Source organism: Snodgrassella sp. W8158 (assembly GCF_016100435.1).
Lineage (GTDB): Bacteria > Pseudomonadota > Gammaproteobacteria > Burkholderiales > Neisseriaceae > Snodgrassella > Snodgrassella alvi.
In genome coordinates this window covers 1-112,796 of sequence record NZ_JACFSM010000002.1, presented here as the reverse complement: position 1 = coordinate 112,796, position 112,796 = coordinate 1, and the positions used below count along the sequence as shown (strand labels likewise).

The following is a 112,796-nucleotide window of genomic DNA, read 5'->3' as shown; positions in this document are numbered from 1 at the left end:
ACGGACATCTGATTCCGTCTACCGCAATCGGTAACAATCAGACATGGCTGGATATGGCTGACAAGGTTATTCTGGAAATCAATACCGGTTTGCCGATACAAATGGAAGGCATGCATGATATTCCTATGGATAATGCTATTCCGCCCCACCGTAAACCAATTAACATGACCCGCGCTGATGATCGCATCGGTGAAAAATACCTGAAAGTTGATTTAAACAAAATAGTCGCTATTGTTGAATCCAATGCTCCGGATCGCGACAATGTTTTCAGCGAACCTGATGACAAATCCAAACAGATTGCCGCTTATATTGTTGATTTCCTGTCTCACGAAATCAAAATGGGGCGTCTGCCTAAAGAAATGCTGCCAATTCAGTCTGGCGTAGGCAACGTGGCGAATGCCGTACTGGCAGGTCTGTTAACCGGTCCGTTTGAAAATCTGTATGGCTATACCGAAGTATTGCAGGACGGTATGCTGGATCTGATACGTGCCGGAAAAATGGCTACTGCATCTGCTACCGCTATTTCCCTGTCTGCTAAGGCATTCCAGGATTTTGCAGACAATATTGATTTTTACCGTGAACGTATTATTCTGCGCCCGCAGGAAATCTCCAATCACCCGGAACTGGTGCGCCGTCTGGGTATCATTGGAATGAATTCAATGATTGAAGCCGATATTTACGGCAACATCAATTCTACTCATGTAATGGGTACCAGTATGATGAATGGTATCGGCGGTTCAGGTGACTTTGCACGCAACAGTTTCCTGAATTTCTTTGTTACCCCGTCTACTGCTAAAGATGACAAGATTTCCTGCATCGTGCCGATGGTTTCACATGTTGACCATACCGAACACGATACACAGATTATTGTTACTGAGCAGGGTCTGGCTGATTTGCGCGGTCTGGCTCCGCGGCAGAGAGCAAAAGTGATGATTGAAAAATGTGCTCATCCGGATTATCGCGATCAGTTGCAGGATTACTACGACCGTGCTTTGCAAACGGCAAAAGGTATTCATACACCTCATATTCTCACTGAAGCTTTAAGCTGGCATGAACAATTCCTGAAAACCGGTTCTATGAAAATGTAATTGATTCCGGATAATGTCAAACAGCCCTGTTTTCAACAGGGCTGTTTTTTATCAGACTGCATCACTTCTCGACCAGATAATTTATTTTCGGTTCAGCATCCGCAATTGATTTACTGAATCCTATAAACAGGTTATTACCCTTACCAGACTGAAATCTAGTGCTACATCGTCTGAATGTGTATTTATGAATATACTTCATCATCACACATTATCAAATTCAGCCACATACACATTACTATCAGTTAAAATAGCCACCACTCAGTCTCTGCTGCATTCAGCAAATTCTTTATTTCTTCATCCTTAAAAGGAACAACCACCATGTTTTCCAAAGCGTTAACCATCGAAAAATTTGATCCGGAACTGGCCGGTGCCATTGCCCGTGAAGATCAGCGCCAGCAAGATCACGTAGAACTAATTGCATCTGAAAACTACGTAAGCTGCGCCGTAATGGAGGCTCAGGGCAGCCAGCTAACCAATAAATATGCCGAAGGCTATCCGGGTAAACGTTATTATGGTGGCTGCGAATATGTCGATGAAGTAGAACAGCTGGCTATCGACCGCCTGAAAGAATTATTTGGCGCCAGTTATGTTAATGTACAGCCTCATTCCGGCTCTCAGGCCAATCAGGCTGTTTACGCCAGCGTATTACAACCGGGCGACACTATTCTGGGTATGTCACTGGCTCATGGGGGGCATCTGACTCATGGAGCCAGTGTCAACATTTCTGGTCGCCTGTATAACGCCATTACCTATGGTTTGGATGAAAATGAAATCCTCGACTACAAACAGGTGGAACAACTGGCACTGGAGCATAAGCCGAAAATGATTGTGGCAGGTGCTTCTGCTTATGCTCTGGAAATAGACTGGGCACGTTTCCGTGAGATTGCAGATAAAGTAGGTGCTTATCTGTTTGTAGACATGGCGCATTACGCCGGTCTGGTCGCTGGCGGAGAGTATCCGAATCCAGTGCCTTTTGCTGATTTTGTGACCACTACTACCCATAAAACTCTGCGCGGACCGCGCGGCGGTGTAATTATGTGCCGCAGCGATGAACATGCAAAAGCACTGAATTCAGCTATTTTCCCCTGCCTGCAAGGTGGTCCGTTAATGCATGTGATTGCAGCCAAAGCAGTAGCCTTCAAAGAAGCCTTACAGCCGGAATTCAAACAATATGCCCGTCAGATTAAAGCCAATGCCAAAATACTGGCAGAAACCTTGATTGAACGTGGCTTGCGTATTGTTTCAGGCCGTACTGAAAGCCATGTATTTCTGGTAGACCTGCAACCAAAAAAACTTACCGGTAAAACGGCAGAAGCGGTGCTGGGCAAAGCACATATTACCGTTAATAAAAATGCCATCCCTAATGATCCGGAAAAACCATTTGTCACTTCCGGTATCCGTTTAGGCACGGCAGCCATTACTACTCGCGGCTTTACTGAAACAGATACGCGTGAACTTGGTCATCTGATTGCTGATGTTCTGGATAATGCAGACAATGAAAAAGTTATTTCAGAAGTCTCAGAAAAAATACAGAAAATTTGCAATCGTTTACCTGTATATGGTAAATAAACCACAATATTATAGTATTAATATAATTTCCAATCATTCCTGTTGATTGACTATAAAATAGTACTTATACTCAAAGCAGACTTTTTCATCATTGAATCAATGATGTTTTAGTCTGTTTTTTATTGACATTAAACATCGCCATTGAGTTTCTCAATAAGAAATTCATCTTTAACTAATCAGGTATTATCAAAATACTAATAAAGTATTAATATAACCATATTGCAAAAGCAAAAATAACAATTTGGCGTTTAAATTTAAAATATTTTGATAATTCATTTTGAAAGGAAACAAAAATGAAAAAATTAGTTTCTTCCGCTTTACTGGCTGCTTCTTTGGCTATGACTGCAGGTTTCGCTATGGCTAATAGTAACAACGATGATACTGATGTTCGTCATTTCAGCGAATCTACTGCTCAAAATGGTCAAAACACTCATGTTTCTGACTCTACACCAGAAAATACTCCTTTCCGTACTGTTAATACTTACGCTGGTAATCACTAACAGTCTGGTAATAAAAAAAAGCATAACTTATTGTTATGCTTTTTTTTACTTATCTATTTTCATGCAAAATATTATTTTCTTAGAGATTAAACTAAGAATTATCTTACACTTTCTCTTTCACGCTGCTTAAATCTTCTGTCAGCTATTCTTGTGTTTATCTTTAAAATATAACTTACTGATTACATATATTTATTTAAAAAATCATAATTAATATTGATTTTACTTAATAACTCAACTTTTATTATAGCCACAGGATTAAGATAAAGCTTCCTTATTCTCAGGAGTACAACATCATGGGGTTACTCTGGACAATTATAGTTGGCTTTATCATTGGTTTAATTGCCAAACTAATCTATCCGGGCAAACAGCAACTTGGCATAGTGATCACCACTTTACTCGGTATCGGCGGCTCATTACTGGCCGGATATGTTGGTCAGGCATTTGGCTGGTACCATGCAGGTGAAAAAGCCGGTTTAATAGCTTCGATTATTTTTGCCTGCATTATTCTGTTTATTTACGGCAAAATTAAAAACAGACAGATATAACGAAACGGTGATGGATATTCAATCCATCACCGTTTTTTTGCTCAAATAAATGTATTATTTATTGATTTGCACTTTACCCAAACCTTTATCACGTAACTGAGCAATAGTTGCATCAATACCCTGTTTCTGAATCAATTGATCAAACTGACTGCGGTATACCGTTACCAGACTGGTACCGTTAACCCGGAAATTATAAATTTTAAAGACACCATTAGCATAATACATCTGATAACCCACGGTGTAGTGCTTATTACCGGCACTAACAATTTCGGTAAATGTTTCCAGCCGGTTATTACCCTGATTCACTACCTTAGGTATAACCTTCACAGATGCATTACTGGCACCCATTAATGCTGAATGTGCATAAATGCGCACAATCATATTTTTAAAGGCCGCACTGAAATCCTGTCTTTGCTGTGCAGTAAACTGTCGCCATTGCATACCTACGGCCAAAGCTGAAATACGCTCATAATCCAGATACTGATCTGCATAACGTTCTATCTGACTAATACGCTGTTGTTCATTCAGGCTTTTGTCACGAGCCACTGATAACACCATATCCACATTTTGCTGTAACTGTTGTTGCGCTAGCTGTTCCTGCGTTGCAGCGAACGAACATACTGCAACCATCAGCATCCAGCCTGCCAAACAAGCTTTTACATACCTCTGCATTGTATTCTCCTATGAATAAGCAAAAAAAACGGCTTATGTTTGTTATCATCCATAAACCGCTTGCTGTTTTTCATTTACTAAAGTCTTATCCTAATTTGGAAGCTAACCAGTCAGTTACACTGGCGAGCGCCGGTTCTAATGCAGCTATATCCTGCCCGCCGGCTTGTGCCAGTTCGGGACGACCGCCACCCTTACCACCAACCTGACCGGCAACATAATTAACCAGCTCACCAGCCTTGATTGTTTTAGTTAATGCTTTTGATACTCCTGCTATGATGGCAATTTTACCATCATTTACTGCTGCCAGCAGAACGATAATATTATCACCCTGTGCAATTAAATCAGCAGCAATATCTCTCAGAGCACTGCTTTCTGCCTCAATTTGTCCCAGCACCAGACGAGCTGTACCAATAGTTCTGGCCTGAGCCAGCAAAGCGGTACCTGCCTGTCTGGCCAGTTCACTTCTGGCTTCAGTTAATGCCTTTTCCAACTGTTTGGTCTGAGTATGTATTGCCTGAAGTTTAGGCAGCAAATCTTCAGCAGTCTGTGCTTTTACTTCGGCAACCGCCGCCTTAAGCAACTCTTCCTGCTGCTGAACAAATTGTAAAGCATTCAATCCGGTCACAGCTTCAATACGCCGTACTCCGGCAGCAATACCACTTTCAGAAATAATTTTGAAAAGACCAATATCTCCAGTCCGTGCAACATGGGTTCCACCGCATAATTCAGTAGAAAATTCGCCCATGCTCAGTACACGTACCTCGTCACCGTATTTTTCTCCGAACAGCGCCATCGCACCGGCAGCAATGGCTTCATCAAAGCTCATATTCTGCGCACATACAGGAACATTGGCCACAATTGCCTGATTTACCCGACGTTCAACTTCGGCCAGTTGTGCAGCAGTAACCGGCTGTGGATGTGAAAAGTCAAAGCGGGTGCGCTCAGCATTAACCAGAGAACCTTTCTGCTCAACGTGTGTACCCAATACTTCACGCAAGGCGCGATGCATCAGGTGAGTGGCACTGTGATTACGCATACTGGCTTCGCGCAGTACACTATCTACCTGAGCGGTAACAGCATCACCCACTTTCAGACTGCCGGACAGCATTTCGCCAAACTGACCAAATACTTTAGCTTTGATTTTTTGCGTATCTTCCACCTGAAAGCGATTTTCACCGGCAAAAATATAACCAGTATCACCAGTCTGACCGCCAGACTCTGCATAAAACGGTGTGAAGTCAATCACGACCACACCTGATTCACCGGCATTTAACTGCTCAACAGCTTCACCATCCTGATACAAAGCCAGAACTTTGCTTTCATTCTGGCGTTGCTGATAGCCGGTAAATTCTGTGTCAGCACCTTCATAGGTAAGCTGAGTATTGGCTTTAAAATTCTGCGCTGCACGGGCACGGGCACGCTGAGCAGCCATTTCACGCTCAAACCCTTCTTCATCCAGACTGATATTACGCTCACGCGCAATATCAGCGGTTAAATCATATGGAAAGCCATAAGTATCATACAGTTTGAAAATTACCTCACCAGCCAGTGTCTGTCCGCCATCCTGCAAGGCACTTTCCAGCAGAGTCATTCCGGTTTCCAGTGTTTGTGCAAAACGGCTTTCTTCCTGTTTCAGTACATCACTGATTTGTGTCTGTTTTTCAACCAGCTCAGGATAGGCAGAGCCCATTTCCTGCACCAGATCCGTTACCAGCAAATGGAAAAATGCCTGTTTACAACCCAGTTTATAACCATGGCGTACAGCCCGGCGGATAATACGCCGCAATACATAGCCACGCCCCTCATTGCTGGGTAATACACCATCAGCAATTAAAAACGCACAAGAGCGGATATGGTCGGCAATGACTTTCAGACTCGGTACATCCTGACTATACGGAATGCCTACAACACGTGCTACAGCATGCAGCAAATTGACAAACAGATCGATTTCATAATTACTGTGTACATGCTGCAATACTGCCGACACCCGCTCCAGTCCCATCCCTGTATCAACTGACGGCTTAGGAAGCGGATTCATGTTACCGTTTTCATCCCGGTTATACTGCATGAATACACAGTTCCAGATTTCTATAAAACGGTCACCATCTTCTTCGGCGCTGCCCGGAGGCCCGCCCCAGATATGTTCGCCATGATCATAAAAAATTTCCGAACAAGGACCGCACGGACCAGTATCGCCCATTTGCCAGAAATTATCAGAAGCATAACGTGCGCCTTTATTGTCACCTATACGGATAATTTTTTCCGGTGGCAGACCAATCTCATTTAACCAGATATCATAAGCTTCATCATCATCTGCATATACAGTTGCCAGCAGTTTTTCCGGTGGCAGGTTCAGCCAGTCCTTACTGGTGAGAAATTCCCAGGCAAAATGCAGGGCATCACGCTTAAAATAATCGCCAAAGCTGAAATTGCCCAGCATTTCGAAAAATGTATGATGGCGCGCGGTATAACCAACGTTTTCCAGATCATTGTGTTTACCACCGGCACGCACACATTTTTGTGCAGTTGTCGCACGGCTGTACGGGCGCTTGTCAAAACCCAGAAACACATCTTTAAACTGATTCATACCCGCATTGGTAAACAACAGGGTTTTATCATCCTGCGGAGGTACAAGTGAAGATGAAGGTACAACCTGATGACCCTTACTTGCAAAAAATTGAAGAAATTTAGAACGTAATTCTGCTGTTTTCATGGTAGTTTCAATAAGACGGGTGATTAATCGTATTCAGGCAGTCTGTATAAAACACAGACTGCCTGAACATAGATATAAAAACAGGACACTGGTTAGTCCACCTCAACCATCACCCTTGTTAAAATCATCCGCTTATCTTACCGCAGTTTTACGCATAAGCCTACCTGAACAGACGAAAATCCATGCCAAAATGACAATTCCGACAACACTAATGCCTTATGCGGTATAGTTACCCCCATACGAACAGATTGAAGTTACAAAGGTGGTTAACACATAACCATGCCAGCCAGCCTTGGCACATCTTTGAAAAGGACGGACATGAAAAACACAGCCTGTCTGGGTTTATCCGGTTTGATTTTATGTATTCTGACTGCATGCAGCGGTTCACACGACAATGCCGGTCCTCAACCGGCTTCTGCTGTAGCGGCCAGCAAACCTGGTAGTTTGAGCGACACCAAGACACTTAAAATATTTAACTGGTCAGACTATGTTGACCCGAAAACCATTGGTGAATTTGAAAAAAAATATGGCATTAAAGTCACTTACAATTTTTATGACAGTGACGAAACACTAGAAAGCAAAATTCTGACCGGACAGTCCGGCTATGATATTGTCGGGCCGTCCAACTCATTTGTCGGACGCCAGATTAAAGCCGGAGCATACCAGCCACTAGACAAAAATCAGTTGCCTAACTGGAAATACATTAACCCGAAATTACTGGACTTATTAAAAGACGTAGATCCGGATAATCAGTATGCGGTACCCAACTACTGGGGTATGAATACCATTGCAATCAATATTGAAAAAGTGAATGCGGCACTCGGTACTACACCAATGCCGGAAAATAGCTGGGATTTGGTTTTTAATCCTGAGTATACCGACAAACTAAAAAACTGTGGCATCAGTTACATGGATAGTCCGGTAGAGATGATTCCGCTAGCGTTGCATTATGCCGGCAAAGATCCGAACAGCCAAAGCAAAGATGATATAGATATTGCAGCTAATATTATCAAAGCGAACCGAAGCAATGTATTGCGTTATTCGTCTTCTGGTTATATCGACGATCTGGCACGCGGCGATGTTTGTGTAGCCATTGGTTTTGGCGGTGATTTAAACATTGCCAAACGACGCCGGCTGGATGCAACCGGTAAAAAAGATATCGTGGTACTGGTTCCGACTCAGGGAGTTTCTCTCTGGATAGATACATTAACTATCCCGAAAGATGCAACCAACCTCAAAAATGCCTATCGCTACCTGAACTGGATACTGGAACCGCAAATAGCGGCCAGAAACGCCAATTATGTTAGTTACGCGCCTTCAAGCATGCCGGCAAAAGAACTGATAAAAAAAGAATATCGCGAAGATAACAGTATTTTTCCGTCAGATGAAGTTCTGGCTAACAGTTATCTGGTATTACCGGCAAAATCGGATACTCTGAAATACGAATTGCGATTATGGCAAAATCTTAAAGCAGGAAAATAAATTTCCGACTAAATCCCATGTTTGCAAAAGCCCCTCCTTTGAGAGGGGCTTGATACATTCTACTTTATGCAAATCAAAACTGATGCCATTTAGCGGCACAGCTCAGGAAATTTTTTCCACGCTTGCGACAAAGTCATACCATTAGAATATAGATTCACTATACTTTGTGACATACCTGCTTTAACTACGTCTATCTGTAAACCTTCTGTCTGTGTGAAAGGATTGACCAGTGCCAGTGTCTGAGTGCCATTAGGATAGGAGCTGATTTTGTAAAATTCCTGCGGCAGTTTAAACCGTGACTGAAATTTTTCATGCAGACACTTACTCACTTCTGTCACCGGCCGTTCAATACGCAGGCTGACTTCAGGTGGTGCGGAACGTTCAGGTTTCATTACAGGTAAGTTTTTTGACGATACCGCACAGCGAACATTATTGGTACCATAAGGCTGATTAGATTGCAATAAAGCCATTGCCATCGCTCTCGAATCACATTCACGCTCTTCAGCAACAGGAGGAGGAACCTGAGCACAGCCGGCCAGAATACTGACACAAAAACAGGGCCACCATAATATTTTTTTCCACAACATGCTTATCATTCCATGATCAGTATTAATATTTGTATTTAGTTATTCAGAAATTTAAGTTTTTTGCCAGCCTGCCATTTTCCGCAGAGCTTGATTAATTAATCACAATTACAGAAAATAAAACTTCAACTGGCTAATAATGGTTTTCATCTGAATATAGCTGTCATATGCCAAATGTTATATTGAAAACAAAATAGCTATAATAACAGGCATATTTGAATATACACTAGTTTTATTATGATTTTTCCCTCTGCTCATTCTGTCAAAACCGTTACACTGGCTCTTACCGGAGCATCGGGTATGCCTTATGCCAAACGTCTGCTGGGCTGCCTGTTACAGGCTGATATAAGGGTCTGGTTACTGTATTCACAGGCTGCCCAGATAGTCGCACAACAGGAAATCAACTGGCATTTACCTGCAAATGCTAAACAGTGTAATGCCGCATTGTGTGCAGAATACGGCGTAGACTCATCCATGCTTACTGTATTTGGCCGCGATGAATGGTTTGCACCTCCGGCCTCCGGTTCCAATCCCGCTGATGCAATGATTATCTGTCCGGCCAGCATGGGTTGTGTTGCTGCCATTGCAGCCGGCACTTCCGACCATTTACTTGAACGGGCAGCTGATGTATCGATTAAAGAAAATCGTCCGCTAATCATCGTACCGCGGGAAACGCCTTTATCAGCCATTCATTTGGAAAATCTGCTTAAACTGTCGCGTTTGGGTGTATGCATTCTACCCCCGGTATCCGGTTTTTATCAGCACCCGCATACTATTCAGGATATGGTGGATTTTGTAGTAGGACGTATTTTGGATCAGCTGCATATACCTCATCAGTTGATTACACGCTGGGGTGAAGAAAATAATTCTTGACACATGTTTCAATAAGGTTTAAGGTTTAGTAATGAAAAACGCAACCACTTTCTCTTTTGCTTATTATTGGTACCACACCTCGGTGCGGTGCTTTTTTGCGTTTATATAATATCTAATAAGCAAAATAAAAAAGTGAACCGCCCGGCCAAACCGAGGCGGTTTTTTGTTGCTACAAACGCCTCATACAGAAAGGCATTACAAATGAATCGACAACTACTGGAGAATAAAATGTCCGCATTACCGCTAAATCAGTTACAGCAATCAGAATCACCTGTGGCTCAGCTTCAACGCTGGTACATGATTGTTGACGGCAATCAGCACCGCTCTGACCTATGCCAGCTACAGCCACAATTCCAGACTGCATTTATGCTTAGTGAAGCTCTGATTCCTCAGCTGCGCCTGATAGCAATGTTAATTGCTGCACAGCGTCTGGGCTTTGAACAACCTACTCCTGATATTATCAGTGATGAGGCAGACTGGTTTGCCGCACGTATTCTGGTAATGGGTGTAAGAATTTTTCATCTGGATATTACCCTGATACCCATGCTGAAAACAGCAAACAGCCGTGCACGCAGCTTCGCCCAAAAGCATAATTTGCCGTTTACTCCCGCACAAATGCGCATGAGCCTGCATGCCGGACGGCCGGAACAAATGCTGATTATTGAAACTGAAACTCAGTGCGAAGAAGATCTGGGGCTGGTAGAAAATAGTTTATATTTTGCTCACAATCTGTGTCTGAAAGAACATACTATTATGACCGCATGTCTTACTCAATAAGTTTACGCAGATATCAGATTAAATCAGTCTGCGTAATTTATGGCTTACTTTATAACGTGCGTAAACTGTTATCTGCTGTAAAAACGGTTCCAGCTGCTCAGCAGTAAAATTTGCATGAATATAATAGCAACCATCACCCGTAATTTTATACAGAGCCTTTACCTCAGCAAAGGTACTTACCAAATGCTCGAATTCAGCAAACCGGCTGTTATTCATATAAATAAAAATAAATTGTTCCGATATCAAGTGTTCAGTCAGTGTAAAACGTTCTATCACGCCGGTCTCAAGCAGGTTCTGTACCCTTAGCCCCACTGCCTGTCCGCTAAGAAATACTTTCTCACCAATCTCTTTCCACGACAACGACTATTATTTTTTAATAAATCCAGAATTGCTCTGTCTTTTTTATCCATAGTTTCATCCTGAAAATAAATCGTGTATATCTTTTTCATCAGCCTATTCTGTCGAAAACAGATAAGGCGCATAATTAAATTATTAAAACCAACAGGATATAACTAATGAAACAAGCACTCATTATAATTGATGTACAAAATGATTATTTTTCATCAGGTAAAATGGAACTGTACCAGCCACAACTGGCATTGGAAAAAATATTGAAGGTTCGTGAGTATTTCCGCAATCAGCAGCTGCCCGTGTATTACATCCAGCATATTAATAGTAACCCAGGAGCTACTTTTTTTCAGCCTGACAGCCATGGTGTAAAATTACATCATCAATTACTGCCGATTGCAGACACGAATGAATTTTTAATTCATAAAAGCTATCCCAATAGCTTCTTACAAACAACCCTGCATGGACACCTTCAACAACAGAATATAGAGCAGTTGGTTATCTGCGGCATGATGACACACATGTGTGTCGACTCTACCACTCGTCAGGCAGTTGAATTCGGTTATCAGCCAATTGTTATTGCAGATGCATGCGCAACACTGAATCTGGAGTTCAATAGCAACATCATTAGTGCAACAAATGTGCAAAACAGTTTTTTAGCCGCATTGAATTATCTTGCTACTGTACAATCTGCTGAACAGTTCCTCAGTTAATACTTTTAATAGTATAAATTTTACTTGAATCGCAATTCAGTCAGCAGTTTACATAAATTTTTAGAAATACGCCTGTAAACCTTATTAGCAAAAAGAATAAACAGGTGTATTTATTTGTATTATTGACTCAAAGATGATAAATATTTCTAAATTATCTCTAAATTAGAGTTATATAAATTATTTGAAAAAGAAAAATTATGCCCAAAAAAATAATTAAATATAAGAAAAATATAGATTATCAATAATTTATTTGTTCAAATTTCACTAAAATTCACAAAGATTCTCTGGCTTGCTAAAATATAAATGATAAGTTTCATAAGAACCTCCGGTCCCGCCATCTTGTTCATATAATAAATATATTGTTCTTAAACCTTTAGAAGTTAGTTCATACCCTACAGTCTCAAATCCGTTTCCTCTTTCAATTTTGCATATCTTTTTATAATTTATATTCACTCTTTTTAACGACTTAAATGGCGGAAGTATACAATTTTTTGTAGTGTAATAACCAAAGCATTCATTATCAATCCTTACCACTTCAGCACCAAAATTTGGATTAGAAGTTGTTGAATACCCTACCGTCCAAGGCATTTCTGTCCAATTTTGCTTTAATCTCATAGGAGCAAGACCATTAACATTAATTCGTACCATTGCATTTCGATAATAGGAAACTAAACCATCATCTGATTCAGAACTATCAACCCCATCAGTTTCCCAAATAAAATTTTCATTATTAACAAATGTATCCCATGCAATAAAATCTTTGCTTTCTTTTGTAGGGATTTGCATAAATAATTTTATAAAGTCTCCTATTTCAAAGGATTGCAATGATTCTGCTTTTTGGGGGTAAACAGGATAAGCACAACATATCAAAGGCAGCATTAAAAACAAAAAGATAATCTGTTTTTTCATAATTCACCCCTTACTAATTATTAAATTGAATTCATTTTAATTATGTAAATTAATATTATTTAAAACAGTATTAAAATATATAAATAGCACTTGTTTTCGGAATTTATTTATCCTAATAATAAGTGCTATTATTAATAACCAAAACAATCAGTTAGCCGACTGATACTCACATTGGCAGAAAACGGCTGGGATCCTGTGGCTGGCCATTTTCACGCAATTCAAAATGCAGCTGAGTGCGTTTAGCATCAGTATTACCCATAGTAGCAATCTGCTGGCCACGTTTGACCTGCTGACCTTCTTTTACCAGAATATTCTGGTTGTTACCATAGGCAGTCAGATATGTCTGATTATGCTGTACGATAATCAGATTACCATAGCCACGCAAACCATTACCGGCATACACTACTTTACCAGAAGCAGCTGCCAGAATAGGCTGCCCGGCATTACCACCATAATCAATACCTTTACTGCTGCCGCCATAACTCTGCAGAATATTACCGGCGGTCGGACGCTGCCATTCAATTCCGCTTACATTGCGGACGCCTCCAACACTCACTGTTTTACTGGTTGATACAGTACTTGTACTGGTTGGTGTAGTTGTTGTGGTAGTACTGGTAGTAGTAGTGACATTTGCTGTTTGTACAGGAGCAGTCACAGTAGTAGTTGTGTTTGTGCTACCAGCCGGCGCCACATAGCCGGCTGGCTTCACGCGCAGAACCTGCCCCACCTTAATTTCATTCTCTATTATATTATTCCATGAACGCAGATTATCCTGAGTAATCTGATAACGTTTGGAAATGTTATATACCGTATCTCCGCGCTGTACCGTATGCGTTGCTGCATTAATATCAACCGGAGAGTAATTGCCCACATAACCAGTAGAAGTACCTGCAGCGGCAGGTGTATAAGCCGGAGCTGTATTTGCCGGTGGCGTATAAGGAGCAGCACCATATGGATTGTCGGCAGTGGTAGCAGCAGTACCTGTAGTGGCATCACTGCTGCCCGTTTCTGTCGGCGCTGCCGGCTGTTTGAAAAGAGTACAGGCACTTAATGCCAGTACCAGCAAGCACCAGCCGGAACGATTCACACTTTTTTTCAACATAACGGTTTACCTTAAATCATTGCAATATTCAGGGGGTGCCAGCGCAACAGCGGCGGCAATAGCCAATTCAGACAGTATCATAAACAATGACCAGCATTGTGTAAAATAGCATCGGGCATAAATTATTTTAACATGTCCTAATGATTGTGTTTATTCTGATAACTTTTTATCATTAATTGCCCAATCATATAAGGCTTTTCGGTTTTCACCACTAATCTGCGCAGCCAGTACAGCGGCCTGCTTGGTTGGCAGTTCCTGCACTAAAATCTGCATAATATTAATAGCTTCATCAGACAGCTCGGTATTTTTTTCCACTGGTGCCGGATGAAGTATCAGTACCATCTCACCACGTTTCTGATTAGCATCTGCCTGTACAATCGACTGAATTTCAGAAACTGTGCCGCATAGATAGGTTTCATGAGTTTTACTGATTTCACGTGCCAGCATCAGAGTACGTTGCGGATAAAGTAAAACCATTTGTGCCAGTGTATCTGCAATTCTGTGGGGCGTTTCAAACATAATTACCGGATAAGATACTTCTTTCCATAACTGTAGCTTTTGATGACGTTCACCACTTTTTGCCGGTAAAAATCCCGCAAAATAAAAATCTGACTGAGTAACTCCCGCAACACTCAAAGCTGTCATTACTGCACTCGGGCCTGCTACCGGTAATACCTGATAACCGGCCGCACGTACCCGTGTTACCAGCCGTGCACCAGGATCACACACTGCCGGCGTACCGGCATCAGAAACCTGCGCCACTACCTGACCGGCAGCCAGAGCAGCAATAACGCGCTCTGCCATACTTTGTTCGTTCTGTTCACGCACACTGATCAATCGTGCAGAAACACCGTATGCACGCAGTAATTGCTGTGTTACGCGTGTATCTTCTGCACAAATTAAATCTGCCCGGGATAATACTGCCAATGCATGAAAACTCAGATCTGCCAGATTACCAATCGGAGTAGCCACTACATAAAGGGTTTGCGGTACAATGCTGGCAACAGCTTTCTGGTAATGGGCTTGCATTTATAAATCCGTAATCTGATTAAACTTTAGCATCAGGCATTAAACTGAAAACTCCGTACATAAGCCTGAAACTGTTACTATACCACGTAGTGATAATGTTTCAGAGTTTACGGTTAACAATTGCACGGGTTATAAACCGTATAATAGCGCCGTTTCAGAAGTCACGCAGCCTGAAACCTGCACAGGGGTATTTACGCGTAACATATTGTAAATACCAAGCATATTGCCTGCTCCCGCCTTAATTAACAAATTAATTTATATGACAGAATCCATCTCCGTCCATCAACATTTTGCCGATAGTGCCCAGCTTCTGAACGAGTGTGCAGACTTACTGGCTGAACCAATTGCCGAAGTTGCTCAGGGAATACTGATGGCCTTGATGAGTGATGGCAAACTGCTTATTGCCGGTAATGGTGCATATGCATCACTGGCAAACACGCTCGCCGCCTATATGGTGACCCGATTACAACAGGAACGCATGGCACTGGCCGCCTTATCACTGTGCAATAATCCTTCTGTACTCAGTATATTAACCGACAGCGGTCCTAACGATATGTTTGCCAAGCAAATTCACGCACTTGGCAAACAGCATGATATGCTCTGTGTACTATCGGCAGATGGTCAGAATATCAATCTGGTTAGTGCGATTAAAACCGCGCATGAACGTGATATGCGAGTGCTGGCGATTACCGGCGGAAGCGGTGGTGAAGTTGCCGGATTATTGCGCGATGACGATCTCTGGCTTAATGTACCCGGCGACCATCCGTTACGTGTACTTGAGGCACATCAGGTAACTATTCATGCTTTGTGCGCACAGATTGACCAATTATTGCTAGGTGGTATATAACCTGCAACAACCAATTTACAGGTGTATTTCATGAAAAAATATCTTTCTGCTCTGGCATTGGGACTTTGCCTGACCACTACCCTGACCGGCTGTCCGGCTGTTCTGGTCGGTGGTGCCACTGTTGGTACGCTTTCAGTTATCGACCGGCGTACTACTGGCGCACAGGCAGATGACAAAATAATGGAAGTTCGGATTCATGATGGTGCTATCTCATACCTGAATAGTCAGGCACAGGAAAGTAAATTCCAGCCTACACTGTCCGTTATCAGCTACAACCGGCAGATATTACTGCTTGGCTTAGTAGCCAGTGAAAATGATAAAAATCTGGTAGAGCGCGTTGCCCGTGCCCAGCCTGCGGCACAAAAAATCTATAACTACATTGATATCGCCACTCAGAATCGTAAATTAAGTCATGTTACAGATGATACCTGGGTTACCTCAAAAATACGTTCCAATCTGCTAAATACCAAAGGCGTATCGGCAAATCACGTCAAAGTAGTTACTTATAATGGCGTCACTTATGTAATGGGTATTCTGACACCAGATGAACAACAGGCCGCTACAACGGCCATCAGTACAACGTCTGGTGTTCAGAAAGTTATTACTTTGTATCAAACCTTTGAAAATACTCCGAAGAGTACACCGGTCAATCCCTGATAACCGACATTCTGCTGCGATACAACCATATAGACCAAGCTTATCGAAGCAGTAAATTGCCAGTATCTGATTAGAGTAAACAAAATTTTGCGTATAATAACGATATTATACGCAACGATATCCCTGAAGGATTACCTGTCATGAGCACTAAACCCACCGCACCGGAAACAAAAAACAAAAAAAAAGCGGTTAAAACTGGTCTGAGTACATTCACCAAAATTCTACTGACTTTATTTCTGATTCTGGCCATATTTGTTGTCTGGTTCGTTTTTCACGCATGGCAAGTTCTGAATTCCACCTCTGAAACCACAGAATTCGCCTCGCAGGCAAGCTTTGAAGTACTGACCCCGACCGGTGCACCGGTAACAGGCAGTAATGTTCCAACACCAGTATTTTCACCCAATCCTGCTATAGCTGCTTCGGAGAGTACAGAACCTGATACTGCTTCCGAACCTGCTCTACCTGCTACTACCGGCAGAGCTAATACCAGAGACAGAGCCAATCCGGAAAATACACAAGAAATTCGGCCTATTACGCCCATAAACGTACCCGCTGCCACTAATAGAGAAAATAACTCTGACACTCCTGTTAATACAGCTCCGACAACAAAACCAAAACCCGCAGCAAACGGAAATAACGGCAAACCGCTGGATAATCTGTTTTAAACCAATATTCACAGCAATAATAACGCCCATCCTGCTGATGGGCTTTATTTATGGCCAACTGTCAACCCTGACAAAATTTCATAGTTGTATTTAATCATTTTAAAGGCAGCAGAAAACCATAGCTATGTACACAATAAATTAGCATACATAACCAAATATTCAGAACTCCGGCAGATAAAGTTCGATGAGTGCTTAAGCAGTACACACTATCAATGCATTATTGATAGGGGTTCTCCACTGCGTTCATCAGTTCGCTCAGATAAGCGCGTAACTGCTTTTCCTGACATCCCATCAGTAGTCCGTCTTCAAAAGCTTCCTGTGCCAGCTCATAGATCTCCTGCATATTTTGCTGCATCACCTTAATTTTTTCAGTACAAGAGACCACATTGCCCTCATCATCTACCCACTTCGGCATCGGTGGTAAAGGTTTCATCAGTGTTTCACCCTGCGCGCAGTCACAAAAGCACGAGACCAGTAGCCCTGTTCAATACTGGTAATTTCAATATTCTTACCCGTACGCGGCGCATGGATCATCCGGCCATTACCGATATACATACCCACATGGGAAATTCCACCACCACCCGGACTAAAAAATACCAGATCCCCCGGCTGCAAACTGGTTCGGCTGACTGCTTCACCTACCGTAGCCATCTGCCGTGAACTGCGCGGCAAAGTAACACCCATACTGCGCCGAAAGATATATTGCATAAAACCACTGCAATCCAGTCCGCTTGTGGGTGAATTTCCGCCAAAATGATAGGCAACACCAAGCAGTCCCATTGCGTTCATAATCAGGTCACTGGCGTCATCACCTGTACGCACAGCCGGTGTAGCAGTCCTGTCACGAATCAAACGCTCCAGCGCTGCATTATCCAGACCTTCATCCGGTGCCGCCATTACCGGCGAAATCAGAATGAAATTGGCACACAAGCATACCGTTGCCGTCTTCATTAATGTTTTTATCCACTTCATGCCAACATTATTCCATCAGTTCATCAAACAATTCTGCTATCCTGTAAATAGCAATTGTTCGGGACATCATCATATGTATTCACCCAGCTCATCCCATATCAGCGATTGGGCGCGTATGCGCGAAATTATCACCATTCTGGCCAAACACGGTCTGGGTGAGTTTCTTGTACGTATCAAATTACCAAAACGCTGGTACAAACACTCCGACCCATCAGGCCAGAATCACCAGCTCTACCTGAGCACACCAAAACGAGTGCGGCTCGCCTTTGAAGAGCTCGGACCAACATTCATCAAACTCGGACAAATATTAGCTACCCGTACCGATGTCTTCGGAGAAGAGTGGACAGAGGAATTTGCCCATCTGCAAAACAACACACATCCTCTTCCGATTCCAGACATCAGAAATATTATTCAGGCCCAGCTTAACCAGCCACTGGAAAGCATTTTCAGTAATATAGAAGCTCTGCCTGTCGGCAGCGCATCCATAGCACAGGTTCATCGCGCCACACTTATCAGCGGAGAACAGGTCGCCATTAAAGTTAAACGCCCGGGCATTGAGTCAACCGTAGCAGCTGATCTGCGTATTCTTAACCATATAGCACAACTGCTTGAATCGGAAATACCCGAGTCCAGACGTTACTATCCGGTACAAATGGTGCAATATTTTGCCCGTTCACTCGAAAAAGAAACAGATTTGTCTGCCGAACGTCGCAATATGCAACATTTTTCCCGTCTTTACAACCATCAGCAGCAAATCCATATACCACAAACTTATGCGGCATATTCTAACCGGCAAATATTAGTACAAGAATATATTGACGATACTTTACTTAAAAATCTTGATTTCACCGGCTGGGACAAGCAGCAGCGAAAAAATCTTGCAGCCACACTGGTCGATACCATTCTTGATATGATATTACAGCATGGTTTATTTCACGCAGACCCGCATCCGGGTAATATTTTAGTACGAAATGATGGACGAATCACCTTAATTGATTTCGGGCTTGTCGGCCGGTTAAGCCAGCAGCGCCATCAGGAAATCATCACTCTGATTCATGCTCTGCTGGAACACGACCAGTTTGCACTGCAATATGTTCTGTCCAACTGGGCGCAGGGAGAAATTATTAACGAAGACCAGCTCGGAACAGATGTATTGGAAATGCTGAATAATTATGAGCAGCTCAATAGTAAAGAACTGCGTATCAGTCAGATAATTAACGATATTACCCATATTATTCGTGAACATGGTCTCACCCTGCCTGCGGATCTGATTATCCTGTTCAAATGCCTGATTACCCTTGATGGCGTTATAAAAAAAATAGACGGTGACTTTGAACTGTTAAATCATGCACGAAACACCATCAAAAACGTACTGCGTAATCGCTTTAACATCCAGTCAATCTGGCGCCACAATAAAATACAGTTACATCTTTTAGCTCAGTTAATAGATACACTACCCCAAAATCTATTGCGTCTAAGTAAACGGATCCGGCATGGACAGCTCCCTGTTAACCTGAACATTCAGCACATCGATAAATTTAATAACCAGCTGGATAAAGTTGTTAATCGCCTGACAATGGGAATTGTTACAGCGGCACTTATCATTGGCTCATCTATTGTTATGAGTATTAACTCCGGCCCGAAAATATTCGGTCTGTCGTTTTTCGGATTGATTGGCTATTTACTGGCATTCAGCAACAGCCTCTGGGTAATCTGGTCAATCTGGCGCTCAGGACGACACTGAATCAATCCCGCAGTTACTCAGTTACCCTTGTAAGAAAACAGCTGATTCCATTAAAATATATACTTGAAGTAATAGAAATCCCTTCACACAGCAAATGTGTTATTGAAAACTGAATAACCACGTGGTTCGCAATCCATCCCACGAAAAAAAACTAGGAGCCCTGCTACACATGTATCAACTGTATTCTGCAATATCATCTTCTCTTAATGACAAATCTTTCTTCTTTGGCTTTTAGACAGAAAATATGTTTAAAATCGCCAAAGAATTCCAGTTTGATGCCTGCCATATGCTGGACGGGCATCAGGGCAAATGTCATAACCTGCACGGACACACCTATCGCCTGATTGTCGAAGTAAGCGACCAGCTACATCAGCAAGGATCCAGCAAAGAAATGGTTATGGACTTTTCCGACATCAAAAAAATCATTAACCAGCATATTATCAGCCAGCTGGATCATGCCTATCTGTATGATGAAACGAATAGCAACGAATGTAAAATCGCAGCCCTCCTTCGCCAAATGGAGCGAAAAGTATTTGCCTTTCCCTGTCGCACTACTGCTGAAAGCATGAGCCAGTTTATCTTCAACAAGCTTACGGCTCATCTGCCAGTATCCAAAATTACCCTATGGGAAACCCCTACTTCCTATTGCGAATATCAGAATACCAGCTCATGATCCAGTTTAATATTGTCGAAATCTTCGAATCCCTGCAGGGCGAAGGCTACAATACCGGTATGCCTGCTATTTTCATCCGTCTGGCAGCCTGTAACCTCAAATGTCCCTGGTGCGATACTGACTTCATGAGTTACCAAAGTATGAGTCTGGAGCACATCCTCAATACCGTCAGTCAGTTTCAGAGTAAAAACATTATCATTACCGGCGGCGAACCTACTATCAACAAAAAACTGCCCTTACTTTTACGCGCACTTAAACAGGAAAATTATTATCTTGCCATCGAAAGCAATGGTTTGGGCACAGTAGACCCGCTTATCGACTATATAGCCCTGAGCCCGAAATTTTATTATCGTCACCAATATCCGTTTCCACTACAGCGTCAGGCTGACGAAGTACGCATCGTAGTTGAAAACCATCCGGATTTTCTTACCTTCTGCCAGAATATAGAACAACATATTCAGGCCAGACACTATTTTCTTTCGCCCTGCGAACAAAACAACCAGTTCAATATGCTTACTACATTACAATATCTCGGCAGACTGAATCAAAACCGCCATAATAATAAATGGTTGCTAAGCATTCAGACACACAAACTGGCCAATATAGAATAATATCTCTGCTCATCTATGTATTCTGCCGGCGATTCAAAATCCTTGAAAAAATCCAAATCAGCCTAATATTATTAGAAATATATTTAAAAATAAAAATCAACATTTTTATTGTAACAATTCATCATTATTGTGCATATTTTGCCAACAATTGTTACAATATAATCAACCAGAGAAATTATTTACTGACAAAATCACGGAGAATATTATTCATGAAATCTCGTAACACTTACGATTTTACCCAGCTGGGTCAGGCAGAAGACAACCAGCAAACCGTTGTTCTGCGCAAAGCCTACAGCCTGCTCGGACTTTCTTTCCTGCCCTGTGCCGCAGGTGCTTACGCAGGTAATTATATAAATTTCTATGCTCTGTTTAGCAATTCATGGCTATCAGTTGTAGCGTTTTTTATTCTCGCTTACGGGCTGATGTTTGCAATTGAAAAAAACCGTTATAACAATCTGGGTATAGCCTTGTTAATGGTTTTTACTTTTGTTATCGGATTTTTCATCTCTCCGCTTTTACAACTGGCTGTGGCTTCTGCTGTCGGATCACAAATTGTAGGTATGGCAGCATTAATGACAGCGGCCGTATTTTTTACCATGGCAACAATTGCTCATCGTTCCAAATCTGAAATGAAAGGTATTGGTCAGTTTCTGGTCGTTGGAGCAGTTGTTTTAATTATCGGTATGATTCTGAATATGTTTATGCATTTACCGGCTTTGTCACTCACTATCGCAGCCGGTTTTGTCATTTTCAGTTCACTGATGATTATGTGGCAAATCCGTACAGTTATTGCCGGTGGTGAAGACAGTGCAACCAGCGCAGCACTCACTCTGTTCGTCTCTTTGTATAATATCTTTACCAGTCTGATACAAATTCTGCTGGCGATAATGGATAACCGCTAAAATACATACCAACTACAAAACTGCCTGAACATCTGTTAAGTTCAGGCAGTTTTTATTTCTGCAAAATCATATATACCCAATCCACAGCCATATTATTTACCTGCAACCCCGTTTAACATATTATTCTCTTATATAATGCCTTTTATATAACAAACCAACATGAACGAAACCATTCACTGGACAGAAAACGCACAAAACATGCAGGCAGACTGGGGAGGCGACAGCCGCCAACCCGCTCCGAAACACATTCAGGCTATCACTCAGATCAGCGCTGAACAGGCGATTCAACTAATGCGTCAGCATACTGCATTGCTCTGGCGCGGTGATTATCATCAGGGTAAACAACTACTGGCTGCGATTAAAAAACGTGTTCGCAGTAAAGCCCGTATTCATACTGATTTTCATAAACATCGTTTGCAACAGGCTCAGCACAGCCGCCTGTTTCAGCTTCTATTAGTAGAGATTCAACCTCAGGGCATACTTAACAATAGTCGCGCACCAGACATTGCAGCTGCTCTGAACGACGTATTCGGCAAACCCAATCAGAACACCCTACTTCTGCCATTACATCTGTTATTAGGCTATATTGGCGCTTACGAGTGGCATAAAACCGGTGTTTCCATTCCTGCATTGCTAGGACAAAAAATCCATGTTCCTTACGGTGTATTTTCGCCCGTACGCGGTGAATATCTTGAACTAGTTGCCGAGGCAACACTTCCCTCTGCCTGTCAGACAGCATGGGACATAGGAACCGGCAGTGGCGTACTGGCTGCTATACTCGCACAGCGTGGAATACCTGAAATCATTGCAACAGATAATAACCCGCGCGCCATTGCATGCGCACAAGCAAATATAGAGCGTCTGGGTTTAAATAAACAAATTCATATTCAGCATACCAGCCTGTTTCCTGAGGGTAAGGCCGATCTCATTGTCTGCAATCCTCCATGGTTACCTGCTAAGCCAAGCAGCGATATAGAAACCGCACTCTATGACCCCAACCATCAAATGTTGAAAACATTTCTGGAAAATATCAGAAACCACCTCTCAGCAAACGGGCAGGTATGGCTGATTATGTCCAATATAGCTGAACATTTGGGCTTACGCACCTCAGAAGCCTTACATCAATGGATAGAAGCAGCAGGGTTAAAAATTATTCAGAAAATCGATACCCAACCTACACATCAAAAAGCCCGGGAACAACATCATCCACTTTCCTATGCCCGTAATCGTGAAATCACTTCTTTGTGGCAATTGGGCATTCAATAAAACAGGTGTTTGCATAGTAATGCAAACACCTGTTTTATTCTTCATCGTACATACAGACAAAAAATCTATTCACAGACATAAACTATAATTTAGTAAACTTAATATCACTGGAAACCACTTCCATCATCCAGCTCGCCCTTAACATACAAATTATTGATTTATTTATAATTACAAGTCATAAATATCTTTTTCAGACATATTACCATTGCCTGGCGCCAAATTGAAATTAATTTCAGTTTGTAAGAAATTCAGTTGAAAAGCATATATTTTAATTACTAATCCAAACACATATTGCAAAAACCTTCTGCTTTAATCAATATCTGCTTCATCATTTTTATTACTCTAAACACCATCTGTACTCTTTACCCGCAGATACAGTAAACCTTTTACTTAAACTATCTCAATACAATTCTAAATAATTACAGATATACTTAATATTGAGTATAAATATACAACTGAATTCAAAGCTGAAATATATATCAATAAAACATCTAAAATTTTGTATTAACTACTTATTACATTTCTATTATTTCCTGCTATTTATCTTTGAATAAAACATTGATTGCAGTAAGATATATTTTTCATTCCGAGTATACGAACAAAACCATTTCTTCATTGTATGATTTATCTTATTAAGAGATCATCAATTTAAATACACCACATCATTACATCATTATGCATTACTTAATTGTTATTTGTTTGCTCACAGCATCCAATCTGGTCATGACTACTGCATGGTATTGGCATATTAAACCCAATAATTACCAATTTCCGCTCTGGCAGATTATTTTGATTAGTTGGGGAATTGCTCTATTTGAATATTGTCTTGCAGTGCCGGCCAATCATCTGGGAGCACATTGGGGGATTAAACCATTCCAACTGAAGATTATTCAGGAAGTAGTGACACTGGTCGTATTTACCCTGTTTGCGATTCTTTATTTAAAGGATGAGTTCAGACTTAACTATTTAATCAGCTTCGGCTTTATTCTTGGTGCAGTGTATTTTGCTTTTAAACGCTAATCTGTAAAACTGCCACCGGAACATCCAAATTTTTAAGGACGCAATCGCGTCCTTTTTCAAACACAGACTTATATCAAGCTTTAGGTAGAGTTACGCCCGTCTGCCCCATATATTTACCGGCACGATCCTTATAAGAAGTAGCGCATTCTTCATCACTTTCAAAAAACAATACCTGTGCCACCCCTTCATTAGCATAAATCTTTGCCGGTAATGGCGTGGTATTGGAAAATTCCAGAGTTACATAGCCTTCCCATTCAGGTTCAAATGGCGTGACATTAACGATAATACCGCAACGTGCATAAGTGGATTTACCCAGACAAACAGTCAGAACATTGCGCGGGATACGGAAATATTCCACAGTACGTGCCAAAGCAAACGAGTTAGGCGGAATGATGCAAAAGTCGTCTTCAACAGTTACAAAATTACGCGTATCAAAATTTTTCGGGTCTACAATAGTACTGTTGATATTAGTAAAAATCTTGAATTCGCGTGCACAGCGAATATCGTAACCATAGCTGGAAGTACCATAGGAAATGATTTTTTCACCATTTAACTGTTTAATCTGATTAGGTTCAAACGGTTCAATCATGCCGTGCTCTTCACTCATACGGCGTATCCATTTGTCTGACTTAATACTCATGACAGTATCCTTAATAAATTTAGCGCATTATACCGAAGCCAATGCCATAGTTGCAGGCAAATTGCGACTATTTACGCCGTTTTAAGCCATTATTCCGGTAACCAGCCACCCAAATGATGCACCAGCTCAGCAAGCAAATCGCCTAAGGCTTCTGCCATCAGTATTTGTGATGCAAAGGTTATACTTTGCATATCGTCTCCCTGCCCTGCAGCTTCCTCCTGAATCACATCCAGAAACTGAATACGTTTAAGAGTAAAATCCTGCGTCAGCACAAAACGTACTCTGTCCTGCCAGCATAACCCCAGTTGAGTAACAACCTTACCATTTTTGACCAGATTAACCACTTCCTCTGCGGTTAAATCCTGATGGCTGATACGAACTACTGGCGCAGCATCACCCAGTCCTTTGAGTTCACAATCACAGTCCAGCTCAAAATGACCGGCTGCATCTCCTCTTAACAGCCATTCCGTCATCAGACTGCCAGGAGACTGCTGAGTGCGTGGCAGCTTCGCTTCCAGTCCGCCCAGTGCCTCACGTAATTTCGTAAGCAACATTTCAGCACGATTGGCATTGGCCTGATTAATCATCAATAAGCCGCGCTGAGTATCAATAATGGCTTCTGTTTTACCACTTTTAGTAAAAGCACGCGGTAACAAATCATCGGTGATGGTTTCTTTCAGCTCCATCTTCTCCTTACGCCCGACATTCCGCCCCTCAGCTTCACGAATCTCATTAATTTTTTCGTCAAGAATATCGCGCACCACGGCTGCCGGTAATACTTTTTCTTCTTTTTTGAGCGCAATGCGCCATGTATTGTGTGCCGGAAATACCATCTCAGGGCTAAACGATACAGGACTGGCAAAACCAATACTGTCCCAATCCAATCCCATACACGGCTTAAACTGAGCTTCGGTCAGCTTATCAACCAAAGTTTCTAAATTCGGCAGATTATCTTTATTGAGCGGATAAATACTTAATTGCTTAAACCACATGCGTAATTTCTTTCACAGCCAACTAGGAAATGAGTGATTATACGGCAGCCGGCACACAATATGGAAAACAATAAACCGGCTGTTAAACAGCTTTCTATTTAATTATTCATTCAGATTTATAATCAATAATCCTATCTGCAATACTTATATTGATAAATATAAATATTTAATATAAATCTCAATCAAAAAATTTATTTTGTCATATATAATCAAAGATATGAATCAGTAATGAATATAATCTTAGGTATTTTCCAATACTGACTGAATTTACGTCATATAATAACTATATTCTGAACATTTCTTAAATTCACTGCTGATTATCAGCATTCATATATGCCGGCAAGATGCGAATAAATCCAACTGAGTTTGGTATTCACTGGTTTTCACATCCATTAGTCCTAATACTGAATGAAAAATATTATCATGTGAAAATTCTTGCTGATGCGCATGCCGGCGTAAGCAGTTCATATCCAGATTACTGATACTGGCAAAATCATGGTTTGCCCAGAATAGCATAGGTACATGGGTTTGCTCTTCTGGTGCAATGGCATAGGGTGTTGCATGCAGATATATACCGTTTTCACCCAAAGATTCTCCATGATCAGAAAAATACCACATCGCACTGGCCAGACCGGATTCATTTTGTAATAACTTAATTATTTCTGCCAGTATATGGTCTGTATACAGCACCGTATTATCATATGTATTACGCAATTGCTCCCTGGTACACTGCTGAATCTGATTCGTATCACACGTCGGTGTAAAGCGCCGGAATGCCTCAGGATAACGCTGATAATAAGCGGGACCGTGACTACCCATTGTATGCAATACCAGTACAGCATCATCAGGCATATTAGTAATCATATCGTGTAAATTAATTAACAGGCTTTCATCCAGACAACCATCACTATTACATTTCAAATTCGGCGCCCAGTCCCGCACATCCAGATGACGGATACGGTCACATACACCTTTACACCCGCCATCATTATCACGCCAGCTTACTGCAACTCCTGAACGTTGTAAAACATCCAGCAGCCCTTCCTGATGTTTTGCCAGATTAGCCTGATAATGCTGGCGTGGCATATTCGAGAAAAGGCAGGGTAAAGACACAGCAGTTGCTGTACCACACGAACTAACCTGAGGGAAATTGACAACCTGATTACCCATAGCAGCAAGCTCAGGCGTAGTCTGACGCGGATAACCATTTAATCCCCAATTCTGAGCGCGCGCGGTTTCACCCATCACCAGTATCAATAACCGTTTACTCCCATGACGCTGATGACTGGCATCCAGTCCTATGCGTTGCAAAGGCTGATGAGCATCATATGTGTTATAAGCTGTTTTTACTGCTGCTCCGACAAAATTAGTGGGCACTATTAAATGATTCACAGTTTTATTATTTCGGAAAAAAGAAATATAACTGCCATACGCAAGCAGAATAACTGTAAAAACCGTAATCAAAGAAGCTATTATGACCACAATTCGTTTGCCGAATTCACGATACCATGGTTTTGTATAGTGAATATTAACACCCCAGCAATACCACTGCGCCGGCAATAAGCCGGTAATGCCCAGCCACATCCAGAATTGAGGTGTCAGCCAGGCACCGGCTTCACCTATATTAGTTTGCATAATGTTTTGCAGCATATTGGCATCAAAATAAATATGCTGCATCATCACTGCATAGCTTACAGCTGAACCCAGCAACAGAAGCAATGGCACCATCAACCGGTGTAAATATGGCCAGAATAACAACTGCATACAAAAATTCATTGCTGCCAGCAGCATAACAGGTACGGTAAACCAGAAAATAACATTATTTTTCAGGGTTACATGCTGAAACAGATAGCTCCAGAAACCTACATTAAATATCAATAAGATATAAATACTGAGCAATAATATGGCCCGATTGCTGCTTAATACCCATTTCGACTGCATCATCAGCCCCTGTTAACTAAACAGCGGCAAGTGTAAAAAAACAGCCTTAAGTGAAGCTTAAGGTAAACCATGCCAATAAGCGGCGTCATTGTGGTACGGTAATTAATATGTCTGCAAAGTACTAATTTGTACTTATCAGGAGTCCGAAATGAGCCAGTCATGGCATGATGAACAACATTTTTCCAATCGTAACAATTGGTTACGCGCAAGCGTTCTTGGCGCTAACGATGGACTGATTTCCACTGCCAGCCTGCTAATGGGGCTGGCAGCAGCGGATCCGGATCAGCATACCTTGCTTATATCCGGTATTGCAGCACTTGTTTCAGGTGCTGCCTCTATGGCTGCGGGAGAATATGTTTCCGTTTCCAGCCAGCGCGATACAGAAGCAGCTGATTTACGCAAAGAATTAGACTCACTTATCCGATATCCGGAAATAGAACTGGAAGAACTGGCTAATATTTATCGTCAGCGTGGTTTAAACAAAACACTTGCACAACAGGTTGCCGAAGCTCTAACCAAACATAATGCCCTTGAAGCCCACGCCCGTGAGGAAATCGGTATCACCGAAGTCAGTAAAGCCAATCCGCTTCAGGCAGCTTTGGCTTCCGCACTGTCTTTTGCTTGCGGTGCTTTGTTACCAGTATTACTATCTCTGTTAAGCTCTACCGTATGGCTGATGAGCATACTGTCTGTTACCACCATAGCCGGTCTTGGTATTCTGGGCTGCATATCAGCACATCTGGGCGGAGCTCCCAAACGTCCGGCTGTAATCCGAATCGTCATATTAGGTGCACTTGCACTGGCCTTTACCAGCATGATAGGTCGGATTATTGGTATCACTATATAAAAAAATATGCGTATACTGATTCTTGAAGATGACAGAGACATTGCTGACGGCCTCACTGCCGGTCTGAGCCAGCAAGGTATGGCATGCGATATTTTTGCATCCGGCCGCCTTGGAGAACAGGCATTAAGTGTAGCACCATACGATGCTGTAATACTTGATTTAAGTCTGGCGGAAAGAGATGGTATGGACGTTTTAAGCCATTGGCGCAGCAGGAATCTCAGCACACCGGTTTTGATTCTCACCGCCCGCGATGCCCTGCCCGACAGACTTGCCGGTCTGAATGCCGGTGCTGATGATTATTTATGTAAACCTTTTGCGCTTGATGAAGTGATTGCACGTTTGCATGCGCTTATTCGTCGCAGTCAGGGCATCAGTCAGACCGAAATTAACTTCGGGCAGCTGAGTCTGAAACTTAACTCCTGTCATGCCTGCCTGTATGGCAAACCACTTAATCTTACCCAGCGTGAATGGCTGTTATTACAGCTACTCGTCACTCATCCGCAACATGTTTTCAGCCGCGCTCAAATCGAAGATAAACTGTATAACTGGGAACAGGAAGTCGAGAGCAATGCCATAGAAGTACACGTGCATCATTTACGTAAAAAAATCAGTACAACCATTATTCGTACCCGGCGCGGATTGGGCTATCAGCTCGGAGAGGCACCTTGAAGCCAACCACTGCTATTAGTCGGCGCTTAATTATCTATCTTGGCATCACGCTGCCACTTCTGTGGATTCTGACAGCCATCATTAGCGCAGTGGCGGTAATGCATGAAATTAATGAAGCCGGTGATACCCAGATGAGTCAGCTGGCTCAGCGATTATTACATACACCGATCAACCTCAATTCCAGCCAATATCCCGCTTTACCATCTATTCCAAAACCACAGCGCGGACTTATTGATGCCAAAGAATCCGGATACGCCATCTGGTATAAAGGTAAACTGATTAATGCCGATGAAACTGGTCAGTCTATTCCCTATCAACCAAATTATCAGGGATTTATCAATCAGGGATACTGGTGGCAAAGCCATGCATGGCGTATTTTTTATCTGAACAGTCCTCAGCAGCAACTCAAAGTAGCCGTATCATTCAGTATGCACGAACGTTTGCAAACTGTATTGCGTGCAGCATGGTCTCAACTGGCAGTATCTATACTTGCTCTGCCGCTTTTACTATGGCTGATTGCATGGAGTGTACGCCGTGGTACACAGCCACTTCAGACACTGGCACAAACTCTGTACCATAGAGAACCGCACAGTATTACACCTCTTTCTAATATTGCACCTACCGAAATTCTGCCTATTATCAATGCATTAAATGATTTATTTCAGCGTATAGAACAATCTCGCGCACGTGAACTGCGCTTCACAGCAGATGCAGCACATGAACTGCGCAGCCCGTTAGCCGCACTTAAAGTACAAACAGAAGTGCTGGCACTTACCAGCCTGAACGATGCTCAGCAACAGCGTGTACGCAGCATTGAACACAGCATCGACCGCACTACCCGCTTAGTCGATCAGCTTCTTACTCTTTCCCGCCTTGATCCACTTACCGAGTTACCCCATACCGAAGCAGTTAAATGGACAGATATTACCAACGACGCTATAGAGAGTGTCAGCTTACTGGCACGTGAACACCAATGTCGTATCCTGCGGCAATTTAATACTGATGCGGCGGCAGTATTACCTATTTGCGGTGACTATACCCTGCTGACTATTCTTATCCGTAATCTGCTTGATAATGCCATTCGCTATAGTCCTGAACACAGTATTATTAATTTAACCCTGGACACAAACTCTATCAGCATTACTAATCCCTGTAATGATATTGCCTCGGAAAACCTGAAACGTCTGCGTGAACGCTTTTTCCGGCCGGCAGGGCAAGAAAGCAGTGGCAGTGGCTTGGGGCTGTCCATTGTTGATAATATTGCCCAGCTGCACTGGCTGCAAATGGAATTAGATATAGTAAAGATTAGAAAGTATAAAAATGAAACTATTAATTTCCAGGTTAAACTGCAACAAAAAGCATCATAATACAATAATAATATTAACTGAGGATTTGTTTGTAAAGTGGTGAGACTTTTAGCTAATGTTCGCACTATTCGCACAGCAACAGGCTTGTTAATCGGCGCCCAAAATTTATATAAACGAACCAAATCTTATATTAGGTGATTTTATTCACTCGACCAAAGAAAATATAGGCAATAACAGCAATAACACCAAATACAAGAGATACAAAAAACATTACATGGTAAGCATTGTTTACTGAAATTAATTGAGCTTGCGTCAGGTAGATAAGTATTCCTGATAATACTCCCCCAAATGCGCCGCCAATCTGCTGTACAACACGCGTGACAGCACTCGTGTCCTTAATTTGATTTTTATTACAAAACTCGAATGGAGAAGAGAGAACAGCAATCGTGGCGATGCCTAATCCGGAGCCTCGGACAGTAAAACCGATGATTTCAGAGGCGTTCCCACCAACTTGAATAATTAATATACTGATTGCTGAAATTATTAATCCTACACCAATAATTAGAAATGAATTTATCTCACTTAGAGATTTATAAATAAATTTTCTAGCCAACCAGGCACCTACACCTTGCAGGGCAAGCAGCATACCAATATATGTAATAGATACATTATCCTTTATTGCTTGTATTAAAGGAAAAAAAATCATAAAACCAAAAAAGATAAGCGACGTCAGAAACCCCATCATTATTGACATTGAGTATTTAGAGCTATTAAATGCACTTAAATCGATCAGTTTACTGTCTGACTTGTTATTAATAATAAGCGAAACCATCATCAAACCAATACCTAAAACCAGCATAATAATATTAGAAATATCAAAAAAATGCCCAGATGCGATATTTTTAATAGAAATAAAAAATAGAATTAAAGCAATTAAAAATGTCAAAAATACATAAATATTCATATTGTATTTAGACGTTTTAATATCAGGTATTTTCGTCCAGCCAAAGAAAAAAGCCACAAGTACTAAAGGTATGTTGATAAAAAAAGCTATTCTCCAATTTAACTGTTCTGATATGATTGCTCCAAAAACTGGTCCTAGTGCAGGGGCAAAGACTGACGGAATAGCAATCAATGCCATAACCGGCTTTAGTCTTTCCTTACCAAAATATGTCGCTATTGTGGATTGAGTAATAGGAATTAATATTCCTGCACCAAAACCTTGTAGACATCTAAACAGGATTAAAGACATCAGATTATATGAAAATCCAACCAATATAGAACCAACAAGAAAAACAAAAATTGAGTATATCCATGCTTTCTTGAGTCCTAAATTTTCATGTATATAAGGAGATAGTAATATACCTGCAGCGCAGGCCAGCATATATACAGTAACAGCCCATTGTATATAAGCATAAGAAGCATTAATGTCATTCGAAATTGAGGATAAAATAACATTAACAATGCTGCTATCCAGTAATGGCAATATACTAGATAGCGTCATAGCAAACACTAACTTTCTTTCTTCTGCCGTCAGCTCAACTGATTGTGCCATGTCAAACTCTCTCTAGATGATTAATAAATTTGAAAATAACCAATCAATTTGTATAAAAGACTATTATTTTGCTCATCTACAACTTATCTCTTTCTTGCTAACTTGTTATCTTCAATACAATTATTAGGACTTCAGAATAGCCAGTAGAATAAAGTTTTACTAACCAATTTAAGCCACAAAATATCCCATTGGGGCCATATAAATGAATACTCCACTCATTTCTCCACAGATCGCTTCTTCTGATAGCGAACCGATGATCATATCGACAGTCAGCCACTCTTCCCAGAGAGTGACACAACGTCATGGTCATTCAAGAGGACAACTACTCGGAACATTACAGGGTTTAATTTCAATTGAAGCAGAAAATTGTCAATGGGTAGTGCCCGCAACTCATGGTGTCTGGATACCTCCGAATGTACAGCATAGTCTTCTTGGATCACATGGACCATTCGAAGGATGGAGCATCTATATACAAAAAAACGCATGTACTAAACTACCTGTCAAACCATGCGTTTTAGAATTATCTGACTTACTGCGTGAAGCAATTACACGAACCATGTCATGGCATAATTCAGAACTGGAACCGGAACAGAAGCGATTAATTGCTGTAATCCTTGACGAGATTAGAACAATGCCTCAAGTTGAGCTAGCACTTCCAATGCCAAAAGATATGCGTCTGTTAAAAATCGCTTTAGCTTTGTGTGATAATCCTAGTGATGACAGAAAAATTAACGACTGGGGCATTTGGGCTGGCATTTCCCGACGCTCATTAACACGTCGGTTTACAAATGAAACCGGATTTAATTTCACAGAATGGCGTCAGAAACTGCGCATGTTAAAAGCATTAGAATTGCTTGCGACCGGAAAACCAGTCACAGAAATATCTTTATATTTAGGTTATGACAATATTAGCGGGTTTATTTCTATTTTCCGACGAAATTTCGGAGTAACGCCGGGAAACTACCAAAAAGCCATGAGAAACCGTCTTTCATATCGAGACTTCACTCACACTACATTGCCTGGTTAAATACAACACAACATAAACCTTATTTTTAACCATGTAGCGAGTTTTTCGCTAATATACTCGGGCTTATTATCACAGCGTAACAATTTAAATTGCCCTCTCCATTCAACGACCTGATTTATCGATTATATGACCTGCTCTGTGGGCAAAGATAAGTTCGCTTCTATAGTTAAACCTTCTGGATTAAAATCATCAATCACATTAAATAATCAACAAAACCGGCCATCAGCTAACTCTTCTTGCATAAAATTCATCAACAAGATTCATAATGTTTTGGAGAACAGCCAGTAAATCAGGTATCACTCGTTTAAGGCGTTTTTTGGGGCTTTATTCGTAAATTCAAAGTGTAAACTTGCTGGTACGTGAACGCCAGTGTCGTATCCCGCACCAATTTAATTCTGATGAGGCGGCAGTATTACCTATTTGCGGTGACCATACCCTGCTGACTATACTTATCCGCAATCTGCTTGATAATGCCATTCGCTATAGTCCTGAACACAGTATTATTGATTTAACCTTAGACACAAACTCTATCAGTATTACTAATCCCTGTAATAATATTGTTTTAGAAAACCTGAAACATCTGCGTGAACACTTTTCCGGCCAGCAGAACAAGAAAGCAGTGGTAGCTAATTAGGACTGTTTATTATTGATGGTATCACTTGTGTTAGATAATTTACAATTAGAAATTAAAAATTTGAAAAATAAACAAAATACATTTTCTATATTTTAAATTAAATTGAAATATAAACTTTTATAAAATTAAAAATGTTTTATTGTTTAAATCCTTAAAGTAAATTAGTAGGTAATAATTGATAAGATTATTTTTAATAATTAATAAGTTGAACTTATTATATAAATATTATTATTGAATACTAAACAAATAGCTACTTAATAAGATATTTAATACTTATCTTCAGTATAAAGGTATATAAATACAATAATAAATAAACAATTATTATTTATTATGCCTATAAAAACTACCATATAGGCATAACTAAACTTTATATAATATTAATATTAGTTTATTCTCAGCCCAAAATTTTATTAATTATTTTTTTAATATAACATTTACACATATATAAATATTTAATGATTTCAACTGCTAGCCTTTTCCCACAAATCATCAATATCTAGTCTACTAATTATATCTGAAATGGCTCTCGGATTACTCATTAATGTTGGGTTTAAACGTATAACCCAATCAAGTTCTTGAGTTCTTTCTGATTGAGCACCAATATCAAAAATAATAGTTGGTATTTTTAAAGCTAAAGCTATAGACAAGGTATAACAAAAAGTTTCTTCCCAAATACTTGGTAGTATAACAATATCTGGAGAAATTGCCCTCAGTTTATTAATGCATTCATTTTCATTTTGATATTTTCCAGAAATACTAATACCATGTTTCTTCATATCATGTTTAACTTCTGCATTTACATATCCAACAACAAAGTAAGTTAAATTTAAATCTCTAGTTTGTGAATCAAGAGCCAACGCTGATAGTAATTGCGACCCTTTTTCTATACTGATGGCTCCAATTGTTGCAATTTTTATTTTACCATTCTCTTTTCTTCTCTTAAGAGGCAATGTATTTTTAACTAAATTATCATGAGGAATAACATTTATATTTAAATTAGGAAAATCACTTAATATAATATCTCTAGCGCGTTTAGAAGGAGCTTCAATTATTGAACAATTATGAAAAAAATTGGTATAAGCTTCTTGCCTTTCAAATACATTTGTCATATTTAAGCTTGGTGTTGATGTTTTAAAACTATTCCAAATATTTCTTTTTTCTAAAGAAGGCTCTTTCTCATAGTTATATTCAGGACTTAGAAGTTTATAATCATTAGACATGCAAGCATAGTCATGAATAACAAATTTATACTTTAAATTAGATGATGAAAAATATGCTAATAATTTTTGATGGTAATACCAATCAAGACCGGCAAAGCTATTAATATGTACCAAATCTGGATTTATAGTTTTAAAAAAAAGATTTAGAAAGTCTAAATTTCCTCTTAAAGAAAGATTTTTTAAATTATTAAAATCTAATTGTTCAAATTTTTTCAAGCTAATAGAATATAACTCTCTATCATGAACAGTTATAACAATACAAAAAATAGATTCGTTAGTATATTTATTGATTATCTGTTCAAGATATGTATCGATACCTCCTCCCCAAGCATGTGATATAAATACGATACATTTTTGATTTTTAATTATAAATTTTAATCTTGCCAAATCTAAATTAGTTCTTAATATAGAAGTAGGATCAGCTTTAATAAAATTGTGAACTAAATAATTGTAATTCGGATGTTTTAATTTTAACGCATTTGCTCCACGCTTCATATTTTCTGATTTAGTCGCAGAAAAAGAAACAGATCCAACATGAAAAACAAAGACATCACCAATAATAATATTCTTAAAACCGGCATGTAGTGCCCTCATACAAAAATCATTTTCTTCTCCATATCCAACTTTAAAATGTACATCATCTAAAAGTCCTATCTTGTCTATAACAGTTCTTCTCATATAAAAACAAAAACCAATACCTGTTGGCGTTTCTACATATAAATTTTTATTTATTTCAGAAGCAAGATTATTAAGTTGAGCAGGTGTTATTTCCAAATCTTTATTATTATCATAATTAGTAAATGGATAACTGCAAATTGTAGCATTGTTTGACATTGGTGTGATTGTAGCAATAGATTCATCCTGATCAGCATAACGAATCATTTTCTCAAACCATCCAGGAAAAACAAAAGCGTCTGAGTTCAGTAAAATTACATCAAGATTATGTGATAAATTTGTAATTGCATAATTAACTGTTTTAACAAAACCCAAATTTGTTTTATTACAATAATAATCAAAAAGACCTTTCTCAGAGAGTTGCTGTAACTTATTATTAAGCTCTTCATCAGGTCCACAATCATTTATAACTAAAAGACTATATGAATCAGAAATTCGACTTCTTAACGCATGAAAAACTGAACATAAAGTTTCATCTAATCCTTTATATACAGGTAAAACCACTACACAACGAGTTGAATGTGTATATTTGCAAGGTGACAATCTATTCCAATCATCATCTGATGGGATTGTAGGAACAAACCACAAACTATCGGTTTGATTTAAATTATTAGACTTTTTTTTATCTGTAATTATTTTTTTAGAGTAAATTTTTATTCCCAATAATCGAATAGTTTTATATGTTTGATTTTTCTTGATGGTTAACAAATTTTTCAAAATATATTGTCTTTCGGAATCAGTATCTCTTTTATAAATAGTTAATCCCAACAATTTAATTTTTACAAACTTAGATGATTGTATTCTCTTTAGCATGTTTATACACCAGCTATATTGCTAATTATATTCAATAAACTTAAGATAGTATCTTATTATCTTAAGTTTGTAAATATTTTAATATAAAAAATACTTCATATAAAATTTACATATATAAATCATAAGATATGTAATTACCAAGCTTATAAATAATTGTACAATTAAATAAGAGTTTTAAAATTTAAAATACTTAAATTTTACAATTAAGTGTCTATTAACAAATTGAACATAAAATTATTAATAAAAATATATTTTATTTAATGGGAACGATAATTCAAAATGCTAAAATTTTATTCTATATGCTATATCTTCTATCTCTAATTATTATTAATTTTCACTATTTAGTTGTATAGTTCTTAATCTAGATAAATTATATTAGTTTATAAATGGATACTAATAACATTGTAAGTGCTAATAAAAATATAATTTGGATTTTTTTTAATTTTCTTTTTAATTTTTGTTTTTCTTTCTGTAATTTTATTATTTTACTTTCTTTATAGTTGATTTTTTCATTAGCTAAATATAATTCTTTAGAAAAATTGATTAGTTTTTCCTTAGTAAAATATAATTCTTTAGAAAATTTGGTTAGTTTTTCTTCTTTACCATGAAGCTCAGTTTTTAATTTAACCATTTCTAACAAAAGATGACTAGTATAATGCTGTTCTTTTTTCATTAAAGAATATAATTCAGCGATTTTTTTTTCAAAAGGCACAAAAGGAAGTAATAATTGCTGTTTTTTCTTTGTAAGAATACATTTTTTATTTTGTAGAAAGAGATTGTCCATAAAGTATTCTAGTATAAAGTCACTTTTTTTGGAAAATTTATTAAAGAAGTCAACAGAGAATTGAAAATTCTCTCTGATTTCTAAAACAATTTCTTCTGCAGTTTTTTTCTCAAAACCTCTTCCTGAAAAATTATAATATTTTGCTACTTCATAATTTTCAAAATTTAAAAAACCTGGTCCGCCAAAATGGTCATAACAATATACAGGGATATTAGATAATAATCCATATTGTACTGTTTTACCAATGGTTATTATCATATCATATTGTTTTATTAGCTCAGGGGTGACTAATACAGCTTTTTTTCCACCTATAATATTAACATTAAAATCTTTAGATAATATATTTGTAGCTTCAATCATTTCTTGTGGTAAATGATTAGATACTACCAAAATATTGTTCAATTTAGTTTCTTTAATCGAATTATCCAAATATTTACTCGGGGCACAATTATTGCTAATAAAAATATTATTGGATTCTATACCCAACGAAACTAATCTATCTTTTGTTTCTTTACTATTTGCTACATATATACAATCTAGTAATTTCATATATGGTAACGAGCATAACTCCATCATTTCATATGGAGATAAATGCACTGAAATTAATTTAAGATCGACATTTTTATGAATATGATTTTGAAATAGTCTAGCAATCATACAATGTTGAGACCAAATAAAATTAATATTTTCTAAATTTATTTGTTCTAAATTTGTTATTAAATCATTCTTATCAAAATATTCAATAATAGGTTCTCCCAAAATATTTGCATATACCAAAATATTATGATCTCTTTCTTTGAAATACTTATATATCTCCAAAACTTGAATTTCTGAACCGCAAAGCTCAACCAAATGATTTGTTAATATTAATACATTCATAATTTGTATTTATTAAAAGTTTAAAATTTAGTATACCTAAATTAAAATAATTTCTATATATATATTATATAACATTAATATTAAATTTAATTGAAATTTCAAATTAAACAATAAAAAATAAGCATATAACTAAATAATAGATTGCAATAAAATTAAAATTGTACATTTAAGATATGTACTATTCATTTATTTAGTTACTCACCTTTCAATCTTATAAAAAATACTATTATTAATAAAAATTAAGCTGTATCAGAACCATTATTCTGATACAGCTTGTAGAGTCTGCTGTATATTAAAATCTATCAACTTTGTAGCCTGATTGGCCTAATCAGGCTACGTTTATACTTACCTTTTCAGATAAAATTCATTTATTGTTCACGAATTACCCGGTAAGTTGGCTGATTTTCATCGATTTCGATTTTTTTCAGCTTGTCACAACTAGGCGTACCAGCGAAGTCTTTGAATGGCGACTCCTGCTCATTTTTACAATTTTGTTTCAGGCGAATTTTATCAAATTGAGAAGGTTTATATGCAAAAGCATTGCTAAATGAAAAAGATAACAGTAATGTTAAAAGAATACATGTTAAATCAGTTTTCATTTTATGAATTCCTTCTCAAAGAGAATAAAATTTAACCTATACAACTTTTATTTACTATTTAAATAGTCCCAAATATAAGACAAACTTTCTCTGACTTGAAAGTTATTAGTATCACTTCCTTGATAAATGGCACGATAATTACCATAATCAATTACTTTATTAACCATATTTCTGTTAATAAGTGCTTTACACCCATTAGCTGCAGTAACAGTAAAATAAACCATATTTTCACCTTTGTAAATAAATATATAATATTATTGATTTGTTGTTTAAACAACAAATGTATTATAGCATAAAATATTTATCTATGTATTAATTTAACTAAATTTAACCTTTAATTAATTTATTATGGATATATCATTAATATATTTTAATTTTTATTAAATTTATTCAAATAAATTTTATAATTTAATTTTGCTTTTTAAAAACAAAGCAAAGTAAGATCGAAGTTGACAATATAATAATTCTGATAAAGAGATATTTCTTGTAATAATTAAAACTGTTAGAATTGCTTTCCAGAATTGTGAAAATGATATATATTTATACAAATTATAGTATCATATACATACTAGCACATATTCATGCGCCTATCGTCTAGAGGCCGAGGACACTACCCTTTCACGGTAGCAACCGGGGTTCGAATCCCTGTAGGCGTGCCATTCGTTCTTACTATGAACCGCTTTAGTATTCACAATCCGTTTGGGTTAATAGTTTATAACTTTTCATCGTCAAATACTTCAATACTTTTTATAAATGATTATAATAAACTATTTTTTCTAAAATTCTTTATATTTGTTATAAAATTCCGCAGAGCTTTTATAGCTGAACTAATTTCAATACCAGATGGCTCCACAAAGACAGGCTCAGCAGATATTTTTCCTGTTCAATTAATAGAGCTCTTTCTGTTTCATCTTAATTTGATATTTGTTTCATAATTGAACTTACTTCATCTAAGCCGTTTTCAATTGCATTTATTAACGCATCACACTTACTCTTAACTTCGTCCAGCTCATTCTTAACTAATTTAACTCGCTCTTTTTGTTCAAAATTTTTTTAAACATAAATGTTGAACATCTCCATTTAACTATATTTAATATAAAAAATTTACTAAAACAAATTAAATTTATAATATACTTAAATAAACTACAGTTATTTAATACTTTGATTTATTTTTAGCTGTATAACCTCTATTTTGGTTCGCAAAATATTAAGGTTTTAGTTGATTAGAAATATATTGGTTTTCATTATTAACGCAATTCAATTAGACCAAACATGGATTTATAAGGTGTCAATTATGAATGAACAAACATCAGAGTATAAACCAATAGGTATTTGTCCGTGTTGTAAACATGAAGTCAGGGCAAAAATTTCAGTTAAAAATAATTTAAGAAGAGATAAGTGTGAATGTCCAAATTGTGAAGCAACCATTTATGTTTGCCGAAACTATGGATGTAGAAATTATGCAGTTGGAGGAGACAATTATGATGATGAGCTTTGTCCTACTTGTGCAAAAGAATTGATGGAATTGGTAGGAAAACTTGCAGGAAAATTCTCAGAGATTTTACTCACTACATTAACAGCAGCATTTGCTTCATTTATTGTTAATAAAATGAAAGAATAGATACAGCTAGATAAAGACAAAAAAATCTTATTATACTTATATAAAGAAGAAGGCGGAAGAGATTAAGTAGTATATAAAAACTCAAACATGAGATTACGTTAACACAACTCGGCTGACATATTGCTCATTTTAATATTCATTGAGTTTTTGACAACTCGACTTGATAATTTGTGCCGGCAATTACAATCAGATAACGCAGACAAGAATCAGTCTCAAAGATCAGCGTCTAGTAACACAAACGCTGCAATGTGTTACATCCAGATTACCTTGTATAAATCAGTTTAATCTTCACAATACCTAGCTGATTTTTTCTTTAGTATATAAAACCTACTAACTCACGGTACTTGTAGCTTCTTTGCTCACCTGCTCGCCCCCTGTCAACGTGGCACCAGGTGCGGAATGCATCCGCTGTGCATTAACAATAGAAAATAAAAACTTCCCAGTTTCCGGACTGATAATGTGAATATCAAAATTTACTATAATAAAAGAGATATTCTTACAACAAATATAATGATTTTAGAAATCAGAGTTAGTTGAAATATTAATTTGCAATAACAGTTTATTTGACAATGTGTTTCAATTATTACTGTATTCATTTTTATAATAATATTCGTTACATGAAAAATTATTCTCTATGAGGATATATAAAAAAATACTAATAAAATATTTATACAATAATAACTTATATGTTTTCTATTAACATTAGATATTTTCGAGACAGCTAGTATTGAAGCTATTTTTTTTATTTTTCTTAAGTATAATGGCATATAAATATACTGTAGAATTATTTCATTTAAGTCTGTATAACTCAGAAGATATACAAAAAAACAGCGCTTTTTATGCGCTGTTTTAATTAATTAACTGTTATTTTTTTATTATTTGCCGTACCAGAATTGCCATAAATGAGATAAAGAGAAGTAAACCTAATAGTTCTCCAATTTTATCCCAGCCCTGCAAATTCAAAGCCAGCGGAGATTCGCCGCCGCCCAGAGCTATAGACCCAACAATTACCATAGCCATTACTACACCTACGATACTTTCACCGACTATTAATCCAGCAGCCAGTAATGTACCACGACGATCTGTGGCTTTAACCTCTTTCTCCTGAATAGCTGGATCAGTATGGCGCTTTTTGATATAACGCAAACATAAATAGGATAATACTGTTCCGATAAAGATTGGCATATTGACGGAAGCCGGCAGATAAATACCCATACCCACTGCCAGCGGAGGTACACTCCAACCCGGACGAAGATATTTAACCACCACATCAAGCACAATCAGGAATACACCCAAAAATACGCCTGCTCTGATATATGCCCATTCCAGATTGTGAGAAAAAATCCCTTTGGCAATAGTGGTCATCAGAGTTGCCTGCGGTGCTGACAGTGCCTGAGCAGCATCCATTCCGGCACGTGGTAAGGCTCCGGTAAAACCATAAGCGTTATACAACAGTTCAAGTACTGGTGAGATTACTATCGCACCAACAATGCTGCCAATAATTAGTGCTACTTGCTGGCGCCACGGTGTAGCCTGAACCAGATGGCCGGTTTTTAAATCCTGCAGATTATCATTAGAAATAGTAGAAATGGCCATAACCACAGAAGCAGTAAATAATGCTAAAGCTGTCATAAACTGATTACCACCAGCTTGTGCGAAAATACCGCTAGACTGACCAATCACCATGAATACCAGCGATATAATGATGATTGAAACAATACCGATACTGGATATCGGGCTGGAAGAAGAACCAATCAGACCAGCCATATAGCCACTGGCTGCAGCCACAAGAAAACCTATAATGAAGGCCATGATGGTGGCACACGCAACCAAAGCACAGGCCAGTCCGAAAGATATCGGCGCAGTGGCAATAAAGCTGTAGAAGGTAGCAACCAGAATGATCAGAGTAGCCACTACAATCAGCATCATGGTTTTAGGCGATAAATCCTGATTTACCCGCTCCTGTGTCTTGCTGGTTTGTGAATCCGATCCAAAGGCCTGAAAAGAAAGTTTCATGCCTTCAAGCATAGGTTTGAAAAGGGTAATTAATGTCCAGATTGCAGCAACAGCGATGGCTCCGGCGCCAATATAGCGGACTTTGGTTACCCAAAGTTTAATTGCAAAATCCATCATTGAAACATTTTCAGGCATTGCAGTGGTGCTGGTGAAATACGGTACGGCTATTCCCCATGAAAAAAACATGCCTAGCAGTACAGCAATACCACCGGTAATACCTACCAGCCAACCGGCACCCAGCAAAGCCAGTGAAAAGCCCATGGGCACCTGAAATACGGCTCCGCCTACTTTAAACCAGTAACTGGCACTTTCACTGATTACGCGTAAGCCGCCGGCCAGAAAGCTGAAAATACCGGATAAAATACCACCGGTAACAATCTGCTTAACTCCGCTTTGCGGTGAATCTTCATCATTTTCCTGTGGTTGATTGTGGTCACCAGCCTTGAGTATTTCAGCGGCGGCTAAACCTTCCGGATAAGGTAAATCACTATTAACAACCAGTACATGGCGTAAAGGAATAGTGAAAATAACACCAAGAATACCGCCGGCAACGCATATCAAGGTTGTCTGCCAGAATGGAAAACCCTGCCAGTAACCAATCATTAACAAACCGGGCAGAACAAAGATAATTGAAGACAAGGTACCGGCCGCCGATGCCTGCGTTTGTACCATATTGTTTTCAAGAATATTTGAACCATGAAAGCATTTGAGTACAGCCATAGAGATTACGGCAGCGGGTATGGATGAAGCGAATGTCAGGCCAACTTTCAGCCCCAGATATACATTAGATGCAGTAAATATTACTGTAATTAATGCACCTAAGATCATACCGCGAACAGTAAGTTCGCGATACTGATCGACCGCCGATGAGGTGGTTGAGGGGTGTTGCATGTAATAACTCCATAAAAATGCGACTTGGAATAATAGCAATAATACTAAAATTTCTGGATATTTATTTATCCTTTCACAACCGCAATTTTGGACAAAAAGTTGCATTGTACAAACTCATTTGTAATTTTTCTTTATGTTTAAAGAATTTAATGTAAATTAAGTTTTTTATTTTTATTTTTAGTTTAAATAAGATTAATTTTACTCAATTTCCGGATTCTGATTTCAGCACTTATTTTCTTTTTAACTGTTGGTTGTCAAGCCTATTATGGATGTCTATACTGAATTTTTTTTCTGGCTGTATATTTGTTATGCTTCCTGTTCTGGTTTTACAACATACGGATTTACGTCTGTGCGATTTATCCCATTTAAACGCAATTATGCCGTCAAATCCGGAATATACATTTGATAATTCTGTGCTGAGGCTGCCGATTAGTGTTGATTTCGAATTATCTGAATCAGCACAGACTCAGCTGATTGAGCAAAAAATTGATTTTGCTATTTTGCCAGATCAGAATTTTGCAGACTTAGGATTAATTGTTAGTGATATGGATTCCACTTTGATTACCATAGAATGTGTGGATGAAATTGCTGCCGGAATGGGATTACAGGCAGAGGTTGCGGCCATCACCGAACGCTCAATGCGCGGTGAAATTGATTTTGAGCAATCGTTACGGGCGCGTGTAGCTTTATTAAAGGGTTTACCGGTTGAAGAATTAAAACAGGTTTATGAACATGTACTGAAACTTTCTCCGGGTGCAGAATGGCTGTTGCAGCAGTGTCAGAAATATGCAGTTAAATTCATGCTGATTTCCGGTGGATTTACTTATTTTACTCAACGGCTGCAGCAACAATACGGACTTGATTATACTTTTGCTAATCAGCTGGTGATACAAGATAATGTTCTGAACGGAGAGCTGGCAGGCAGAATTATTGATGCTCTGGCTAAAGCTGATTTACTGGTTCAATTCAGAGAAGAACTTGGACTAAACCCAATGCAGGTACTGGCAATCGGTGACGGTGCTAATGATATTCCGATGCTACAGGCTGCCGGTTTTGGAGTTGCCTACCACGCCAAACCAAAAACACAGGCTGCAACGTCTATTAATGTACGCTTTGGCGGTCTGGATGCCGTGCGTAAGTGGTTTCGCTGATTGATAACCCCAGACAACCGGCAGAACAGTGATAAAACCAGATACAAATTGAATTATAATTTAATAATAATCATTTAGTTAGTTTGCAGTTGCTTTCGGGAACACATTTATGTATCCAATAACTGAACCATATCAGTCTGGATTATTGCAGGTTTCTGCAATTCATCAGATTTACTGGGAAGAAAGCGGCAATCCGGCCGGTAAACCAGTTATTTTTTTACATGGCGGGCCGGGAGCTGGTGCCTCGCCTGCATGCCGCGGTTTCTTCAATCCGGAAAAATATCGCATTATTATTATTGACCAGCGTGGATGCGGTCGTTCCCTGCCCTATGCCTGTATTGACGACAATACTACATGGGATCTGGTTGAAGATTTAGAAAAAGTTCGCAGGATGCTGCACATTGAATGCTGGCAGGTATTTGGTGGTTCATGGGGTAGCTCACTGGCACTTGCTTATGCTAAAACTTATCCGCAAAGAGTCACTGAGCTGATACTGCGTGGTATTTTTCTGTGCCGGCCACATGAAATCACATGGGTTTATCAGCAAGGCGCAAATCATATTTTTCCGGAAGCATGGGAGAATTATCTCGCACCGATTGCTGAAGATAAACGGCATAATTTAGTAGATGCCTATCATGAGTTGTTATGCCATCCTTATACGGATGAAACAACTCAGCTCAATGCAGCTAAAGCATGGGCCCAATGGGAAAGTAGTATTGTACATTTAGAGCATAATCAGGCTGGTATAGACGAATATAATGATCCGCAGCGTGCCTTGGCAATTGCAAGGATTGAAAATCATTATTTTGTCCATCGCTGCTGGCTGGCAAGCGAATTTGCCTTACTGGAAAATATTCAGATACTGGCTGATACTCCGATTGTCATTGTTCAGGGGCGCTATGATATGTGCACACCGATTGAAAGCGCATGGGAATTGCAGCAGGCTTTACCGCATGCCAGACTGGTAGTCACTATGGCTGGTCATTCTGGCTTTGAACCGGCAAATCAGGCTGCTCTGGTGGCTGCTACCGATGCTTTTGCCAGTTTATAACATTTACTCCGGACATTTCTTGCAGGTCTGAATATATTCAGACCTGTTTTATTATCAGAAATATTATTTTTTAATCAGCATAAATATTTCGAATATTAATTTCTTCCCATACAAAGTATCAATATCTTTTGAAGTTAAGCTATTAGCTCAGCTTTATTAACAACTTCAGTATTTTTACGGCTTGCATTATTTTTTCATTTTCCTATCCGTGAGCTTGATTCTGGCCTGTTCTCAGAAAAACCGATAATTCCGAATTTCTTAATTATTCTGTGCTTATCGTATACAAACGCTCTGATTTGATGAATGTTATTAATAATCAGGAAATATCATGCGCAAAAATTAAAACAATTTACCCGGTTCCGCTGCCAGACAGCTGGAAACATTCTGTATTTCCAGGGTTTTAACCAGTATTAATTTTAGAATTTTATGTATTTGTGATGGAATTAATTCTGACATAATTACTTGATTTATCCATGAATAAAGTTGACTAAAATTGTCGGGTATTAGATAATTCATACATTGTCAATCTGTTTCGGGTTTTGTCATGCGTTTAACCACCAAAGGGCGTTTTGCCGTCATTGCCATGCTGGATTTAGCTATGCATGCGCAATCTGGTGCAGTAAACCTGACTGCAATAAGTGAACGCCAGCGCATTTCCCTGTCTTATCTTGAGCAGCTGTTCGGAAAATTACGCCGTGCCGGGCTGGTAGAAAGTATTCGCGGGCCGGGAGGTGGCTATGTACTGAGTCATGATGCTGCTCAGATTAATATTGCAGATATTATCTCTGCAGCGGAAGACACTCTGGATGCTACCGTTTGCGGCGGTCATGCTGATTGTCAGGACGGTTCACCCTGTCTGACTCATGACTTATGGGCAAATCTGAATAAAACCATAGACAGCTATCTGCGCGGCATTACTTTGCAATGCATTCTGAATCAGCGAACTTACCATAACAACAGTAATGAAAAAAAAAGCAACCCGGAGCAGCCTGTTACCTTAATTAATCTGCATTAATACTCCGGCGCAGCCATAGATATTTAAAGAGAACACGACAATGACCGTAAAACTTCCTATCTACCTTGATTATTCAGCTACAACACCGGTTGATCCGCGTGTGGCTGAAAAAATGATTCCTTACTTGACGGAATTTTTTGGTAATCCGGCATCCAATAGCCATAGCTTTGGCTGGCAGGCAGAAGAAGCCGTAGAAAATGCACGCAATGAAATTGCTGCTTTGATTGGTGCGGATTCTAAAGAAATTATCTTCACTTCAGGAGCCACTGAATCTGACAATCTGGCATTGAAAGGTGCGGCACAGTTTTATGCCAGTAAAGGTAAGCATCTGATTACGGTCAAAACTGAACATAAAGCTATTCTGGATACCATGCGAGAGCTGGAAAGAGAAGGCTTTGAAGTTACCTATCTGGGTGTACAGGAAAATGGTTTGATTGATATGGCTGAGCTGGAAGCTGCTATCCGTCCTGATACAACCCTAGTCAGTGTGATGTGGGTAAATAATGAAATCGGCGTGATTCAGGATATTGCAGCTATTGGTGCACTTTGTGCTGAAAAAGGAGTCATTTTTCACGTCGATGCTGCTCAGGCTACCGGTAAAGTTCATATTGATGTAAAAGCCAATCAGATTGGTTTGCTGAGTATGTCTGCACACAAAACCTACGGTCCTAAAGGAATTGGTGCTTTGTATGTACGCCGCAAACCCCGTGTCCGCCTGAATGCACAGATGCATGGCGGCGGGCATGAGCGTGGTTTCCGTTCCGGCACACTGGCTACTCATCAAATTGTCGGCATGGGTGAGGCATTCCGTCTGGCTCGTCTGGAAATGGATAAAGACAATGCTCATGCTAAAGCACTACGTGACCGTTTTCTCAATGCAATTAAAGGTGTTGAAGAAGTATATATCAATGGTGATTTACAACATCGCGTTTATCAGAATCTGAATATCAGCTTTAATTTTGTTGAGGGTGAAAGTCTGATTATGGCAGTTAAAGATATCGCTGTTTCCAGCGGATCTGCCTGCACTTCCGCCAGTCTGGAGCCAAGCTATGTACTGCGCGCACTGGGTCGCAATGATGAGCTGGCACACAGCTCTCTGCGTATTACATTCGGACGTTTTACTACCGAAGCCGAGATTGATTATGCTGCTGAACTGATTAAATCCAAAATCGGTAAATTACGCGAATTGTCTCCATTATGGGAAATGCATCAGGAAGGCATTGATTTGAGTAGTGTCGAATGGGCAGCACATTAATCAGCTCAGACTGAAACGATATATTCTGCCCTGCTATATCGCAGGGCTGCACACTAAAAACAGGTTATTTGCTGCGAATATAAAAGCAATTGTAGTTATTCTGGCATCAGAAGAATTGTAAAAGGAACTTATTATGGCCTACAGTGACAAAGTCATTGATCATTATGAAAATCCGCGCAATGTCGGCTCTTTTGAAAAGGGTGACCAGAGCGTGGGTACCGGTATGGTAGGCGCACCAGCCTGCGGCGATGTAATGAAATTACAAATCAAAGTAAGTGATAACGGTATTATTGAAGATGCCAAATTCAAAACTTATGGCTGCGGTTCTGCTATTGCTTCTTCAAGTCTGATTACAGAATGGGTTAAAGGTAAGAGTCTGGATGAGGCTTTGGCTATTAAAAACAGTGCCATTGCTGAAGAACTAGCATTACCACCAGTAAAAATACATTGTTCTATTCTGGCAGAAGATGCTATTAAGGCTGCTGTAGCTGATTATCGAAAAAAACATAACGAGTAATATGATGATTTTTGGCAGTACCGCAAATAACAACGAACCCACTACTGAAAATAATGACAATCAATCGGTTAATGCAGTACGCCTAAACGATATCAGAATGTGTACCAGTCAATTTTGCCTGGAATGCGGTGAATCAATATCATCTGAACATCAGCTTGAGTTTCCTGGTACACGTTTTTGTATTAACTGTGAAGAAAATATTGCCATTAAGCGCTCATTTCTTTCATCTTACAAACGTCGTTTTAATCATAATTGTAAAAACCCTGAAGGTACTGCATAGTAAATTCAGGACAAATTTCCAACAGGTGAGAATATGATTTCTCTGACTGAAAAAGCCGCTAAGCATATTAGCAATTATCTGACCAAACGTGGTAAAGGCGAAGGTATTCGTCTCGGGGTTAAAAACAGTGGCTGTTCGGGTATGGCGTATACTCTTGAATTTGTTGATAACATCCAGCCGGAAGATCTATTGTTTGAACAACATGGTGTCAAAGTATTTGTTGATCCTAAAAGCCATGTTTATCTGGATGGTACTGAACTGGATTTTGTTAAAGAGGGATTACAAGAAGGTTTTAAATTTGCCAATCCCAATGCCAAAGATGAATGCGGTTGTGGTGAAAGCTTTCATGTTTAAATAAATAACCCTGTTGCCGGAATGTCGCAATTCTGCCGGCTGATAAGCAAAATACAGCATTACACCAAATTTTGCGAAAAGCCTGTTTTTCATGTCCGGTATCTTTAGCTTTGACCCAATTTTCACCATAAAGGTGAGCCACATGAACCAATACTTTGCTCTTTTTCAATTACCCGAACAGTTCAATATTGATGATAAGCAACTGGAGCAGAATTATCGCCTGCTGGCAGCACAGTGCCATCCGGATAAATTTGCTGCCAGAAGTGCTTTTGAACAAAAGCAGGCCATGATGATGGCTGCTACCGTTAACGAAGCTTATCGTATTCTGAGCAATCCGCTTGACCGGGCTGCATATTTATTGAAACAACAGGGAATAGATGCGGATGCACCTGAGCATACGCACTTTCCGGCTGAGTTTTTAATGCAGCAGATGCAATGGCGTGAAACACTCGAAGACGCCCGTACAGAAGCTGACTGGACAACACTGAAAGAACTTGCAGCAACTATTGAGCTCGAACAAACCGGCTTATACCAGCAACTGGATGCGACCTTTATTCAGAATCAGCCGGAAAAAGCAGCAGAATTGGTACGCCAGGGGCGTTTTTTACACAAATTACAAAGTGAAATTCAAGCTGCACTTCCCTGACATCATCAGAATCAATGTATCAGAGATATGCTTTGATAAAAAAATCGAAGTATTAAGTAATATTTAAGAAATCAGGACTAAATTCAGATTATGGCTTTATTGCAAATTGCCGAACCCGGCCTTTCCGCTGTACCACATGAACATCGTCGTGCTGTAGGTATTGATTTAGGCACAACTAATAGCTTAGTTGCAACCGTACGCAGTGGTTATGCCGAATGTCTCGCAGACGAACAGGGAAGGATTACCCTGCCCTCTGTTGTCCGCTACCAGCAGGATAGCGTACCGGAAGTAGGCACAGATGCATTAAAAGCACAGCGTATCGATCCGGCCAACACCATCAGTTCAGCTAAACGTCTGATTGGCCGTACTCTTGAAGATATCAATAATCAGTCTGAAACCCGTTATCTGCCCTATCATTTTACTAATGATGAACGCATTATCAGCATTCACACTCGTGCAGGAAATAAAACCCCGATAGATGTCTCTGCAGATATTCTCCGTGTTTTGAAAACCCGTGCAGAAAACACACTCGGTGGTGAACTTGCCGGCGCAGTGATTACCGTACCGGCCTATTTTGACGATGCACAGCGCCAGGCAACCAAAGATGCCGCCCGTCTGACCGGTCTGCATGTTTTACGCTTACTGAATGAACCCACCGCGGCTGCAATTGCTTATGGTCTGGACAATGCCGCTGAAGGAACATTTATCGTTTATGATCTTGGCGGAGGAACATTTGATGTTTCAGTTCTAACCTTAAGCCGCGGTCTGTTTGAAGTAAAAGCAACAAACGGTAACAGTGCTCTGGGTGGTGACGATTTCGACCAGCGTTTGTTTTGCTGGTTGCTGGAACAGAATAAATTATCACAGTTAAATGCTCAGGATAGCGCATTATTACAATCACTTTCACGTGCAGCCAAAGAAGCTCTGACAAGTGAAACATCAACCACCATTGCCGCCACTCTTTCTAACGGACAAAAAATTCTCACTGATATCAGCCGTGACACTTTTCATCAGCTAACTCAGCCTCTGGTAGCCAAAACACTGGAGCCGGTTAAACAGGCAATGCGCGATGCCGGCATCAGTAAAAGTGAGATAAAAGGGGTAATTATGGTAGGCGGAGCTACACGCATGTTGCATGTACAGCAGGCTGTAGCCACTTTCTTTGGTCAGACTCCGCTGAATAATCTTAATCCGGATGAAGTCGTAGCATTGGGAGCTGCAATGCAGGCCAATGTACTGGCAGGCAATAAAAATGATGATGAATGGCTGTTACTGGATGTAACCCCGTTATCACTCGGGCTGGAAACTTATGGCGGACTGGTTGAAAAGGTTATCCCGCGCAACAGTACCTTACCTACAGCACGCGCTCAGGATTTTACAACCTTTAAAGACGGGCAAACAGCCATGATGATCCATGTTGTACAGGGTGAGCGTGAATTAGTCGCAGACTGCCGCAGTCTGGCACAATTCACACTCCGCGGTATCCCGCCGATGGCCGCCGGAGCAGCACGCATACGGGTAACATTTCAGGTTGATGCTGATGGTCTGCTTTCTGTTTCTGCTCGCGAACAAACTACAGGAGTACAGGCTCATATTGAAGTAAAACCTTCGTACGGACTTGATGATACCGTTATTACCCAAATGCTGAAAGACAGTTTTACTCATGCACAAACCGATGCCAGACAACGTGCCCGTACAGAAGCCACAGTAGAAGCAGAAAGCATTATTGTAGCGGTCACCAATGCACTGTCTATGGACGCAGACTTACTTAGCAATGATGAACAACAGGCTATTCAAACTGCATTGGAACACACCCGACAACAAATCCGGCAAGGAGATGCTCAGGATATTCGTGATGCCATTCATGCATTGAATCACGCAACTGATGAATTTGCTGCCAAACGCATGAACCGCAATATCCAACGTGCTTTACAAGGTAAAAACGTCAGAGAAATCTGATATTTCAAATGCAGACAAATTGAACTGTCTGCCGATACAATGGAGATAACATCATGTTAAAGCTATATTACATACCAAATACCTGTGCATTTATACCGCATGTGGCACTAGAATGGAGCGGACTTGAATATACCGCTGAAGAGGTAGGCCGCGACACAATCAAATCGCCGGAATATCTGGCACTGAACCCTCAGGGGCAAGTACCATTACTGACTGACGGCAACTGGGCACTGCGTCAGAATGTGGCAATCATTGATTACATCAATGATCTTGCACCGGATAAAGGTATTTATGGTGTTACAGCACAACACGATCCCAAAGCACGCGCCCTTGCCCGTCAATGGCTGGCCTTTGCCAATTCTGATTTACACATGAGCTTTAAACCTTATTTCTATGCAGCACGCATGGTAGATGATGAAAAAGCACAGGAGAATCTGAAGGCCTATGCTAGTGCTACTCTGAAAAATTTATTTTCCTTCGTTGATAATATTCTTGCTCAGCAGGATTACCTGACTGGCGATAATATCACTATTGCAGATGTTTACATTTTTATAGAAGCACATTGGACAAAAAGATGTAACATTGATCTGAGCGCATATCATAATCTGAGTAAATTCTATCAGCGCGTAAGTGCTGATGCCGGTGTATCCACCGTGCTAAAAGTACAAGGTATAATTTAATAACATTTTCGGCGTGAATGGTTTTATTTTAAAACCGGACACGCCTGCTTTATTTAGAAACACGGAATTACCATGCCCAAAATTACTGTACTGCCCCATCCTCAACTCTGTCCTGAAGGTAAAGTTTTAAGTGACATTCCCACAGGAACCAGTATTTGTGATGCATTACTTGAGCATGATATTGAAATTGAACACGCCTGCGAAAAATCCTGCGCCTGTACAACCTGTCACGTTCTTATCCGCAAAGGATATGATAGCCTGCCTGAACCGACTGAACAGGAAGAAGATTTACTTGATCAGGCATGGGGGCTGGAAGCCGATTCACGCCTGAGCTGTCAGGCACGTCTGGCTGATAGTGATGTTACCATCGAAATTCCCAGATATACCATCAATCATGCACGAGAAGAGCATTAATCATATTTGATGACAATACTCTCCAAACCGATTGAATTAATAATATTTTTTAATTATCTAATTAAGTGCAGGCTTAAACCATGAAATGGACTGATATACACCGAATCGCCGAAGAACTGGCCGACCGCTACGAAGACATCAACCCTACCAGTATCCGCTTTACCCAACTGCGTGATCTGATACTGGCTTTACCAGAATTTGATGACAATCCGGAGCACTGCGGCGAGCGCATACTCGAAGCGGTTCAGCAGGCATGGATTGATGAAATTGCCTGAATTTAGTCATCTAAACTTATCAGAATATCCGTACAAATAATGATGTTACAGATGATGTCCGGCTTATAACTGAAACAAACCGGTTGCCAACTTCTATAGGCAACCGGTTTGTTTAATATATAAATTAAATCACTAAATCTTATCAGCTTTTCTGCGTCTCAAACGCCAGCTGCAAAATTGCCAGCAACGATTAAATACATGCCGGTAAACAAAAACCGCACATAATAAGCAACCACCGGCAGAACCGGCACAAATCAGAAACATAGTAAATAGCTGAAACCTGATTGCCTGATCAGGAGATGCACCGGCCAGAATCTGCCCGGTAATCATACCCGGCAAGCTTACCAACCCCACTACACTCAATTGATTAATTGTTGGTAACATCCCTGCTACTACCGCTGCACGCGCAGTATCCCGATAAGCCTCCCAGCCTGTAGCGCCCATAGACAGCATTACTTCTACACGAGCCTGTTGCTGACGTAAATCCTGTGTTAAACGGTCCAGACACAATGCTACAGCTGTCAGACAATTACCCAATACCATCCCCAGAAGGGGAATCACATACTGCGGTGAATACCATGGGCGGATATGCAGTACCGCATATAATCCCACAGCAGCACTTAACCACGAAGCCAGCCATACAGATGATAAAGCATCACGGGTCAAGCCCCGATATACATAACTGCCCCGCGAACGCGCAGAAAAGCCGGCAATCACAGTCATAACAACAATAATCAGCAGTACCCAGTACCATTGATTAGAGGCAAATATCCATTTTAATAACAAACCTACAATGGACAGCTGCACAATAGCCCGAACTGCTGAAATCAGAATACGTTTTGTCAATCCAAGCTTCAGCCATAATGAAACACCGGCACTCACCAGAATCAGCAATGAAGCCAGAGCCAGTTCTGCAACACTAATATAATTAGTTCCCTGCATTATTGCCTCCCGCCCGTGGTGATTTTCTGGTGTGAGTAATCCGTCCGGCATCCAGATACCAGATTTCATCACCTACCTGATTAATCTGCTGCTCACTATGTGAAATCCAAATATAGGCAGCCTGAGGATTATCTTTCTGCCATTGACCGACCAGCTTTTGTACAGCCTGTGCCGAATCTTCATCCAGAGAAGCCGTTGGCTCATCCAGCAGCAAAACCGGCGGATTTAATTGCAATATACGCAACAAACACACCAGCTGAGCCTCTCCTCCGGATAAATCCGTTGCATCCCGTTCCAGGAAATTACCATCTTTACCCAGACTCTCTAACACACGCTGTACATTATCCGGCTGAAATTTTTTATGCTGATAATGATGCAAAGTAAAAGGTAAAAACAGATTATCACGCACTGTACCCGGAATCAGCACCGCCTGCTGACGTACATAAGCGATCTGGCTGCGATGCTGTGCAATACAATGTGCATTCAGACGAACCGGCTGATTATGACAATACAGCGTGCCCGAAGCTGGTAAATCCAGCAGAGAAATCGTACGTAAAAAAACCGATTTTCCTGCCCCGGATGCACCGCTGATTGCCACACGCGCACCAGCCCAGAGCTGAAAATCGATATCCTGTAATAACATCCTGCCATCATCATGGGCACGCTGACACACACCCTCACCGGATAAAATCGGCGTACTCATGATGAGCCACGCAGTTCTTTCGGTAGAACAAACATAATATTTTCCTCCACACCAGCACCTTCGGTAACTGTCGGGTATCCCCAGGAAACAATAGTTTGTACAACATCATTCACCAGTACCTCAGGAGCTGAAGCACCGGCTGTAATACCAACCTGATGCTTACCACTGAACCACTGTGTTTGCAGACAGCCGGCATTGTCAACCATATAGGCATCAACACCCAGTAATGCTGCCACTTCACGCAAACGATTACTGTTCGAACTATTAGGAGATCCCACTACAATCACCACATCACAGGTAGCAGCCAGTTTTTTCACTGCATCCTGACGATTGGTGGTTGCATAACAAATATCCTCTTTATGCGGACTTTTAATGTGAGGAAAACGCTGTTTTAAAGCGGCGATAATACCGCTGGTTTCATCAACCGAAAGCGTTGTCTGGCTCACATGTGCCAGCTTTTCTTCATTGCGGACCTGTAAACTTGCCACATCAGCAACTGTTTCCACCAGCAACATCACACCCGGCGGCAATTGCCCCATCGTTCCTTCAACTTCCGGATGGCCTTTATGACCAATCATAATAATCTGATAACCCTGTTCATCCAGCCGAGATACCTGTCGGTGAACCTTAGTTACCAGAGGACACGTAGCATCAAAAATACGAAAGCCGCGTGCAACTGCTTCCTGCTGTACAGCCTGAGATACACCATGAGCAGAATAAATCAGCGTCGCATCAGGAGGCACATCATCCAGATTTTCAATAAATACCGCACCCTTATTGCGCAAATTATCAACCACAAACTTATTGTGTACTACTTCATGCCGTACATAAATCGGAGCACCATACTCTTCCAGTGCCCGTTCTACAATACTTATAGCACGGTCTACACCGGCACAGAATCCACGCGGATTGGCCAGTAAAATCTTTTTGTCACTCATTAAACATCCCGTTACCTGGCTGAATTCATCACAGACGAATCAATCAGACCGCCTTTTTCTTCTGATGGAAAATACTTTCCAGCACCAGCAACACCGCACCGACACAAATCAGGCTATCAGCAACATTAAATGCCGGATAAAACCAATTATGGTAGTAGAACAATAGAAAATCAACCACATGCCCGTGCACCAGCCGGTCTGTTACATTACCTGCGGCCCCTCCTATAATCATGGCTGCAGCAACTTTACCCAGCTTTGCGAATTCATCACGGATAATTGCACGCAACAGATAAACACAAATCACCAGAGCCAGTCCCATAAAAAAGAATTTTTGCCAGCCTCCGGCATCTGCAAGAAAACTGAACGCCGCGCCGGGGTTATATGTCAGTGTGAGATCAAAAAAACCCGGTATTACCGTAATTCTTTCCAGATATTGAATATGGCATAAAACCAGATATTTCGTTAACTGGTCAGCTATCAGTCCCGCAATAATAATTGCACCATATAAAAACAATTTTTTACTCAGCATAACCTTCCCTAAAAACCAAACAGGCGTAACCGGCCAAACCAATTACGCCTGAATCATTCAAATCATGCCAAAATAACCGGCAAAATTAAAATCATTAACCCGCATCAAGCATATAACCGCTGTTCACCGGCACCATCGATATTAAGTGCACAACGACCGCAGATTGTCGGGTGTTTCGGGTCAGAACCCACATCATTTGTATAATGCCAGCAACGTTCACACTTAGTACCCTGATCAACAGTGACCGTAGCCGACAGCTCATCACCCTGCTCAACAGTAACCTTGGCAACCATCAGCACGAAGCGTAACTCATCACCAATTGCCGTAACAAAAGGCAGAATATCCGCCGGTACTCGAATAGCCACATCGGCCTGTAATGACGAACCAACATTCTTATCAGCACGCAAAGGCTCAATAGCCGCATTAACAGTATCTCTTACTGCACGGATTGCCTGCCATTTCTGTGCCAGACCGGCTAATTCCGCCTCAGCCATAGACGGGAACCCATGTACAGTATGATACAGCACACTATCCTCATCATTACCTGTTAAAACAGCCCAGGCTTCTTCAGCCGTAAAGCACAGAATCGGACTCAGCAGCAACACCAGATTACGCGTAATATGATAAAGCGCAGTCTGTGCACTCCGACGGCCATGGCTGCCTGCCTGCATTGTATACAGACGGTCTTTCAGAATATCCAGATAGAAAGCACCCATATCTTCCGAACAGAAATGCACAATATCCTGTACCGCAAAATGGAATGCATAACGGGTAAAGTGATCATTGGCTACGCGCTCCTGCAACTGCTGAGCCAATACCAGAGCATAGCGGTCCAGCTCAAGCATATCTGAAATCGCTACTGCATCCGTTTCCGGATTAAAATCACTGAGATTGGCCAGCAAAAAGCGCAGCGTATTGCGCAAACGACGGTAGCTTTCAGAAACCCGTTTCAGAATTTCATCAGAAATGGCCAGTTCACCGGAGTAATCGGTAGAAGCCACCCACAGGCGCAGAATATCAGCACCCAGACTGTCATTGACCTTTTGCGGTGCAACCACATTCCCAACAGATTTGGACATCTTCTGCCCATTACCGTCCACCACAAAACCATGTGTCAGCAACTGTTTATAAGGAGCACTGCCAACCGTTGCACAAGCTGTCAGCAATGAAGACTGAAACCAGCCGCGATGCTGATCCGAACCTTCCAGATACAAATCAGCCGGCCATGCCAATTCAGGGCGCTGGCGCAATACTGCATAATGCGTACTGCCCGAATCAAACCAGACATCCAGCGTATCCGGCAGCTTTTCATATTCATCTGCATCAGCCCCTAACAGCTCATGCTTATCCAATGCAAACCAGGCTTCAATTCCGTGCTGCTCAATCCGCTTAGCTACCTCTTCCAGTAATTCAGCCGAACGCGGATGCAACTGACCGGTTTCCTTATGCGCAAAAAACGCCATCGGAGTACCCCAGTAACGCTGGCGGGAAACCACCCAGTCCGGACGCCCTTCAATCATTGCCTCCAGACGCGCACGTCCCCATGCAGGAAAAAATTCAGTAACATCAACAGCATTCATAGCCTTATTGCGCAATGTTTTACCATCGGTACCTTCCTTATCCATACCGATAAACCACTGACCGGTTGCCCGGTAAATCAATGGTGTTTTATGGCGCCAGCAATGTGCATAACTATGGGTAATTTTGCCATTAGAGAGTAACTTACCTTCTTCCGCAACCCAGTCGATTACCACCGGGTTACCTTCCCAGACTGTCATACCGGCTAACCGTGGCACATCACTAATATAGCGCCCTTCAGCATTTACCGGGTTATACAACTTAATCCCATAGCGCAGACAGGCAAAATAATCATCCAGACCATGTGCCGGAGCAGTATGTACCATACCAGTACCAGCTTCGGTAGTAACATGGTCACCCAGTAATACCAGAATATCTCTATCCAGAAACGGATGATTTAAATGCAGATTTTCCAGTTGCCGGCCAGCTGTTTCAGCCAGTACCGCCGTATCATCCGCACCAAAACCAAACCGGGCTAAAGCCGCCTCAGCCAGTTCTTTAGCCAGCACCAGCTTACCTTTAGGCGTATCAATCAACTGATAAACCACTTCTGGCCCGACACAAATTGCCTGACTGGCCGGCAAAGTCCACGGAGTTGTTGTCCAGATAACACCATATACCTCACCCAGCAGCTCATTCAATCCGAAAGCTTTCGCCACTGCAGCATTATCTTTAAACTGATAAGCCACATCAATCGCATAAGAAACCTTATCCTTATACTCTACCTCTGCTTCTGCCAGCGAAGAGCCGCAATCCAGACAGAACTGTACCGGCTTCTCACCACGATACAAATAACCGCCCTGCTGAATTCGTCCCAGCGTACGCACAATATCTGCCTCGGTTTGATAGTCCATAGTCAGATATGGATGTTCCCAGTCACCCAGTACACCCAGACGCATAAAATCTTTTTTCTGCCGGTCAATCTGTTCCCGTGCATATTCCCGGCATAACTCGCGGAATTTTGCAGCCGGAATATTCTTGCCGTGCTTTTTCTCCACCATCAGCTCAATCGGCAAGCCGTGACAATCCCAGCCCGGAACATATGGTGCATCAAAACCAGCCAGCGTCTTACTCCGGATAATAATATCCTTCAATACCTTATTTACAGCATGGCCGATATGAATATCACCATTGGCATATGGAGGACCATCATGCAGAATAAATTTAGGTCTTCCTGCTGCGAGTTTACGCAGTTTCTGATAACGCTTCTGTTCATACCAAGATTTCAGCCAGCCGCCTTCACGCTTGGCCAGATTACCGCGCATCGGAAACGGCGTATCCAATAAATTTACTGTTTTACTATAGTCAGTCATGACTTTCTCTTTAAAATATATTTAACTTTTAATATTCAAATAAATTCAGTTCAATAAATTTTACGGCCACCCGAACATAATCCTGCTATTCAGGCAGCCTGCCATATTCGGGCAGCTTCCATATCAGCAAAAATCTGCGTCTGTAACGCAGCCAGCGACTCAAACTTCAGCTCATCGCGCAGCTTATGCAAAAAATGCACCTGTAAACGCTGCCCGTATAAATCATCTTCACAATCAAAAATATGCACTTCAAGCTTTTGTAAACTGCCCGAAGACACAGTCGGGTTTTTACCAAAACTGGCTACCCCGCGCTTACGCCCGAAAGCTCCAGATACATCGACCACAAATACCCCGTTCAGAGCATAGTGCAAAGCCGGTAAATGCACATTAGCAGTAGGACAACCCAGTTCACGCCCCAGTTTGGCCCCGTGCTTCACACGACCGCTCAGCGTATACTCGTGCCCCAGCAACAACTGTGCATAAGCCAGATTACCCGAAGCCAGTGCCATCCGCACCGCAGTACTGGATGCGCGCACATCTTCAACCACAATTGAAGGTGTGTGCTCAGTAACAAACTCATTCTGCGCCTGCAATAAAGTAAAATCACCGCTGCGCCGTGTACCGAAGCGGAAATCATCACCTACCAGCAAATAGCGCGTGTGCAAATGCTTAACCAGCATCTGACTGATAAAATCCATCGGTTGCATAGCTGCAAACTGCTGATTAAACCGCACAACATAAACCGCATCAACACAGCCGCTTGCAGCAAGCAGATCCAGCTTATCGCGCAGCGGAGTCAGACGAAACGGCAAAGTTTTCCCTGCCTGCTGCGCAAAAAATTCCTGTGGTTGCGGCTCGAACATCATCACCACCGAACTAAGCCCGCGCTGTCCGGCTTCCTGACGCAAACGCATCAAAATATGCCGGTGCCCGCAATGAACCCCGTCAAAATTACCGATAGTCACCGCAGTACCATCCGGCCAATCCGGCTGTTGCCCGCTCCCCAACCAAACTCGCATACAATTCTTGAATAAATCAAATAATAAAACGTATCATTGTAAACATTTCAGCCAGCCTTAGCCAGCGCAATTGCTCAGGATTTTCCAGCCGTTTCAACCATCAAATCCACTTTATTCTCAAGAACAAACAAATTTTAATACAGTTATCCCCCTATTTCTTGCTAAAATAGCCGCCAACCTGACGCTAAGGCTATCAATAGCCAGCAACACCTCAGAAAATTTATTAGGTAACACAATGGCCTTTCGTTTTGACATCATCTACGAATACCGTGAAATGTTTTATTACGGTGCGCTTACAACACTCGGCGTCACCCTGATTTCCACATTTATGGGCACACTTCTCGGTCTGATTTTTGCCCTTGCACGCATTATCCGCATTGAAAAAGGCGGGCTGCCTATGCGTGCTTTCGTATGGTCATTGCGCCAGATTTCCCTGCTCTATGTAACCATTTTCCGTGGCACACCCCTGTTTGTACAGATTTTCATCTGGTATTTTGTCTGGTTTCCACTGCTCATCAACCCTGCTGACGGTCTGATTATCAGTGGCGATCTGGCTGTCGAACTGCGCCGCAGCTACGGTGCACTGATTGCCGGCGTACTTGCACTTTCAGTTAATTCAGGAGCCTACATTACCGAGATTTTCCGTGCAGGCATCCAGTCAATAGACCGCGGACAATTCGAGGCCTCCCGCTCTCTTGGTCTGAGTTATACACAAGCCATGCGCTATGTCATTCTGCCACAGGCTATCCGCCGTATGCTGCCGCCAATTGGCAACGAATTTATTACCTTACTTAAAGACAGCTCACTTTTATCCGCCATCGCCGTAGTCGAACTGGCTTTTGCTGCCCGCGCAGCAGCCGGACGTTATCTTAACTACGAGACACCGCTATACACCATTGCCATAATCTATCTGATAATGACCATCGCCTTAAGCTGGTTCTTCTCATGGCTGGAGAAAAAATACAATAAAGGTTATCAGCACTGAGCTTAGACAGAAATCAACAACATGAGAACAGGACGGTTAAAAATCAACCGTCCTGTTTCATTTTATAAAATAGCAGAATTCAATTTCATAACACCAATGTACAAACTGATTTATAGCTTTACTGACACCAGAGTCAAATCAATTACATTTATTACATATGGTTTTCCGACCCAATCAATATTATTGCAAACCAGCTATTTCAAATTGCAAATCCAACACTGAAAAAATCTATTTGAATCAGCTATCAAATATTAATCATCATAAATAACACCAGTCAGTTATCGATTAGTATCAATGATGAAACTCATCAGGAGACATATATCAAAAATATCTTAATTGATACAGCTTTATTTACATTTTAAAAATTTGTACTATAGATTTAAACAAAATCCAGAATAAAAAAATCAGATAAATCAGCAGAAAAATACAAATTTAATTTAAAAATAACATAAAAAAACAGAACTATTAAAATAAACAAAATATATAATAAAAACTAGTAACTTGACACAAATTAAACAAATTGATTAACTATTAATTTATATATTTATCTTATCAACAGAAAAAGAGAAAAACATGAAAGCTGTCAGATTGCATGCACAACACGATATCCGCATAGATGAAATCGAAAAACCAAAACCCAAAGCTGGTGAAATACTGATTAAAATCGGTGCAGCCGGCGTGTGCCACTCAGATATACACCTGATCGAAAGTGGTATCCCTGCTGGTGCTCCTGCATTTACCCTGGGACATGAAAATGCCGGATGGGTTGAAGAACTGGGCGAAGGAGTAACTGATTTTAAAGTAGGCGACGCAGTCATGGTATACGGACCATGGGGTTGCGGACATTGCCAGCCTTGTCAGCAATCTATGGAAAACTACTGTGAACATCAGTCGGAATCTCCGATCCTCGGCGGTGGACTGGGTACCAATGGCGGCATGGCTGAATACATGATTGTTCCTTCCAGCCGTTTACTCGTACCTTTGCATGACCTGCACCCGGAAGAAGTGGCCCCTCTCTCCGATGCAGCCTTAACTCCCTATCATGCAATTAAACGTTCTGCCGGCAAAATAACACCATCGGCTTTTGTTCTCGTAATCGGCATAGGTGGTTTAGGACATATGGCTGTACAAATCCTGAAACAGCTATATTCAGCCACCATTATTGCCGGTGATATTAATGATGAAAAACTGGAACTGGCCAAAAAATATGGTGCGGATTATGTAATACGTACCGACCGCGATACCGATAGCATTGTCGAAGAAATTACCCGTATTACCGGTGTGAAGAAATGTGCCGTCGTACTTGATTTTGTTGGTAATAAGCCAACTCTGACTTTGGGCGCACAAACAGTCGGATTAAACGGCGACTGGACAGTAGTTGGTCTGGGTGGCGGCAAACTCGACTGGCACTGCATGAATCAGCCATGGGGAGCATCGCTTTGTACACCCTATTGGGGTTCACGGGTTGAACTGATGGAAGTACTGGACATGAAAAGAAAAGGTATTATAAATATCGAATACACCACCTACCCCCTTTCACAGGCTCTGGAAGTATACGATAAATTGATTAAAGGGCAGATTAATGGCCGTGCAGTACTGATACCTTAATCTTTCCTAATAGAATCAGGCTGAGCAATATGTATAACCACAGCCTGATTCTATAAAATCCACGTGCTCTGGAGCGATAAACAATTAATTACTATCATCAATAAAAAACCATCCGGTGGCTGTTGTATCAACGCAGACCAAGCTTAAAAATAAAATTTGTTTCGCAATAACTCATTCTCATTAACAATTTTACTGACTTCATATATTTTTTACTGCATCACTACCATCAATACTTTTAGTTATCCTCCTAGTAAAAAAATTAATCCTCTGAATTTTCAAAAATTTTCCGGTATAACTAACTATTCTTCAACCAATCTTATGTTTTTAACATATACTATTTCTCGTTTTTAATATACATTCACTATATTAAAATCAGCCAACACAACACCAATGAACTAATACTTAACTTAATAAACTATGGTTTCAAATTAATACAATATAGAACATATGAATACAAAATTAATGTCAGAGAAAATTATCAAAACCAGTAAATTCCTAAGTTATATTCTAAGACATAAGCCGGAAACAATAGATATCACCTTAGATCAGCAGGGATGGGTAAATATAGAATACTTAATCAAACAGGCAAACCTGCATGGAGAACAACTCACCAGAAATATTATCGAAGTGGTTGTTAAAACAAGTGATAAAAAACGATTTACCATATCTGAAGATGGCTTAAAAATTCGTGCAGCACAAGGACATTCAACTGATCAGGTTCATATCAGTCATAATGCGCAAAAACCGCCAGAGTTTTTATATCATGGTACAGCCACAAGATTTATGGATTCAATCAAACAGCAAGGATTAATCGCAGGGAGCCGCCATTATGTACATCTGTCAGCAGATGTGAATACTGCGATAAAAGTCGGCACACGTCATGGCAGCCCTATTGTGCTGCAAATACACGCCTTAATAATGTATCAGGCAGGATATCAATTCTATCTGGCGGAAAATGGAGTATGGCTGGTTCAAACCGTACCAAAACAATATTTACAACCATATGAATGAGTAAATAAATTATAAATATTTAAAAACAATATTTTATTAAAAACGAAGAGTTTACAAAATTTGTCTTTTCAATAGAGTTAACTCCTCATCAGATAGTTTATTTACTAACTTATTACTATTGATAATCGACGAAATATACTGAATAACTTCTTTATAGTCATTATAAAATAAGATCGAGAAAAATGATGTAATAAAATCAGAATTAATTCTATTTAATTTTTCAATTAGATATGCAATATAATCCATCAAATCTTGCTTACTAAATAAATGATTTAATAAAGTGTTCATATTATAAGGGTCAACGGAATTTCTGCATAGAATCTCCATTTTTTCCATTACTATATTTTTCAATTTATATTTTTGAGCACTATTAAAATCTCTTATCGATACAAAATAATAAGCAAAATTATCAAAAGTAACTTGGGATATTATTTTATCATCAGAAAACATATAAACTATAAATTTAAACATTTCTTCTGATGAAACATCCATATGATAATAGTGTCTTGATAAAATATATATAGCTCTTCTTAATTGTTTTTCTGGAAGATTATCTAAATATTGTTTTAAATCATATCCAAAATTATTACTTTTTTTGATTATCTCATCAATTTCAATTTCAATCTCTTCATCAAACGCACTCATTACTTTATTACTCCTCATAAATTAACAATTACTTTTTTGTGTAATCAACATTGTATTATACTTTATTATACAAAAAACATACTTTATTAAAAATAAAGAGTTTACAAAATTTGTCTTTTCAATAGAGTTAACTCCTTATCAGATAATTTATTTACTAACTTATTACTATTGATAATCGACGAAATATACTGAATAACTTCTTTATCGTCACTATCTAACAGAATAGAAAAAAATGATCTAATAAAAGCGGAATTAATTCTATCTAATTTTGCAATTATATCTGCAATATAATTCATTAAATCTTGCTTACTAAATAATTTATATATATTGGTATATCTATTTACCAAAATTCGATATCCATCGTTAATTTACTACCTAAATCAGCTATGAAATCTAACGTATTTTTTTTCAAATATATGTCAGATCGCTTTTCATTCTTATACACATGACCATAAATTGTGAATACAAAATCTATATCATTTTCTTCTTTAAATGTTAATAATATATTTAGTTTGTTTTCAATCCTATCAATTATCTGACGTACTTGATGATCCAGATCATTAAGTGAATTTATACAATGCTGTAAACACCAGGTGGTTTCTATAGCCGGGCTATATTTGCAATTTTTCATACTTCCCCTGATAGTATATTTTGTAGGCGAAATTCCTAGTAATTTGGTTACACTATCTGGATTAAAATTAGGGCCGCATATGATAAATTCTATAGTCACTTCAGTTTGTAACATTTTACTCTCTTATAAATAGTACTTTATTTTTTAGATTAAATTTTATTTCTGTAAGAAACAGTTTTTAAAAATTTATGGAATCACCTTTTGCTGGTTTTCCTAGGTTATATTAATTTTTTCAATGTTCTTTTTAAATCAGTTTTTAAAATCCACTACAACTTTTTTAAGAATATATAATATTTAAAATTCAATTAAATAATACTTTTACTCTTTATATGTTCTTTTCTACTATCAATTTTATAGTTTATCTAAATCTAATGCAGCTTCATTATCATCTTTTTATTGCATAACGTTAAAAGATTTTTTGAAGCTACATATTACTATCATTTTATGGGATAAATTTTTGCCTACAGATATATGATTTCTTGACAAATATCTTTATCAATTACAAATACCTCTACTCTGAATCCTTCAGGATAATCTTTAAAACCTAAGACATTCTCCCGTTTCTTTTTTTCCTCAATTGCTCTTTCCAAGGAAGAAAAAAAACCAATTACAAATTCTTGTATACCGCTCTGTTTTGTTTCCTTAGCATGGATTAAAACATATACTTTTTTTTCCGTCATAATAACTCCCATTTTAATTTTTTTTGTTTTGTTTATATAGTGACAAATCCTTCACGCCACTCATCCACATCTAAATAAGTCTCATCAATATCTAATCTTTTCAAATTACTTACATAATAAATTTTTGAAAAATTTTTTTTCTTTCTAAAGCTATTTCATAAGTACTATAAATACCTAAAGTTTGAAATGCCTCACCATCAAAATCGTCAGAATTCGGTGATTCCTGTGAGATTTTCTTGTTTCCATGATATGAATAAGTTACATAACTTAAACGAAATAAAGTCTGCATTTTTTATATCCTTTTTTATATTTTATATGTTTAATATATAAAATATAAGTAAACATATCAACATCAATCTATATTTTTTAATTTAATTACTTTCTTTTTATTTCTTTCTGAGTTTAACCCTCCACCCTTTAAAAGATTTTTTAATTGACTAAGCTCACTATGACATCCTCTATTTCTTTTATAAGAACAAAAATTTTTCATAATATTCCAAAAGTATACGTAAAACAATCTGCTCAAGTGCATCATATACAGATGAAGTTTTCCTCCAGGCCAACTAAGTACATCATCTATTATGTCCTAAGTAACAATTTATCATTAATCCTTACCCCGCAATAGGTTCATATTTATGTTTATCTTCACAATATGGATTCTGAGGATTACTAATCTCAATTAGTAAGTAAAAATTTTGTTCAATGCTTTTATTTTTACACGCTTTCTTTTACTTTTTAGCTTACAAAAGCATCATCGGGATATGACTCTGACAAGCTTATCTATTTTTATTATAAATTTTCACCATAATCTTTTTAAGTATATTTTATAGAATAAAGGTATATCTAATAATCATTTCGAATACCTTGTCATCTATGTTAAATACAATGAATTTTAAGATTTTCCAATAATATTGTCTTTGTTTACAGCAATAAAATTTTTTAATTCATTGTTATATTTCTCATAATAATCTTTAAATTTATTTCTATTATATATGCGTTTATACAGATATTTTCGACCATAAAGTGCACTATGTATATCCTGATAGGGAAATGCCTGTTTCTCCCACTCTTTAAGTATAAATAACTGCTTTGTCTCTTCAGCTGATAATAAATTTAAATTTCTAATTAATATAACCTCCTGAAAACGGGAATTCCTATAGTAATACCATATGTATACACCTACATCGTTGACCTCTTTAAAATAAGCTAAATTATTATGAAAAATACTATCAGCTAACACTTGTCTGGCATAGCGGGCTAAACAGAATCGATGTGGTTTTTTCCAATCTTCAGGTTTTTCTAACTGAGCAATAAATTTTTCCGCGGTCTCAAACCATTGCTTCTGCCCTAAATCAGAGGACATACTTTGAATATTAAAAGATTTATAAAATTCCCATGTATCTTTTCTATTCACCATTACATATACATTAACATAACCTTCTACTTCTTCCAAACGGCAAATAGTGGCTGCAAAATAATTGTTTTTTGCCAGACATAATCCTATAAATTTGTTTTGTATTTTATTCATAAAATATCAGCTTATTTGAAATAATAATATTTATCTAAATAATTCATATTCTTTTCTGAATCGCTCGAATTCTGCTTCATATCGCTTGTAATCTTTTTTAAAAATTTCTTTATCATTCAAAAATTCATACATACATCTTCGACAAAAGACTCCATAAAATACGTCCTCATAACGATACGCTTTCTTTTCCCAATCCTTTAGTATAAACAACTGTTTTTTTCTTCATACGTTAATAAATTTAATTTTTTGATTAATGCAGTTTCCTTTAAACGTGAAATCATTGTGTAGCGATATATATATTTATCATTTATATCTTTGTTATAATTTAAATTTTCACTAAAAATATCATCCTTTAAAATCTGTTTGGCATAACGAGCCACACAATAACGATACGGTCGTTTCCAGTCTTCAGGTTTGCCTAAATGATAAATAAAATTTTCAGCTTGCTCCGTCAATTCTTTAATTCTTATATCTGTAATAGTATTATATTCCCACTCGCTTATACCTTCACAACTTGCATAAGATTCACCTGTATCCATTCTCTCCACAAATCCGCAAATATAAACACGGAAATAATCATTTCTTGCCAAATAACCTTTTCTTAATCCGCTTTCCATATTAGTCTAATGTAAAATTAATGCGTAATTTTATTTACCCATACATTATTATCATATTTTTTAGAATCTTCAACGTTTTTTTAATTTATAAATTGGCATTTAATAATGCCTGAAATTATAAGTCAAAATTATTTCATTAATCTTATAAAAAATAATTTCTGCTGATTTCTATCCGACATTTTCTATTTAGAAGTATAATAAGATTACCTAATATTTAAATTGAATAATTTATCTACTTTTTAACAGCTAATGCTCTTATATAATCATCAAGTGTTGAAATATCCTGTAAATTAATTGGTTTATTCAACGCTTTCATTCTTTCTATTGCAATATCTGTTATATCTTCTAGCTTAGGGTGATCTTCTGTAAAATTTATTATACCCATATCCGCCAGCTCATCTTCTGGTCTCAAATAACCTGAGGGAACGTCAAAATTATTGGCAACTTCATGCCATAGTTCCAAAATACTGGTTTCAGAGAATTCACTGTCATGATATAAATTCAAAATTTCTTCATCGTCCAAATATTTTCTAGTATTTTTTAAACTCTCTAAATATTTTTTTTTATGACTTCTATCTATATAAATAGAAACCAATATAGAAAAAATAAAGAGAATAATAAAAAAAATTACCATATTATATTAAAATTAATTGAAATAAACATTAACCTGATTAATTTGCAGCTATTATAATTATAAATTACTAAACATATCAATTATTAGCTACTTATTATTTTTTCATTCAGACCTCACTACCTATGTTTATCTGCTAACCTTATCAGATTCCCCTTGCTTATCAAGCATAGTTACAATTAAAAGTAGTTGATAGAGCCAGATACCATATTAGTAATACATATCCGGAAAATCAGTATCCAGAGGATCAAACTATTTGCTTCCGGTTCGCTACTTCTAAATACATTTCTATTGATTTACCTTATTTTTTTATTACATATTTTATTAATTTATTGTTATTATATTGAGCATTAACCTATCTTATCTAATTTCAAAAATCTATAATTTTGACTTTAAATGTTCCAACACTTTAATTGAAGTGTTTAATTCTTTGAATGTACCAAATTTATCTTTTACTTGATAAAGAGTTGGTAATAAAGAAACATCTCCCAGATATGCTGTAACCTCAACCATTTCATCATATATTCTTTCCTGACTTAATTCATGAATTAGTATCTGAGTAACACGCTTATCTTGCCTCTTTGCTAAACCAATTATTGCTTCAAATCGAGCTTCAAAGTTTTTTTCATCTAATAATAATACAAAGCAATTACGAATCTCCGGTGTGTCATAGTTATTTACATTCACCGCGAATGCTGCCCAATTTTTTACTTCACTATGAGTATCTTTTAAAAGTTTAATCAGTAATGGTATTGATGCTCTATTTTTAAATACGGATAAAGCAAAAGCTGTACTTACTCTCACCATGACAGATTTATCCAGTACGGTACTTTGAGCAAGGGATAATAAAGTGTCTGCGTATTTCTTTTTAGCTTTTTCGCAGCGATGACCAAAAGATGATACCGCATAAGAGCGTACGATAGCAGATTGATCATTTAAAGCTAAATCATACAATATTTTCAAAGATATTTTTTCTTCTATAGTGTTTAACTTGATTTGTCCTAAAATAAAAGCAGCCAGGGCTCTGCGTTTATAACGATTACTAAAACTATCCATTTGAGCAAGCCGGATAATTTTACTTCCACCCATTAACTGCAATGATGCTGCAGCTTCTAAGCTTAATTTAAAATTATCATGATCAAGCAAAGCTATTAATTTATCTTCAGGTAAATACCTGCATCGTTGCCAATACTCAAAGTGAATATCATCCTTTTTTTTATCATATGCTGATCTTACCATCATCATACCTCCACTTTTTTATGTCATTATCAGTTCTCACTTTACTACTCGCCTGCATTTTTCAGAGAATTTACTCTCCGCTATTGCTCTTCAAGCCATAAAAAACTTCTATTGGGTAAATTTTGTTTTGACTTTTAATTTCTCTAAATTTTCTATACACATATTTAATTTTTTGGATGAGCCAAATTTATCTTTTATCTGATAAAGCACAGGTAATAACGAAACATCTCTTAAGTAGCTTATTAGTTCTATCATTCTATCATCTATCTTATCTTCACTTAATTCTTGAATTATAAGCTGAGCAACACTTTTATTAAGCCTCTTTGCTAAACCAGTTATTGCCTCATATCGAACATCAAAATTATTTTCTTTCAATAATAAGACAAAACAATTTCGGATTTCCGGTGTATCATAGCCATTTACATTCACTGCAAATGCCGCCCAGTTTTTTACCTCACTGTGAGTATCTTTTAAAAGCTTAATCAGTAATGGAATTGATACTTCGTAATCAAACATGGATAAAGCAATGGCAGTATTCGCTCTCACTTTGAAAGATTTATCCAGAATGGTCTTTTGAGCAAGGGCTAATAAAGAATCTAAGTTTTTATTTTTAATCCCCTTATATCGTTGGCCAAAAGATAATACCGCGTAAGAACGCACGATAGCAGACTGATCATTTAAAGCTAAATCATATAGTATTTTCAAAGAATTTTTTTCTTCTTTAGTGTTTAGCCTGATTTGTCCTAAAATAAAAGCAGCCAGCGCTCTGCGTTTATAGCTATTATTATAACTATCTGCTTGAGCAAGTTTAATAACTTTACTTCCTCCTATTAACAGTAATGCTTTTGCAGCCTCTAAACTTAAGCTGAAATTATCATGGCTAAGTAAAGCAACTAATTCTTTTTCAGACAAATGACGACATTGCTCCCAATACTGAAATTCAAAATCTTCTTGATTTTTATCATATTTCGATATTCTATTGCTTTTCATAGCCTCAGCATTTTGTTTCTTTTTGGCTTTTGTTACCATTTCAGAATCTGATATCACCATTACATTACTCCTGTTTTTTCATCTTTATTTTTTTGTGACTCTTAAATTTCTAATTTTCTGTATTTTTCATAAAATTTAGCCGGTAAACCATAATTATACATAGGTTGATTAACATTACTGATACATTTTATCAATCTGAAATTCGATCACCTTACAATTCCGTCAAATGGTCTTTTATCGGTTTTCTCCATCTCAATATCAAAAACTCGTTTTAGGACAGTTTAATAGATGTTATATAAATATCACGAGTTATTTTAAATCTTTTCTTCATTTCTTTATTAAACTCATGTATCAATAAACCGCTAAAATGCCAATGATAAATATCCCGATTAATTTTCTTTCTGATTAGTATAAATTTTTTCAGCAAATTAGCAGCAAAAAAATCTCTGTTTTCACAGAGATTTTTTTCTTAATTCCTATTAAAAAATATGCCAATCTACAGGTTTACATTCAAGATTGTCATGGCCCACTTCTTTTACAAGCGAGTCAAATTTCGTTATTACATTATTGAGTGTTTCCTCTAGGCTGTTTCCGTTACCTAAATTGTTTTCAAATTTACCTGTGTCTGTAAATTTAAAAGCCAGACTTGTGCACCCCCTGAATTCACCTTCTGCATTTTCATATATTCTAATCGTCATCCTATTGAAAGGATAATTAATATCCACCCAAAAACCAAATTCACCGACCAGTTTTTCTATTTTCACATTTTTAAAATTTATTTGGCGCCACATACAATATCTCCTATCTTTAATAATATAATAATTTATTTTATTTGAATATTACATATTTATACAGTAGTCATCATATTCTATATCTTCATCAGTTAAGCTTTCCAGATTGCACTCTTTCATTCTCTCGAAAAAACCTCGAATAGTATTTTCCAATGCTTCTTCAATAGTTTCTCCGTCTTCAACTGGACCTAAAGCCGCTCCATCCAGAATTTCCCCGTTAGAAACATATTTTTTTATAATCAGTATATTAGTACTACCCAAATATCTTTTTAATGATTTATCAAACTGTTCCTCAAAGTCAATAATTCTAATTTTCAATTTTCCATTTGGTAATATTGGCATTGAAATCATATATTCTGCAACTACCTTTTCTACATCATATTGTTTAAAGCATTCTTTGTTGCTTATATTTTTCCACATATATTTACACCATTATGGTTGCATTGATTAATGTAATACTATTTTTTCCCAATCTCATTATTTCTGGTATTCTGCCTATAACAGAATATATTTTATAGCTATAAAATCTCTTATATATTAAACATTTTGGTATTTGGATTTCTTATCCTGAGAGATTCACACTCACTTAGCCTTAGGTATTTATACACTTTGGTAATCATATTAGATCAATCTATACCGCTCTGTTTGTCCATTTTAATTTTAGCAGTCATTTACAAAAATTAAGTTTATATCATTTTATTGTCTCTGAAACTACAGATTTCTGGTATTTCGATTATGGAATTCAGTTTACTGTTTTCAAATACAACACGTTTCATAATTTTCGAGCTTTGTATTTTGTTACTGTTTAGCTTTGATGATATAGCATTTAAATTTCGATTATCGGATGTTGATAACATCCTTCTGTCTATACTCATCACCTAGCTTATAGAGCATACCTGTTCATTACAGAATCATTGCTAATCCTATTCAGATAATTACTAATGTTGTAGCTACAGCTAAGGTGTTTTAAAAGGTATTTTTAGATAAACGAGTCTTTTGCAGGATAAATCAGATGGTTTTATTTTTACTTCCCTGATGGAAAATCTGATTTATAAAGGTTGTTATATTGCAATTTCCTAACATACGACACTTTCGATTACCTTCACCAGTGTCAATATATAATACTTTTTATAAACCGCTTTTAGTCTGAAAGGAAGATTTGAAATTCTGTATTGTATTTTTCATAATAATCTGAAAATTTTTCCTTATCATGCAGATTATTGTAAAGATACTCGCGACCAAACAGTGCATAATGTATATCCTCATAAGCCCATATATTTTTTTCCCATTCGCGCAGTATAAATAACTGTTTTTTTTCTTCTTCCGATAACAGGTTTAATTTTTTGATTAACACAGTTTCCTTTAAACGCGAAGTCATAGTATAATTGTATATATATTTACTATTTATTTCTTTGTCGAAGTATAAATTTTCTCTAAAAAAATCATCTTCTAATACCTGTTTAGCATAAAGTGCTAAACAATAACGATGTGGTCTTTTCCAGTCTTCAGGCTTATCTAACTGCATCACCATTTTTTCAGCTTTTTTAAACCATTCTTTTTGATCAGCACCAGAAGCTAAGCCCTTAAAGTAAAAAGATTTATAAGATTCCCACGTATCTTTTCTATAAATAACTATGCTTAAATCAATATTTATTCCAAATACACGAGAATAGGAAATTTTTGCAGCAAAATAATCATTTTTAGCAAGACATAAGCCTCTATATAATATATTTTCTTTTTCTATCATAGGATGAAATAATATTTAGTAGTTTATCTAAATTAGCTTATTTTATTAATTTTTTCAACTTTATGGTATCTGTATTTTAATATTTTCCAGACTATATCTACTTTATCAAATTTTTATTAACGATTTTTTACTTAGTTTTAGTATTTTACAAATTTGGGAGTCAGAACTAAATTAACAAAATCAACTAGTGCACACAATAATAACTATATCTGATATTCTGAATATGGTGATTATCCTTCCCATCTAACTCAATATTTATATGTAGTTGTGTACAATTTCACTGATATATAATAACAGTCATTATCATATCGGTTTTTAAATAACTCCTAAACAACTTCAGTCAATTTTTCAGATAGGATTTTAGTGAATTTATTTTTTAGATTTTGATTTTTTCTCATTTATATATTTTTCTATATATTGTTCTATAGGATAAGCAGATACTGTATTAATGACTGCTCCAGTATTTTTATCAACTATAATAGGAGCATTACCTGCTAATATATCAGAAAAATTGCCTGTATCTAAATAGTTTCTAGATTGATAACAAAAATACCAGCCTTCAGAAAATCTTTCTATATGAACAATTTCACAAGAAATATTCATTTTAGATATATGGTTTCTTGCCAATTTTAAAGCTTCGGTAAACTTAATCATTATTTAGTTCTCTTTTCAGTTTATATATAAATCTTCAATAACTACCTCAAATTATCCTTAAGATATCTCACTCAGCAATTATTACAGTTTTTATACCACTAACCTTTTTTCTTCAGAACCATTTTATCCCTTTCTTAATCTGAAGAAATCGATAAAATAAATCTTTTCTATAGGAAAATCAATCTTTAATCAATTGACTTACAAAATCAACCGCAATACATACTCTTTGCTGATAAACCTTTTCTACATAATGCAGTATTAATTCAAGTCAATATTGCCATTTAAAGTTATACCGATATAATAAGTGCTTTTATCGACACACTAACACAAAGCTTAAACAGCAAACCTTTGCAGAGTCAAACTAAGTGGATCAAATTGGATTATTATAACATCCATTTTTTGACGTGCTGTTGAATAACAATAACGTATATTTTAAATTATTGATTGAGTAATTATGTTTAGATTAACTATTAAGTCATGATTTAAAACCAAAAAATTTTAGTCCATAAAAGTTAAAGCTTACACTTCAATAAGTATATTTTTATATTTATCTTTAATATCCAATATGATTTCTAAACAAATAATTCTTCCTTCAAAATCCCCAGTCTCCAAATTAATTTCATAAGCGGCTATTTTTTCTTCAGCAATATCAGTATAAATTACAGAACGTCCTGTTTTATAAGGCTCTTCTAACCAAATATTGTCTAATTTTTTAATAAACATTGATGGAATATAACGACACCCAAATCCCTCATCCTTTTCTAAATCAAAATTCGAAAAAGAAATAAACTTAACATCCTTACATATAACTTTTCCCATTTCTGCGCCTTCATGGTAGACACTTGTTAATTGTAATAATAAATCACAACCATAGTTTACAAACTCTATTGTTCCCAACCCAAAATCATCAATTTGTTGCATATCTTTTAATCCTGTATTTTCTATGAAAAATGTTTATTAAATATCACTAATTTATTATTTTACCATTTCAATTAACTTAATTTTAGAATTTTTTTAAATCATTTCCGGCAATTTTTTTTTCAATTTTTACCCACTTTACTGATGGGTTTGATACTGGTTTTGCTCCATGAATTCAGAACAAATAGATAATCCGGTTTTTAATTCTGACTGTTCGCATCACGTATTTCAATTTCTAGGTTACTTACATATTCAAATTATTAATTATCTGATGATTTAAATATAGATTCAGCTATTTTTCAGGTTTAGGTTTTAATTAACTCTGTTTTATTTACCTTAAAATCTAATGACTCTTGATAACGGAGTATCTGAATATATTTTGAGGAGATTTGAGGATATTATATTAGTAATATTCAATACTAATTTTTTAGTTAATTTTTCAACTAAAAAACTCAATTAATCGATTTTTAATCATTAAGAAACTATTTCACGATCAATATCACCTGTTAAATAAAATTCAGTAAAAGCTCTCCTAACCAGACTAAAATCGTCGACTATCATTGCATTACTCCAATTATCACCAAGCATATCTACCATGATATTGGGGCGAGTCGAATCATCAAAAGTTCTGATTTCATCATCAGGCCCTACACTAACATATGCAAACATCACCATATATTTCTGATTTTGAGAGTAAAGAGTTAATTGATAAGGTTCGAAACTTTTCTGCTTATATTGTTCCAAATAAAGGCATCCTGTGACAGATGCAAATAAATTTAAAGTATCATTAATTTCTGTTAATAAAGGATTATTAATATTAATACCAACCGTTTCATTAGCTTGAATTTTTCTTCTTGTGACTCGGTTAAATAAACCCTTAAAGATGTCTGCTAATGTAGGTTGACTCATATCTATTTTTTCACCGTACAACCTACCTTTAAATTCGAATGAGTTTTTCATTTTTACTATCTCCATCGTTTTGTATATTTCATACATACTTCCTAATATGTTCATATTATCGCATTGATTTTCAGTTTTTATTAGATTAATTTGATACTAAATTTTGAATGTCAATTTATATTAAAATATTTTACTTTTAATGTTATTATAAATGTGCCCAATCCTATTAATTTCCCTCTTTTATTAATCAGAATACTCATTTGCTTTAGTTAATCACTTAAAAAAATCCCGGCTTGAAAACCAGGATTTTTTTATTATTAATTTACTTTCTACAATAGTGTATAAAAAATATTAGTATATCTATTTACCAAAATTCGATATCCATCGTTAATTTACTACCTAAATCAGATATGAAATCTAACGTATTTTTTTTCAAATATATATCTGATCGCTGTTCATTCTTATATACATGGCCATAAATTGTGAATACAAAATCTATATCATTCTCTTCTTTAAATTTTAATAATATATTTAATTTGTTTTCAATCCTATCAATTATCTGACGTACTTGATGATCCAGATCATTTAGTGAATTTATACAATGCTGTAAACACCAGGTGGTTTCTATAGCTGGGCTATATTTGCAATTTTTCATACTTCCCCTGATAGTATATTTTGTAGGCGAAATTTAAAGTAATTTGGTTATACTATCTGGATTAAAATCTGGTCCGCATATGATAAATTCAATAATTACTTCAGTTTGTAACATTTTATAATCCTATCAGTAATACCCATTTAGAATACCATTTTCAGTTCCACCATGCCTGAATATTCATAATTTATGTATATTTATTTACTATTTCAACTATTTCTTTCTAACTACGAATTTATGTACATAATCCCTTTATTTAAATAATTATCTTTTGCATTTTTAGATTTTCCCTAACTTTTATTTTAAACTGGTTCAAGTGATTCAGATATTGCTTTTCGGCAATAAGCATTATTTATTTCAACATTTTCTATTCCGACTATTATCAATAAGCTTTGGCACATCAAAAGTAGCTATATTTCTTTTATCTAAATTTTATTTTTTCCATATACCAGTAATATGCTTTAGCTTATTTTTACTACATAGCTTCTTATTTGCAATTCAAAATACTAAAATAGGCACAGTAATAAAATTTATATCCAAGTCTCTATAAGGAGAAAATTTCGTATGTTTAGTCATATTGGTTTATATAACCATTTTTGTGATTAGCTGAATCTGTTTATCTTATTTCGTTTAGACATCATAATTTTAGAAGATAGATTTATAAAATTATGAGTAATATATATCTAAAAAATATTGCTTTGCTCTGAAAGAAAAAAGCCTAGCTAAATAATTTTTTTAGCAAAACTGGAATTTAAATAAATTTTTGTATATCACTCATGGTAAAAAAATTCCCTGTTTAAGAATAGGGAATTTATATTAGCTTTATTAAATGCTTAATTTTTTTTAAGAATTAAGGACCACTCCATTCAAGTATTTCTTTTAATTCATCGGGAACTAATTTAAATAATTTTTTAATACATTCAATATGTATATTATAGTTTGGTGATATTCTATTATTACAATTTTCAAAATAATATTTAGCCTGATAATTTAAAAAATGCACATCAGATTCATTAAAATCTGAATTCAAAAGTTTTAATGGCAAATTATGTACCAGTTGAGCTTCTAAATAGCAGGATTTATCCAAAGCTTTTCTAAGCATACCATGAGTTTGAAGATTTCTAATATAAGGTAATACCCAATAAAGCATCTCAATATAAATTTCTTTTTTATCCATTATTTTTTCCCTTTTTGGGAATCGTCCAGACATACTTAGTGGGTATTCCTGCCTTGTTAAGTTACTTTTTTAATAGTCTATAAATATTTAAAGAATCAATGTTTTTACTGACTACCTTAGCACATGTTCTTTCACGATAATATTTTCCTTCTTAAAAATTTTCAGTTCCATTAAATAATAATAATTTTCCAGATTCTTTAAATTATAAAAGCCCAGCATAAGCTGAGCTTTTAATTAAACTATATTTTAGCTAAACATTCTGGGAAAATACTCACTAATTTTATCATTATCGAATATTCTATCTTTTGTAAAATCCACCGTATCAGATACGACGATTACCGGCCACAACTCTTTCGGTAAATCTTCGATTGAAGCATAGATTGTTGGAAGATAAGATCTATAATAATCCCCGGTTTTAATTTTTCCTATATAATCAACTAAAAAATAATTTTCCTCATAATCAAGAAATCCATAATATACAAACACCCCCTTTTTTGCAGATAGTCCCTCATCTAAAAGTACCTTCTGCTTAGATAACTTTGCTACTGACTTTTCAACATCTTTCCTTTTTTTTAAATCCGTATAATTATTAGTATATAAATCCAATATTGTTTGTCCATGTTTGTTGTATGAATATTGACTATATTCATCCAGACCTTCATAGATGTGTTCAAAAAAAGGATTTAGTAATGATTTTGCATTATCATTGGATAATAGAGCTTTAGGTAAATCTCCCCAAGATTCATTCACCATTATTGCAATTTTTCCATTTTTATCCATTGCAGGCCAATCATATGTTGATAAACCATCTGCTTTCCAGTTTATATTTAAATCTTCAATAATCATCTGAATTTATCCTTAGGAAATGTCACTCAACAACTATTACGATTTTCATACTACTAGTTTCTTTTCTTCAGAACTATCTCATCCCTTTCTTAATCTGAAGAAATCGATCAAATGAATCTTTTCTATAGCAATATCAATCTTTAAACAATTAATTTACTAAATCACTTGAGTAAATTCTTTTTGCGATCATTCCTTATCATTATAATGCTGTATAAATCCAATTCAATATCGTCTCTTACAACACATATTAAGAAAAATAATATTGTTAACTGATTTTACTTTTAATTATAAAGCCCCAGTTAACCGGTTTTTTTTAGTTATTAAAGCAAATAAAACACGACAATCCCTGATAATTAAACCGCTATAAAAGCGCTCCTTTTATCTTTTGAATATATTGTTAAAATTTTAATAAAAACTAGTGAAAATTAAAAGTCACAACTAGAATTGTGTTTTGGAAATTATTTAGGATAAGTTATGAAAATTACATCTAAAATAAGACTTGAAAATTTAAACCTATTAGTCAAAGAAGCTGGGGGTGTAACGCAACTAGCTAAAAGAGCAGGATATAAACAGTCTAGTTACTTATATCAAATCATTAATCGCACACCTGTTCAAAATGGCAAAGCAAAAAATATCGGATCAAATATGGCTTCAAAATTAGAAGAAGCCATGAATAAACCTAAGGGATGGATGGATCAAGATCACCAAAAAAATTCAAAATCAAATTCTGTGTATCTCGGCACTCTAGAAATCTGGGGCTATTCTAAACCTTCAGGTGACGTTGAAATAGAAGTACCGTTTTATAAGGAAATTAGTTTTTCGGCAAGTAATGATTTTGCAGAATACATCAAAGATTACAATATATATAAACTTTGTTTTGCGCGTTCTATTTTTGCAAAGCACGGCATTAATCCAGAATCCGTTGTGTGCGTTACAGCAAATGGCAATAGTATGTATCCTGTTATTCCAGATAGCAGTACTATCGGGATCAATACAGATGATAAAGATATTCGAGATGGCAAAATATATGCAATAAATCATAATGGATTACTGCGTATAAATATTTTAAAAAGACGCCCAGGAAACAAATTATTGATCCAAAGTTTTAATTCTTCAGAATATAAGGACGAAGAAGTCAATCGGGAAGAAATACATATAATTGGTAGGGTGTTTTGGTGGTCTGTTTTAGCTTAATGCGTAGATCTATTTAAGAATAAATTATAATAAAACTTTCTATCGATATTTATTACAAATAAAATGCCTAGTACACTAAGAGATCGTTTAATAGAATTAATGGCTGAGTGTGGGCTCAGCAAACAAATCGAACTAGCCAATCTTGCTAAGTTTAGTAAAGAATTGGTTAATCAATGGTTTAATGGTAATACAGGCTTGGTAAAAAACCTTTGTTAGAACTGTCAAAAAATACAGCTTTTTCAGCTCAATGGTTAGCAGATGGAACAGGTCCAAAATATAAAACAAATGACACTGATTCATTAGCTCAAAAATCAAGCACATTGGAAACAGTAAATAGCAATTCTACAATCCTGAAATTATATGATAGGAGTGCTTTTTGCGGTCAAGGAACCATAATTCCTAAATTTCCAGTACAGTACTTCTTAGGACAGTTGAGATTCCTAACGATGCTATTATAAAGCTATTGGGCACAACAAATTTACAAAGTGTTTAGCTTATGCCTCCTGACGGGGATTTAATGGAATCTACTATACCCAGACGCTCCATAACATTCATTAAAACTGATATAGATAAATTTCAAGATAACGGAGTTTATCTTATAACATTTGATGGTTATACCTATATTAAAAGACTAGCAAGAGGGAAATCGGGGGTAATCAATGTAATATCTGATAATAAACTTTATTCATATACAGATTTTGATATTGCACCAGATGATTTAGATCGATTAATAATTCACGGTAAATTTTGGAAAGCATTACCTTTAGATTTTTTTGATATATAATTTAAATTAACAGTTTATTTTCATTATTTAAATGATTTCAGCCGTATTAACACAGTATTTTTGCATGTAAATACCGGCAGCTGTTTACCGGTGTTTTTTGTTTGAAGGACATCTAAATCTCTATAGTATACATTCCAAGCAACCATAATAAACTTGGCAGAAAAACTAATTAATTCTAAATGTTACACAGCTGATCAATTTCTAGGTAAACAATAGATTTTACAATTAACTATAATTCACAACTCTAATATTAGGATTTAAAAATGGATAGACGAGATAAAATATTGTATTTAATAAATAATTCATTCAACGGAAGCCAAGTAAAATTTGCAGAGGCAATTAAAAGATCTCCGGCTCAAGTTAATCAATGGGTAACTAATCGCAGGGCTGTTGGCGACGTTTTGGCTTTACATATAGAACGAACTTTAAATCTACCATCAGGTTGGTTAGCTAAAGAAGAAGACAATAAAATCAAAATTAATCAATCAAATGCCTTTCATCTAGGAGCACCCAGATATATATATGACGAATCATGCCCATTGGGGAATGATGAGATTGAAGTTCCTTTTTATACGGATAATATTTTAAGCGCAGGTAACGGATTTGTATCAGATATACAAAATTTTAATAATATGAAAATGCGCTTTTCACGAACAATGTTAAATCAAAAAGGTATTGATCTAAGATGTTTAGTATGTATTGTGGCTGATAATGATAGTATGGAACCAGCTATTCCAGATGGAGCAATTGTTGGAATCAATACGAGTAATACTCAGATTAAAGATGGTAAATTATACGCAATTAATCATGACGGTTTATTATGTATCAAAATCCTAAAAAGACGACCTGGCAACAAAATTCTGATACAAAGTTATAATTTTAACTCATATCCTGATGAAGAGATTGATACAGGAGCAATTACTGTTATTGGAAAAATATTTTGGTGGTCAGTTTTGCTATAACATAAATTTATGTTTTAAATTGCAAGAAAAGAAAAAGAGAGAGATTATTACATTAAATTGCTATTTTATCTAAATAGCCGAAAATCTAGTCATTTATAGTGTGGAGGACATCAAAATTCGCACATATTAAATGGCAATACCTTGATAAATGTTGCCGCCCCAGTTGATTTTTTTCGCCCAGCTCCTTGGCTGCCTGTTGCATGGCTTCATTAATTGCAGCGAATCTTCGGGTCGTTATCTTTCCTATTGATAGGGTACGGATAAATAACCACCGCGCGCCTTGTTGCGTGCTTACTCGCCAGCGGTGTACTTACCCAAGTCACTTTTTTTTCATTCGGCCGCGCGTATTTCGGATCAACTCCCTTTTTCACGCATTCATTAGCTGTACACCCTTTACCGTAATTGATGAAACACTGTTCCTTACTTCTTTTCTCCTCAATAACGGTAAAATCCTGCTTAGAGATTTCAATGGCTCGCTTAACGACCTTAACCAGATTGGCATCAACGTCGCGTAAATTGTTCAGAGAACGACTGCCTAATTTGTACATATCAAACCTTTCATAAATAAAAAAGCAGTCATAACGGCTGCTGTGTATTGACTATTTACATTTATTAATGTATTATTAAATTTATTTCCCCTTTAATACGTTTAAAGCCCTCAATTACTCCTCCGTGTTGAGGGTATTTTTTTGCCATAAAAAAAGCTGCCTACTGGCAGCTTATTCAATTCCCAAAAATTCACTTAGTCCATTTAATATCAAGCTTGCGCTTATTCTCGGCACAATCTTTTAAATACATATTCATTAAAACCTGATACGGTAATCCGGTTTCATCAGCCATATTTTTGAAATAGGTAATACTATCTTCATCAATCCGAATAGTGATTGCTTTCTTTAGCTGTCCTGAATACGGATTGCGATTTGCTTGACTAAAGAGGCTGTAACAGCGTTAAGCCCTATGCCGGCAATCACCTCCCAGTATTGGGGATTCTGATTAGGGTTGTTGGTGTTCTTATCTGCAACTGAGATAAATACCTTCGTACCATCATCAGCCAGCAATATCGCACCTTTCTGATACCCGCCAAAAGCATCGCAATAGGCTTTATCAAAATAGAACAGATTACCTTTCTGCATATGTACAATAGTGGCAGATAAGGCGTTAAGAATGCCGTTAAAGTCCATACCTTTTGGAGGCAGGCCGCCCGATTCTACCGGCTGCATGGTTACGTTCGGAAAACCGTCGCTCCATGTTGCATCCTCCGGATCTTGTCCGGGCTGCCGTGTGTTCTGAATATTGTTTTTACTGCCGTTAGCCGCAAATGCCTGCGGGATTAATACTGGATTTTTACTCATGCGAATCTTCCTTGGTTAAATGGTTGAAAACCTGTTCCGGAAAAACCAAAAATCCTCGCTGGCGGGGATTCGCGATAATCAATTAAGACGCCGGACGGGCGCGGTAATAATTGCAGGTTATAGATAATATGCCTTTCAAATTTATTGGGCGTGAATTCAAAAAAATACCGCCCTTTCATGTGGCCGGTAATTAAAAAATACACGCGCTTTTCTGGAAATATCATGCGCAGGTATTTATTAATATTCGGGGCCGTTGCATGAAGAATATTGGCCGCTGCCTTAATCATAATAAGCAAGCGGAAATGCTCATCCGATAATTTATAAGCAGCAAATCGAGCCCCAGACGCACTAAACGGCCGGTTATTAAACGGCGTAAAAGCTTGTGGGCTGGTTTTAAATCCGAATGTATCGATATCATCAGGCGGAATACTGATATTGCGATTCACGCCCACAATCCGCCCCCAGATATCCAGCCCGAAACTCTGTGCAGTTTTCACATTGAAAGCCAGCCGGTAAAAATCATCAATTGATCTGGCAGGGTCTATGCATTCATTCAAGCTTTCAATCAGATTGCAGATAACCGGACTGTTTGCATACTGTGACATCAAAGTGTCTTGAATATTTTTCATGATATTTTAATCTGATAAATTGAGGCTGTCGGGTATTCATCCACGCCGATTTCGAGCATGTCTGCCCATTTTTTACCGTTCTTACTCACCCGCAGCGATACAATACTTAAATGAGGAATAGCTGCAGCAACCGGACAGATAAATTTAGAAGCAATAACCGGCTGTCCGATTGCCGCTTTTGCGGGTCCGGTTGTAAAACCGGTAATAATGGCCGCTTTTACAGCCTCGCTATCCTGATATGACAGCAAATCAGGATCATCAACCATAACCTGAAAAAAAACCGGCACAAAAGCCGGTCGTAAAAACTTTACAGTGTATGTCGGCGGTCTGACGGGAAAATTTTCTGTATCTGCTATCACGCATTCTGTATTGCCATTAAAAGAACAGCCCGAACCGGCTTTGTTCAAAATGGTACGGGCAATGGTTTCATCATCTCCGCCCACTACAGAAACCAGAATACTGTTACGGATGACCGGATAATTGGTAGTACCAACCTGTATAGTCTCATCTGTCGGGTTGTCGATAACATACACATCTTTAACATCGGCTAAATCAGCCACTGCACCATAAGTTGAGGCATTGGTATTTTTGCTGTTAATCGCTACCGATGCCCGCCGGCGTTTTTCAAAATCCAGACGGCTTTCTTCCTCGACCCCGGCAATGGCAGCATATGGGTTGGTTACCCGATCTAAGCCGGTAATTGCTTTAGGGATACCGGTTATCGTATCGGGTACGGCATTGATATTGCCGGCAGATACGCACTGCGCATGCACGCTTACTTTACCGTCTTGAGTTATGGTTGCTTCGTTAGTTAACTGCCATTTATTACCGTTATCGTCGTTAAATACCGTACCGGCTGGAATAGTTACCCCGGCCAGCCCGTTCAGCACCAGCATTACACTGGAATGTGTAGCCTGCTTTCGGGTCATAAAATAAATATAACCCAGCCCGTCCTGCCAGATACCCTGCGCATAACGCGGATCGAACTGATTCAGCAGGGTTATCATCTGATTGCGCTCATCGGTAATAATGGCAGCCAGAGAAGTTACTAACTGCCCTTGCGGTGTGTTCATGGCCGTATTCAAGTCCTGCCCGAAAGCATTTCTGAACAGTTCCCATAAGCCACTAATTACTTCATCTGTAGACGGTGCAATAATCCCCTTATCAGTAACCTGTAATTGCGGAATGCTCATAAACCAATTACTCCCGTTTTATGATTGCTGTTGGTAAATTTAATCTGTCCGTGGATAATCCGGTCACCGTCAAGCATTAACTCTGCCTGAGCTGTGACGACTCCGGGGACGCTCAGCGCGGCATCATGAAGATGTTTGCGATATAAAGCCAGTGGATAGCGACCATTGCCAAGAATGCGCGTTAAATACGGTATTCCCTCCTGCTGGTTAAAATACATATCTTCTTTTATGGTACGGCAGGCGCTGGCAATGTCCTGTGCTTGCTGATAGGTACTTTCAGCGACAGCAATATTGCCATTAGCATCAAGCACCAGATCCCATGTATCAGGCATTAAAAATAATGTTTTCATGAATTGGGCTTCCCTGTATTGCCGTTGCCAGTAGTCACACCTTTGTGAGTGTGATTTTGCAGACTGACTGAACCGGCTTTAATATCTCCATCGGCACTGATACCGCCACCACCGGTAAACTGCGCTGTCTGTAAAGCATTGACCGCATAGCTGCCTGTCGTAGTGGTTACCGCTGAAGCTTGCATGTTGATAGATGGTGCCTCCAGCGTGATACTGGTCGGTGAGTGAATCACTATGCCGCTGTCTGAAAAACTAATGTACTGCTGCGGTGTACCGTTTAAAAATCCGCCGATATACAGCCCGTCATTCCAGTCATGCTGGCGGCGACTGCCAGGTGCGGATTCGGCTTTATTGCGCTTAACTGCGGATATGTCGCGTGAGGCAAAAGCACATAAGCCGATATCGCCTACGACCGGATCGCAGATAACCGCATTGCTGCCGCCCTGTAAGCGGAAATACGGAACGCTGAATATTCTGCCGGGTGAATAGACATTGCCGGCACCGTCAAGCATCTGCACCAGCGGCTGTACGTTTACTTCACCCACCGGACTGACGCCGGTACCTGAAACCGTCAGTACTTTGACAAGGGTTACGGTCTGAACCCGCGATATCAGATTGGAAATAACCGCGTTAAATTCTGCTGCTCCGCCCAGTGAATGATTGATATTCAGGTTGTCCAGATTTTCATATTCTGCTGATTGCTGCATCTTTGCTGTCTCTCCATGTTGCGGCTATATCACAAAACCAGTTCCCGTCCGGCTGATTGGATTCAAGGCTTTTATGCATGCCGTATATGCGCCATTCGCCGTTACATACTTCAACCTGACTGTCCTGTATCTTGCAGATACCGCCGAAACGCAATAACGGGTCGTACAGGCATTTAAAAGTCACGCCGCGTATATCGGGTACCGGATAGCTGATCAGTCCTGAGGCGGGCGTAATGACCGGAATTTTGATGTTGCGTGAACCGCCTTTCGGTGTAACCGCAATCAGGTTATTCTCAATGTACATATCAAACTCAAAATCATGTTCAAGCGTTTTAAGCTTATCCAGATTAGAGCCGTTTAAGGTCAAGTTTTTAGTGATTGCAGATACGCCGTTATTCTCAAGCTGATAACCCATACTGTCGCAGATATCTTTGATTGCATCGGCAATATCCACCTCCCCCTCTTTTTCATACGGCGGCTGCGGTTTTTTGTACTCCAGCATGGCCGCCTGAGATTCAATAACCAGACAGACATCGGGAGCCACGGAAAAATCCATTGTCGCAAAAGTAATATTGCCCTCAAATTCGGTAATCAGCTGATCACCCTCTTCTCCGACTTCAATTTTTACTCTGTTCATCAATGCATCAAGCGTATTCCAGTGCACACGGAACAGTTTGGCCATTTTCTCCAGTGCCAGCCCGTAGATTCGTATTTGCGCTACCGGCATTACTGAGCCGTAACCGAACATGATGTTACACATCACACGAAAGCCGGTTGCGCTGATCTGGTTATAGTTACCGGTAAAAACAATCTGCTCACCCTGTTTGTCCTTGTCCCGCAGGGTAACGGTTACTTTTATCTGTTTACGTTTCATCGGTATATACCAAAACAAACCGGCCATTCAGGCCGGTGTAAATTGGGTTATCGTCGCCATGGGTATCTATGAATACAAGATTTTTGGTTATCGGCGTTCCGTTGAGACAGACGCGGTTTTGTACCTGTACGCCGTCTTTGTCGTTTTCTACGCTGGCAAAAAGCTGCCCAAGCCGCGTAAACAACCGGATATGCCAGCGACTGCCGTTAATCACAAAAGATATATTCTGATTAGGATTAGCATCCAGCGGTATGGTTACTGTTGTCATTTAAACCACCCTTTAATAGCGTTTACTGCCCGATATAACAAAGATTCCCCGGGTTTTTCGGGCTGCTTTTCTCCGCCGTCGCTTTCTTTTGCATCATCAGGATTTTTTACCTCTTCGGTATCGTATTGCACTACCACTTCGCGTACTTCTTCTAGATGGAGGTTTACTTTAATCAGTTGTGCACCGTCTGACGCTTCACGCGCGGTGTCGTAACCAACAATACAGGCGTTGGTATAAACATATTCAGGCGTGATGATGTAAAACAGCAGTGTACTGGCTGCCAGTGTTTCAACCTATCCCAGAAACACGCCGCGCATTAAAGTGCCTCCTGAGCCTTTAGTAAGCTGTACAGTGGCTTTATACGGATTGGCGACTTTGTTGTAACAGGCGAATGAGCCTTTTTCTATCGGTGCCTGTGCTATTTTGGCTGAATTACTATACTTAAGAGAGGTAACGTTATCAGCCAGCAGAATGGGTATTCCATACTCGTTAAATACACCCCAGTAATTTCCGAATACGGCATTTATCAATGCTGCCCCGCCCAGACTGATCAGGGCATTAGTACCGGCAACATTCAAGCCTTTAAAGTTTGGTATGTTAGGAATACCTTCAATTGGCAGCATAGTTTACTCCAATAAAAAAGCAGCCCAGGAGGCTGCAATAAAAAAGCCAGCGCATGGCTGGCTTGAATCCGTTAAAATAAAAGAAAAAACACTAATAAATTAATTTTGAAGAAATTTTAATATCAATTCCCATATTTTTATTTGCGTTTGTGCTGAACGTATCTCTTTTTCTGCATTAGTTATTCTATCTTCATGAATTTGTATTTCATTGATCCGATTCGTTTTTTTTAATTCGCTAATCATAATATTAGCCATTTGAATTATATTAAGATAGTTCTTTTCTATCTCTCTCTGAGTTATTACAAGCTTTTTAATCCACAAACAATGATCATCTTTATCACTTTCAAATTTACAAAATAAAAACATTATTATTAATGCTAGAGTATTTTTAGTAATTTCATCATTTGCAAGCCATACAACTATTTCTTCCATCGTAATAATGAAATCTGATACAAACTCAGATGGCAATCCATTCTTTAACAGAAATGATCCCGCTAAGCTAACTGATGCACGTTTATTACCATCTATAAAACAATGATTTTTATTTATTGAAAAGATTAAATGAACTAATTTTGAAGAAAATGTTGGATAATACAAATCGTTTTGAATCAGTGTTAAAGCACTAATTAACAATCCCTCATCACGAAGCCCTAATAATCCTCCGCTTGCCAAAATTATTGCATCATGTTTGGCAATAGCTTCTTCTAATGTAATATACGTAATTGAATTCATTTATCACGCAAACGAATAAATACATTTAATATTTCTGGTTTTTTTAGTAATTCATCAAAGGCTTTATCTGCATCAACCGTTTTCATTCTCAATTGTCTTTCCTCCATAGATTCCTGAAATATCTTATCTGCTTTGGCTGAAATTTTATTACTAATTTCTGCCTCTAATGACCTTATAATACTAAGATTTTTCTCAATATTTTCCATAATTTATTCCTCAAAATTATTTTTATTCTATCATATACTTTAATAAAAGTATGAAAAGCCGGAATAGTACCGGCTTGATTTGTTAGATGGATAATGCCGTATTTAGTGGAACTACATCGGCATGTGATTTCTGGCTAGCTTTCCATAAATCATAATTTACCTGCATATTGAGCCAGAATTGCGGGCTGGTATTCAATAAGATAGATAACCTTACTGCCATATCCGCACTAATTCTGGTTTTCCTGTTAATGATTCTAGAGAGAGCTGCCCGCGTTACTCCTAAATGTTTAGCGGCTGTACTAATGCTGGTCTCCCCTAAATATTCTTTTAATACTTCACCTGCATGGCAAGGATTGTGCATATTCATACACTTAACCTCCTAAAACCCAGATAAACTACTCCGAAGAGTGATTTTGATTGCGTAACAGAATCAAGATTAAAGTTTATATCCCTCAAGCTCTTTGGTTTTGGCTTTTATCAGCTTTATTCTACAGTTGAACCGGTTAATTTTTGTCTGCACCTCCGTATCAGCCGGCTTTTCTGAATTGCATTCATTATCCGCACTCTTAGTCCAACTTTTAAGGTTTGAGCTTAACTGGTCTCTAATTGATTCTGGTATAGCATCCCATGTTGTTTCTAGTGTTTTTATTGAATCATCTGCTTCTTGCTTTAATTTCTGTAGCTTTGCTTCTTTTACGTTGGCATAAACTTGATCCTGCTGTGCTTGAAGTTCTGAAATACGGCTACGCGTCAATTCAGTCTCACAGTTTAAATACTCAATTTGATTCTGCTCCGGCGTAGGATATTGGTTTGACTGGCACTGCTTTTTCTTTTGTTGATTCCATGCAAGCTGTTGAGGCTTTAAATGGTTGCGCACATCAACGTCCATATTTGTCCATAAGGTATTTATCTCGTCATTTGCTGCTGCATTCTCCTGTTTTGCACTTTGTAATGATGCTTGTATATTTTCCTGAGTATCCTCTTGGCTATCTGTATTGGTAACAGTTTGAGCTGCCGGCTCTATTGCGGGCGTACTTGCTGCTGTCTTTTCTTCGCCATAGCATGCTTTCAGAATTACGCTAATTACAACCAAGAAACCAATCGTTGCCAAGATACTTTTTAAACAGCCACCATTTTTAGCTACAGCAGTCGCGCTAGATGATGCAGCCGCAGATGCACTTTGATTAATGATAATCTGCGGCTTTGCCTCAGTTGGTTTTGTTTGAACTGGATCACTATACCCATTATGGGAAGATGTATTACGGGCTTGGTTTAGTAATAAAGCTTTGTGTTCTTCATACTCTTCCTGAGTTATTGCCCCTTTTTCCAGTAATTCATACAAGCGTGTAAGTTCATTTGTTAATGATGGTTTAGACATAAAAAATCCTTATGCAGTATCAAAGTTTTTATCTAAGTTACTACAAATAAATCAAGACGAACAAAACCTTAAATATGCTATACCGAGTAAAACAAATTTCTTCATGTTCCTCTAATTCCAAGCTGGTTAAACATATAGTTTATTTATTTCGATGCTTTTTTGATTTCAGTGCGATAAAAATCATCAAGACATTTAGATACTTGCTTTGTGAAAGGTTTTCCCCATTCAAATATTTCAGTAATTTTGCAATCCCCGTCTTTTTGACATTTAACCTGATAAGTAACAGAACGCTGCTCCATGCCTCTGGTTGCACCTATTGTTACTTTAACTCTACCTTCACTTGGCTCAGAAAACGTTAATTTAGCAAAAGGATTCATGTCTTGCCCTTGCCATAAAACATCATGATCCAGACAAGCTATGTCTCCGCTTATTTCCTGATATTCATTATTTCTTGCATATAGTTTTTTTATATTCTCATCGAGATATTCTAAAAAAAAAAGATTCATCAACATTTTGATAAATATTTAAAGCACTATCTTTTGTTATACCTCCTTTTAATAGAGATGCATTTAAATCATACATCCCCTTTATGTACTGTACTTGAGGACTTTCCGCATTTGCACATGCACCAATAAATAAACCTAATAAGACAAAAAGTATTTTTTTCATTTTTTTCTTTCTGATAAAAAATTTCAAAATATTTATTTAACTAAGTTATGTCATCGATACTCCAAGCTGGTTAAACATATAGTTTTGAGTTTCTTTCATCGCTGCTACAGTATTTCCACTAACAGTATTTGATGAAGTGTTAACATTCATGTTTGGTATATTAACATTAACATATTTTCTATTGTCTGTATGTGTTGCTGCATTACCTCCAGCTAACTGATTGCTTTGGCTAACTCCTTTTGATATTCGATTTGCGTTATACACCATTTCCATATTAGCAGTCTGTTTAAAAAAAGCATCCCGTCTGTCATGTCCGCTCTTGTATTTTGGGTCATCCTGTCGCCAGATAATATAATTATCACCTAATATTTTGTGTCCTTTATCGTATGCGACATTCGGATTATTCAAAAATTCTTTTTTGGTTTTGGAGTACGCAGGGTTATTGGATATTTCAGACAGCATATACTTAACCATTTCATCAAGCGAAGCTTTTGATCTGGTTATTTTCCCGTTTTTATATAAACCCTTTGCTGTTAATTCCGCAATCAGCTTTTTAGCCCGAATTCCCTGCCAAGAAATTAGCCCAACATTTGTTGCGCCATTTTTCGGGTCTGTATGCGAACCAAAAAGAAAATCTGGATTAAATGAATTTTCCCGACCAATCTCAGCAGTCATTATTCTCGCTTGTTGTGCGGATAAACCATGTTCACGAAGAGATGCATAAATTTGCTGAGCATAATTCATATTTCCTTTTACAGGTACACTGGTTGCCGTTTTCTTTTGATTTGGCGTTTCTGATGATTTCATGCGCGCGATAACCGGCGTAATTTTACCTGCTTTGATCGCAGCAAAATAATCATCTCCAGGAGCAGCAGTGTTCCCTCTTTTGTTAGTTTGAATGTAATCTGAAACCCAATATTCACCATTTAATATTGTAACGTGTCCATACGGATGCCCTGCTATGCTTGGTATGGACATAACGTCTCCTTTTTGGGCAATATACTTACCATTGTAGGCAATACTTTGAAATTTTCCTGTTTTAAGTAAATTACCTGCTACATCGCGCCCATATCCCCAGATTTTAATACCCTGTGCTCTTAATGCATTATTAACATATTCAGCACACTTTTCCGCGCTAGCCTTTAAAGCATGGCTGGTGGCGTAATCCGCTGCTGCCTGCGCTGTTTCTGCTGTCTTTTTTGCTTTGGCAGGCGCATTAGCCTCTACAGGTTTCTGAATCCCGTTCTGCTCAAAGTAATCCTTACCGCCATGAAACAGCCGGTACATACTTTCACCGATGAAGCCCGCTACATCTTCTTTCTTTTCACCCATTGCATCAGCAATTATGCCTGTTGCAATATCAGAATAATTGTCAATCATCTGTTTGGCTTGCTTAGCTGCGCCGGTAAAATCGCCGCGTACCAGTTTACCCAGAATTTCAGCATAACCTTTCAGGGTAGGAATGGTGTTATTTTTTACGGCATCAACCAGATTGCCAAATGCAGTACACAGAGTATCAACGGACATTTTGCTGTCTTTAATACCGGCACTGAATGCACCCCAGTCAAACAGAGATTTACCGCCCTTAGCCCAAGTGTCGTAATCGTCGTACAGGAGTACAAAAGCACCTGCCAGAGCAGTTACCGCAGCAATAACCGGATTGATCGCGATTCCAAGCGCACTCATAAGGCGGATTAACGGAGTAAACGGAGCAATAAACGCCAACAATGCACGTCCAGCACTTAGTAAGGTAGGAATCAGCAGCATACCGATTACGATGGCTGCGGTCTGGAATACCGCTTTAACAACCTTTTCATGCCGTTGCAGAAACTCAAAGAAGCTGTTTACTACCTTAATCAGAGTAAGCAATATTGGTGTTAATGCATCACCCACCAACTGCTTCATGCTTTACCAGTGTGCGCTCAATATCGCCTGCTGTTTGGTTAATTCGCGACTACGGACAATGGCTTCCCCGTCTGAGTGATACATTCTTTTCTGAATATCCAGAATTTCCTGTAACTCTTTGCGACCAGAAATTAAGGCGTTGATTGTGCCGTCATCAAAGCCCATTTTTTTACCGATTGTATAAGCCTGTTCTTTTGGCATTTTCTGGAATGAATCAGCCAGATCAAGCATTACATCATCCAGCTTGCGAACCTTACCGGCATTATCAACAACACTGACACCCAAGGCATTGAAATAAGGCAGCATACTGGCGTCACCAAACATAACCAGCCCGTTCATAGCCTGCTTAATGCCGGTTAAAGAGGCTGTCATACCCTGCGCACTGCCACCGAAAGCACCTGCCGCATTCTGCCAGTCTGTAATACTCGCGGTAGCCATGCCTAGCTGACCGGAAAGCTTTGATACTTCCATATTGGCATGCGCAGCATCATTAGCCAGTTTAAACAGTCCTGTAGAGCCTATGATGGCACCAAAAAACTTAGTTAGTTCCTTAGTGACTTTGGCTAATTCCTGTCCCATTTTTGCAATCTGTTCAATTGAACTATGGTATTTCTTAGCCAGTTCTTCATTAGCTTTTCCGGCTTGCTTTGAGGCTTTTTCGGTTTTATCCAGAGACTTTTCTAGTGCCTGATTTTTCTTTTCCGCTTTATCTGCCTGCGCAGCAAATTTAGATGTATCAAGCATCAGCTCGACAAGCATTTGTTCAACTATATTCGTTGTCATACTTATTCACCAACATTTTGTTATGTTCAGAAACCTGATAAACCTCAAGAATATTCAGTACATCCTCAAGCCCCAGCACACTATCAAGCTCAACGTAAGAAGCCAGTCCGGCTGTAATAACCTGGCTGGCTAAAGAAGAGACATTCACTGTTTGCGCAAGTACGCCTTCACGGAAAGGCAATCCCGCCGTTAGTTCATATCTAGGGGATTGCCGTCCGTTAAAAAATCGATGTGCACCAGTAAAGCCTCTTTGCGTAACTCAAACAGTGTTTTTAAATCCTCAATGTCACTTTCTATGTCCAGACTGCGCGCCAGTCCGCCAGAGGGCACTATCTTCACGCAGGTAAGCAGTTCATCCAGCAATTCACCGCCTATCTGCGGGTCTATCTTGCTGATAACACTAATGGCGAGTTTTGCCATTTCCAGCATGCCGCCGTTTGGATTGATACCCGCTGTATCAATGCCACTTCCGGCAAGGGCAAACAGGGCACGCTGCGCCCATTTATCTGCCTGTATAATCGGCATTTCAGTGATCAGAAAAGTTTTACCTTTATCGCGCCCGGTATCTATGTGAATTGTTTTTGTTTTACGTGCCATCAGTTAGTCTCCTCTGCACCATTCAGAACTAATCTGAATGTGTACTGGCTGCCTGCCAGTAATTTCTGACCGGAAGCCCCGCCGGTTAATTTAACCAGTGCACCAGTAGCACTGTAGCGTTTTTTTACAGACGGAATTTCAACCACAATATCAATCGGGCGTGTTTCCATATTGGCATTGAAGTCTTTGCGGATATTCTCCATGTGCTCGATTGACTCGCTGTTTGCTTCTAAATGCAGCGTCCATTCCACTTCATGCGGCGTGTAGCCTATTGACTGTTTACCATCCACACCCATGCGGGTTTCTGAGATATTGGCATCACCAAAGCCCCAGGCGTTATCTGCCTGAAAGCCTTTCATCGTAATATAGTTGTCGTATACACCTGTGCAGCGCAACATAAGTACGGAATTGGCTGATGTAATCGTTAGCGGGTTATGTCCCATTGGCATGATTTAATCCTTTTACTTAATCCATCTGTTTAAAAAGGTCGAGCTGATTAATTGCAGCCAGTTGCATTTCAAGCTGCCGTTTTTCTAATTTGCGCTGATTTAAGGCTTTACCTGCTGCGCTGCCGCGCGCCTCAGATTCAGCCTGCTGCTTTTTTAGCAGTTCCATTTCCTGCAAAATTTTTTCACGATTGGCTATGCCGGTAGTCCAGTACTGCCATAATGCATCGTCACATTCATTCTGATAGCGGATAATGGTTTGCCTTTTATGTGAGGCTACTTTGTCTGGGTTAATGGTCATCAGCCAGCCAAAAAGTTTTCTCAATGGCAGACATAACATTTTGTAGTTTTTACCGTCTTTCCCAGTTGTTATGATCTCCATAACGACTGATTTAAATCTTTGTTTTATCTTTACAAATTGACCATTCCAACTCAATCCCATGCCATCAACAACCATACGCATAGCCACATAAGGCTCACCATCGTGGTTAATAACCATTATTTCTGAACCTAAAAAATTAACGTTTAAATATTCCATGTTTAACTCCGAATGAATAAACAAAAACCCGTACATTTTGTACGGGTTTTCAGGGTGGTTTTAGGGTTGTTCCCTTATTTGAATTCAGTGTTATTGCACAGCGATAGAAGCCAGATTCACAGTATGAACACTGCCGCCGTCTGCATACCAGAGCTTTAACGGCAGTGATTCGCGCTGTCCGCGTACTTGTGCTGAAGCTTTATTTATCAGCAGGCAGTAACCGGCTGTTTCAATCTGTCGCGCTGCATCAAAACCGGCCTCATAATTAATCTGAGATTTCTGTGCTTCGGAAAGGTTTACTCCGCGCTGAATGCCGCCAAAATTCAGCATTTCATTAATCGGGTCTTGTGCAGCAGCGCGGTGAATAGCTATACCCTCCGCGTTATACGGGATAGCTTTATAGCTGATAAGCATATTCATAAACGCCAGTTGCAGTTGAGCGTTGAAATACACCTGATTCAGGTAAGTATCCACCCAGGCAAAATCGCCGCTTACTCTGGTATTTCTGAAAAAGATAAACCGCTCATTCGCTGTTGCCCACGCGCCATAATAGGCGTAGCCGTTGCTTTCCAGTGCTGTGGCATCTTTAAGGGCGGTGACAGAGGCGGCGATACCACTTTGCCGCTTGAATTCCATAGTCGAGCGACCGTTTTTTTCACTAAAGTTGATGGAGGCGGCATAACCGCAAGCCAGTCCTGCCTGTTCCAGTGTGCCGTAAATCGCTGTCGTTCCGGATATGGCATTTTCTTTCAGCCATGAGGCAAAGCAGTTGGTATTATTGGCAATCAGGGCGGTTGGCTCCTGCGCATAATAAACAAACCAGTAACGACTGTTCTGTTTGCTGTTCCACTTAGCCAGTGCTTTCAGAACATCCTGAGTAAATGCATCGCCGATGGTAGTAATAACAGCATAATTCAGGGTATAGCCTGATACACGCTCCATTACAGAATCCGGACTGTCTGCCTTAGTGGCATTATCAGCAATCGCCCCGGTATTTTCAGTCAGGCAGAGGGCTTCTGCTGCTGTTCCGCTGGCAAAGGAAATGGCCGAATTAGCACCGGCAGACGGCGAACTGATAATAAATGCCTGTAACTGCGTATCAAAGACAACATCGTTAGTTAAAGCCTCTTTGATTTTTACCGCAGCATCACTAAAGCTTTTGGCTTTGCTTAAATCGACTATACCAGTGGTTACCGTGCCGTCTATGGTTAGGGTTATTTCCCCTTTGATGGATTGCAGTTCATGCAACTGCAATGATTTAACACTGGCACCAATCAGACGTGCACTAATATCCGTCTGATTGTAACGGGCGATAAACAGGGTTGCGGGCTTGATAGTTGAACCGACATAACCATCAAAATAACACTGAGCAAACTGATACTCTTTACTGTTATAACCGTATACAGTGCCTACATCGGCGGCACTGGCATACTGATTTATCGGGTAAATGCTGCTATCTGACAGTACAACGGTATTTAAGTCCAGCGCATCACCGCCTGTACCGATTACCGCCGGATTGACGGTAACAATATTACTTGCAGGAATTGAAGGTAACATAATATTTCCTATAGGTTTTTCAAAGTTATAACCGGCATGTCCAGATAAGTCTGTTCATGCGTAAATTCAGGGTTGTATTGCAAAAGCAGCTCGACCATCCAGCGTTGCTCATAGCGTGACTGCTCATTGATAAACGTCATCTGTACAGGGTCTTTGCAGTAAAGCGGCTGGCAGGATATAAACCGCGCCGTGGTGTAGTGGCTTTTCCAGAGATTGCACAGCTTGCGCGCTTTATCGCCTGAATCAGCCCCGTAAAAATCAATCTGCATGGTTATCTCAACTGACTGCTGTACAAAGGTCTGATTGTCTGCCGGCTCGTAATAATGCGCGGAGACATCCAGTGCCTGCTCAAACAGAATTGATATAACAATTGCCTGATCAGGTAAAGGTGCATCATTCTGGTAACCCTGTATGACTGATTCAGGCGGGCATAAAAAAAGCCCGAGCAGATATGCGCGGACTTCTGTGTAAATCTGTTTATGCGTTACTGTCGCCATAGCAGCACCTTGCACCATGCCGGAAAGGATTCCAGCACCTGTTTAACCATCCATTCTGAGGTCTCGTTTTCGCCGTATGCGGTAAAAATTACCCGTTCCGCACCTTTGCCCTGTGAGCGGCGGATTGCAGCTATCTGACCGGTTAGATAGGCATAGATAAACTGCCCTTGCTGGTTAATCAGATTAAGGTGCTCAAGGTCGGCTGAGGAAATGCTTTGCAACTGAATAGTTATAGGCTTTTCCTCAAAGCATGGCGCAACGGTACCGGATTCATCTACTGCTGAGCCGGAATTGATTTTTAAGACCGCCTCCTGATCAGGATTAACGCCAGCAATAATGCTGTTAGCCATTCCTCTAAGATTCATCATTATCTGATACCTCTACACCGATCGATCTGGACATCTGCATGGTGTCACGTAATGGAGCGTCTTTGCCTTTTCTGGCGATAGTCGCTTTTGAGTTAGGCGGGTCTGTCCATGTCATGATTGATTCAACCAGATTGCCTTTCATAGCCTCGCCGACCAGTTCCAGTCCTTTAACTGCGCCATGCTGGCTAACTAGACCCGGTAAAGCCTTAATCCATTCGCCCTTATGTGTCCGTACTGTTTTACGAAAGAATGAGCGCGCCGGAATGTTGATTGTGTGCGCCGGTACGGTATGAGTAGTGACAAAATTGGCTTTAGACTGTTTAACAAAACGACCGTTAAGCCGGAAATCCCCGGTTTTTTCACTAACTAGCCGGTAAACGGTTACCTGATGTTCCGGAACCTGAATCTGTGCGCCGTATTCATTCCAATAAGCAACTTACGCAACATGTAAAGGCTCTTTATCTGCTTGTGCATAGGTTGCACTCTCAAAAATACCTACCTGCACCTTTTTGTTTTTACCGGCTGCGTATTTTTTCAGTGCATCCGATAAATCACCGATTTTTTTCATACTAACGCCTTACCGGCATGGGAAACTTGCCGAGCACATAAAAGAATGAGCGGTATTGTTTGATCAATGCCCAGTAACGCGCCCCGTATGGTGTCTGCTGGTACCACTTTTCCGACTGGGTAGTCTGGCCATTATCCAGTGATACAGACACACTGCCCTCAGCAGCACTGGCAACACGACCGACTGCCTCGTTACCGCTGTCTGTACGCTGCTGTAAGGTAGCAATATGCGCCACCAGCAGAAACAGCATCAATTCACGCTCATCAAGATTTTTAATAATGCTTTTATCGGTGTTATTGCAATGCATGCAGGCTTCAATAAAAAACATGCTAAGCTGATCATCTGTTGCAATGATTTTCGGGTACAGTTCCCGGAACTTTAAGAGGTTAAACTGAACAATACCGCTCATAGTTGCACCTTATTCCAGCTCGTTGTCTTTGGGTGGCAAAATAGGCTCTGTGCTAGATTTAGTTTTGCGTTTCTCTTTAGCTTCTGCCGTAGTGTCTTTGGTGTTGCCATGCGCAAAAATCAGTCCGTTTTTAACGAGATCGCGATCCTTATTTTTGACCAGCCATGCCTGCCAGAAATCCGCCGGCACATTTTCAGTAATACCATGCCCACCAATAACATTAGATGTATTAAACCCGTTAATCTTTACGGTTTTATCATCAACCTGTAAAAGCAAGCCATTAGCTATCTTGCACCCAATAATAACTGTGTCATTCGACATATGAACTCCTAAAATAAAAACCACCCCTGAGGGTGGTCGTCTTTATATAAAAATTAAGAAGCCAGCATACTTGCAATAAACAGCGGCCGGTAAATAATAGCCCCCAGTGTTCCCTGTGACCGCTTCTGCTCATAACCTGATGACATCTGAATCAGCGGGTGTACGCGCATTTTTTCGGTAAATCCCAGTTCTACTGTTGGCTGACCTTCGTACTCGTCTACAATTAACTGAACTAATTCGCCAGCTTCGGTTTTATATTCCGGTATTGTGACTATTTTCAGATTCGGGAAATTTTTATTAACCTGATCGGTCACGTTTACATTGTAGGTATTGGTTTTCGTTAGTTGTACAGATGCATTTGGAGACAACAGCATAGTCATTGGTGTTTCAAGATCAACCAAACCGTCCGTTTGTTTTATGAGTTGAGCGAAAAGCCGCTGGATTGAATCATAAACCTCTTGTCCGTCCATGTTCTCCCATGATGAATCTACTATTGACGGCAATAGTCGCGGATCATTTATCAAGCCGTAATTCTGCAAGCCTTCAATTCCGCGTAGATAGCTCTTGTTCTGGAATTTATTTAAAGTCAAGGCAGCCGCAATCTGCTTACGGCTTGCCCAATCCAGTCCAGCGGCACCAGCTATTGCTAATTCCCGTTCACCAATACGAATAAATGTCTGGTAGTGATAAGGCTGACGAGACGGATAGTTAACATTCGCATCACTTAGCCCGTTGTTATTGAAATCACCATAGGACGAAGTCTCACCAGTGCTTTCCAGTACCTGAAATGTTACTGTTGTCGAAGTAAAGTCACCTTTTTTACATTCAGCGAATGCTTTTGCCGTTTTCATTGGCGTTACCAATACCTCAATAACCTTTGGATCAACATAAGTTGTAAACAAAGCGGGAATACCGGCATTTGGCGAAGTTTGCAGGTTGCTGGCACTATCCATAGCCAGCGCCATTCTACTTTTATCGGTTAGCTCTACGGGAGCCTTACCCGTTGCAAATACAATCCCTGCACGTTGATTTAAAGTATTAAAATTTAATTCCATTTTAAACCCTTTTAATGTTTTGAAATCTTGGCTAATGCACCAGCTTCTGCTTTGCTGGCTACAATAAAGCCTGTTTCTTCGTAATCGGCAGGTGCTGTATCGGCAGCAACAACACTGCCATTAGCTGTATTGGCAAAAACTTTCTGTCCGATATTTGCGCCACCAGCGAAACGTGCCCAAAAATCGCCGCCATCATAAAGCGTTACGATAAAACCTTTTGGAATAATTAGACTGGATTCAGCCAGATATTCATTAAGGAGTGCGGTATTATCGCGACGCACAAACCCGATTAACCCATTGGTAACTTTGGTATTAGTCGCCAATCCTGTTTCCGGATCGAACCAAGCAAAGCTGCCAACAATTACGCCTTTTTCACCAACTTTGATTTGCCCTTCACCTGCAAGTACAGAGTAATAGGGATTGGTAGAGGCAAAATCACCCTCAACACCAACCGGCAGATCATTATTTAAATATGTTTGAAATCCCATTTTTAATCCTTTATTTAAAACGTTCTGTAAGCTTATCCGCAGGTGCTAACATGCTATCCATAGCCACAGCGGGTTTAGGTGCTGTTGTTATCAGCATTTCAACCATTGCCTTATATGCACTAGGGTGCACGCCTTTGGTATTTACGCCCTTTTTCTGTAAAGCATATTCATAAACCGCTTCGGCACTGTCCATAGCCACTACACCAACCAGCGGCTTAACCTGTTCGCGTGCTTCAAGCAGTGCAGTAACATCCTTTACTGCTGCGGCACGGATTGAATCGGCATCCATAGCCGGCTTGGATTTTTCTGTATCGTCCGGCTCTTCGTCTTCTGCCTTTTCTTCCTTATTATCAGATTCCTCATCTTCAGCGGTTTTTTCTGTTTCCTCTTCGTCTTCCGCTTCTTTTGCCGGCTCTTCTGTGTCACTGGCGGCAGGTACCAGCATATTGTCTGCAACCGTTTTAATCACTCCCTCGACAACATCCGGCGTAATATCACCATCCATGCCTATAATAGGCTTTAGTACTTCCGCTACAGCCTTAACTCCACCTTGTTTCAGCTTCATTGAATTCTCCATAAGTCCGATTGGTAAACTATCTGCAATAACTGCATCTCTTCCTATCCGTCCGCGTTCAACCATGGCGACATGATTGCCGTGGATATTCCTCATAATTCCGTCATATTTCTGTCCCTCAAATTCGCCCGAAGTCATATCTGCGGTGTAGGCTTATCCGGCAGACAGTTCGTTCAGCTTTTCGTTTTCAATCAGTGCAATGGCTTCTTTGTCAAAAATACGCAAGCTGGCATAAACATCGTTACCCTCTAGCTGCGGGTTAATTACTGTTCCTACCGTAATATCGTTATGCGGCTCTTCTGCGCTGACTGGCGTATGCCTGAGCAGCAATTGCACCCCGTTAAAAGAAAGGAGAGCTTTTTCAAGCTCTCCCTTGTCGCGTAGCAGGTAATAGATTTTGTCCGGTTGCAGTTGCAGCCTTTCGTAATCCGGTATCTCCCGCCCGAAATACGGATTAACGGCAGCCTTACTGATAATTGTTCGCTCAACCAGTAAATGTCCGTTACCGTCATAAGAACGCATGGATTTATCCATGGCCAGAGTTTTTTCGGTCATTGTCCTATCCCGTCTATAATGCTTTTACTGCCGCAGCGGCAATTAATCAGCATGCCCGGCTGTACCCATTCGCCGTCCAGATACATTCCTTTGCTCACATCAAATACTTTACCGTTTGCCTGTAAATATGATTGCCGTGGCTTTTTGCTGCGATGTGAGTGTAACCAGATTGCCTTGGTAATACCCAGCTCCTGCCGCTTGGCGCATTCGATGACCGCATGTGCCTTTGCTCCCTGATCTCTTGCAATCAGTTCAGCACGGCGTTTACTGATGTCATAATTTTTTTCAAGTTCTGTCGCCAATCCTGAAAGGTCATAACCGCTGGTAACACACTGCCATACCTGCTTCTGTACCCGCTCCAGATACTGTGAAGCAATAGATTTAATCTCACTGACATTAGTTTCAATTGTCGCTTGTAATGCTTCACGCTGATATGGTGTTATCTGAAACCGGACAGTAAAACCGGCTTTGCGCATGTGTGTTTTTAACAGGCTTTCGTAGTTGGTTACGGTTTTGCTGACAAATGCCTCAGCAATTTCCGGCGCTAGCCTGTCCAGATTGTCTGACCATTTAGACGCCAGATAATCAACCACGTGGGCAACCCAGTCGACTATGCCGTCCATAGCCATCTGAGCTTTTTCCTGAGCAGTACGTTTGCGAAATTCTGTCACCAGCACCTGATTCACTTCATCGGAAATCTGATTAAGCAGTTTAATAAGTGCTTTGCGGTAGCTGTTTTCTATACCGGCATTAGGCCATATTACCGGCAGTGTTGTCGGCTTCTTCCTGATTATTGCCATGATTAAAATCCCACTGCGGCTGTTCCGGTACGTCTTCCACATCAATACCTGAGTAATCGCCGCTTTCATCTTTAGCCAGACGCGCGCGTACTTCTTCCTGAGAAAGCACACCGGCGCTAATCAGTACATTGTCTCTTTCCGCCTTAACTTTATCGGTGTTGGCTTCCTGTTCTTTATTTAACTGCTCCAGCGGTTTAAATACAAAGACAATCTGCGGGTCTATTTCCCCGAACAGGTCAAGCTGAATCAGTTTGATAATGGCAGTAAGCTGTGGCAGTAAATGCGCCTCCTGCATACCGGAGATGTACTCGTGATAAACCTGAATCTCACCATCACTACTGGCGTTTAATCCGCTTGGTGTAATCCCCAGCAATTTAACCAGTGGCGTACGGCTTGGTGCGGCCATTTGTTCCTGTGATTTCTGCAGCAGGTTATCCAGCGTGGATAGCGGTGTGTTGAATTGGAAAAACTCTTCATTATCGTTATCCAGCAGCATCAGATTCTGATTGCCGCGTAATTGCGAAAACAGTTTAGAGCGCAGCAATAACTGAGTAACCCCATCATCACCGCCGGCCAGAATATTGCTCATATCGGTTTTAATGCCGGTGAGAGAAAACGAATGAATCAGCTCAGACACGCTGTCAACTGTACGTTGCCACCTTTCCACATACGGCTGCATAAGCTGCAACATGGATATACCACTGAAGTTATAGGCTGGCTTAAGCATATCCGTCACCGGACGCATAACCAGTGTTAGCAAACGGTCTGCATGTACCTCTTCGCCCATAACAAACCATTTTGTCGGCTTAAAGAAATCCGCAGCAGTTGCATCACTGGCGTTGTAAAAACTTGGTGTAGTCCAGATCGGCTCAATCAGTTTAAGCCCTTTAAGACAGCCTTTACCCAGTACCGCCTTATCAATCAACAGCGGTATGTCTTTTTGGTTTTCATGCCCTTTAATATTAATGAATATTTGCGAACGCCCGAAAATCATTTCATTTTCAATATGGCGGCGCATCAGCTCACGAATATTCAGTGCTTCCATACGCGCTTCAATGCTTTTGATTTTATCGCGGTAGTCTTTATCGTTGCTGTCACTGGAGACTTTGACTTCGCCCCATGTGCGGGTCATTTCCTGCGCTGTGGCTTCATAAACACAGCGGTAATCCGTGGACTGTGACATGCTGGCCAGTGCCTGATACCCGATAAAGCATGGGTAAAAGTGAGGCGCATTAATATCAAAAGCATATGAAGATGTAAGACTGTCCTGAGCAATAGCCGGCTTTCTGCCCTTCGGTACCACACCGGCAGGAATATCAGGCATTTGGTAGCCTTGTGGCGCAGTATTCGCTGATTGCATTTCTTGCATAAAGGCAATTACCCGCTCATTGGCCATACTTTGCCTATGCTTGGCTTCCAGCTCAAGCTTTTTAAGCCGGTTAGCCTCTTCCTGCGCAGCCAGCTCACGCTCTTTCAGTTTGTTGCGTTTCCAGAATTTCATCATAAATTATTCAGACTGTTAGGATTGATATTTAAACCAACGGATACCGGAGCAAAAGCCATGATTAAGGCATCAGCACGGTTAGGTGAAGGAATGCCGCGCTTTTTCATATCCTTTTTACTTTCTACCCGCACCCGCCCGTTATCGTCATACGCTACCTGCGGCCGGCTTAATTCAGCCTTAAGATATTCAATATCCCTGATACTTCCATCCAGACTGATCAGCTCATCCGCAGGGTAGTTATCGCCTTTCTCAACTGCACGCCACGTTTTGTAAAACCGGTCACGCACATGCCACCACGCTTGCGCTTTGATATTGGCAAACATATCTTTGTTCTTTTTAGCCGGCATATACGGCGATTCAGGCTTATAAACCTTGCCGCCGGCATTAAATCCCACTGTCTGAATGCGGCCTTTTTTACGTGCAAACTGAGCCTTGACGCCGGCACCCACACCAATACTGTCATATATAACCTTATCAATATTGGCTTCGAGTGCATCCTGATAGACTTTATCAGCGGAATAGATGACATCCTGCCCGCGCCATTCATCCATACAGAACACAATCGAGCCATGCCGCCCGACAGTTGCGTTAGCGTCCTCACCCTCGTCTGCCACATCAAACCCTAAAATGCGTTTGCCTGCTGCGGTTAAATCCAGACGAGTATGCGCATTTGTTGCCGCCTCAATCCATGCCGGTTTAATAATAGCCAGCTCACTGTCTGCAACCGGCTCACCAAGCCAGATATGCCGGTACAGCTCATAATCCCGTTCTTTGCAGGCTTCCATCTCAACGCGCAGCACTTCTGGGAAGTTCAGGTTATCGTAATAGTTAGCTTTAATAACAATTGCGTTATCCGGGGGACGGATTACAAACCGCTGGTGTGTATCGTCCAGCATGTTCTTAGGATTGTAAGAAACCCATATCTCACTGCCCAGTGTCCGGATTGTAGGAATCAGGGTATCCCACATCTCCTGAGTGATACTTTCTGCCTCTTCTATCCAGCATACGCCGGCACCCTCAAGTGACTTTATCTTTCCCGGGGCATTCTTAATCCCGAAAAAGATAAAGTTTGTACCTGTCCCTCTATGGATAATGGTTGATTTCTGTATTTCAAATTCATCATCATAGCCAAGGCGGGAAATAGTATTTGAGAGTAGCTTGTGTACTGAATCAGCAATCGATAACTGTAATTCGCGTACACACGGGATAGTCGTCTTTGTACGTCTGGCTATTTCAATTGCCAGCTCAGCAAACATCCACGACTTACCCGATCCACGACCACCATACGCAACCTTGTAACGCGCCGCTCTGGCAAATTTGGCAAAGTGTTTACTAATCATCTGCCTGCTCAAATATCGCACTAATCGGGCGTGTTTCTATTTTTAACTCACCTGATACAGAAGTCTTTTCATTAAACGCCTGTACAGTTACATGCTTGCCCAGTAGTTCAAGATTCTTCACCTTGTCCGGCCATTTAATCTTTTTGAGAATACTCTGGCCATCTTCTTTATCCGTCATGGTAAGTACATCAAAGCCGCTTAATGTCTTTCTCCATACTTCCGGCCATTCCTTAACCGGTAATACTGAGCCATCTGCATTAAGAATATCCGCAACATCCATCTGGTCAATCTCAACCAGACGCTGCAGAACATAATCAGCATTAATCTGTGTACGCATGCAGCGTTTTTGCTTTGCTTCGTTCAGTGCCTTTACAATCTCAGGTTTTTTGAGGTTTTCATGCCCTACCGCACTCGCCGTTCTGGCACTGTATCCTGCCCTGATTGCAGCCTGTGTGGCATTAAAATCTATTAGGTACTCTTCAATAAAACGCTGCTGTTTTTCTGTTAATCCGCTTATGGCGGAGTTGTTGGTATCCACCATGGCAATCTCCAATAAAAAAAGCCCACGCGCAAAACGTGGGCTTATAGCATCCTCATAATTAATTATCATCATAAAAATCTAGCATAACAATTCCCTTATTAATACTCTATACACACAAATACACATTTTCTTTATCTTTTCTTCTTAGTGTGTAATAATACACACTGATTAGAGAAGGGATTATGCATAGCTCAAAGGTTATTAAAAGGCTGCTTGATGATGGGTGGTATGAGGTAGCCGTTAGAGGCAGCCATCATCAATTCAAACATCCGGAAAAATCAGGTCGTGTTACCGTCCCTCACCCTAAAAAGGATTTACCACTCGGGACAGTAAAAAATATATTTAAACAAGCCGGTCTTAAATAACACCGACTGCTATTAACTCAGAAAGGTGCATATGTTTCTCTACATTGCTATACACAAAGATGAAAACACCGGTTACGGTGTAACAGTGCCCTCTTTACCCGGCTGCTTTTCATATGGTGATACTTTAGAAAAGGCTATTGAAGAATCTAAACAAGCCATCTTATTTCATATCGAGGGTTTACTTGAAGATGGCATAGAACCTGAAACAAATCAGCCCGACCTTGCCACTCTCATTGATACCCCTGAGTATGCAGGAGCACAATGGTTTGGTATCGAGGTGAATATTGATCACCTAACCCTTAAACCAGAACGATTTAATGTTAGCTGGCCTAAATACCTTTTGAACAAGGTTGATACCTACGTATCACAAACCCACGATACCCGTTCTAACTTTCTTGCCAAAGCCGCACTTGAGAGAATTAATAGTGCTAATCAAAATACCGGCATAGCTAAATGATATCCGGCAGAAGTCTTCAAAATGCTATTCCCAGTGAGGTAGTAAGCCTTATTTTTGATAATGGCTTTACACCAGCCCGTGCATGGCGTGAATACTTACAGCTTACTCAGGAAGAATGCGCCAGAAAGTTAGGAATATCTCAGGCGGCTTACTCCCAGCTAGAAACATCAAATAACCCACGCAAAACCACAAGAAATAAGCTGGCTACTGCACTAGGGATTAATCCTGAACAACTTGATTGCTGAACATAACAAAACCAGCCTTTCGGGCTGGTTTATCATTTAGATTAAATCTCGCAAACTTACTAATTATTATCGTAAGTGTCTTTTAAAAATATAAACATTTTTCTTACATTTCTCTTGAAAATGTAAGCAAAAATGTTTATACTTCGGATTAGTTACTTCTTGATGTAAAGGTGTAACTAATTAGAAAAAATCCAAACAATTGTTTAGCAACATGTTTAATTAAGGAATATTACATGAAACTTTTATATCATTTTTTAACACAGGAGCTTTTGTTTTATGAAGCAACAACAATTTGTAAGATTATTACACTCTCTAAAGGTGATCATTAAAGATGGAACTAAACATTTAAAGCTTTACCATAATGGAAAGCAAGCAACTTTACCTCGACATCCAGGTAAAGAAATTTCAAATAGGCTTATTGATATAATCAAAAAGCAACTAGGAATCGAGAAGTCGCCAGAAACTAACGGGCGACAAGAAAACGAGAAGTCGCCAGAAACTAACGGGCGACAAGAAAACGAGAAGTCGCCAGAAACTAACGGGCGACAAGAAGTTAAAGAATCACTTAAATAGATTTAATATTGTAACATTAGCAGCTCTCATCTTAAATGAGAGCTGCTTAAATCTAAATTTATCAATATATTTAAATTAATTAAAATATAAATATTATAAAATTAGCTTACATCTAAAGAAACGGTTGAAATATCAAAAATGTATTCTCAAAATACAAACTGTAAAACAGATATGTCTTATAGCGCATTAATACAAAAAGAAGCAAATTCATATGTAGTCACTTTTCGCGACTTACCAGAAGCATTAACCTGTGGAGATACGCTTGAAGAAGCACGTATTATGGCCGCAGATGCATTACTTACTGCTTTAGAATTTTATTTTGAAGACCGTCGGCCAGTGCCTATGCCTTCGAAAATGCAGAAAGGTGAAGAATTGATTTCTTTACCTCCTAGTGTCACTGCAAAAGTGCTTTTGCTTAATGAAATGATTAAGCAAAATGTTTCCAATGCAGAGTTAGCCAGACGTTTACTTACTCGTCCTCAGGATGTTCAAAGGCTTACTAATCTTCGTCATGCAACTAAAATTGATGCTATTAACGCTGCATTAAATCAACTAGGTAAACAACTACATATTAGTTTAAAACCCATTCATCATTCAACATAATATTAATCAGGTAATATCATGTGTAAAAACAAAGAAAGACTGGTTTTTAGCCAGTCTTTTATTCTTGATATTACCACTCATCAGTACTTGATATTATTAATACTTAAAATACTCTTAATTCTTATCCGAAATATAGCATAATTATAAATTTTCACCCTACGCTTTTCTACCCCTAAATTGAATTTTTACAAAACATTTACAATTATATCTTGCATGCTAACTTCCAATTTAGCAATGCAGTCATAATGCAACTTGTTAATTATTCTCTTCACATGTTTTATTTTTCGTCTAACAGTGCATTTGTGCCAGTCGAATTTATCCTGAAGCTGTATATAGGTTTTATTCTTGGTAAATAGGTATTCCAGCAAGGTATCGCACTCTAACGGCTGAATATATGAATCTCTGGCTAATACATAGTTTGTTAAATCAATTATGCCAGACAGGTTATAGCCGTATTCTGCATTAATCAGCGTCCATTCAATATCATTTAAAATACGTTCTACACGGGTTAATAGCATAGAGCTGTTTGCATGCATATCATGCTGGCTTAGCCCTGATTTACTTCTGTCAACTACACCTCTGGATTTAATCCATTCTTCAATGCGCGCTGAATTACTTTTACCCATGATTAGCGTATTTTTTATGAAAAACACTTCACACAGCATGTGATCTATTGATTCATACATTATTCAGCTCCTAAGCTATTTGTATTAAATGCTGGCTGTTTAGTAGCAGTTGCGTTCTTAGTACGCCTTCTGCGTGGTACAGGTTCGCAGTTTCTGCATCTAGTATCGTTGTTCTTCTATCCGCCTCATCATGGCAGGCACTGCATGCGTATGCGCCTAATAGATCACTGGGTTTAATTCCGATACCGCAACTGCCTGCCAGCCTGTAATGAGCGAAAACCACTGTTTCAGGATTACCGTTACAAATACCGGGCATGCGCACCTGACATTGCTGCCCTCGTGCTGATCGGGTTATTTTGCTCATGATTAATTCCCTAAAGATAAAAGCTGATCAATAGCCTGCTGTGCTTCATCTTCACTAGAGAAGCGGTTGCATAAAATCATGTTCCAGCAAACGTTAAAACAGGCTTTATAAAAGGCGTTAAACTCGTCCTGATCCATACTGGCAAAACTGATTGATTTAGGTTCTTTCACTACGCCTGCTGGTGTTAAGCGATAATTAAAATATCCGGCTTCGATAGTTAGCCAGCGACGAAATGAATTAATGTCTTTGTCTATAACGAGTAGTTTTTCGGCGCGCTTTTTAGCCAGTAAGTTAAGTGCTTCCTCTGCGGCTGTAACAATAATGCCTTTATTACCGGCGAACTTATCCAGCCTCTTAGCTATCCACAGCACAACATCCCGCTCTTTAGGGCTGATAACTCCGCCTGCCGGTTGCCAGTAATCAAAAGCAAAAGGCAGTAAGCCGCCAAAGAATAAACGGTGATGAGGCAGGCTCCGGTCTTTTTGTCTTGTTACTTGTATCTTTACCGGTTGGCCAATCTTAACTTGCTTGAGACTATCGGCATCAATTGCTGTAACTGGTCGCAAGCTGTTATCAATTGCCTTAACTGCTACTAATTCCATGATTAAAATTCCTCAATGCTCCAGCCTCCGCCGTTCTTCTTGGCCCGGCGTTTTACCGCAATAAATTTAAGCGGGTACATATCAGCGGCTACTTTGATTTTTACCCTTGCATCATCCTGCCAGAAGCCCTTTACTTCGTGCATTTCCATCGTGCCGTCACTGCGCATCACGCAATAATCCGGTGTGTAAAAGGTGTTATCTGCCAGCCTGAGTTTTACGCCTTCAAACCGGTACCAGCTTACTGATCCGTCCTGCATGGCTGGCTTTAATACTTCAAGCTCATATGCCTGCTCTGTTTTGTTTTTTTGTCCGGTTTTTAATCTTCCCAGTGCGTAAAAATTTTTTGACATCTTTTCTCCAGTATTTGTTTTTCCAGTTTCTTAAGCCACGCAGCTTTGCTTCAATGTCATCCGGGCTTATATCGATTTCTGCTAGAGCGCAGACTTCTTGAAAACCTCTACTCCTGAAATATCCCATTTCCTGTTCAACCGCCTTATCCAGATCTCTGGAATCGCCTATAGCTTCAGTAGCGTCCTGCAATGCCTGAATAATGACCATTCCCCATAAGGCTCTGCATGCGTGATATTGTTCATAAGGGGATTCAACATAATCATCCGGCTGCTTATCCATGCTACCTCCTGACATACTTACTCCGCTTATTATTTCGGGCTTCCCACCACTCTTCGCGCTTTATTCTCAGATCTTCGGTTATAGGCTCAAATTTGTTGTTTGCACATTCTCTGTGACCGGGGAAATAGTGCCATTTTTCATCATGAGCACAATAGCCATATCCGAGTGCCGCCATTTCGTGGGGGATATATTCGCCTTTATTATTTTTTTCTCTTAGCGTCCAGAATCGGCATGCTATACAGGTATTTTCAGACACGATGTGATCCCCTGTTAATTCAGCGCGCATTTTTGCGTTATTAAATTAAGCAGTTTTCCTAACTGGGCTTTGCCCTCTTCTTTTTGTTTATCGGTTAGAAGATTTCCGGCTTCAATATTCATGCGCTCTTCGCCTGCTGGCAATAAAGCTAAGGCATAATCGTTTGTAATTTTCCCTGTTGCCGCCGCTTCTGTGATTAGTTGCGCTAACTGTTCTTTATCAAGCCCTGCGCTAACGTACCAATCTGGCTGTATACCTTTTGCCTTCTTCTCGCTAACGATGCGCTCATATGCAGTTTTAAACGCAAGCCCTGCACGGTATTTGTCTCCTGCGTTGAATAATGCTGATGCACTTTCTGCTGCATGCATAGCTGTGTGAATTGTAAGGAATGAATTAATGACATATCCTTTCTATCGTAAATCGTAGATACGCACACCCAGTCTCAGGCAATTAAATTTGCGCAAGGCTTCTAAGGGCGTTAAAGCGTTACCTGCCTGCAGGTATTTCAGAATTTGTTCTGATTGGGAATTTATTACTAACCCTCTTAAATTACCTAAACTCGTGCTTGGTTTTAATTGCAGTCATAACTAACCACATTCTTTTAGTACCGAAAAAATAAACACTATTAATTAAAAAGTTATTAATAAAACTTTTAATTTTTACTTATAAAAGTATTTAAATATTCTTCTTTTCGCAGTGTCTTTAAATAATTTAGTTGAGCTTTTGGAATACCTCATTTTTCCCATTGCGAAACAGCACCGCGTGTTATACCGCATAATTTTGCTACAGCCGTATCGCTACCTAATATCTCTATGAATCTATTATCCTTTTCATACATTTTGTTAGCTTTCTATTCTTAAACTATAAAAAGTATAGTTTACTAAATAGTGTAAAGTAAACTATACTTTTTATAGTTTAGAATACTAAACAAATAAAAGGACATTTATACTATGACAAATAAGCTAAAAGAACGTCTTCATGAATTAATGCGGGAGTATGGATTAAAAACCCAAACACAGCTTGCAGATTTTGCTAAGGTTAGTAAAGGATTAGTTCATCAGTGGTTTAATGGTGATACAGGTCTTGGGAAAAAGCCGTTACTAGAATTAGAGAAGAAAACACGATTTTCAGCACAATGGCTAGCAAATGGAACAGGAAATAAATATAAAGATAATGCTATTAATTTATCTGATTCATATAAAATGTATAGTCCATTGGAAGCAGCCGATAGTAATACCACAACCCTGAAATTATATGATATGAATGCTTCTTGCGGTCAAGGAATCATAATTCCTGAATTTCCAGAACTCCTTAGAACTATTGAAATTCCTAATGATGCTCTTTTAGAGTTACTAGGAACAACTAATTTACAAGGAGTACAACTAATGCCTCCTGATGGCGATTCAATGGAGCCAACAATACCAAGGCGATCTATTACATTAATTAAAACAGATATAGATAAATTTCAAGATAGTGGTGTTTATTTAATTACATTTGATGGATATACATACATCAAAAGATTAGCAAGAGGGAAATCAGGTGTAATTAAAGTAATATCTGATAATAAATTATATTCAGATACAGATTTTGACATTAAACCTAATGAAATAGACCAGTTAGTTATCCATGGTAAGTTTTGGAAAGCTTTGCCCTTGGATTTTCTAGATATATAAATTTTAAAATGAATAATGAATATTGCATAAAAGCCGCTTTTAGCGGCTTTATATATTTAATTTTAAATACTTTGAACTACAGACCACCAAAAGGCTACACCGATGATCTCTATTTTATCAATTTTTACTAGCTCATCAGCATATGCTTTATCTTCTTGATTGTAACAACTAATTTTTAAGACATCGCTTGCGATTCTATATAATTTTCTGATTCTAACAAGGCTGCCCTGTTTAATCGCATAAATCCTTCCATCCTTAATAATTTTACTTGATGTATCTATAGCTACAATAGAGCCATCTTTTAAAACAGGCTCCATACTGCTGCCGGCAACTGTTATGCAAACTACGTTCTCTTTTTGGACGCCAAATTTTTTTAATAATTCTTTGGAACATGGCAATTTGAAATCAGATTGATTAAATTGATAACGGTAAATACCTGTTTTTGCGTCAAGTGCATAGGTGTCATGATACAAAGGTATCAGTACATAATGCCCAGAAAAGAGGGAATTTTCATCATACAAAAAGAAATCACCATATAATTCGATATTTGATTGATTATTAATTCCGTCGTTTGGATTATCGATAATTAATTCATTCCCAACTCCTGATACTAACCAATCTGGATTGATTTTTAATTTTTTCTGAATCAGCAGCAATCCTTGTTTTGAGATTCCTCTTTTTTCCCAGTTTACAATTGATTGCTGAACGACACCAAGAACATGAGCTAATTCACTTTGCTTGTGTATATTGTTATTTTTCGCCACGACTTTATACAATCTTGCTGCTGTTTCATGCATTTTCTTATTCATGTAGCTCTGTCAATAAATTAATTTAATATCTAATTGTTACATATTTTTTACATATCACTACCATTTTTATTTTTAAATTTAGTTTTCTAAACTTTTTATTGTTTAAAATCAGAATATAACGTCAATAATAGATAATTTGTTTATTTTTCTATACTCCAACCATTAAAACGATTTAATCAACTCAGTTGATTATTTTTATTCGTAGCATTATCCGCATCGGCTCAAGGCAGCGGAATATAAAAGCCTGAGGCAAGTAGGAGCTTGCTGGCAAGCCGTTAAGCCTTCGCGGGCGGCCGAAACAAAATTGGTAAGTTCATGTAGGACTTACAAACAGAAAAGTCTAAAAATCCAAAGAACTTTATGAAAGGAGAACGACTTTAAATATTAATTTTTGATAGATTCATGAAACAACAAAAGTTAAATTAATATTAAATTTTCAAAGAAAGGAAACGTAATGAAAACTTACTATTTTTATAAATTATAAATTTAAATTCTTTTTCATACTTTAAGTTGATATACGGGCGAGCTAGTGAGTATGCCTGTTGGGAACATCGCCCGACCAGATTGCTAGTGCTGCAAGTTTCTA

134 protein-coding genes, 1 tRNA gene, 2 pseudogenes and 1 riboswitch (1 of these 138 running past the window's edge) are annotated in these 112,796 nt (G+C 38.8%); of the genes and pseudogenes, 49 read left to right on the top strand and 88 right to left on the bottom strand.

The window, feature by feature from the left end; translation table 11 throughout:
- The 4 genes from H3V11_RS05095 to H3V11_RS05080 form a co-directional block, all read left to right on the top strand.
- Positions 1-1,088, top strand: the 3' portion of a protein-coding gene (locus tag H3V11_RS05095; protein WP_037475978.1) for an acetyl-CoA hydrolase/transferase family protein. It extends 430 nt beyond the left edge of the window; 1,088 of the gene's 1,518 nt are visible here — the last part of the coding sequence; its start codon lies off the left edge, out of view; it ends in the stop codon at positions 1,086-1,088.
- 318 nt (positions 1,089-1,406) lie between these two features.
- The gene (gene glyA / locus H3V11_RS05090; RefSeq protein WP_198223765.1) at positions 1,407-2,657 is read left to right on the top strand and encodes a serine hydroxymethyltransferase; all 1,251 of its coding nucleotides are present in this window, start codon (positions 1,407-1,409) and stop codon (positions 2,655-2,657) included.
- A 293-nt stretch (positions 2,658-2,950) separates the two neighbouring features.
- Positions 2,951-3,157, top strand: a complete 207-nt coding sequence (locus tag H3V11_RS05085; RefSeq protein WP_025330220.1) for a hypothetical protein — start codon at positions 2,951-2,953, stop codon at positions 3,155-3,157.
- 293 nt (positions 3,158-3,450) lie between these two features.
- Positions 3,451-3,702, top strand: a complete 252-nt coding sequence (locus tag H3V11_RS05080) for a GlsB/YeaQ/YmgE family stress response membrane protein (RefSeq protein WP_025330219.1) — start codon at positions 3,451-3,453, stop codon at positions 3,700-3,702.
- A gap of 54 nt (positions 3,703-3,756) precedes the next feature.
- On the opposite strand, the gene H3V11_RS05075 is transcribed toward H3V11_RS05080, so the two are convergent.
- Positions 3,757-4,374, bottom strand: a complete 618-nt coding sequence (locus tag H3V11_RS05075) for a phospholipid-binding protein MlaC (protein ID WP_025330218.1) — start codon at positions 4,372-4,374, stop codon at positions 3,757-3,759.
- Between the two features lie 85 nt (positions 4,375-4,459).
- Entirely contained in the window at positions 4,460-7,087 is a 2,628-nt protein-coding gene (gene alaS / locus H3V11_RS05070) for an alanine--tRNA ligase (protein WP_025330217.1), read from the bottom strand.
- A 318-nt stretch (positions 7,088-7,405) separates the two neighbouring features.
- Between alaS and H3V11_RS05065 the strand changes: the two genes are divergently transcribed.
- Positions 7,406-8,569 carry an extracellular solute-binding protein gene (locus H3V11_RS05065; protein ID WP_084585667.1) on the top strand — a complete coding sequence of 388 codons (1,164 nt, stop codon included), beginning with the start codon at positions 7,406-7,408 and terminating at the stop codon, positions 8,567-8,569.
- A gap of 89 nt (positions 8,570-8,658) precedes the next feature.
- On the opposite strand, the gene H3V11_RS05060 is transcribed toward H3V11_RS05065, so the two are convergent.
- Positions 8,659-9,156, bottom strand: a complete 498-nt coding sequence (locus tag H3V11_RS05060) for a hypothetical protein (protein ID WP_198209670.1) — start codon at positions 9,154-9,156, stop codon at positions 8,659-8,661.
- 234 nt (positions 9,157-9,390) lie between these two features.
- On the opposite strand from H3V11_RS05060, the gene H3V11_RS05055 reads away from it, so the two are divergent.
- Positions 9,391-10,026 (top strand): flavin prenyltransferase UbiX, encoded by a 636-nt coding sequence (locus tag H3V11_RS05055; protein ID WP_198223764.1) that lies wholly within the window; start codon positions 9,391-9,393, stop codon positions 10,024-10,026.
- Positions 10,027-10,227: 201 nt separating this feature from the next.
- On the top strand, positions 10,228-10,803 hold the full coding sequence (locus tag H3V11_RS05050) for a hypothetical protein (protein ID WP_232335771.1): 576 nt from the start codon (positions 10,228-10,230) through the stop codon (positions 10,801-10,803).
- A gap of 18 nt (positions 10,804-10,821) precedes the next feature.
- Here H3V11_RS05050 and H3V11_RS05045 read toward each other — a convergent pair whose 3' ends face one another.
- On the bottom strand, positions 10,822-11,163 hold the full coding sequence (locus H3V11_RS05045; RefSeq protein WP_198223763.1) for an Lrp/AsnC family transcriptional regulator: 342 nt from the start codon (positions 11,161-11,163) through the stop codon (positions 10,822-10,824).
- Between the two features lie 155 nt (positions 11,164-11,318).
- Between H3V11_RS05045 and H3V11_RS05040 the strand changes: the two genes are divergently transcribed.
- Complete coding sequence (locus tag H3V11_RS05040) at positions 11,319-11,864, top strand: cysteine hydrolase family protein (protein ID WP_198223762.1); 546 nt, start codon at positions 11,319-11,321, stop codon at positions 11,862-11,864.
- A 264-nt stretch (positions 11,865-12,128) separates the two neighbouring features.
- Here H3V11_RS05040 and H3V11_RS05035 read toward each other — a convergent pair whose 3' ends face one another.
- The 3 genes from H3V11_RS05035 to rsmI form a co-directional block, all read right to left on the bottom strand.
- Positions 12,129-12,773 (bottom strand): hypothetical protein, encoded by a 645-nt coding sequence (locus H3V11_RS05035; RefSeq protein ID WP_198223761.1) that lies wholly within the window; start codon positions 12,771-12,773, stop codon positions 12,129-12,131.
- 166 nt (positions 12,774-12,939) lie between these two features.
- The gene (locus H3V11_RS05030; protein ID WP_078475108.1) at positions 12,940-13,875 is read right to left on the bottom strand and encodes a peptidoglycan DD-metalloendopeptidase family protein; all 936 of its coding nucleotides are present in this window, start codon (positions 13,873-13,875) and stop codon (positions 12,940-12,942) included.
- A gap of 150 nt (positions 13,876-14,025) precedes the next feature.
- Positions 14,026-14,904, bottom strand: a complete 879-nt coding sequence (gene rsmI / locus H3V11_RS05025) for a 16S rRNA (cytidine(1402)-2'-O)-methyltransferase (RefSeq protein WP_198223760.1) — start codon at positions 14,902-14,904, stop codon at positions 14,026-14,028.
- A 259-nt stretch (positions 14,905-15,163) separates the two neighbouring features.
- On the opposite strand from rsmI, the gene H3V11_RS05020 reads away from it, so the two are divergent.
- From H3V11_RS05020 to H3V11_RS05010, 3 genes are all read left to right on the top strand, one after another.
- On the top strand, positions 15,164-15,751 hold the full coding sequence (locus tag H3V11_RS05020; protein ID WP_025330207.1) for an SIS domain-containing protein: 588 nt from the start codon (positions 15,164-15,166) through the stop codon (positions 15,749-15,751).
- A 30-nt stretch (positions 15,752-15,781) separates the two neighbouring features.
- Positions 15,782-16,408: a BON domain-containing protein gene (locus tag H3V11_RS05015; protein ID WP_174831469.1), complete on the top strand. Its 627-nt coding sequence runs from the start codon at positions 15,782-15,784 to the stop codon at positions 16,406-16,408.
- A gap of 140 nt (positions 16,409-16,548) precedes the next feature.
- The gene (locus H3V11_RS05010; protein ID WP_198206724.1) at positions 16,549-17,073 is read left to right on the top strand and encodes a hypothetical protein; all 525 of its coding nucleotides are present in this window, start codon (positions 16,549-16,551) and stop codon (positions 17,071-17,073) included.
- A 217-nt stretch (positions 17,074-17,290) separates the two neighbouring features.
- Here the strand turns inward: H3V11_RS05010 and H3V11_RS05005 are convergent, their stop codons facing one another.
- Positions 17,291-17,506 (bottom strand): hypothetical protein, encoded by a 216-nt coding sequence (locus H3V11_RS05005; RefSeq protein ID WP_198206725.1) that lies wholly within the window; start codon positions 17,504-17,506, stop codon positions 17,291-17,293.
- The gene (locus tag H3V11_RS05000; RefSeq protein ID WP_025330203.1) at positions 17,506-18,045 is read right to left on the bottom strand and encodes a C40 family peptidase; all 540 of its coding nucleotides are present in this window, start codon (positions 18,043-18,045) and stop codon (positions 17,506-17,508) included. The genes H3V11_RS05005 and H3V11_RS05000 overlap by 1 nt, the downstream gene beginning before the upstream one ends.
- Positions 18,046-18,118: 73 nt before the next feature.
- On the opposite strand from H3V11_RS05000, the gene H3V11_RS04995 reads away from it, so the two are divergent.
- From H3V11_RS04995 to H3V11_RS04970, 6 genes are all read left to right on the top strand, one after another.
- Positions 18,119-19,789, top strand: a complete 1,671-nt coding sequence (locus H3V11_RS04995) for an AarF/ABC1/UbiB kinase family protein (RefSeq protein ID WP_198223759.1) — start codon at positions 18,119-18,121, stop codon at positions 19,787-19,789.
- Between the two features lie 115 nt (positions 19,790-19,904).
- Positions 19,905-19,950: riboswitch (PreQ1 riboswitch) on the top strand.
- A gap of 83 nt (positions 19,951-20,033) precedes the next feature.
- Positions 20,034-20,462, top strand: a complete 429-nt coding sequence (queD, locus tag H3V11_RS04990) for a 6-carboxytetrahydropterin synthase QueD (protein WP_198223758.1) — start codon at positions 20,034-20,036, stop codon at positions 20,460-20,462.
- Positions 20,459-21,073 carry a 7-carboxy-7-deazaguanine synthase QueE gene (locus H3V11_RS04985; RefSeq protein ID WP_172397566.1) on the top strand — a complete coding sequence of 205 codons (615 nt, stop codon included), beginning with the start codon at positions 20,459-20,461 and terminating at the stop codon, positions 21,071-21,073. Before queD ends, H3V11_RS04985 begins: the two co-directional genes overlap by 4 nt.
- Before the next feature lie 209 nt (positions 21,074-21,282).
- Positions 21,283-21,975, top strand: coding sequence for a Bax inhibitor-1 family protein (locus tag H3V11_RS04980; RefSeq protein ID WP_198223757.1), 693 nt, complete (start codon positions 21,283-21,285; stop codon positions 21,973-21,975).
- 159 nt (positions 21,976-22,134) lie between these two features.
- Positions 22,135-23,241 carry a class I SAM-dependent methyltransferase gene (locus H3V11_RS04975; RefSeq protein ID WP_232335770.1) on the top strand — a complete coding sequence of 369 codons (1,107 nt, stop codon included), beginning with the start codon at positions 22,135-22,137 and terminating at the stop codon, positions 23,239-23,241.
- A gap of 675 nt (positions 23,242-23,916) precedes the next feature.
- Positions 23,917-24,261 (top strand): DMT family protein, encoded by a 345-nt coding sequence (locus H3V11_RS04970; protein WP_084548254.1) that lies wholly within the window; start codon positions 23,917-23,919, stop codon positions 24,259-24,261.
- A 73-nt stretch (positions 24,262-24,334) separates the two neighbouring features.
- Here H3V11_RS04970 and dcd read toward each other — a convergent pair whose 3' ends face one another.
- The 3 genes from dcd to H3V11_RS04955 all read right to left on the bottom strand — a co-directional run bounded on the left by dcd (position 24,335) and on the right by H3V11_RS04955 (position 27,834).
- Positions 24,335-24,901 carry a dCTP deaminase gene (dcd, locus tag H3V11_RS04965; RefSeq protein WP_025330196.1) on the bottom strand — a complete coding sequence of 189 codons (567 nt, stop codon included), beginning with the start codon at positions 24,899-24,901 and terminating at the stop codon, positions 24,335-24,337.
- A gap of 89 nt (positions 24,902-24,990) precedes the next feature.
- Positions 24,991-25,893 (bottom strand): recombination-associated protein RdgC, encoded by a 903-nt coding sequence (locus H3V11_RS04960; RefSeq protein WP_198223756.1) that lies wholly within the window; start codon positions 25,891-25,893, stop codon positions 24,991-24,993.
- A gap of 327 nt (positions 25,894-26,220) precedes the next feature.
- Positions 26,221-27,834 (bottom strand): phosphoethanolamine transferase, encoded by a 1,614-nt coding sequence (locus H3V11_RS04955; protein ID WP_198223755.1) that lies wholly within the window; start codon positions 27,832-27,834, stop codon positions 26,221-26,223.
- Between the two features lie 148 nt (positions 27,835-27,982).
- Between H3V11_RS04955 and H3V11_RS04950 the strand changes: the two genes are divergently transcribed.
- The 3 genes from H3V11_RS04950 to H3V11_RS04940 are packed head-to-tail and all read left to right on the top strand — an operon-like array spanning position 27,983 to position 30,717.
- Entirely contained in the window at positions 27,983-28,681 is a 699-nt protein-coding gene (locus H3V11_RS04950; RefSeq protein WP_037475619.1) for a VIT family protein, read from the top strand.
- A 6-nt stretch (positions 28,682-28,687) separates the two neighbouring features.
- Positions 28,688-29,350, top strand: coding sequence for a response regulator (locus H3V11_RS04945; RefSeq protein ID WP_198223754.1), 663 nt, complete (start codon positions 28,688-28,690; stop codon positions 29,348-29,350).
- Positions 29,347-30,717: a histidine kinase dimerization/phospho-acceptor domain-containing protein gene (locus tag H3V11_RS04940; protein WP_198223753.1), complete on the top strand. Its 1,371-nt coding sequence runs from the start codon at positions 29,347-29,349 to the stop codon at positions 30,715-30,717. The genes H3V11_RS04945 and H3V11_RS04940 overlap by 4 nt, the downstream gene beginning before the upstream one ends.
- A 130-nt stretch (positions 30,718-30,847) precedes the next feature.
- On the opposite strand, the gene H3V11_RS04935 is transcribed toward H3V11_RS04940, so the two are convergent.
- Positions 30,848-32,212 (bottom strand): MFS transporter, encoded by a 1,365-nt coding sequence (locus tag H3V11_RS04935; RefSeq protein WP_198223752.1) that lies wholly within the window; start codon positions 32,210-32,212, stop codon positions 30,848-30,850.
- Positions 32,213-32,414: 202 nt separating this feature from the next.
- Here H3V11_RS04935 and H3V11_RS04930 point away from each other — a divergent pair, with 202 nt between their 5' ends.
- Both H3V11_RS04930 and H3V11_RS04925 read left to right on the top strand, forming a co-directional pair.
- The gene (locus H3V11_RS04930; RefSeq protein ID WP_198223751.1) at positions 32,415-33,239 is read left to right on the top strand and encodes a helix-turn-helix domain-containing protein; all 825 of its coding nucleotides are present in this window, start codon (positions 32,415-32,417) and stop codon (positions 33,237-33,239) included.
- A 349-nt stretch (positions 33,240-33,588) separates the two neighbouring features.
- On the top strand, positions 33,589-33,873 hold the full coding sequence (locus H3V11_RS04925; RefSeq protein ID WP_198223750.1) for an ATP-binding protein: 285 nt from the start codon (positions 33,589-33,591) through the stop codon (positions 33,871-33,873).
- Between the two features lie 461 nt (positions 33,874-34,334).
- Here the strand turns inward: H3V11_RS04925 and H3V11_RS04920 are convergent, their stop codons facing one another.
- From H3V11_RS04920 to H3V11_RS04905, 4 genes are all read right to left on the bottom strand, one after another.
- Positions 34,335-36,581 (bottom strand): glycosyltransferase, encoded by a 2,247-nt coding sequence (locus H3V11_RS04920; RefSeq protein WP_198223749.1) that lies wholly within the window; start codon positions 36,579-36,581, stop codon positions 34,335-34,337.
- Positions 36,582-36,951: 370 nt separating this feature from the next.
- On the bottom strand, positions 36,952-38,244 hold the full coding sequence (locus tag H3V11_RS04915; protein WP_198223748.1) for a hypothetical protein: 1,293 nt from the start codon (positions 38,242-38,244) through the stop codon (positions 36,952-36,954).
- Between the two features lie 368 nt (positions 38,245-38,612).
- Positions 38,613-38,843: a hypothetical protein gene (locus H3V11_RS04910; RefSeq protein WP_025330182.1), complete on the bottom strand. Its 231-nt coding sequence runs from the start codon at positions 38,841-38,843 to the stop codon at positions 38,613-38,615.
- 47 nt (positions 38,844-38,890) lie between these two features.
- Positions 38,891-39,067, bottom strand: a complete 177-nt coding sequence (locus H3V11_RS04905) for a hypothetical protein (protein ID WP_172338467.1) — start codon at positions 39,065-39,067, stop codon at positions 38,891-38,893.
- A gap of 359 nt (positions 39,068-39,426) precedes the next feature.
- Here H3V11_RS04905 and H3V11_RS04900 point away from each other — a divergent pair.
- Positions 39,427-39,502, top strand: a tRNA-Glu gene (locus tag H3V11_RS04900).
- Positions 39,503-40,137: 635 nt separating this feature from the next.
- Positions 40,138-40,464 (top strand): hypothetical protein, encoded by a 327-nt coding sequence (locus H3V11_RS04895; RefSeq protein WP_198223747.1) that lies wholly within the window; start codon positions 40,138-40,140, stop codon positions 40,462-40,464.
- A gap of 864 nt (positions 40,465-41,328) precedes the next feature.
- Here the strand turns inward: H3V11_RS04895 and H3V11_RS04890 are convergent.
- Positions 41,329-43,371 (bottom strand): OPT family oligopeptide transporter, encoded by a 2,043-nt coding sequence (locus tag H3V11_RS04890; RefSeq protein WP_198209709.1) that lies wholly within the window; start codon positions 43,369-43,371, stop codon positions 41,329-41,331.
- Between the two features lie 308 nt (positions 43,372-43,679).
- Between H3V11_RS04890 and serB the strand changes: the two genes are divergently transcribed.
- The 12 genes from serB to iscX all read left to right on the top strand — a co-directional run bounded on the left by serB (position 43,680) and on the right by iscX (position 52,968).
- Positions 43,680-44,522 carry a phosphoserine phosphatase SerB gene (serB, locus tag H3V11_RS04885; RefSeq protein WP_198223746.1) on the top strand — a complete coding sequence of 281 codons (843 nt, stop codon included), beginning with the start codon at positions 43,680-43,682 and terminating at the stop codon, positions 44,520-44,522.
- Positions 44,523-44,631: 109 nt separating this feature from the next.
- Positions 44,632-45,573 (top strand): prolyl aminopeptidase, encoded by a 942-nt coding sequence (gene pip, locus H3V11_RS04880; protein ID WP_198223745.1) that lies wholly within the window; start codon positions 44,632-44,634, stop codon positions 45,571-45,573.
- 544 nt (positions 45,574-46,117) lie between these two features.
- Positions 46,118-46,588 carry a Fe-S cluster assembly transcription factor gene (locus tag H3V11_RS04875; protein WP_025330177.1) on the top strand — a complete coding sequence of 157 codons (471 nt, stop codon included), beginning with the start codon at positions 46,118-46,120 and terminating at the stop codon, positions 46,586-46,588.
- A gap of 40 nt (positions 46,589-46,628) precedes the next feature.
- The gene (locus H3V11_RS04870) at positions 46,629-47,843 is read left to right on the top strand and encodes an IscS subfamily cysteine desulfurase (protein WP_025330176.1); all 1,215 of its coding nucleotides are present in this window, start codon (positions 46,629-46,631) and stop codon (positions 47,841-47,843) included.
- A gap of 133 nt (positions 47,844-47,976) precedes the next feature.
- Positions 47,977-48,360, top strand: a complete 384-nt coding sequence (gene iscU / locus H3V11_RS04865) for a Fe-S cluster assembly scaffold IscU (protein WP_025330175.1) — start codon at positions 47,977-47,979, stop codon at positions 48,358-48,360.
- 1 nt (position 48,361) lies between these two features.
- Complete coding sequence (locus H3V11_RS04860) at positions 48,362-48,640, top strand: hypothetical protein (RefSeq protein ID WP_084564986.1); 279 nt, start codon at positions 48,362-48,364, stop codon at positions 48,638-48,640.
- Between the two features lie 33 nt (positions 48,641-48,673).
- Positions 48,674-48,994, top strand: coding sequence for an iron-sulfur cluster assembly protein IscA (iscA, locus tag H3V11_RS04855; RefSeq protein WP_025330173.1), 321 nt, complete (start codon positions 48,674-48,676; stop codon positions 48,992-48,994).
- Between the two features lie 142 nt (positions 48,995-49,136).
- Positions 49,137-49,640, top strand: coding sequence for a Fe-S protein assembly co-chaperone HscB (gene hscB / locus H3V11_RS04850; RefSeq protein WP_078474327.1), 504 nt, complete (start codon positions 49,137-49,139; stop codon positions 49,638-49,640).
- 90 nt (positions 49,641-49,730) lie between these two features.
- Entirely contained in the window at positions 49,731-51,599 is a 1,869-nt protein-coding gene (gene hscA / locus H3V11_RS04845; RefSeq protein WP_198209713.1) for a Fe-S protein assembly chaperone HscA, read from the top strand.
- Between the two features lie 53 nt (positions 51,600-51,652).
- Complete coding sequence (locus H3V11_RS04840) at positions 51,653-52,279, top strand: glutathione S-transferase family protein (RefSeq protein ID WP_174829879.1); 627 nt, start codon at positions 51,653-51,655, stop codon at positions 52,277-52,279.
- A gap of 72 nt (positions 52,280-52,351) precedes the next feature.
- Entirely contained in the window at positions 52,352-52,693 is a 342-nt protein-coding gene (gene fdx / locus H3V11_RS04835) for an ISC system 2Fe-2S type ferredoxin (RefSeq protein ID WP_174829878.1), read from the top strand.
- 80 nt (positions 52,694-52,773) lie between these two features.
- The gene (iscX, locus tag H3V11_RS04830) at positions 52,774-52,968 is read left to right on the top strand and encodes a Fe-S cluster assembly protein IscX (protein WP_198209715.1); all 195 of its coding nucleotides are present in this window, start codon (positions 52,774-52,776) and stop codon (positions 52,966-52,968) included.
- A gap of 132 nt (positions 52,969-53,100) precedes the next feature.
- Here the strand turns inward: iscX and fetB are convergent, their stop codons facing one another.
- From fetB to ribF, 6 genes are all read right to left on the bottom strand, one after another.
- The gene (fetB, locus tag H3V11_RS04825) at positions 53,101-53,979 is read right to left on the bottom strand and encodes an iron export ABC transporter permease subunit FetB (protein ID WP_198209717.1); all 879 of its coding nucleotides are present in this window, start codon (positions 53,977-53,979) and stop codon (positions 53,101-53,103) included.
- Positions 53,897-54,613 (bottom strand): ATP-binding cassette domain-containing protein, encoded by a 717-nt coding sequence (locus H3V11_RS04820; RefSeq protein ID WP_174829876.1) that lies wholly within the window; start codon positions 54,611-54,613, stop codon positions 53,897-53,899. The genes fetB and H3V11_RS04820 overlap by 83 nt, the downstream gene beginning before the upstream one ends.
- Positions 54,610-55,551 (bottom strand): 4-hydroxy-3-methylbut-2-enyl diphosphate reductase, encoded by a 942-nt coding sequence (ispH, locus tag H3V11_RS04815; protein WP_037475651.1) that lies wholly within the window; start codon positions 55,549-55,551, stop codon positions 54,610-54,612. The genes H3V11_RS04820 and ispH overlap by 4 nt, the downstream gene beginning before the upstream one ends.
- 43 nt (positions 55,552-55,594) lie before the next feature.
- Complete coding sequence (gene lspA, locus H3V11_RS04810) at positions 55,595-56,080, bottom strand: signal peptidase II (RefSeq protein ID WP_037475735.1); 486 nt, start codon at positions 56,078-56,080, stop codon at positions 55,595-55,597.
- 104 nt (positions 56,081-56,184) lie between these two features.
- The gene (ileS, locus tag H3V11_RS04805; protein ID WP_198223744.1) at positions 56,185-58,971 is read right to left on the bottom strand and encodes an isoleucine--tRNA ligase; all 2,787 of its coding nucleotides are present in this window, start codon (positions 58,969-58,971) and stop codon (positions 56,185-56,187) included.
- An 89-nt stretch (positions 58,972-59,060) separates the two neighbouring features.
- Complete coding sequence (gene ribF, locus H3V11_RS04800; RefSeq protein ID WP_174831565.1) at positions 59,061-59,990, bottom strand: bifunctional riboflavin kinase/FAD synthetase; 930 nt, start codon at positions 59,988-59,990, stop codon at positions 59,061-59,063.
- A 235-nt stretch (positions 59,991-60,225) separates the two neighbouring features.
- Here ribF and H3V11_RS04795 point away from each other — a divergent pair, with 235 nt between their 5' ends.
- From H3V11_RS04795 to H3V11_RS04785, 3 genes are all read left to right on the top strand, one after another.
- Positions 60,226-60,975, top strand: coding sequence for an amino acid ABC transporter permease (locus H3V11_RS04795; RefSeq protein WP_025330161.1), 750 nt, complete (start codon positions 60,226-60,228; stop codon positions 60,973-60,975).
- 573 nt (positions 60,976-61,548) lie between these two features.
- Positions 61,549-62,583, top strand: coding sequence for an NAD(P)-dependent alcohol dehydrogenase (locus H3V11_RS04790; RefSeq protein WP_084549961.1), 1,035 nt, complete (start codon positions 61,549-61,551; stop codon positions 62,581-62,583).
- Positions 62,584-63,045: 462 nt separating this feature from the next.
- Positions 63,046-63,594, top strand: a complete 549-nt coding sequence (locus H3V11_RS04785) for an RNA 2'-phosphotransferase (protein ID WP_084549969.1) — start codon at positions 63,046-63,048, stop codon at positions 63,592-63,594.
- Between the two features lie 51 nt (positions 63,595-63,645).
- On the opposite strand, the gene H3V11_RS04780 is transcribed toward H3V11_RS04785, so the two are convergent.
- The 18 genes from H3V11_RS04780 to H3V11_RS04695 all read right to left on the bottom strand — a co-directional run bounded on the left by H3V11_RS04780 (position 63,646) and on the right by H3V11_RS04695 (position 78,240).
- A complete protein-coding gene (locus tag H3V11_RS04780; RefSeq protein WP_198223743.1) occupies positions 63,646-64,239 on the bottom strand; it encodes a hypothetical protein in 594 nt (197 codons plus the stop codon).
- Between the two features lie 340 nt (positions 64,240-64,579).
- Complete coding sequence (locus tag H3V11_RS04775) at positions 64,580-64,984, bottom strand: DUF4279 domain-containing protein (protein ID WP_198223742.1); 405 nt, start codon at positions 64,982-64,984, stop codon at positions 64,580-64,582.
- A 347-nt stretch (positions 64,985-65,331) separates the two neighbouring features.
- Positions 65,332-65,550, bottom strand: a complete 219-nt coding sequence (locus tag H3V11_RS04770; RefSeq protein ID WP_025330153.1) for a hypothetical protein — start codon at positions 65,548-65,550, stop codon at positions 65,332-65,334.
- A gap of 109 nt (positions 65,551-65,659) precedes the next feature.
- Complete coding sequence (locus H3V11_RS04765; RefSeq protein WP_198223741.1) at positions 65,660-65,839, bottom strand: hypothetical protein; 180 nt, start codon at positions 65,837-65,839, stop codon at positions 65,660-65,662.
- A gap of 603 nt (positions 65,840-66,442) precedes the next feature.
- Complete coding sequence (locus tag H3V11_RS04760) at positions 66,443-67,078, bottom strand: hypothetical protein (protein WP_198223740.1); 636 nt, start codon at positions 67,076-67,078, stop codon at positions 66,443-66,445.
- A gap of 197 nt (positions 67,079-67,275) precedes the next feature.
- Positions 67,276-67,695, bottom strand: a complete 420-nt coding sequence (locus H3V11_RS04755; protein WP_198223739.1) for a hypothetical protein — start codon at positions 67,693-67,695, stop codon at positions 67,276-67,278.
- A 232-nt stretch (positions 67,696-67,927) separates the two neighbouring features.
- Complete coding sequence (locus tag H3V11_RS04750) at positions 67,928-68,329, bottom strand: hypothetical protein (RefSeq protein ID WP_198223738.1); 402 nt, start codon at positions 68,327-68,329, stop codon at positions 67,928-67,930.
- 375 nt (positions 68,330-68,704) lie between these two features.
- Positions 68,705-69,571, bottom strand: a complete 867-nt coding sequence (locus H3V11_RS04745; protein ID WP_198223737.1) for a lyase — start codon at positions 69,569-69,571, stop codon at positions 68,705-68,707.
- Positions 69,572-69,673: 102 nt separating this feature from the next.
- Positions 69,674-70,615, bottom strand: a complete 942-nt coding sequence (locus H3V11_RS04740) for a HEAT repeat domain-containing protein (protein WP_198223736.1) — start codon at positions 70,613-70,615, stop codon at positions 69,674-69,676.
- A gap of 419 nt (positions 70,616-71,034) precedes the next feature.
- Positions 71,035-71,346 (bottom strand): hypothetical protein, encoded by a 312-nt coding sequence (locus H3V11_RS04735; protein WP_084553240.1) that lies wholly within the window; start codon positions 71,344-71,346, stop codon positions 71,035-71,037.
- A gap of 48 nt (positions 71,347-71,394) precedes the next feature.
- Positions 71,395-71,766: a hypothetical protein gene (locus H3V11_RS04730; protein WP_198223735.1), complete on the bottom strand. Its 372-nt coding sequence runs from the start codon at positions 71,764-71,766 to the stop codon at positions 71,395-71,397.
- A 721-nt stretch (positions 71,767-72,487) separates the two neighbouring features.
- Complete coding sequence (locus H3V11_RS04725; RefSeq protein ID WP_025330095.1) at positions 72,488-73,093, bottom strand: hypothetical protein; 606 nt, start codon at positions 73,091-73,093, stop codon at positions 72,488-72,490.
- A gap of 369 nt (positions 73,094-73,462) precedes the next feature.
- Entirely contained in the window at positions 73,463-73,747 is a 285-nt protein-coding gene (locus H3V11_RS04720) for a YrhB domain-containing protein (RefSeq protein WP_198223734.1), read from the bottom strand.
- A gap of 519 nt (positions 73,748-74,266) precedes the next feature.
- Positions 74,267-74,668, bottom strand: coding sequence for a hypothetical protein (locus tag H3V11_RS04715; RefSeq protein ID WP_025330093.1), 402 nt, complete (start codon positions 74,666-74,668; stop codon positions 74,267-74,269).
- Positions 74,669-75,139: 471 nt separating this feature from the next.
- The gene (locus H3V11_RS04710) at positions 75,140-75,679 is read right to left on the bottom strand and encodes a hypothetical protein (RefSeq protein WP_198223733.1); all 540 of its coding nucleotides are present in this window, start codon (positions 75,677-75,679) and stop codon (positions 75,140-75,142) included.
- 250 nt (positions 75,680-75,929) lie between these two features.
- Positions 75,930-76,253 (bottom strand): DUF4279 domain-containing protein, encoded by a 324-nt coding sequence (locus tag H3V11_RS04705; RefSeq protein ID WP_370570177.1) that lies wholly within the window; start codon positions 76,251-76,253, stop codon positions 75,930-75,932.
- Between the two features lie 814 nt (positions 76,254-77,067).
- A complete protein-coding gene (locus tag H3V11_RS04700; protein ID WP_198223731.1) occupies positions 77,068-77,394 on the bottom strand; it encodes a hypothetical protein in 327 nt (108 codons plus the stop codon).
- A 246-nt stretch (positions 77,395-77,640) separates the two neighbouring features.
- On the bottom strand, positions 77,641-78,240 hold the full coding sequence (locus tag H3V11_RS04695) for a hypothetical protein (protein ID WP_038648669.1): 600 nt from the start codon (positions 78,238-78,240) through the stop codon (positions 77,641-77,643).
- Between the two features lie 474 nt (positions 78,241-78,714).
- On the opposite strand from H3V11_RS04695, the gene H3V11_RS04690 reads away from it, so the two are divergent.
- The 3 genes from H3V11_RS04690 to H3V11_RS04680 all read left to right on the top strand — a co-directional run bounded on the left by H3V11_RS04690 (position 78,715) and on the right by H3V11_RS04680 (position 81,180).
- Positions 78,715-79,434 carry a helix-turn-helix transcriptional regulator gene (locus H3V11_RS04690; protein WP_084585048.1) on the top strand — a complete coding sequence of 240 codons (720 nt, stop codon included), beginning with the start codon at positions 78,715-78,717 and terminating at the stop codon, positions 79,432-79,434.
- Between the two features lie 496 nt (positions 79,435-79,930).
- Positions 79,931-80,218 carry a S24 family peptidase gene (locus tag H3V11_RS04685; RefSeq protein WP_198223730.1) on the top strand — a complete coding sequence of 96 codons (288 nt, stop codon included), beginning with the start codon at positions 79,931-79,933 and terminating at the stop codon, positions 80,216-80,218.
- 263 nt (positions 80,219-80,481) lie between these two features.
- Entirely contained in the window at positions 80,482-81,180 is a 699-nt protein-coding gene (locus tag H3V11_RS04680) for a S24 family peptidase (protein WP_198223729.1), read from the top strand.
- A 209-nt stretch (positions 81,181-81,389) separates the two neighbouring features.
- Here the strand turns inward: H3V11_RS04680 and H3V11_RS04675 are convergent, their stop codons facing one another.
- The 27 genes and pseudogenes from H3V11_RS04675 to H3V11_RS04555 form a co-directional block, all read right to left on the bottom strand.
- Positions 81,390-81,728 (bottom strand): hypothetical protein, encoded by a 339-nt coding sequence (locus H3V11_RS04675; protein WP_084585045.1) that lies wholly within the window; start codon positions 81,726-81,728, stop codon positions 81,390-81,392.
- A gap of 190 nt (positions 81,729-81,918) precedes the next feature.
- On the bottom strand, positions 81,919-82,038 hold the full coding sequence (locus tag H3V11_RS04670) for a hypothetical protein (protein ID WP_244895804.1): 120 nt from the start codon (positions 82,036-82,038) through the stop codon (positions 81,919-81,921).
- 35 nt (positions 82,039-82,073) lie between these two features.
- On the bottom strand, positions 82,074-82,532 hold the full coding sequence (locus tag H3V11_RS04665) for a hypothetical protein (RefSeq protein WP_198223728.1): 459 nt from the start codon (positions 82,530-82,532) through the stop codon (positions 82,074-82,076).
- Positions 82,529-83,161, bottom strand: coding sequence for a DUF2612 domain-containing protein (locus H3V11_RS04660; protein ID WP_198223727.1), 633 nt, complete (start codon positions 83,159-83,161; stop codon positions 82,529-82,531). The genes H3V11_RS04665 and H3V11_RS04660 overlap by 4 nt, the downstream gene beginning before the upstream one ends.
- Positions 83,158-84,354 carry a baseplate J/gp47 family protein gene (locus H3V11_RS04655; RefSeq protein WP_198223726.1) on the bottom strand — a complete coding sequence of 399 codons (1,197 nt, stop codon included), beginning with the start codon at positions 84,352-84,354 and terminating at the stop codon, positions 83,158-83,160. The genes H3V11_RS04660 and H3V11_RS04655 overlap by 4 nt, the downstream gene beginning before the upstream one ends.
- Entirely contained in the window at positions 84,351-84,704 is a 354-nt protein-coding gene (locus H3V11_RS04650) for a hypothetical protein (RefSeq protein WP_174829849.1), read from the bottom strand. The genes H3V11_RS04655 and H3V11_RS04650 overlap by 4 nt, the downstream gene beginning before the upstream one ends.
- The gene (locus H3V11_RS04645) at positions 84,701-85,411 is read right to left on the bottom strand and encodes a phage baseplate protein (protein WP_198223725.1); all 711 of its coding nucleotides are present in this window, start codon (positions 85,409-85,411) and stop codon (positions 84,701-84,703) included. The genes H3V11_RS04650 and H3V11_RS04645 overlap by 4 nt, the downstream gene beginning before the upstream one ends.
- Positions 85,389-86,285, bottom strand: coding sequence for a hypothetical protein (locus H3V11_RS04640; RefSeq protein ID WP_198223724.1), 897 nt, complete (start codon positions 86,283-86,285; stop codon positions 85,389-85,391). Before H3V11_RS04640 ends, H3V11_RS04645 begins: the two co-directional genes overlap by 23 nt.
- Positions 86,275-86,553 carry a hypothetical protein gene (locus H3V11_RS04635; protein ID WP_198223723.1) on the bottom strand — a complete coding sequence of 93 codons (279 nt, stop codon included), beginning with the start codon at positions 86,551-86,553 and terminating at the stop codon, positions 86,275-86,277. The genes H3V11_RS04640 and H3V11_RS04635 overlap by 11 nt, the downstream gene beginning before the upstream one ends.
- The gene (locus tag H3V11_RS11965) at positions 86,550-86,684 is read right to left on the bottom strand and encodes a hypothetical protein (protein ID WP_255516516.1); all 135 of its coding nucleotides are present in this window, start codon (positions 86,682-86,684) and stop codon (positions 86,550-86,552) included. Before H3V11_RS11965 ends, H3V11_RS04635 begins: the two co-directional genes overlap by 4 nt.
- Positions 86,685-86,837, bottom strand: a pseudogene (locus tag H3V11_RS12050) (phage baseplate protein); the annotation flags it as partial. It lies immediately after the preceding gene.
- Positions 86,838-86,846: 9 nt separating this feature from the next.
- On the bottom strand, positions 86,847-87,176 hold the full coding sequence (locus H3V11_RS11840) for a hypothetical protein (protein WP_232335769.1): 330 nt from the start codon (positions 87,174-87,176) through the stop codon (positions 86,847-86,849).
- Positions 87,177-87,275: 99 nt separating this feature from the next.
- Positions 87,276-87,908: a type II toxin-antitoxin system death-on-curing family toxin gene (locus H3V11_RS04625; RefSeq protein ID WP_232335768.1), complete on the bottom strand. Its 633-nt coding sequence runs from the start codon at positions 87,906-87,908 to the stop codon at positions 87,276-87,278.
- Positions 87,905-88,114: a hypothetical protein gene (locus H3V11_RS04620; protein WP_198223722.1), complete on the bottom strand. Its 210-nt coding sequence runs from the start codon at positions 88,112-88,114 to the stop codon at positions 87,905-87,907. The genes H3V11_RS04625 and H3V11_RS04620 overlap by 4 nt, the downstream gene beginning before the upstream one ends.
- Before the next feature lie 82 nt (positions 88,115-88,196).
- Complete coding sequence (locus H3V11_RS04615) at positions 88,197-88,481, bottom strand: HigA family addiction module antitoxin (protein ID WP_198223721.1); 285 nt, start codon at positions 88,479-88,481, stop codon at positions 88,197-88,199.
- A 69-nt stretch (positions 88,482-88,550) separates the two neighbouring features.
- A complete protein-coding gene (locus H3V11_RS04610) occupies positions 88,551-89,492 on the bottom strand; it encodes an SHOCT domain-containing protein (protein WP_198223720.1) in 942 nt (313 codons plus the stop codon).
- A 143-nt stretch (positions 89,493-89,635) separates the two neighbouring features.
- A complete protein-coding gene (locus tag H3V11_RS04605; RefSeq protein WP_198223719.1) occupies positions 89,636-90,004 on the bottom strand; it encodes a hypothetical protein in 369 nt (122 codons plus the stop codon).
- On the bottom strand, positions 89,967-90,161 hold the full coding sequence (locus H3V11_RS04600) for a hypothetical protein (RefSeq protein ID WP_198223718.1): 195 nt from the start codon (positions 90,159-90,161) through the stop codon (positions 89,967-89,969). Before H3V11_RS04600 ends, H3V11_RS04605 begins: the two co-directional genes overlap by 38 nt.
- A 45-nt stretch (positions 90,162-90,206) precedes the next feature.
- Entirely contained in the window at positions 90,207-92,066 is a 1,860-nt protein-coding gene (locus H3V11_RS04595) for a phage tail tip lysozyme (protein ID WP_198223717.1), read from the bottom strand.
- Between the two features lie 3 nt (positions 92,067-92,069).
- The gene (locus H3V11_RS04590) at positions 92,070-92,849 is read right to left on the bottom strand and encodes a hypothetical protein (protein WP_198223716.1); all 780 of its coding nucleotides are present in this window, start codon (positions 92,847-92,849) and stop codon (positions 92,070-92,072) included.
- Positions 92,830-93,030 (bottom strand): hypothetical protein, encoded by a 201-nt coding sequence (locus H3V11_RS04585; protein ID WP_025330135.1) that lies wholly within the window; start codon positions 93,028-93,030, stop codon positions 92,830-92,832. The genes H3V11_RS04590 and H3V11_RS04585 overlap by 20 nt, the downstream gene beginning before the upstream one ends.
- An 8-nt stretch (positions 93,031-93,038) precedes the next feature.
- Positions 93,039-93,446 carry a hypothetical protein gene (locus H3V11_RS04580; RefSeq protein WP_198223715.1) on the bottom strand — a complete coding sequence of 136 codons (408 nt, stop codon included), beginning with the start codon at positions 93,444-93,446 and terminating at the stop codon, positions 93,039-93,041.
- A complete protein-coding gene (locus H3V11_RS04575) occupies positions 93,446-93,895 on the bottom strand; it encodes a hypothetical protein (protein WP_198223714.1) in 450 nt (149 codons plus the stop codon). The genes H3V11_RS04580 and H3V11_RS04575 overlap by 1 nt, the downstream gene beginning before the upstream one ends.
- A 16-nt stretch (positions 93,896-93,911) precedes the next feature.
- A complete protein-coding gene (locus H3V11_RS04570) occupies positions 93,912-94,430 on the bottom strand; it encodes a phage antirepressor N-terminal domain-containing protein (protein WP_198223713.1) in 519 nt (172 codons plus the stop codon).
- 90 nt (positions 94,431-94,520) lie between these two features.
- Positions 94,521-95,987 (bottom strand): DUF3383 domain-containing protein, encoded by a 1,467-nt coding sequence (locus tag H3V11_RS04565; protein WP_198223712.1) that lies wholly within the window; start codon positions 95,985-95,987, stop codon positions 94,521-94,523.
- 8 nt (positions 95,988-95,995) lie between these two features.
- A complete protein-coding gene (locus H3V11_RS04560; protein ID WP_198223711.1) occupies positions 95,996-96,502 on the bottom strand; it encodes a hypothetical protein in 507 nt (168 codons plus the stop codon).
- Positions 96,472-96,852 (bottom strand): hypothetical protein, encoded by a 381-nt coding sequence (locus H3V11_RS04555; protein WP_232335767.1) that lies wholly within the window; start codon positions 96,850-96,852, stop codon positions 96,472-96,474. Before H3V11_RS04555 ends, H3V11_RS04560 begins: the two co-directional genes overlap by 31 nt.
- A 38-nt stretch (positions 96,853-96,890) precedes the next feature.
- Between H3V11_RS04555 and H3V11_RS04550 the strand changes: the two genes are divergently transcribed.
- Complete coding sequence (locus tag H3V11_RS04550) at positions 96,891-97,145, top strand: hypothetical protein (protein WP_198223710.1); 255 nt, start codon at positions 96,891-96,893, stop codon at positions 97,143-97,145.
- Positions 97,146-97,288: 143 nt separating this feature from the next.
- Here the strand turns inward: H3V11_RS04550 and H3V11_RS11960 are convergent, their stop codons facing one another.
- From H3V11_RS11960 to H3V11_RS04500, 10 genes and pseudogenes are all read right to left on the bottom strand, one after another.
- Complete coding sequence (locus tag H3V11_RS11960; protein ID WP_255516515.1) at positions 97,289-97,420, bottom strand: hypothetical protein; 132 nt, start codon at positions 97,418-97,420, stop codon at positions 97,289-97,291.
- Between the two features lies 1 nt (position 97,421).
- Positions 97,422-97,829, bottom strand: a complete 408-nt coding sequence (locus H3V11_RS04545) for a DUF4054 domain-containing protein (RefSeq protein WP_174829840.1) — start codon at positions 97,827-97,829, stop codon at positions 97,422-97,424.
- A 9-nt stretch (positions 97,830-97,838) separates the two neighbouring features.
- On the bottom strand, positions 97,839-98,150 hold the full coding sequence (locus H3V11_RS04540) for a hypothetical protein (RefSeq protein WP_198223709.1): 312 nt from the start codon (positions 98,148-98,150) through the stop codon (positions 97,839-97,841).
- Between the two features lie 53 nt (positions 98,151-98,203).
- The gene (locus H3V11_RS04535) at positions 98,204-99,205 is read right to left on the bottom strand and encodes a DUF2184 domain-containing protein (RefSeq protein WP_174829838.1); all 1,002 of its coding nucleotides are present in this window, start codon (positions 99,203-99,205) and stop codon (positions 98,204-98,206) included.
- An 11-nt stretch (positions 99,206-99,216) separates the two neighbouring features.
- Positions 99,217-99,693 carry a hypothetical protein gene (locus tag H3V11_RS04530; protein ID WP_198223708.1) on the bottom strand — a complete coding sequence of 159 codons (477 nt, stop codon included), beginning with the start codon at positions 99,691-99,693 and terminating at the stop codon, positions 99,217-99,219.
- 10 nt (positions 99,694-99,703) lie between these two features.
- A pseudogene (locus H3V11_RS11835) lies at positions 99,704-100,789 on the bottom strand (DUF2213 domain-containing protein).
- A 29-nt stretch (positions 100,790-100,818) separates the two neighbouring features.
- Complete coding sequence (locus H3V11_RS04515) at positions 100,819-101,622, bottom strand: phage minor head protein (protein WP_198223705.1); 804 nt, start codon at positions 101,620-101,622, stop codon at positions 100,819-100,821.
- On the bottom strand, positions 101,573-103,126 hold the full coding sequence (locus tag H3V11_RS04510; protein ID WP_198223704.1) for an anti-CBASS protein Acb1 family protein: 1,554 nt from the start codon (positions 103,124-103,126) through the stop codon (positions 101,573-101,575). The genes H3V11_RS04515 and H3V11_RS04510 overlap by 50 nt, the downstream gene beginning before the upstream one ends.
- Positions 103,123-104,466, bottom strand: coding sequence for a PBSX family phage terminase large subunit (locus H3V11_RS04505; RefSeq protein ID WP_198223703.1), 1,344 nt, complete (start codon positions 104,464-104,466; stop codon positions 103,123-103,125). The genes H3V11_RS04510 and H3V11_RS04505 overlap by 4 nt, the downstream gene beginning before the upstream one ends.
- The gene (locus H3V11_RS04500) at positions 104,459-105,007 is read right to left on the bottom strand and encodes a terminase small subunit (RefSeq protein ID WP_198207565.1); all 549 of its coding nucleotides are present in this window, start codon (positions 105,005-105,007) and stop codon (positions 104,459-104,461) included. Before H3V11_RS04500 ends, H3V11_RS04505 begins: the two co-directional genes overlap by 8 nt.
- A gap of 182 nt (positions 105,008-105,189) precedes the next feature.
- Between H3V11_RS04500 and H3V11_RS04495 the strand changes: the two genes are divergently transcribed.
- From H3V11_RS04495 to H3V11_RS04475, 5 genes are all read left to right on the top strand, one after another.
- Positions 105,190-105,372, top strand: a complete 183-nt coding sequence (locus tag H3V11_RS04495) for a type II toxin-antitoxin system HicA family toxin (RefSeq protein ID WP_025330119.1) — start codon at positions 105,190-105,192, stop codon at positions 105,370-105,372.
- A gap of 31 nt (positions 105,373-105,403) precedes the next feature.
- Positions 105,404-105,829, top strand: a complete 426-nt coding sequence (locus H3V11_RS04490; protein ID WP_174832225.1) for a type II toxin-antitoxin system HicB family antitoxin — start codon at positions 105,404-105,406, stop codon at positions 105,827-105,829.
- Entirely contained in the window at positions 105,826-106,074 is a 249-nt protein-coding gene (locus tag H3V11_RS04485) for a helix-turn-helix domain-containing protein (RefSeq protein WP_198223702.1), read from the top strand. The genes H3V11_RS04490 and H3V11_RS04485 overlap by 4 nt, the downstream gene beginning before the upstream one ends.
- A 276-nt stretch (positions 106,075-106,350) precedes the next feature.
- Entirely contained in the window at positions 106,351-106,647 is a 297-nt protein-coding gene (locus tag H3V11_RS04480) for a hypothetical protein (protein WP_198223701.1), read from the top strand.
- 138 nt (positions 106,648-106,785) lie between these two features.
- Entirely contained in the window at positions 106,786-107,250 is a 465-nt protein-coding gene (locus H3V11_RS04475) for a type II toxin-antitoxin system HicB family antitoxin (RefSeq protein WP_232335766.1), read from the top strand.
- Between the two features lie 185 nt (positions 107,251-107,435).
- Here H3V11_RS04475 and H3V11_RS04470 read toward each other — a convergent pair whose 3' ends face one another.
- The 8 genes from H3V11_RS04470 to H3V11_RS12045 form a co-directional block, all read right to left on the bottom strand.
- The gene (locus tag H3V11_RS04470) at positions 107,436-107,936 is read right to left on the bottom strand and encodes a hypothetical protein (protein WP_198223700.1); all 501 of its coding nucleotides are present in this window, start codon (positions 107,934-107,936) and stop codon (positions 107,436-107,438) included.
- A gap of 10 nt (positions 107,937-107,946) precedes the next feature.
- The gene (locus H3V11_RS04465; protein WP_198223699.1) at positions 107,947-108,240 is read right to left on the bottom strand and encodes a DUF1364 domain-containing protein; all 294 of its coding nucleotides are present in this window, start codon (positions 108,238-108,240) and stop codon (positions 107,947-107,949) included.
- 2 nt (positions 108,241-108,242) lie between these two features.
- Complete coding sequence (locus H3V11_RS04460) at positions 108,243-108,842, bottom strand: DUF1367 family protein (RefSeq protein ID WP_084585128.1); 600 nt, start codon at positions 108,840-108,842, stop codon at positions 108,243-108,245.
- A gap of 2 nt (positions 108,843-108,844) precedes the next feature.
- On the bottom strand, positions 108,845-109,192 hold the full coding sequence (locus H3V11_RS04455) for a DUF1064 domain-containing protein (RefSeq protein ID WP_084562290.1): 348 nt from the start codon (positions 109,190-109,192) through the stop codon (positions 108,845-108,847).
- The gene (locus tag H3V11_RS04450; protein WP_084585129.1) at positions 109,122-109,472 is read right to left on the bottom strand and encodes a hypothetical protein; all 351 of its coding nucleotides are present in this window, start codon (positions 109,470-109,472) and stop codon (positions 109,122-109,124) included. The genes H3V11_RS04455 and H3V11_RS04450 overlap by 71 nt, the downstream gene beginning before the upstream one ends.
- Before the next feature lie 270 nt (positions 109,473-109,742).
- The gene (locus H3V11_RS04445; protein ID WP_100125139.1) at positions 109,743-110,096 is read right to left on the bottom strand and encodes a hypothetical protein; all 354 of its coding nucleotides are present in this window, start codon (positions 110,094-110,096) and stop codon (positions 109,743-109,745) included.
- Between the two features lie 42 nt (positions 110,097-110,138).
- Positions 110,139-110,261, bottom strand: coding sequence for a helix-turn-helix domain-containing protein (locus H3V11_RS11955; RefSeq protein WP_084551498.1), 123 nt, complete (start codon positions 110,259-110,261; stop codon positions 110,139-110,141).
- A 200-nt stretch (positions 110,262-110,461) separates the two neighbouring features.
- On the bottom strand, positions 110,462-110,566 hold the full coding sequence (locus H3V11_RS12045) for a Cro/CI family transcriptional regulator (protein ID WP_110413925.1): 105 nt from the start codon (positions 110,564-110,566) through the stop codon (positions 110,462-110,464).
- 112 nt (positions 110,567-110,678) lie between these two features.
- Between H3V11_RS12045 and H3V11_RS04430 the strand changes: the two genes are divergently transcribed.
- On the top strand, positions 110,679-111,401 hold the full coding sequence (locus tag H3V11_RS04430; RefSeq protein ID WP_084585132.1) for a S24 family peptidase: 723 nt from the start codon (positions 110,679-110,681) through the stop codon (positions 111,399-111,401).
- A 62-nt stretch (positions 111,402-111,463) separates the two neighbouring features.
- Here H3V11_RS04430 and H3V11_RS04425 read toward each other — a convergent pair whose 3' ends face one another.
- Positions 111,464-112,210 (bottom strand): LexA family transcriptional regulator, encoded by a 747-nt coding sequence (locus H3V11_RS04425; RefSeq protein WP_084551450.1) that lies wholly within the window; start codon positions 112,208-112,210, stop codon positions 111,464-111,466.
- Positions 112,211-112,796 lie beyond the last annotated feature (586 nt).

Excerpts from the sequence above, each read along its gene's own strand:
- glyA (WP_198223765.1), top strand. The coding sequence starts at position 1,407 with ATGTTTTCCAAAGCGTTAACCATCGAAAAATTTGATCCGGAACTGGCC.
- H3V11_RS05085 (WP_025330220.1), top strand. The coding sequence starts at position 2,951 with ATGAAAAAATTAGTTTCTTCCGCTTTACTGGCTGCTTCTTTGGCTATG.
- H3V11_RS05080 (WP_025330219.1), top strand. The coding sequence starts at position 3,451 with ATGGGGTTACTCTGGACAATTATAGTTGGCTTTATCATTGGTTTAATT.
- H3V11_RS05075 (WP_025330218.1), bottom strand. The coding sequence starts at position 4,374 with ATGCAGAGGTATGTAAAAGCTTGTTTGGCAGGCTGGATGCTGATGGTT.
- alaS (WP_025330217.1), bottom strand. The coding sequence starts at position 7,087 with ATGAAAACAGCAGAATTACGTTCTAAATTTCTTCAATTTTTTGCAAGT.
- H3V11_RS05065 (WP_084585667.1), top strand. The coding sequence starts at position 7,406 with ATGAAAAACACAGCCTGTCTGGGTTTATCCGGTTTGATTTTATGTATT.
- H3V11_RS05060 (WP_198209670.1), bottom strand. The coding sequence starts at position 9,156 with ATGTTGTGGAAAAAAATATTATGGTGGCCCTGTTTTTGTGTCAGTATT.
- H3V11_RS05055 (WP_198223764.1), top strand. The coding sequence starts at position 9,391 with ATGATTTTTCCCTCTGCTCATTCTGTCAAAACCGTTACACTGGCTCTT.
- H3V11_RS05050 (WP_232335771.1), top strand. The coding sequence starts at position 10,228 with ATGAATCGACAACTACTGGAGAATAAAATGTCCGCATTACCGCTAAAT.
- H3V11_RS05040 (WP_198223762.1), top strand. The coding sequence starts at position 11,319 with ATGAAACAAGCACTCATTATAATTGATGTACAAAATGATTATTTTTCA.
- H3V11_RS05035 (WP_198223761.1), bottom strand. The coding sequence starts at position 12,773 with ATGAAAAAACAGATTATCTTTTTGTTTTTAATGCTGCCTTTGATATGT.
- H3V11_RS05030 (WP_078475108.1), bottom strand. The coding sequence starts at position 13,875 with ATGTTGAAAAAAAGTGTGAATCGTTCCGGCTGGTGCTTGCTGGTACTG.
- rsmI (WP_198223760.1), bottom strand. The coding sequence starts at position 14,904 with ATGCAAGCCCATTACCAGAAAGCTGTTGCCAGCATTGTACCGCAAACC.
- H3V11_RS05020 (WP_025330207.1), top strand. The coding sequence starts at position 15,164 with ATGACAGAATCCATCTCCGTCCATCAACATTTTGCCGATAGTGCCCAG.
- H3V11_RS05015 (WP_174831469.1), top strand. The coding sequence starts at position 15,782 with ATGAAAAAATATCTTTCTGCTCTGGCATTGGGACTTTGCCTGACCACT.
- H3V11_RS05010 (WP_198206724.1), top strand. The coding sequence starts at position 16,549 with ATGAGCACTAAACCCACCGCACCGGAAACAAAAAACAAAAAAAAAGCG.
- H3V11_RS05005 (WP_198206725.1), bottom strand. The coding sequence starts at position 17,506 with ATGAAACCTTTACCACCGATGCCGAAGTGGGTAGATGATGAGGGCAAT.
- H3V11_RS05000 (WP_025330203.1), bottom strand. The coding sequence starts at position 18,045 with ATGAAGTGGATAAAAACATTAATGAAGACGGCAACGGTATGCTTGTGT.
- H3V11_RS04995 (WP_198223759.1), top strand. The coding sequence starts at position 18,119 with ATGTATTCACCCAGCTCATCCCATATCAGCGATTGGGCGCGTATGCGC.
- queD (WP_198223758.1), top strand. The coding sequence starts at position 20,034 with ATGTTTAAAATCGCCAAAGAATTCCAGTTTGATGCCTGCCATATGCTG.
- H3V11_RS04985 (WP_172397566.1), top strand. The coding sequence starts at position 20,459 with ATGATCCAGTTTAATATTGTCGAAATCTTCGAATCCCTGCAGGGCGAA.
- H3V11_RS04980 (WP_198223757.1), top strand. The coding sequence starts at position 21,283 with ATGAAATCTCGTAACACTTACGATTTTACCCAGCTGGGTCAGGCAGAA.
- H3V11_RS04975 (WP_232335770.1), top strand. The coding sequence starts at position 22,135 with ATGAACGAAACCATTCACTGGACAGAAAACGCACAAAACATGCAGGCA.
- H3V11_RS04970 (WP_084548254.1), top strand. The coding sequence starts at position 23,917 with ATGCATTACTTAATTGTTATTTGTTTGCTCACAGCATCCAATCTGGTC.
- dcd (WP_025330196.1), bottom strand. The coding sequence starts at position 24,901 with ATGAGTATTAAGTCAGACAAATGGATACGCCGTATGAGTGAAGAGCAC.
- H3V11_RS04960 (WP_198223756.1), bottom strand. The coding sequence starts at position 25,893 with ATGTGGTTTAAGCAATTAAGTATTTATCCGCTCAATAAAGATAATCTG.
- H3V11_RS04955 (WP_198223755.1), bottom strand. The coding sequence starts at position 27,834 with ATGCAGTCGAAATGGGTATTAAGCAGCAATCGGGCCATATTATTGCTC.
- H3V11_RS04950 (WP_037475619.1), top strand. The coding sequence starts at position 27,983 with ATGAGCCAGTCATGGCATGATGAACAACATTTTTCCAATCGTAACAAT.
- H3V11_RS04945 (WP_198223754.1), top strand. The coding sequence starts at position 28,688 with ATGCGTATACTGATTCTTGAAGATGACAGAGACATTGCTGACGGCCTC.
- H3V11_RS04935 (WP_198223752.1), bottom strand. The coding sequence starts at position 32,212 with ATGGCACAATCAGTTGAGCTGACGGCAGAAGAAAGAAAGTTAGTGTTT.
- H3V11_RS04930 (WP_198223751.1), top strand. The coding sequence starts at position 32,415 with ATGAATACTCCACTCATTTCTCCACAGATCGCTTCTTCTGATAGCGAA.
- H3V11_RS04920 (WP_198223749.1), bottom strand. The coding sequence starts at position 36,581 with ATGCTAAAGAGAATACAATCATCTAAGTTTGTAAAAATTAAATTGTTG.
- H3V11_RS04915 (WP_198223748.1), bottom strand. The coding sequence starts at position 38,244 with ATGAATGTATTAATATTAACAAATCATTTGGTTGAGCTTTGCGGTTCA.
- H3V11_RS04910 (WP_025330182.1), bottom strand. The coding sequence starts at position 38,843 with ATGAAAACTGATTTAACATGTATTCTTTTAACATTACTGTTATCTTTT.
- H3V11_RS04905 (WP_172338467.1), bottom strand. The coding sequence starts at position 39,067 with ATGGTTTATTTTACTGTTACTGCAGCTAATGGGTGTAAAGCACTTATT.
- H3V11_RS04895 (WP_198223747.1), top strand. The coding sequence starts at position 40,138 with ATGAATGAACAAACATCAGAGTATAAACCAATAGGTATTTGTCCGTGT.
- H3V11_RS04890 (WP_198209709.1), bottom strand. The coding sequence starts at position 43,371 with ATGCAACACCCCTCAACCACCTCATCGGCGGTCGATCAGTATCGCGAA.
- serB (WP_198223746.1), top strand. The coding sequence starts at position 43,680 with ATGCTTCCTGTTCTGGTTTTACAACATACGGATTTACGTCTGTGCGAT.
- pip (WP_198223745.1), top strand. The coding sequence starts at position 44,632 with ATGTATCCAATAACTGAACCATATCAGTCTGGATTATTGCAGGTTTCT.
- H3V11_RS04875 (WP_025330177.1), top strand. The coding sequence starts at position 46,118 with ATGCGTTTAACCACCAAAGGGCGTTTTGCCGTCATTGCCATGCTGGAT.
- H3V11_RS04870 (WP_025330176.1), top strand. The coding sequence starts at position 46,629 with ATGACCGTAAAACTTCCTATCTACCTTGATTATTCAGCTACAACACCG.
- iscU (WP_025330175.1), top strand. The coding sequence starts at position 47,977 with ATGGCCTACAGTGACAAAGTCATTGATCATTATGAAAATCCGCGCAAT.
- H3V11_RS04860 (WP_084564986.1), top strand. The coding sequence starts at position 48,362 with ATGATGATTTTTGGCAGTACCGCAAATAACAACGAACCCACTACTGAA.
- iscA (WP_025330173.1), top strand. The coding sequence starts at position 48,674 with ATGATTTCTCTGACTGAAAAAGCCGCTAAGCATATTAGCAATTATCTG.
- hscB (WP_078474327.1), top strand. The coding sequence starts at position 49,137 with ATGAACCAATACTTTGCTCTTTTTCAATTACCCGAACAGTTCAATATT.
- hscA (WP_198209713.1), top strand. The coding sequence starts at position 49,731 with ATGGCTTTATTGCAAATTGCCGAACCCGGCCTTTCCGCTGTACCACAT.
- H3V11_RS04840 (WP_174829879.1), top strand. The coding sequence starts at position 51,653 with ATGTTAAAGCTATATTACATACCAAATACCTGTGCATTTATACCGCAT.
- fdx (WP_174829878.1), top strand. The coding sequence starts at position 52,352 with ATGCCCAAAATTACTGTACTGCCCCATCCTCAACTCTGTCCTGAAGGT.
- iscX (WP_198209715.1), top strand. The coding sequence starts at position 52,774 with ATGAAATGGACTGATATACACCGAATCGCCGAAGAACTGGCCGACCGC.
- fetB (WP_198209717.1), bottom strand. The coding sequence starts at position 53,979 with ATGAAATCTGGTATCTGGATGCCGGACGGATTACTCACACCAGAAAAT.
- H3V11_RS04820 (WP_174829876.1), bottom strand. The coding sequence starts at position 54,613 with ATGAGTACGCCGATTTTATCCGGTGAGGGTGTGTGTCAGCGTGCCCAT.
- ispH (WP_037475651.1), bottom strand. The coding sequence starts at position 55,551 with ATGAGTGACAAAAAGATTTTACTGGCCAATCCGCGTGGATTCTGTGCC.
- lspA (WP_037475735.1), bottom strand. The coding sequence starts at position 56,080 with ATGCTGAGTAAAAAATTGTTTTTATATGGTGCAATTATTATTGCGGGA.
- ileS (WP_198223744.1), bottom strand. The coding sequence starts at position 58,971 with ATGACTGACTATAGTAAAACAGTAAATTTATTGGATACGCCGTTTCCG.
- ribF (WP_174831565.1), bottom strand. The coding sequence starts at position 59,990 with ATGCGAGTTTGGTTGGGGAGCGGGCAACAGCCGGATTGGCCGGATGGT.
- H3V11_RS04795 (WP_025330161.1), top strand. The coding sequence starts at position 60,226 with ATGGCCTTTCGTTTTGACATCATCTACGAATACCGTGAAATGTTTTAT.
- H3V11_RS04790 (WP_084549961.1), top strand. The coding sequence starts at position 61,549 with ATGAAAGCTGTCAGATTGCATGCACAACACGATATCCGCATAGATGAA.
- H3V11_RS04785 (WP_084549969.1), top strand. The coding sequence starts at position 63,046 with ATGTCAGAGAAAATTATCAAAACCAGTAAATTCCTAAGTTATATTCTA.
- H3V11_RS04780 (WP_198223743.1), bottom strand. The coding sequence starts at position 64,239 with ATGAGTGCGTTTGATGAAGAGATTGAAATTGAAATTGATGAGATAATC.
- H3V11_RS04775 (WP_198223742.1), bottom strand. The coding sequence starts at position 64,984 with ATGTTACAAACTGAAGTGACTATAGAATTTATCATATGCGGCCCTAAT.
- H3V11_RS04770 (WP_025330153.1), bottom strand. The coding sequence starts at position 65,550 with ATGACGGAAAAAAAAGTATATGTTTTAATCCATGCTAAGGAAACAAAA.
- H3V11_RS04765 (WP_198223741.1), bottom strand. The coding sequence starts at position 65,839 with ATGCAGACTTTATTTCGTTTAAGTTATGTAACTTATTCATATCATGGA.
- H3V11_RS04760 (WP_198223740.1), bottom strand. The coding sequence starts at position 67,078 with ATGAATAAAATACAAAACAAATTTATAGGATTATGTCTGGCAAAAAAC.
- H3V11_RS04755 (WP_198223739.1), bottom strand. The coding sequence starts at position 67,695 with ATGGAAAGCGGATTAAGAAAAGGTTATTTGGCAAGAAATGATTATTTC.
- H3V11_RS04750 (WP_198223738.1), bottom strand. The coding sequence starts at position 68,329 with ATGGTAATTTTTTTTATTATTCTCTTTATTTTTTCTATATTGGTTTCT.
- H3V11_RS04745 (WP_198223737.1), bottom strand. The coding sequence starts at position 69,571 with ATGATGATGGTAAGATCAGCATATGATAAAAAAAAGGATGATATTCAC.
- H3V11_RS04740 (WP_198223736.1), bottom strand. The coding sequence starts at position 70,615 with ATGGTGATATCAGATTCTGAAATGGTAACAAAAGCCAAAAAGAAACAA.
- H3V11_RS04735 (WP_084553240.1), bottom strand. The coding sequence starts at position 71,346 with ATGTGGCGCCAAATAAATTTTAAAAATGTGAAAATAGAAAAACTGGTC.
- H3V11_RS04730 (WP_198223735.1), bottom strand. The coding sequence starts at position 71,766 with ATGTGGAAAAATATAAGCAACAAAGAATGCTTTAAACAATATGATGTA.
- H3V11_RS04725 (WP_025330095.1), bottom strand. The coding sequence starts at position 73,093 with ATGATAGAAAAAGAAAATATATTATATAGAGGCTTATGTCTTGCTAAA.
- H3V11_RS04720 (WP_198223734.1), bottom strand. The coding sequence starts at position 73,747 with ATGATTAAGTTTACCGAAGCTTTAAAATTGGCAAGAAACCATATATCT.
- H3V11_RS04715 (WP_025330093.1), bottom strand. The coding sequence starts at position 74,668 with ATGCAACAAATTGATGATTTTGGGTTGGGAACAATAGAGTTTGTAAAC.
- H3V11_RS04710 (WP_198223733.1), bottom strand. The coding sequence starts at position 75,679 with ATGAACATATTAGGAAGTATGTATGAAATATACAAAACGATGGAGATA.
- H3V11_RS04700 (WP_198223731.1), bottom strand. The coding sequence starts at position 77,394 with ATGGATAAAAAAGAAATTTATATTGAGATGCTTTATTGGGTATTACCT.
- H3V11_RS04695 (WP_038648669.1), bottom strand. The coding sequence starts at position 78,240 with ATGATTATTGAAGATTTAAATATAAACTGGAAAGCAGATGGTTTATCA.
- H3V11_RS04690 (WP_084585048.1), top strand. The coding sequence starts at position 78,715 with ATGAAAATTACATCTAAAATAAGACTTGAAAATTTAAACCTATTAGTC.
- H3V11_RS04685 (WP_198223730.1), top strand. The coding sequence starts at position 79,931 with ATGCCTCCTGACGGGGATTTAATGGAATCTACTATACCCAGACGCTCC.
- H3V11_RS04680 (WP_198223729.1), top strand. The coding sequence starts at position 80,482 with ATGGATAGACGAGATAAAATATTGTATTTAATAAATAATTCATTCAAC.
- H3V11_RS04675 (WP_084585045.1), bottom strand. The coding sequence starts at position 81,728 with ATGTACAAATTAGGCAGTCGTTCTCTGAACAATTTACGCGACGTTGAT.
- H3V11_RS04665 (WP_198223728.1), bottom strand. The coding sequence starts at position 82,532 with ATGAGTAAAAATCCAGTATTAATCCCGCAGGCATTTGCGGCTAACGGC.
- H3V11_RS04660 (WP_198223727.1), bottom strand. The coding sequence starts at position 83,161 with ATGAAAAATATTCAAGACACTTTGATGTCACAGTATGCAAACAGTCCG.
- H3V11_RS04655 (WP_198223726.1), bottom strand. The coding sequence starts at position 84,354 with ATGAGCATTCCGCAATTACAGGTTACTGATAAGGGGATTATTGCACCG.
- H3V11_RS04650 (WP_174829849.1), bottom strand. The coding sequence starts at position 84,704 with ATGAAAACATTATTTTTAATGCCTGATACATGGGATCTGGTGCTTGAT.
- H3V11_RS04645 (WP_198223725.1), bottom strand. The coding sequence starts at position 85,411 with ATGCAGCAATCAGCAGAATATGAAAATCTGGACAACCTGAATATCAAT.
- H3V11_RS04640 (WP_198223724.1), bottom strand. The coding sequence starts at position 86,285 with ATGAAACGTAAACAGATAAAAGTAACCGTTACCCTGCGGGACAAGGAC.
- H3V11_RS04635 (WP_198223723.1), bottom strand. The coding sequence starts at position 86,553 with ATGACAACAGTAACCATACCGCTGGATGCTAATCCTAATCAGAATATA.
- H3V11_RS11840 (WP_232335769.1), bottom strand. The coding sequence starts at position 87,176 with ATGCTGCCAATTGAAGGTATTCCTAACATACCAAACTTTAAAGGCTTG.
- H3V11_RS04625 (WP_232335768.1), bottom strand. The coding sequence starts at position 87,908 with ATGAATTCAATTACGTATATTACATTAGAAGAAGCTATTGCCAAACAT.
- H3V11_RS04620 (WP_198223722.1), bottom strand. The coding sequence starts at position 88,114 with ATGGAAAATATTGAGAAAAATCTTAGTATTATAAGGTCATTAGAGGCA.
- H3V11_RS04615 (WP_198223721.1), bottom strand. The coding sequence starts at position 88,481 with ATGAATATGCACAATCCTTGCCATGCAGGTGAAGTATTAAAAGAATAT.
- H3V11_RS04610 (WP_198223720.1), bottom strand. The coding sequence starts at position 89,492 with ATGTCTAAACCATCATTAACAAATGAACTTACACGCTTGTATGAATTA.
- H3V11_RS04605 (WP_198223719.1), bottom strand. The coding sequence starts at position 90,004 with ATGTTGATGAATCTTTTTTTTTTAGAATATCTCGATGAGAATATAAAA.
- H3V11_RS04600 (WP_198223718.1), bottom strand. The coding sequence starts at position 90,161 with ATGAAAAAAATACTTTTTGTCTTATTAGGTTTATTTATTGGTGCATGT.
- H3V11_RS04595 (WP_198223717.1), bottom strand. The coding sequence starts at position 92,066 with ATGAAGCAGTTGGTGGGTGATGCATTAACACCAATATTGCTTACTCTG.
- H3V11_RS04590 (WP_198223716.1), bottom strand. The coding sequence starts at position 92,849 with ATGACAACGAATATAGTTGAACAAATGCTTGTCGAGCTGATGCTTGAT.
- H3V11_RS04580 (WP_198223715.1), bottom strand. The coding sequence starts at position 93,446 with ATGGCACGTAAAACAAAAACAATTCACATAGATACCGGGCGCGATAAA.
- H3V11_RS04575 (WP_198223714.1), bottom strand. The coding sequence starts at position 93,895 with ATGCCAATGGGACATAACCCGCTAACGATTACATCAGCCAATTCCGTA.
- H3V11_RS04570 (WP_198223713.1), bottom strand. The coding sequence starts at position 94,430 with ATGGAATATTTAAACGTTAATTTTTTAGGTTCAGAAATAATGGTTATT.
- H3V11_RS04565 (WP_198223712.1), bottom strand. The coding sequence starts at position 95,987 with ATGTTACCTTCAATTCCTGCAAGTAATATTGTTACCGTCAATCCGGCG.
- H3V11_RS04560 (WP_198223711.1), bottom strand. The coding sequence starts at position 96,502 with ATGGTGCAAGGTGCTGCTATGGCGACAGTAACGCATAAACAGATTTAC.
- H3V11_RS04555 (WP_232335767.1), bottom strand. The coding sequence starts at position 96,852 with ATGATGAATCTTAGAGGAATGGCTAACAGCATTATTGCTGGCGTTAAT.
- H3V11_RS04550 (WP_198223710.1), top strand. The coding sequence starts at position 96,891 with ATGGTGTCACGTAATGGAGCGTCTTTGCCTTTTCTGGCGATAGTCGCT.
- H3V11_RS11960 (WP_255516515.1), bottom strand. The coding sequence starts at position 97,420 with ATGAAAAAAATCGGTGATTTATCGGATGCACTGAAAAAATACGCAGCC.
- H3V11_RS04545 (WP_174829840.1), bottom strand. The coding sequence starts at position 97,829 with ATGAGCGGTATTGTTCAGTTTAACCTCTTAAAGTTCCGGGAACTGTAC.
- H3V11_RS04540 (WP_198223709.1), bottom strand. The coding sequence starts at position 98,150 with ATGTCGAATGACACAGTTATTATTGGGTGCAAGATAGCTAATGGCTTG.
- H3V11_RS04535 (WP_174829838.1), bottom strand. The coding sequence starts at position 99,205 with ATGGAATTAAATTTTAATACTTTAAATCAACGTGCAGGGATTGTATTT.
- H3V11_RS04530 (WP_198223708.1), bottom strand. The coding sequence starts at position 99,693 with ATGGGATTTCAAACATATTTAAATAATGATCTGCCGGTTGGTGTTGAG.
- H3V11_RS04515 (WP_198223705.1), bottom strand. The coding sequence starts at position 101,622 with ATGGCAATAATCAGGAAGAAGCCGACAACACTGCCGGTAATATGGCCT.
- H3V11_RS04510 (WP_198223704.1), bottom strand. The coding sequence starts at position 103,126 with ATGATGAAATTCTGGAAACGCAACAAACTGAAAGAGCGTGAGCTGGCT.
- H3V11_RS04505 (WP_198223703.1), bottom strand. The coding sequence starts at position 104,466 with ATGATTAGTAAACACTTTGCCAAATTTGCCAGAGCGGCGCGTTACAAG.
- H3V11_RS04500 (WP_198207565.1), bottom strand. The coding sequence starts at position 105,007 with ATGGTGGATACCAACAACTCCGCCATAAGCGGATTAACAGAAAAACAG.
- H3V11_RS04495 (WP_025330119.1), top strand. The coding sequence starts at position 105,190 with ATGCATAGCTCAAAGGTTATTAAAAGGCTGCTTGATGATGGGTGGTAT.
- H3V11_RS04490 (WP_174832225.1), top strand. The coding sequence starts at position 105,404 with ATGTTTCTCTACATTGCTATACACAAAGATGAAAACACCGGTTACGGT.
- H3V11_RS04485 (WP_198223702.1), top strand. The coding sequence starts at position 105,826 with ATGATATCCGGCAGAAGTCTTCAAAATGCTATTCCCAGTGAGGTAGTA.
- H3V11_RS04480 (WP_198223701.1), top strand. The coding sequence starts at position 106,351 with ATGAAGCAACAACAATTTGTAAGATTATTACACTCTCTAAAGGTGATC.
- H3V11_RS04475 (WP_232335766.1), top strand. The coding sequence starts at position 106,786 with ATGTATTCTCAAAATACAAACTGTAAAACAGATATGTCTTATAGCGCA.
- H3V11_RS04470 (WP_198223700.1), bottom strand. The coding sequence starts at position 107,936 with ATGTATGAATCAATAGATCACATGCTGTGTGAAGTGTTTTTCATAAAA.
- H3V11_RS04465 (WP_198223699.1), bottom strand. The coding sequence starts at position 108,240 with ATGAGCAAAATAACCCGATCAGCACGAGGGCAGCAATGTCAGGTGCGC.
- H3V11_RS04460 (WP_084585128.1), bottom strand. The coding sequence starts at position 108,842 with ATGGAATTAGTAGCAGTTAAGGCAATTGATAACAGCTTGCGACCAGTT.
- H3V11_RS04455 (WP_084562290.1), bottom strand. The coding sequence starts at position 109,192 with ATGTCAAAAAATTTTTACGCACTGGGAAGATTAAAAACCGGACAAAAA.
- H3V11_RS04450 (WP_084585129.1), bottom strand. The coding sequence starts at position 109,472 with ATGGATAAGCAGCCGGATGATTATGTTGAATCCCCTTATGAACAATAT.
- H3V11_RS04445 (WP_100125139.1), bottom strand. The coding sequence starts at position 110,096 with ATGCATGCAGCAGAAAGTGCATCAGCATTATTCAACGCAGGAGACAAA.
- H3V11_RS12045 (WP_110413925.1), bottom strand. The coding sequence starts at position 110,566 with ATGTATGAAAAGGATAATAGATTCATAGAGATATTAGGTAGCGATACG.
- H3V11_RS04430 (WP_084585132.1), top strand. The coding sequence starts at position 110,679 with ATGACAAATAAGCTAAAAGAACGTCTTCATGAATTAATGCGGGAGTAT.
- H3V11_RS04425 (WP_084551450.1), bottom strand. The coding sequence starts at position 112,210 with ATGAATAAGAAAATGCATGAAACAGCAGCAAGATTGTATAAAGTCGTG.